Source organism: Pseudomonas batumici (assembly GCF_036585405.1).
GTDB classification, from domain to species: domain Bacteria; phylum Pseudomonadota; class Gammaproteobacteria; order Pseudomonadales; family Pseudomonadaceae; genus Aquipseudomonas; species Aquipseudomonas batumici.
The window spans coordinates 3,873,072-3,988,414 of sequence record NZ_CP144470.1 but is presented as its reverse complement, the minus strand read 5'-3'; the positions used below and the strand labels follow the sequence as shown (position 1 = coordinate 3,988,414).

Annotated in this window: 95 protein-coding genes and 1 pseudogene (2 of these 96 cut by a window edge); 53 read left to right on the top strand and 43 right to left on the bottom strand. The window is 62.9% G+C overall.

The genetic code is table 11. The features are described from left to right. Positions 1 to 235, bottom strand: partial view of a DUF4870 domain-containing protein gene (locus NUH87_RS17965; protein WP_338522103.1) — the 5' portion only. It extends 134 nt beyond the left edge of the window; the window shows 235 of its 369 coding nt (coding positions 1-235); its start codon is at positions 233 to 235; the stop codon falls past the left edge of the window. 34 nt (positions 236 to 269) lie between these two features. Further along, complete coding sequence (gene rph, locus NUH87_RS17960) at positions 270 to 992, bottom strand: ribonuclease PH (RefSeq protein WP_338522102.1); 723 nt, start codon at positions 990 to 992, stop codon at positions 270 to 272. A gap of 225 nt (positions 993 to 1,217) precedes the next feature. Here rph and NUH87_RS17955 point away from each other — a divergent pair, with 225 nt between their 5' ends. The 6 genes from NUH87_RS17955 to NUH87_RS17930 all read left to right on the top strand — a co-directional run bounded on the left by NUH87_RS17955 (position 1,218) and on the right by NUH87_RS17930 (position 6,550). Then, a complete protein-coding gene (locus NUH87_RS17955; protein WP_040071709.1) occupies positions 1,218 to 2,081 on the top strand; it encodes a YicC/YloC family endoribonuclease in 864 nt (287 codons plus the stop codon). A gap of 12 nt (positions 2,082 to 2,093) precedes the next feature. Then, positions 2,094 to 2,714: a guanylate kinase gene (gmk, locus tag NUH87_RS17950; RefSeq protein ID WP_338522101.1), complete on the top strand. Its 621-nt coding sequence runs from the start codon at positions 2,094 to 2,096 to the stop codon at positions 2,712 to 2,714. Between the two features lie 167 nt (positions 2,715 to 2,881). Beyond that, entirely contained in the window at positions 2,882 to 3,145 is a 264-nt protein-coding gene (gene rpoZ, locus NUH87_RS17945; RefSeq protein ID WP_040071711.1) for a DNA-directed RNA polymerase subunit omega, read from the top strand. 60 nt (positions 3,146 to 3,205) lie between these two features. Beyond that, entirely contained in the window at positions 3,206 to 5,311 is a 2,106-nt protein-coding gene (spoT, locus tag NUH87_RS17940) for a bifunctional GTP diphosphokinase/guanosine-3',5'-bis pyrophosphate 3'-pyrophosphohydrolase (RefSeq protein ID WP_338522100.1), read from the top strand. Between the two features lie 37 nt (positions 5,312 to 5,348). After that, a complete protein-coding gene (locus tag NUH87_RS17935) occupies positions 5,349 to 5,729 on the top strand; it encodes a RidA family protein (protein ID WP_040071713.1) in 381 nt (126 codons plus the stop codon). Positions 5,730 to 5,815: 86 nt separating this feature from the next. Next, positions 5,816 to 6,550: a hypothetical protein gene (locus NUH87_RS17930; RefSeq protein WP_338522099.1), complete on the top strand. Its 735-nt coding sequence runs from the start codon at positions 5,816 to 5,818 to the stop codon at positions 6,548 to 6,550. Positions 6,551 to 6,552: 2 nt separating this feature from the next. Here the strand turns inward: NUH87_RS17930 and NUH87_RS17925 are convergent, their stop codons facing one another. Continuing rightward, complete coding sequence (locus NUH87_RS17925; RefSeq protein WP_338522098.1) at positions 6,553 to 7,410, bottom strand: SDR family oxidoreductase; 858 nt, start codon at positions 7,408 to 7,410, stop codon at positions 6,553 to 6,555. A 190-nt stretch (positions 7,411 to 7,600) separates the two neighbouring features. Here NUH87_RS17925 and exbB point away from each other — a divergent pair, with 190 nt between their 5' ends. The 6 genes from exbB (at position 7,601) to NUH87_RS17895 (ending at position 14,347) form a co-directional block, all read left to right on the top strand. Beyond that, entirely contained in the window at positions 7,601 to 8,587 is a 987-nt protein-coding gene (exbB, locus tag NUH87_RS17920; protein ID WP_338522097.1) for a tonB-system energizer ExbB, read from the top strand. Between the two features lie 6 nt (positions 8,588 to 8,593). Beyond that, positions 8,594 to 9,019: a TonB system transport protein ExbD gene (exbD, locus tag NUH87_RS17915; RefSeq protein ID WP_040071717.1), complete on the top strand. Its 426-nt coding sequence runs from the start codon at positions 8,594 to 8,596 to the stop codon at positions 9,017 to 9,019. Then, entirely contained in the window at positions 9,016 to 9,765 is a 750-nt protein-coding gene (locus NUH87_RS17910; protein ID WP_338522096.1) for an energy transducer TonB, read from the top strand. The genes exbD and NUH87_RS17910 overlap by 4 nt, the downstream gene beginning before the upstream one ends. Positions 9,766 to 9,866: 101 nt before the next feature. After that, positions 9,867 to 10,787 (top strand): hydrogen peroxide-inducible genes activator, encoded by a 921-nt coding sequence (locus NUH87_RS17905; protein ID WP_040071719.1) that lies wholly within the window; start codon positions 9,867 to 9,869, stop codon positions 10,785 to 10,787. 5 nt (positions 10,788 to 10,792) lie between these two features. Continuing rightward, positions 10,793 to 12,868 (top strand): ATP-dependent DNA helicase RecG, encoded by a 2,076-nt coding sequence (recG, locus tag NUH87_RS17900; protein ID WP_338526852.1) that lies wholly within the window; start codon positions 10,793 to 10,795, stop codon positions 12,866 to 12,868. A gap of 78 nt (positions 12,869 to 12,946) precedes the next feature. After that, positions 12,947 to 14,347, top strand: a complete 1,401-nt coding sequence (locus NUH87_RS17895) for an aminoacyl-tRNA deacylase and HDOD domain-containing protein (RefSeq protein ID WP_338522095.1) — start codon at positions 12,947 to 12,949, stop codon at positions 14,345 to 14,347. A gap of 150 nt (positions 14,348 to 14,497) precedes the next feature. On the opposite strand, the gene NUH87_RS17890 is transcribed toward NUH87_RS17895, so the two are convergent. From NUH87_RS17890 to tagH, 13 genes are all read right to left on the bottom strand, one after another. Then, positions 14,498 to 14,875 carry an SCP2 sterol-binding domain-containing protein gene (locus NUH87_RS17890; protein WP_338522094.1) on the bottom strand — a complete coding sequence of 126 codons (378 nt, stop codon included), beginning with the start codon at positions 14,873 to 14,875 and terminating at the stop codon, positions 14,498 to 14,500. Between the two features lie 140 nt (positions 14,876 to 15,015). Continuing rightward, on the bottom strand, positions 15,016 to 15,960 hold the full coding sequence (gene tagQ, locus NUH87_RS17885; RefSeq protein WP_338522093.1) for a type VI secretion system-associated lipoprotein TagQ: 945 nt from the start codon (positions 15,958 to 15,960) through the stop codon (positions 15,016 to 15,018). An 85-nt stretch (positions 15,961 to 16,045) separates the two neighbouring features. Continuing rightward, entirely contained in the window at positions 16,046 to 17,773 is a 1,728-nt protein-coding gene (locus NUH87_RS17880; protein ID WP_338522092.1) for a formylglycine-generating enzyme family protein, read from the bottom strand. Further along, positions 17,766 to 18,971 (bottom strand): FtsX-like permease family protein, encoded by a 1,206-nt coding sequence (locus NUH87_RS17875; RefSeq protein WP_338522091.1) that lies wholly within the window; start codon positions 18,969 to 18,971, stop codon positions 17,766 to 17,768. The genes NUH87_RS17880 and NUH87_RS17875 overlap by 8 nt, the downstream gene beginning before the upstream one ends. Next, the gene (locus NUH87_RS17870) at positions 18,968 to 19,684 is read right to left on the bottom strand and encodes an ABC transporter ATP-binding protein (RefSeq protein ID WP_338522090.1); all 717 of its coding nucleotides are present in this window, start codon (positions 19,682 to 19,684) and stop codon (positions 18,968 to 18,970) included. The genes NUH87_RS17875 and NUH87_RS17870 overlap by 4 nt, the downstream gene beginning before the upstream one ends. Further along, a complete protein-coding gene (locus NUH87_RS17865; RefSeq protein ID WP_338522089.1) occupies positions 19,684 to 22,755 on the bottom strand; it encodes a serine/threonine-protein kinase in 3,072 nt (1,023 codons plus the stop codon). The genes NUH87_RS17870 and NUH87_RS17865 overlap by 1 nt, the downstream gene beginning before the upstream one ends. A 13-nt stretch (positions 22,756 to 22,768) precedes the next feature. Further along, the gene (locus tag NUH87_RS17860) at positions 22,769 to 23,497 is read right to left on the bottom strand and encodes a PP2C family protein-serine/threonine phosphatase (RefSeq protein ID WP_338522088.1); all 729 of its coding nucleotides are present in this window, start codon (positions 23,495 to 23,497) and stop codon (positions 22,769 to 22,771) included. Beyond that, positions 23,498 to 24,151, bottom strand: a complete 654-nt coding sequence (gene tagF / locus NUH87_RS17855) for a type VI secretion system-associated protein TagF (RefSeq protein ID WP_338522087.1) — start codon at positions 24,149 to 24,151, stop codon at positions 23,498 to 23,500. Continuing rightward, positions 24,148 to 27,654 carry a type VI secretion system membrane subunit TssM gene (tssM, locus tag NUH87_RS17850; RefSeq protein ID WP_338522086.1) on the bottom strand — a complete coding sequence of 1,169 codons (3,507 nt, stop codon included), beginning with the start codon at positions 27,652 to 27,654 and terminating at the stop codon, positions 24,148 to 24,150. Before tssM ends, tagF begins: the two co-directional genes overlap by 4 nt. Next, positions 27,651 to 28,970, bottom strand: a complete 1,320-nt coding sequence (locus NUH87_RS17845) for a DotU family type VI secretion system protein (RefSeq protein ID WP_338522085.1) — start codon at positions 28,968 to 28,970, stop codon at positions 27,651 to 27,653. The genes tssM and NUH87_RS17845 overlap by 4 nt, the downstream gene beginning before the upstream one ends. 6 nt (positions 28,971 to 28,976) lie before the next feature. Then, positions 28,977 to 30,311: a type VI secretion system baseplate subunit TssK gene (gene tssK, locus NUH87_RS17840; protein WP_338522084.1), complete on the bottom strand. Its 1,335-nt coding sequence runs from the start codon at positions 30,309 to 30,311 to the stop codon at positions 28,977 to 28,979. A gap of 15 nt (positions 30,312 to 30,326) precedes the next feature. Continuing rightward, the gene (gene tssJ / locus NUH87_RS17835) at positions 30,327 to 30,839 is read right to left on the bottom strand and encodes a type VI secretion system lipoprotein TssJ (protein ID WP_338522083.1); all 513 of its coding nucleotides are present in this window, start codon (positions 30,837 to 30,839) and stop codon (positions 30,327 to 30,329) included. 187 nt (positions 30,840 to 31,026) lie between these two features. Continuing rightward, on the bottom strand, positions 31,027 to 32,463 hold the full coding sequence (gene tagH, locus NUH87_RS17830) for a type VI secretion system-associated FHA domain protein TagH (protein ID WP_338522082.1): 1,437 nt from the start codon (positions 32,461 to 32,463) through the stop codon (positions 31,027 to 31,029). 392 nt (positions 32,464 to 32,855) lie between these two features. Between tagH and tssA the strand changes: the two genes are divergently transcribed. From tssA to NUH87_RS17755, 15 genes are all read left to right on the top strand, one after another. Further along, the gene (gene tssA / locus NUH87_RS17825) at positions 32,856 to 33,911 is read left to right on the top strand and encodes a type VI secretion system protein TssA (RefSeq protein WP_338522081.1); all 1,056 of its coding nucleotides are present in this window, start codon (positions 32,856 to 32,858) and stop codon (positions 33,909 to 33,911) included. A 53-nt stretch (positions 33,912 to 33,964) separates the two neighbouring features. Then, a complete protein-coding gene (gene tssB, locus NUH87_RS17820) occupies positions 33,965 to 34,480 on the top strand; it encodes a type VI secretion system contractile sheath small subunit (RefSeq protein WP_338522080.1) in 516 nt (171 codons plus the stop codon). 15 nt (positions 34,481 to 34,495) lie between these two features. Continuing rightward, positions 34,496 to 35,989 (top strand): type VI secretion system contractile sheath large subunit, encoded by a 1,494-nt coding sequence (tssC, locus tag NUH87_RS17815; protein ID WP_338522079.1) that lies wholly within the window; start codon positions 34,496 to 34,498, stop codon positions 35,987 to 35,989. A gap of 88 nt (positions 35,990 to 36,077) precedes the next feature. Next, complete coding sequence (locus tag NUH87_RS17810; protein WP_040071737.1) at positions 36,078 to 36,566, top strand: Hcp family type VI secretion system effector; 489 nt, start codon at positions 36,078 to 36,080, stop codon at positions 36,564 to 36,566. Positions 36,567 to 36,712: 146 nt separating this feature from the next. Continuing rightward, on the top strand, positions 36,713 to 37,237 hold the full coding sequence (gene tssE, locus NUH87_RS17805; RefSeq protein ID WP_422393869.1) for a type VI secretion system baseplate subunit TssE: 525 nt from the start codon (positions 36,713 to 36,715) through the stop codon (positions 37,235 to 37,237). After that, positions 37,234 to 39,093: a type VI secretion system baseplate subunit TssF gene (gene tssF, locus NUH87_RS17800; RefSeq protein WP_338522078.1), complete on the top strand. Its 1,860-nt coding sequence runs from the start codon at positions 37,234 to 37,236 to the stop codon at positions 39,091 to 39,093. The genes tssE and tssF overlap by 4 nt, the downstream gene beginning before the upstream one ends. After that, positions 39,057 to 40,109 carry a type VI secretion system baseplate subunit TssG gene (gene tssG, locus NUH87_RS17795; RefSeq protein WP_338522077.1) on the top strand — a complete coding sequence of 351 codons (1,053 nt, stop codon included), beginning with the start codon at positions 39,057 to 39,059 and terminating at the stop codon, positions 40,107 to 40,109. The genes tssF and tssG overlap by 37 nt, the downstream gene beginning before the upstream one ends. After that, entirely contained in the window at positions 40,102 to 42,783 is a 2,682-nt protein-coding gene (gene tssH / locus NUH87_RS17790; RefSeq protein ID WP_338522076.1) for a type VI secretion system ATPase TssH, read from the top strand. Before tssG ends, tssH begins: the two co-directional genes overlap by 8 nt. Before the next feature lie 4 nt (positions 42,784 to 42,787). Continuing rightward, on the top strand, positions 42,788 to 44,719 hold the full coding sequence (locus NUH87_RS17785) for a type VI secretion system tip protein VgrG (protein ID WP_338522075.1): 1,932 nt from the start codon (positions 42,788 to 42,790) through the stop codon (positions 44,717 to 44,719). A 15-nt stretch (positions 44,720 to 44,734) separates the two neighbouring features. Then, positions 44,735 to 45,169 (top strand): DcrB-related protein, encoded by a 435-nt coding sequence (locus tag NUH87_RS17780; protein WP_338522074.1) that lies wholly within the window; start codon positions 44,735 to 44,737, stop codon positions 45,167 to 45,169. A 12-nt stretch (positions 45,170 to 45,181) separates the two neighbouring features. Next, positions 45,182 to 49,573 (top strand): RHS repeat-associated core domain-containing protein, encoded by a 4,392-nt coding sequence (locus NUH87_RS17775; RefSeq protein ID WP_338522073.1) that lies wholly within the window; start codon positions 45,182 to 45,184, stop codon positions 49,571 to 49,573. A gap of 7 nt (positions 49,574 to 49,580) precedes the next feature. Then, a complete protein-coding gene (locus NUH87_RS17770; protein ID WP_338522072.1) occupies positions 49,581 to 50,450 on the top strand; it encodes an SEL1-like repeat protein in 870 nt (289 codons plus the stop codon). 164 nt (positions 50,451 to 50,614) lie between these two features. Continuing rightward, positions 50,615 to 51,253, top strand: coding sequence for a DUF6707 family protein (locus NUH87_RS17765; protein WP_338522071.1), 639 nt, complete (start codon positions 50,615 to 50,617; stop codon positions 51,251 to 51,253). Positions 51,254 to 51,346: 93 nt separating this feature from the next. Continuing rightward, on the top strand, positions 51,347 to 51,820 hold the full coding sequence (locus tag NUH87_RS17760) for an SMI1/KNR4 family protein (RefSeq protein ID WP_338522070.1): 474 nt from the start codon (positions 51,347 to 51,349) through the stop codon (positions 51,818 to 51,820). A 358-nt stretch (positions 51,821 to 52,178) separates the two neighbouring features. Beyond that, positions 52,179 to 52,604 (top strand): hypothetical protein, encoded by a 426-nt coding sequence (locus NUH87_RS17755; RefSeq protein WP_338522069.1) that lies wholly within the window; start codon positions 52,179 to 52,181, stop codon positions 52,602 to 52,604. Positions 52,605 to 52,705: 101 nt separating this feature from the next. Here the strand turns inward: NUH87_RS17755 and NUH87_RS17750 are convergent, their stop codons facing one another. Then, positions 52,706 to 53,179: a transcriptional regulator gene (locus tag NUH87_RS17750; protein ID WP_338522068.1), complete on the bottom strand. Its 474-nt coding sequence runs from the start codon at positions 53,177 to 53,179 to the stop codon at positions 52,706 to 52,708. Between the two features lie 55 nt (positions 53,180 to 53,234). Next, positions 53,235 to 53,588: a type II toxin-antitoxin system HigB family toxin gene (locus NUH87_RS17745; RefSeq protein WP_338522067.1), complete on the bottom strand. Its 354-nt coding sequence runs from the start codon at positions 53,586 to 53,588 to the stop codon at positions 53,235 to 53,237. A 242-nt stretch (positions 53,589 to 53,830) separates the two neighbouring features. On the opposite strand from NUH87_RS17745, the gene NUH87_RS17740 reads away from it, so the two are divergent. The 5 genes from NUH87_RS17740 to NUH87_RS17720 all read left to right on the top strand — a co-directional run bounded on the left by NUH87_RS17740 (position 53,831) and on the right by NUH87_RS17720 (position 59,820). Then, entirely contained in the window at positions 53,831 to 54,169 is a 339-nt protein-coding gene (locus NUH87_RS17740) for a hypothetical protein (protein ID WP_338522066.1), read from the top strand. Between the two features lie 255 nt (positions 54,170 to 54,424). Beyond that, positions 54,425 to 58,864 (top strand): RHS repeat-associated core domain-containing protein, encoded by a 4,440-nt coding sequence (locus tag NUH87_RS17735; RefSeq protein WP_338522065.1) that lies wholly within the window; start codon positions 54,425 to 54,427, stop codon positions 58,862 to 58,864. Next, the gene (locus NUH87_RS17730) at positions 58,861 to 59,130 is read left to right on the top strand and encodes a hypothetical protein (protein WP_338522064.1); all 270 of its coding nucleotides are present in this window, start codon (positions 58,861 to 58,863) and stop codon (positions 59,128 to 59,130) included. The genes NUH87_RS17735 and NUH87_RS17730 overlap by 4 nt, the downstream gene beginning before the upstream one ends. 57 nt (positions 59,131 to 59,187) lie before the next feature. Next, a complete protein-coding gene (locus NUH87_RS17725) occupies positions 59,188 to 59,457 on the top strand; it encodes a hypothetical protein (RefSeq protein ID WP_338522063.1) in 270 nt (89 codons plus the stop codon). 81 nt (positions 59,458 to 59,538) lie between these two features. After that, positions 59,539 to 59,820 (top strand): hypothetical protein, encoded by a 282-nt coding sequence (locus NUH87_RS17720; RefSeq protein WP_338522062.1) that lies wholly within the window; start codon positions 59,539 to 59,541, stop codon positions 59,818 to 59,820. A gap of 89 nt (positions 59,821 to 59,909) precedes the next feature. Here the strand turns inward: NUH87_RS17720 and NUH87_RS17715 are convergent, their stop codons facing one another. The 3 genes from NUH87_RS17715 to NUH87_RS17705 form a co-directional block, all read right to left on the bottom strand. Continuing rightward, positions 59,910 to 60,185, bottom strand: coding sequence for an HU family DNA-binding protein (locus NUH87_RS17715; RefSeq protein WP_040071769.1), 276 nt, complete (start codon positions 60,183 to 60,185; stop codon positions 59,910 to 59,912). A gap of 188 nt (positions 60,186 to 60,373) precedes the next feature. Next, positions 60,374 to 61,522 (bottom strand): NAD(P)/FAD-dependent oxidoreductase, encoded by a 1,149-nt coding sequence (locus NUH87_RS17710; RefSeq protein ID WP_338522061.1) that lies wholly within the window; start codon positions 61,520 to 61,522, stop codon positions 60,374 to 60,376. Positions 61,523 to 61,564: 42 nt separating this feature from the next. Then, entirely contained in the window at positions 61,565 to 61,732 is a 168-nt protein-coding gene (locus NUH87_RS17705; RefSeq protein WP_040071771.1) for a rubredoxin, read from the bottom strand. A 203-nt stretch (positions 61,733 to 61,935) separates the two neighbouring features. Here NUH87_RS17705 and NUH87_RS17700 point away from each other — a divergent pair, with 203 nt between their 5' ends. Together NUH87_RS17700 and ubiA are read left to right on the top strand one after the other, a co-directional pair. Further along, entirely contained in the window at positions 61,936 to 62,499 is a 564-nt protein-coding gene (locus NUH87_RS17700; RefSeq protein ID WP_338522060.1) for a chorismate--pyruvate lyase family protein, read from the top strand. After that, the gene (gene ubiA, locus NUH87_RS17695; protein WP_040071772.1) at positions 62,499 to 63,389 is read left to right on the top strand and encodes a 4-hydroxybenzoate octaprenyltransferase; all 891 of its coding nucleotides are present in this window, start codon (positions 62,499 to 62,501) and stop codon (positions 63,387 to 63,389) included. The genes NUH87_RS17700 and ubiA overlap by 1 nt, the downstream gene beginning before the upstream one ends. Before the next feature lie 160 nt (positions 63,390 to 63,549). Here the strand turns inward: ubiA and NUH87_RS17690 are convergent, their stop codons facing one another. After that, on the bottom strand, positions 63,550 to 63,930 hold the full coding sequence (locus NUH87_RS17690) for a hypothetical protein (RefSeq protein WP_338522059.1): 381 nt from the start codon (positions 63,928 to 63,930) through the stop codon (positions 63,550 to 63,552). Between the two features lie 153 nt (positions 63,931 to 64,083). On the opposite strand from NUH87_RS17690, the gene phoB reads away from it, so the two are divergent. The 3 genes from phoB to NUH87_RS17675 all read left to right on the top strand — a co-directional run bounded on the left by phoB (position 64,084) and on the right by NUH87_RS17675 (position 67,670). Continuing rightward, positions 64,084 to 64,773: a phosphate regulon transcriptional regulator PhoB gene (phoB, locus tag NUH87_RS17685; RefSeq protein WP_040071774.1), complete on the top strand. Its 690-nt coding sequence runs from the start codon at positions 64,084 to 64,086 to the stop codon at positions 64,771 to 64,773. A gap of 93 nt (positions 64,774 to 64,866) precedes the next feature. Continuing rightward, positions 64,867 to 66,189 carry a phosphate regulon sensor histidine kinase PhoR gene (phoR, locus tag NUH87_RS17680; protein WP_338522058.1) on the top strand — a complete coding sequence of 441 codons (1,323 nt, stop codon included), beginning with the start codon at positions 64,867 to 64,869 and terminating at the stop codon, positions 66,187 to 66,189. Between the two features lie 137 nt (positions 66,190 to 66,326). Then, positions 66,327 to 67,670, top strand: coding sequence for a hemolysin family protein (locus NUH87_RS17675; protein WP_338522057.1), 1,344 nt, complete (start codon positions 66,327 to 66,329; stop codon positions 67,668 to 67,670). A gap of 6 nt (positions 67,671 to 67,676) precedes the next feature. Here the strand turns inward: NUH87_RS17675 and NUH87_RS17670 are convergent, their stop codons facing one another. From NUH87_RS17670 to NUH87_RS17635, 8 genes and pseudogenes are all read right to left on the bottom strand, one after another. After that, positions 67,677 to 68,570: a M23 family metallopeptidase gene (locus NUH87_RS17670; protein ID WP_338522056.1), complete on the bottom strand. Its 894-nt coding sequence runs from the start codon at positions 68,568 to 68,570 to the stop codon at positions 67,677 to 67,679. 139 nt (positions 68,571 to 68,709) lie between these two features. After that, positions 68,710 to 69,624: a response regulator gene (locus NUH87_RS17665; RefSeq protein WP_338522055.1), complete on the bottom strand. Its 915-nt coding sequence runs from the start codon at positions 69,622 to 69,624 to the stop codon at positions 68,710 to 68,712. A gap of 159 nt (positions 69,625 to 69,783) precedes the next feature. After that, entirely contained in the window at positions 69,784 to 70,545 is a 762-nt protein-coding gene (gene phoU / locus NUH87_RS17660) for a phosphate signaling complex protein PhoU (RefSeq protein ID WP_338522054.1), read from the bottom strand. A gap of 106 nt (positions 70,546 to 70,651) precedes the next feature. Further along, positions 70,652 to 71,485, bottom strand: coding sequence for a phosphate ABC transporter ATP-binding protein PstB (pstB, locus tag NUH87_RS17655; protein ID WP_040071782.1), 834 nt, complete (start codon positions 71,483 to 71,485; stop codon positions 70,652 to 70,654). A 140-nt stretch (positions 71,486 to 71,625) separates the two neighbouring features. Further along, the gene (gene pstA / locus NUH87_RS17650; RefSeq protein ID WP_338522053.1) at positions 71,626 to 73,296 is read right to left on the bottom strand and encodes a phosphate ABC transporter permease PstA; all 1,671 of its coding nucleotides are present in this window, start codon (positions 73,294 to 73,296) and stop codon (positions 71,626 to 71,628) included. Between the two features lie 15 nt (positions 73,297 to 73,311). Continuing rightward, a complete protein-coding gene (locus tag NUH87_RS17645; RefSeq protein WP_338526849.1) occupies positions 73,312 to 75,345 on the bottom strand; it encodes an ABC transporter permease subunit in 2,034 nt (677 codons plus the stop codon). A gap of 416 nt (positions 75,346 to 75,761) precedes the next feature. Further along, positions 75,762 to 76,760: a phosphate ABC transporter substrate-binding protein PstS gene (locus tag NUH87_RS17640; protein WP_040071785.1), complete on the bottom strand. Its 999-nt coding sequence runs from the start codon at positions 76,758 to 76,760 to the stop codon at positions 75,762 to 75,764. 252 nt (positions 76,761 to 77,012) lie between these two features. After that, positions 77,013 to 78,301, bottom strand: a pseudogene (locus NUH87_RS17635) (MFS transporter). A gap of 373 nt (positions 78,302 to 78,674) precedes the next feature. Here NUH87_RS17635 and NUH87_RS17630 point away from each other — a divergent pair. Both NUH87_RS17630 and NUH87_RS17625 read left to right on the top strand, forming a co-directional pair. Then, a complete protein-coding gene (locus tag NUH87_RS17630) occupies positions 78,675 to 79,073 on the top strand; it encodes an acyl-CoA thioesterase (protein ID WP_040071787.1) in 399 nt (132 codons plus the stop codon). A gap of 51 nt (positions 79,074 to 79,124) precedes the next feature. Continuing rightward, complete coding sequence (locus NUH87_RS17625) at positions 79,125 to 80,027, top strand: D-hexose-6-phosphate mutarotase (protein ID WP_338522052.1); 903 nt, start codon at positions 79,125 to 79,127, stop codon at positions 80,025 to 80,027. An 11-nt stretch (positions 80,028 to 80,038) separates the two neighbouring features. On the opposite strand, the gene NUH87_RS17620 is transcribed toward NUH87_RS17625, so the two are convergent. From NUH87_RS17620 to NUH87_RS17600, 5 genes are all read right to left on the bottom strand, one after another. Continuing rightward, on the bottom strand, positions 80,039 to 80,575 hold the full coding sequence (locus NUH87_RS17620) for a DUF3299 domain-containing protein (protein ID WP_338522051.1): 537 nt from the start codon (positions 80,573 to 80,575) through the stop codon (positions 80,039 to 80,041). 82 nt (positions 80,576 to 80,657) lie between these two features. Next, positions 80,658 to 80,903, bottom strand: coding sequence for a GlsB/YeaQ/YmgE family stress response membrane protein (locus NUH87_RS17615; RefSeq protein WP_338522050.1), 246 nt, complete (start codon positions 80,901 to 80,903; stop codon positions 80,658 to 80,660). Positions 80,904 to 81,010: 107 nt separating this feature from the next. Continuing rightward, a complete protein-coding gene (locus NUH87_RS17610) occupies positions 81,011 to 82,093 on the bottom strand; it encodes a 5-(carboxyamino)imidazole ribonucleotide synthase (protein WP_338522049.1) in 1,083 nt (360 codons plus the stop codon). Between the two features lie 11 nt (positions 82,094 to 82,104). Further along, on the bottom strand, positions 82,105 to 82,596 hold the full coding sequence (gene purE / locus NUH87_RS17605) for a 5-(carboxyamino)imidazole ribonucleotide mutase (protein WP_338522048.1): 492 nt from the start codon (positions 82,594 to 82,596) through the stop codon (positions 82,105 to 82,107). 249 nt (positions 82,597 to 82,845) lie between these two features. Then, positions 82,846 to 83,763, bottom strand: a complete 918-nt coding sequence (locus NUH87_RS17600) for a LysR substrate-binding domain-containing protein (protein WP_338522047.1) — start codon at positions 83,761 to 83,763, stop codon at positions 82,846 to 82,848. 181 nt (positions 83,764 to 83,944) lie between these two features. Here NUH87_RS17600 and aspA point away from each other — a divergent pair, with 181 nt between their 5' ends. The 6 genes from aspA to NUH87_RS17570 all read left to right on the top strand — a co-directional run bounded on the left by aspA (position 83,945) and on the right by NUH87_RS17570 (position 91,892). Then, positions 83,945 to 85,369, top strand: a complete 1,425-nt coding sequence (gene aspA, locus NUH87_RS17595; protein ID WP_040071794.1) for an aspartate ammonia-lyase — start codon at positions 83,945 to 83,947, stop codon at positions 85,367 to 85,369. Positions 85,370 to 85,764: 395 nt separating this feature from the next. Continuing rightward, a complete protein-coding gene (locus NUH87_RS17590; protein WP_040071795.1) occupies positions 85,765 to 87,213 on the top strand; it encodes an alanine/glycine:cation symporter family protein in 1,449 nt (482 codons plus the stop codon). A 133-nt stretch (positions 87,214 to 87,346) separates the two neighbouring features. Then, positions 87,347 to 88,351, top strand: coding sequence for an asparaginase (locus tag NUH87_RS17585; protein ID WP_338522046.1), 1,005 nt, complete (start codon positions 87,347 to 87,349; stop codon positions 88,349 to 88,351). Positions 88,352 to 88,561: 210 nt separating this feature from the next. After that, positions 88,562 to 89,554 (top strand): AraC family transcriptional regulator, encoded by a 993-nt coding sequence (locus NUH87_RS17580; protein WP_338522045.1) that lies wholly within the window; start codon positions 88,562 to 88,564, stop codon positions 89,552 to 89,554. 193 nt (positions 89,555 to 89,747) lie between these two features. Then, positions 89,748 to 90,779: a histone deacetylase family protein gene (locus NUH87_RS17575; RefSeq protein WP_040071798.1), complete on the top strand. Its 1,032-nt coding sequence runs from the start codon at positions 89,748 to 89,750 to the stop codon at positions 90,777 to 90,779. A 12-nt stretch (positions 90,780 to 90,791) separates the two neighbouring features. Then, complete coding sequence (locus tag NUH87_RS17570; protein ID WP_040071799.1) at positions 90,792 to 91,892, top strand: polyamine ABC transporter substrate-binding protein; 1,101 nt, start codon at positions 90,792 to 90,794, stop codon at positions 91,890 to 91,892. A 148-nt stretch (positions 91,893 to 92,040) separates the two neighbouring features. On the opposite strand, the gene NUH87_RS17565 is transcribed toward NUH87_RS17570, so the two are convergent. Both NUH87_RS17565 and NUH87_RS17560 read right to left on the bottom strand, forming a co-directional pair. Continuing rightward, positions 92,041 to 95,391 carry a dermonecrotic toxin domain-containing protein gene (locus NUH87_RS17565; protein ID WP_338522044.1) on the bottom strand — a complete coding sequence of 1,117 codons (3,351 nt, stop codon included), beginning with the start codon at positions 95,389 to 95,391 and terminating at the stop codon, positions 92,041 to 92,043. Between the two features lie 86 nt (positions 95,392 to 95,477). Further along, a complete protein-coding gene (locus NUH87_RS17560; RefSeq protein WP_338522043.1) occupies positions 95,478 to 97,028 on the bottom strand; it encodes a PLP-dependent aminotransferase family protein in 1,551 nt (516 codons plus the stop codon). Positions 97,029 to 97,118: 90 nt separating this feature from the next. Between NUH87_RS17560 and NUH87_RS17555 the strand changes: the two genes are divergently transcribed. From NUH87_RS17555 to NUH87_RS17535, 5 genes are all read left to right on the top strand, one after another. Beyond that, complete coding sequence (locus NUH87_RS17555) at positions 97,119 to 97,742, top strand: FMN-binding negative transcriptional regulator (protein ID WP_338522042.1); 624 nt, start codon at positions 97,119 to 97,121, stop codon at positions 97,740 to 97,742. 10 nt (positions 97,743 to 97,752) lie between these two features. Then, entirely contained in the window at positions 97,753 to 98,199 is a 447-nt protein-coding gene (locus NUH87_RS17550; RefSeq protein ID WP_338522041.1) for a GNAT family N-acetyltransferase, read from the top strand. Positions 98,200 to 98,216: 17 nt separating this feature from the next. Further along, a complete protein-coding gene (locus tag NUH87_RS17545; RefSeq protein ID WP_338522040.1) occupies positions 98,217 to 98,888 on the top strand; it encodes a GNAT family protein in 672 nt (223 codons plus the stop codon). 208 nt (positions 98,889 to 99,096) lie between these two features. Further along, complete coding sequence (locus NUH87_RS17540) at positions 99,097 to 101,184, top strand: autotransporter domain-containing protein (RefSeq protein ID WP_338522039.1); 2,088 nt, start codon at positions 99,097 to 99,099, stop codon at positions 101,182 to 101,184. Positions 101,185 to 101,296: 112 nt separating this feature from the next. Beyond that, positions 101,297 to 104,794, top strand: a complete 3,498-nt coding sequence (locus NUH87_RS17535; RefSeq protein ID WP_338522038.1) for an autotransporter domain-containing protein — start codon at positions 101,297 to 101,299, stop codon at positions 104,792 to 104,794. A 70-nt stretch (positions 104,795 to 104,864) separates the two neighbouring features. Here the strand turns inward: NUH87_RS17535 and NUH87_RS17530 are convergent, their stop codons facing one another. The 4 genes from NUH87_RS17530 to NUH87_RS17515 form a co-directional block, all read right to left on the bottom strand. Then, entirely contained in the window at positions 104,865 to 105,143 is a 279-nt protein-coding gene (locus NUH87_RS17530; protein ID WP_338522037.1) for a helix-turn-helix transcriptional regulator, read from the bottom strand. Further along, positions 105,140 to 106,465, bottom strand: coding sequence for a type II toxin-antitoxin system HipA family toxin (locus NUH87_RS17525; RefSeq protein ID WP_338522036.1), 1,326 nt, complete (start codon positions 106,463 to 106,465; stop codon positions 105,140 to 105,142). Before NUH87_RS17525 ends, NUH87_RS17530 begins: the two co-directional genes overlap by 4 nt. Positions 106,466 to 106,716: 251 nt before the next feature. Further along, a complete protein-coding gene (oadA, locus tag NUH87_RS17520) occupies positions 106,717 to 108,540 on the bottom strand; it encodes a sodium-extruding oxaloacetate decarboxylase subunit alpha (protein ID WP_338522035.1) in 1,824 nt (607 codons plus the stop codon). An 11-nt stretch (positions 108,541 to 108,551) separates the two neighbouring features. Next, on the bottom strand, positions 108,552 to 109,967 hold the full coding sequence (locus NUH87_RS17515; RefSeq protein ID WP_338522034.1) for an acetyl-CoA carboxylase biotin carboxylase subunit: 1,416 nt from the start codon (positions 109,965 to 109,967) through the stop codon (positions 108,552 to 108,554). A 202-nt stretch (positions 109,968 to 110,169) separates the two neighbouring features. Between NUH87_RS17515 and NUH87_RS17510 the strand changes: the two genes are divergently transcribed. Then, positions 110,170 to 111,132: a LysR family transcriptional regulator gene (locus NUH87_RS17510; RefSeq protein WP_338522033.1), complete on the top strand. Its 963-nt coding sequence runs from the start codon at positions 110,170 to 110,172 to the stop codon at positions 111,130 to 111,132. Here the strand turns inward: NUH87_RS17510 and NUH87_RS17505 are convergent. Together NUH87_RS17505 and hexR are read right to left on the bottom strand one after the other, a co-directional pair. Beyond that, entirely contained in the window at positions 111,074 to 111,265 is a 192-nt protein-coding gene (locus tag NUH87_RS17505; RefSeq protein WP_338522032.1) for a PA3496 family putative envelope integrity protein, read from the bottom strand. The two genes, NUH87_RS17510 and NUH87_RS17505, sit on opposite strands and share 59 nt — an antisense overlap. A 94-nt stretch (positions 111,266 to 111,359) precedes the next feature. Further along, positions 111,360 to 112,226 (bottom strand): transcriptional regulator HexR, encoded by an 867-nt coding sequence (gene hexR / locus NUH87_RS17500; protein WP_040071809.1) that lies wholly within the window; start codon positions 112,224 to 112,226, stop codon positions 111,360 to 111,362. 407 nt (positions 112,227 to 112,633) lie between these two features. Between hexR and NUH87_RS17495 the strand changes: the two genes are divergently transcribed. Beyond that, a complete protein-coding gene (locus NUH87_RS17495) occupies positions 112,634 to 114,103 on the top strand; it encodes a DUF6531 domain-containing protein (protein ID WP_338522031.1) in 1,470 nt (489 codons plus the stop codon). Positions 114,104 to 114,120: 17 nt separating this feature from the next. After that, positions 114,121 to 115,343, top strand: partial view of an RHS repeat-associated core domain-containing protein gene (locus NUH87_RS17490; protein WP_338522030.1) — the 5' portion only. It continues 1,525 nt past the right edge of the window; only the first 1,223 of its 2,748 coding nucleotides appear in the window; the start codon lies at positions 114,121 to 114,123; the stop codon falls past the right edge of the window.

Below are 115,343 nucleotides of genomic sequence, written 5' to 3'. Positions count from 1 at the left end.
TCAGCGGAATACAGATCATCGCCGCCACCGCCACGGTGATCTGGAAGTTCAGCGCCTCCTTGCCCTGGGCGTCGATGAACGGGTCCTGCTCGCGCTTCATCTGCCACAGGATCAGCGGCCCGATCAGGCTGCCGAACGGAAACCAGTAGCCGAGAAACGCCGACAAATGACAGAACATCGCCCATTGCCTGACTTCCTGGCTCGGGGCGGGTACGGGTAGTTGCTCGTCATTCATGGCGCTCTCCTTCTCCTGGAAAAAGCTCGAACACTCAGTCGGCCAGAACGGCCTTCTGCAGTTCGAAGATTTCGTTCATGCCTTTTTGCGCCAGTGCCAGCATCGCGTTCAGCTCTTGCGGCTGGAACGGCGCGCCTTCGGCAGTGCCCTGCACCTCGATGAAACCACCGGTGCTGGTCATGACCACGTTCAGATCGGTCTCGGCCGCCGAGTCCTCCAGGTAGTCCAGATCGAGCACCGGCTCGCCCTGGTACATGCCCACCGATACCGCGGCGATCATCTGCTTGAGCGGGCTGCCGCCCTTCAGGCCGCCACGCTTCTTGATCACGCCCAGCGCATCGACCAGCGCGACCATGGCACCGGTGATGGAGGCGGTGCGGGTGCCGCCATCGGCCTGGATCACATCGCAGTCGACATACAGGGTCACGTCGCCCAACTTGGACATGTCCAGCGCGGCCCGCAGCGAACGACCGATCAGGCGCTGGATCTCCAGGGTGCGACCGCCTTGCTTGCCGCGACTCGCCTCACGCTGGTTACGCTCGCCGGTGGCGCGCGGCAGCATGCCGTATTCGGCGGTCAGCCAACCCTGGCCCTGGCCCTTGAGGAAACGCGGCACGCCGTTCTCGACGCTGACCGTGCAGATCACTTTGGTATCACCGAACTCGACCAGTACAGATCCCTCGGCGTGTTTGGTGTAGTTGCGGGTGATGCGGATCGAGCGGAGCTGATCGGCGGCGCGACCACTTGGACGTTTCATCTGGGAATACCTGTACGGGGACGGAAATCTACTGGGCATTATAGAGGCCAGGGACTGCGCTGGGCACCTCTAAATACCTCAGGGCCCGCTCCGCGACATCGCAGCGGTTTGGGGGCAGCGGCCGCACTGCGCTACAATCCTGCGCCTTTGCTGCCCGTCGGCTTTAATTCATTCATCGGTCCTGCCCGCCCAAGCGGCGGCGAACCTGAATCGCGAGGTACTTCCATGGTCCACAGCATGACCGCCTTCGCCCGCGTCGAAAGCGCCGTCAGCCAGGGCACCCTGAGCTGGGAACTGCGCTCGGTCAACAGCCGCTACCTGGAACCCCACCTGCGCCTGCCGGAGTCGTTCCGCGACCTCGAGGGCGCGGTTCGCGAAGCCCTGCGCCAGGGCCTGTCGCGGGGCAAGCTGGAATGCACCCTGCGCTTCACCGAGGAAACCACCGGCAAGGCCCTGCAGATCGACCGCGAGCGCGCCACCCAGCTGATCGCCGCCGCCGAAACCGTCGCCGGCCTGATCAAGCAACCCGCCGCGCTGAATCCGCTGGAAGTCCTCGCCTGGCCCGGCGTGCTGGTGGCCGACGCCAGCGACCCGCAGGCTCTGAACAACGAGGCCCTGGCCCTGTTCAACCAAGGGCTCAAGGAACTCAAGAACGGCCGCCAGCGCGAAGGCGCGGAGCTGGCCCGCTTGATCGTGGAGCGCCTGGACGCCATCGAGGGCGATGTCGCGACCCTGCGCGAACAGGTCCCGCAGATGCTCGCCAGCCAGCGCCAGAAAGTCCTCGACCGCTTCGCCGACATGCAGGCCGAGCTGGACCCGGCCCGCCTGGAACAGGAAATGGTCCTGCTGGCGCAGAAAAGCGACGTGGCCGAAGAACTCGACCGCCTCGCCACCCATATCATCGAAGTCCGCCGGGTCCTCAAGTCCGGCGGCGCGGCCGGCCGACGCCTGGACTTCCTGATGCAGGAACTCAACCGCGAAGCCAACACCCTTGGCTCCAAGGCCTTCGACCCGCGCAGCACTCAGGCGGCGGTCAACCTCAAGGTGTTGATCGAGCAAATGCGCGAACAAGTACAGAACATCGAGTAAGGCTAACCCGACATGACCCACAGCACTGGCACCCTCTACATCATTTCCGCACCGTCGGGCGCAGGCAAGACCAGCCTGGTCAAGGCCCTGATCGATGCCGAGCCGCAGATCCGCGTCTCGGTCTCGCACACCACCCGCGCCATGCGTCCGGGCGAAGAAAACGGCGTGAACTACCACTTCGTCGACCGCGCCGAGTTCGTCAGCATGGTCGAGCACGGTGACTTCCTCGAACAGGCCGAAGTTTTCGGCAACCTCTACGGCACCTCCCAGAGCCACCTGCAGCAGACCCTGGACGCAGGCCACGACCTGATCCTGGAAATCGACTGGCAGGGCGCCGAACAAGTGCGCCGGCAAATGCCCGGGGCCCGTTCCATCTTCATCCTGCCGCCCAGCCAGCAGGCCCTGCGCCAGCGCCTGACCAACCGTGGCCAGGACAGCGACGCGATCATCGAAGGGCGGATGCGTGAAGCGGTCAGCGAAATGAGCCACTACGTCGAATACGATTTCCTGATCATCAACGACGATTTTGCCCACGCATTGGACGACCTGAAGGCGATTTTCCGCGCCAATCGCCTGCAACAACTGCCCCAGCAGCAACGTTTCACTCAACTATTGAGCGAATTGTTGGCATAAGCAACACTTCCCAAAAGCGTCGCGAGGGCTTTACATTGGTACTCGTGGCGCGTTGGCGAACCTGGTGGAGAAATCAGCGCTTCCCTAATCGCTGGTGATTTTTTAAACTGTTTAGTCCGCCCGCCCATCCGGGCACCGCGACTACCGTATTTGCTACGAGGAACACCATGGCCCGCGTAACCGTTGAAGACTGCCTAGAACATGTGGCTAACCGTTTTGAGCTGGTCATGCTCTCCACCAAGCGTGCTCGTCAACTGGCGACCGGCGGCAAAGAGCCGAAGCTGGCGTGGGAAAATGACAAGCCGACCGTAATGGCCCTGCGGGAAATCGCCGAAGGTTATGTGACGAACGAGTTCATCGCCGAACAGGATATCGTCCATGAAGACCCAGTCTTCGCCGCCTTCGAGGACGAGTCCAACGAGGCCGTCTAAGCCTATGCCTGGTCGACGTAGCACGGCGCAGGGTACAAGGCTTCGGTCGGGGGAAACCTCATGCCGAGCATAGACGCCCTCGCCGATCGCTTATCGACCTACCTCGGCGCCGACCAGGTCAACCTGGTCCGCCGGGCGTACTTCTACGCCGAACAAGCCCACGACGGTCAACGCCGTCGTAGCGGCGAAGCCTACGTCACGCACCCGCTGGCGGTGGCCAATATCCTTGCCGACATGCACATGGACCATCAGAGCCTGATGGCCGCCATGCTCCATGACGTGATCGAAGACACCGGGATCGCCAAGGAAGCGCTGCAGGCGCAGTTCGGCGAAACCGTGGCCGAACTGGTCGACGGGGTCAGCAAACTGACCCAGATGAACTTCGAGACCAAGGCCGAAGCCCAGGCGGAAAACTTCCAGAAAATGGCCATGGCCATGGCCCGCGACATTCGCGTGATCCTGGTCAAGCTGGCCGACCGCCTGCACAACATGCGCACCCTGGAAGTACTCTCCGGCGAAAAGCGCCGGCGCATCGCCAAGGAAACCCTCGAGATCTATGCGCCCATCGCCAACCGGCTGGGCATGCATGCGATCCGCGTCGAATTCGAAGACCTCGGCTTCAAGGCCATGCACCCGATGCGTTCCGCGCGGATCTACCAGGCGGTCAAGCGCGCCCGTGGCAACCGCAAGGAAATCGTCAACAAGATCGAAGAGTCCCTGAGCCACTGCCTGGCCGTCGACGAAATCCAGGGCGAAGTCAGCGGACGCCAGAAACACCTGTACGGCATCTACACCAAGATGCGCGGCAAGCGCCGGGCCTTCAACGAGATCATGGACGTCTACGCGTTCCGGATCATCGTCGACAAGGTCGACACCTGCTATCGGGTTCTCGGTGCTGTACATAATTTGTACAAACCCCTGCCCGGCCGCTTCAAGGACTACATCGCGATTCCCAAGGCCAACGGCTACCAGTCGCTGCACACCACGCTGTTCGGCATGCACGGCGTACCGATCGAGATCCAGATCCGTACCCGCGAAATGGAAGAGATGGCCAACAACGGCATCGCCGCCCACTGGCTGTACAAGTCCAGCGGCGACGAGCAGCCCAAGGGCACCCATGCCCGGGCCCGCCAGTGGGTCAAGGGCGTGCTGGAAATGCAGCAACGGGCCGGCAACTCCCTGGAATTCATCGAAAGCGTGAAGATCGACCTGTTCCCGGACGAGGTCTACGTGTTCACGCCCAAGGGCCGGATCATGGAGCTGCCGAAAGGCTCCACGGCGGTGGACTTTGCCTACGCGGTGCACACCGATGTCGGCAACAGCTGCATTGCCTGCCGGATCAATCGCCGCCTCGCGCCGCTGTCCGAACCGCTGCAAAGCGGCTCCACGGTCGAGATCGTCAGCGCCCCCGGCGCGCGCCCCAACCCGGCCTGGCTCAACTTCGTGGTCACCGGCAAGGCGCGCACCCATATCCGCCATGCTCTGAAACTGCAACGCCGCTCCGAATCCATCAGCCTGGGCGAACGCCTGCTGAACAAGGTGCTCAACGGTTTCGACAGTGCCCTGGACAAGATTCCGGGCGAACGCGTGCAGGCCATGCTCCACGAATACCGCCTGGAACTGATCGAAGACCTGCTGGAAGACATCGGCCTGGGCAACCGCATGGCCTATGTGGTCGCCCGCCGCCTGCTGGGCGAAGGCGAACAACTGCCCAGCCCCGAAGGCCCGCTGGCGATCCGCGGTACCGAAGGCCTGGTGCTCAGCTACGCCAAGTGCTGCACGCCGATCCCGGGCGACCCGATTGTCGGTCACCTGTCCGCGGGCAAAGGCATGGTGGTGCACCTGGACAACTGCCGCAACATCAGCGAGATCCGCCACAATCCGGAAAAATGCATCCAGCTCTCCTGGGCCAAGGATGTCACCGGCGAATTCAACGTCGAGCTGCGCGTCGAACTGGAACACCAGCGCGGCCTGATTGCCCTGCTGGCCAGCAGCGTCAATGCCGCCGACGGCAACATCGAGAAAATCAGCATGGACGAACGCGATGGTCGCATCAGCGTGGTCCAACTGGTGGTCAGTGTGCACGACCGCGTGCACCTGGCCCGCGTGATCAAGAAACTGCGCGCCCTGACCGGCGTGATCCGCATCACCCGCATGCGCGCATAGCTCCCCAACGTAGCCGCCCATTACAAGGAACCCGTTCATGAGCAAGACCGTTATCAGCAGCGACAAGGCCCCGGCCGCCATCGGCACCTACTCCCAGGCGATCAAGGCCGGCAACACCGTCTACATGTCCGGCCAGATCCCCCTGGACCCGAAAACCATGGAACTGGTGGAAGGCTTCGAAGCCCAGACCGTGCAGGTCTTCGAAAACCTGAAGGCCGTGGCCGAAGCGGCCGGCGGTTCGTTCAAGGACATCGTCAAGCTGAACATCTTCCTCACCGACCTGAGCCACTTCGCCAAGGTCAACGAGATCATGGGCAAGTACTTCCAGCAGCCTTACCCGGCCCGCGCCGCCATCGGCGTTGCCGCCCTGCCACGCGGCTCGCAGGTCGAGATGGACGCGATCCTGGTCCTCGAATAAGCGCCCGCCACGCCGTCCACGAACAACCCCGCACTGCCTGGCGCAGCCCTCCCGCTGCGCCAGCTTCGTTTGCAAAGGATTCCACCATGCGCAAAGCGCTTGCCTTCTCGGTGTTTGCCCTCCTGCTCGGCGGCTGCGCCAGCGACCCTGCCAAATACGACATCAGCGGCACCTGGATCAACCAGGCCGCCATCGATGCCGCCGTCAAGAAGGGCAGCCTGCGTGCCGCCCTGGAGACCTACGGGCCGAACCTGGAATGGAACATCGACACCCGTAACGGCCAGGCCAAGTACAGCAACGGTTTCGAGCGCCCCGAGGGTCATGTGCGCGCGGACGGCAAGCAGTGGCATGTCGACTTCTATGGCAGCGCCGGGACTTCGCTGGCGCGCGACGGCAAGGAACTGATCCAGGGTGCCAGCGATTCGGAACCGGAACAGCCGTTCGTGCGGGCCGAGACCGAACTGCCGGCCAATGCGCCGGTGGGCGCCAGCTTCGAGCAGGCCCTGTACTCAGCCTACATGGGGGGCGACTGGAAGATCACCAGCGGCCCGGGCGAAGGTGGCCAGGTGAAGTTCCTGCCGGACGGACGCCTGCAAGGCTTGCCCGGCAGCGACCGCTACGCGCTGTGCCTGGCCGGCGACTGCGCCTCCATGAGCGGCCAGAACGACAGTATCTGGCTGCAGCAAGGCGGCAAGGGCAGCGCCTGGATCTTCGTGCGCAAGGGCAAGCAGCTGGAAATCTTCCAGGCACTGAACTCGGCCCAGGCCGACGAACAGCCGCAGCTCAACCCAGGCACCCGTCAGTGGTTGCTGGAGAAATAACCTCAGCAACGACCCTCGAGAATCGCCGCATAACCCTCGCGAAAACTCGGATAGCGCGGCGCCCAGCCCAGGGCCCGCGCCCGGGCATTGCTGCAGCGCTTGCTGCCGGTGCGGCGGACACTGGCGTCCTCCGCCCACTCGGTCACCCCCAGGTACTCGCGCAACCAGCCCACCACCTCGGCCAACGGCGCCGGCGCATCATCGACACCGATATAGCAATCCTCCAGCACCTGCCCGGCACGATCGGCCCGCAGCAGGAACGCCAGCAGCCCGGCCGCGTCGTCGACATGAATCCGGTTGGCATATAAAGGCGGCTCCACCACCACCCGATAGCCGCGCCGGACCTGGGTCAACAACCACTCGCGACCCGGACCGTAGATCCCGGTCAGACGCACCCGGGTCGCCGGAATACCACTGTCCAGCGCCATCTGCTCGGCCTCCAGCATCAACCGTCCGGAATAACCTTCGGCTTCGGTCGGCGAAGTCTCGTCGACCCACTCCCCCGCCTGCTGGACATACACACTGCTGCTGGACACGAACAGCAGGCGCCGCGGCCGCTGGCCCGATTGCCTGAGCCAGCTCAACACATGCCGTACCCCTTCGACGTAGGCTGCGCGATAACCCGCCTCGTCGTGATCGGTCGCGGCGGCGCAATACACCAGGTAATCCAGCGGACCGCTCGGCCAGGTGTCGGGCCGTTGCTCGGCGAACAGGTCACCCGCCACCCCCACGACGCCTTCCGGCAAACGCGCGATCGAGCGGCGCAGGCCATGGACTCGCCAACCCTGACCGAGCAACTGCGTCGCCAGGCGACTACCGACATCGCCGCAACCGGCAATCAGAACAGAAGGAGCAGACATCACGGATCTCCACGAAAAAAGCCACAAGCTGGCGCTGAAAATTGATCAGCAATTAGCAATGGAAGAAAAAAAGAGAAGCTATTACTTCTGTTAACAAGAATTACTTGCAATAATGCACGACCAAATGTTCTCGGCCCACGAGGCCTGGAAGGACAAGACCCTCTTCTATCTTCTCTCAGGTCCGGCCAGCATGACACGCACTAAACGCCCCGCTTCGTCACCCCAGCCCCACAGCCCATCGCGCGCCTGGCGCTCGGCAGCGGCGTTGCTGCTCAGCCTGTTGCTGGCGCCGACACTGACGTTCGCCGACGAAGCCGCGCCGCACAGTGCACCCGCCACTGTCGTAGCGACCCCGGTCGAGCAACCTGTCGCGGCACCGATCGCCGGCGCTCCGGTCCAGGCCGAGCATGCCACATCGGGCGACACCACGGATGCCGACGCGTTGCCCGCCGAGGATAACAGCCTGGGCATGGCCCACGACCTGTCCCCCTGGGGCATGTACAAGAACGCCGACATCATCGTCAAGATCGTGATGATCGGGCTGGCCATCGCCTCGATCATCACCTGGACCATCTGGATCGCCAAGGGCTTCGAGCTGCTGGGCGCCAAGCGTCGCCTGCGGCGTGAGATGCTCGCCCTGAAAAAGGCCCGCACCCTCAGGGAAGCCAGCGAAACCGCCCGCCAGGAAGGCACCCTCGCCCACCTGCTGGTGCATGACGCCCTGGAAGAAATGCACTTGTCGACCAACAGCCGTGAGAAAGAAGGCATCAAGGAACGCGTGAGCTTCCGTCTCGAGCGCCTGGTCGCCGCCTGCGGTCGCAACATGAGCCACGGCACCGGCGTGCTCGCCACCATCGGTTCCACCGCGCCCTTCGTCGGCCTATTCGGTACCGTGTGGGGCATCATGAACAGCTTCATCGGCATCGCCAAGACCCAGACCACCAACCTCGCCGTGGTCGCACCGGGTATCGCCGAAGCCCTGCTGGCCACAGCCCTGGGCCTGGTCGCGGCCATTCCGGCCGTGGTGATCTACAACGTCTTCGCCCGCTCCATCGCCGGCTACAAGGCCCAGGTAGCCGACGCTTCGGCCCAGGTGTTGCTGCTGGTCAGCCGTGACCTCGACCACCTGCCGCCCGAGCGTTCCACGCAAACGCCGCACATGGTGAAAGTGGGGTAATCAGCCATGGGCCTGCATTTGAACGAAGGTGGCGACGACCTCGCCGAAAACCACGAAATCAACGTCACGCCGTTTATCGACGTGATGCTGGTCCTGCTGATCATCTTCATGGTGGCTGCCCCCCTGGCCACCGTGGACATCAAGGTCGACCTGCCCGCGTCCACCGCAAAGCCGGCACCACGGCCGGAAAAACCGGTGTTCCTCAGCGTCAAGTCGGACCAGCGGCTGTTCCTCGGTGAAGACGAAGTCAAGGCCGATGCCCTGGGCGCCACCCTCGACGCCCGGACCCACGGCAAAAAGGACACGACCATTTTCTTCCAGGCCGATAAAGGCGTGGATTATGGCGACCTGATGCGCGTGATGGACGCCCTGCGCGCCGCCGGCTACCTGAAGGTCGGCCTGGTGGGACTCGAGACGGCAGCCAAGAAATGATCAATACGCGCCAAAAGCTGACGCGTTACGGCGCCAGCCTGGGCCTGGTGCTGGGCATTCACGCGGTGGCGATCCTCGCCGTGCTGAACGGGTCGGTGTCCAAGCCCATCGAGCTGCCGCCACAGGCCATGATGGTCGAACTGGCGCCATTACCCCCGGCCCCACCGCCCCCGGCACCGCCCAAGGTGATCACCCCGCCACAGCCACCCGCGCCCGTGGAAGAATTGCCGCTGCCCAAGCTGGTCGAAGCGCCGAAGCCGACGATCTCGGTGCCCAAGCCGGTCAAGCCGAAACCCAAGCCGCAACCGCCCAAGCCACAGGTGAAGCCGGAACCGGTGAAGGAGAAGCCCGCGGAGGAGAAACCTGCCGACACGCCGCCAACCCACACGCCAACGGAAAAACCCACGGCACCGGCGCCAGGGCCTTCGCCCCAGCAGCTCGCGGCGAAAGCCAACTGGCAAGGCACCTTGCTGGCGCACCTGGGCAAGTACAAGAAGTACCCGCCGGCCGCGCAATCCCGTGGCAAGGAAGGCCTGAACCGCCTGCGTTTCGTGGTGGACGGCGAAGGCAAGGTGCTCTCGTATGAACTGGTGGGCCGCTCGGGCAACGCCGATCTGGACCGGGCCACCCTGGAAATGATCCGTCGTGCCGAGCCACTGCCCAAGCCGCCGGCCGAGATGCTGACCAACGGCAGCATCGAAATCGTCGCGCCGTTCGTGTACTCCATCGACAGGCGCAATCGCTGATGGAGAGAGATAACGACGGTCTGTGTTCAGACTGCGTCTGATAACGTGCGTCTATCGATGGTAGCCGTTATGCTTGCCCGGCAACCTTATGGACGCTCGCTATGACTCTCACAGAACTACGCTATATCGTCACCCTCGCCCAGGAACAACACTTCGGTCACGCGGCCGAGCGTTGTCATGTCAGCCAGCCGACCCTGTCGGTAGGCGTGAAAAAGCTGGAGGACGAACTCGGTGTGCTGATTTTCGAGCGCAGCAAGAGCGCCGTGCGCCTGACCCCCGTCGGCGAAAGCATCGTCGCCCAGGCGCAGAAGGTCCTCGAACAGGCCCAGGGCATCCGCGAACTGGCCCAGGCCGGGAAAAACCAGCTGACCGCCCCGCTGAAAGTCGGCGCGATCTACACCGTCGGCCCCTACCTGTTCCCGCACCTGATCCCGCAACTGCACCGGGTCGCCCCGCAGATGCCGTTGTACATCGAGGAAAACTTCACCCACGTGCTGCGCGACAAGCTGCGCAACGGTGAGCTGGACGCGGTGATCATCGCCCTGCCGTTCAACGAAGCCGACGTGCTGACCCTGCCGCTCTACGACGAACCGTTCTACGTGCTGATGCCGGCCTCGCACGCCTGGACCCAAAAGGAAAGCATCGACAGCGCCCTGCTCAACGACAAGAGCCTGCTGCTGCTGGGCGAAGGCCACTGCTTCCGCGACCAGGTCCTCGAAGCCTGCCCGACCCTGGCCAAGGGCGGCGACACGGCCAAGCACACCACGGTGGAGTCCAGCTCGCTGGAAACCATCCGCCACATGGTCGCCTCCGGCCTGGGCATTTCGGTGCTGCCGCTGTCGGCCGTGGACAGCCATCACTACGCCCCCGGCGTGATCGAAGTGCGCCCGCTGGCGCCGCCCGTGCCGTTTCGCACCGTGGCCATCGCCTGGCGCGCCAGCTTCCCGCGGCCCAAGGCGATTGAAATCCTCGCCGACTCGATCCGCCTGTGCTCGGTGGCCAAGCCTCCCGTAGCGAGCTGATCGACGTGGCTGAACTGTCGCAAGTCTCGGTCACGGCGCTCAAGGGCGTCGGCGCGGCCATGGCCGAGAAGCTGGCCAAGGTTGGCCTGGAGACGATCCAGGACGTGCTGTTCCACCTGCCCTTGCGCTACCAGGACCGCACTCGCGTGGTGCCCATCGGTGCCTTGCGCCCGGGTCAGGACGCGGTGGTCGAAGGCGTGGTCAGCGGCGCCGATGTGGTCATGGGCAAGCGCCGCAGCCTGTTGGTGCGCCTCAACGACGGCACCGGCAGCCTGAGCCTGCGCTTCTACCATTTCAGCACCGCGCAAAAGGACGGCCTCAAGCGCGGCACTCATGTGCGTTGCTACGGCGAAGCCCGGCCCGGGGCCTCTGGCCTGGAAATCTACCACCCGGAATACCGCGCCATCAGTGGCAACGAACCGCCGCCGATAGACACCACCCTGACCCCGATCTACCCCCTGACCGAAGGCCTGACCCAACAACGCCTGCGCCTGCTCTGCCAGCAAAGCCTGGCGATGCTCGGCCCGCGCAGCCTGCCGGATTGGCTGCCCCAGGAACTGGCCCGCGACTACCAGCTGGCGCCGCTGGACGAAGCCATCCGCTACCTGCACCAGCCGCCCGCCGATGCCGATGTCGACGAGCTCGCCCTGGGTCATCACTGGGCCCAGCACCGCCTCGCCTTCGAAGAACTGCTCACCCACCAGCTGTCCCAGCAACGCCTGCGCGAAAGCCTGCGGGCCCTGCGCGCGCCAACCCTGCCGAAAGCGCAAAGGCTGCCCGGGCAGTTTCTCGCCAACCTGGGCTTCCCACCGACCGGTGCCCAGCAGCGGGTCGGCAACGAGGTAGCCTACGATCTCAGCCAACCGGAGCCGATGCTGCGGCTGATCCAGGGTGACGTCGGCGCCGGCAAGACCGTGGTCGCCGCCCTGGCCGCCTTGCAGGCCCTGGAAGCCGGTCACCAGGTGGCCCTGATGGCACCGACCGAGATTCTCGCCGAACAGCACTTCCTCAATTTCCGCCGCTGGCTGGAACCGCTGGGCATCGAAACCGCCTGGCTGGCCGGCAAGCTCAAGGGCAAGGCCCGCGTCGCCGCCCTGGAGCAGATCGCCGGTGGCACCCCGATGGTGGTCGGCACCCACGCGCTGTTCCAGGACGAAGTGCAATTCCGCAACCTGGCGCTGGTGATCATCGACGAGCAACACCGCTTCGGCGTCCAGCAGCGCCTGGCCCTGCGCCAGAAAGGCGTCGGCGGGCGGATGTGCCCGCACCAGTTGATCATGACCGCCACACCGATCCCGCGCACCCTGGCCATGAGCGCCTATGCCGACCTCGACACCTCGATCCTCGACGAGCTGCCGCCGGGCCGCACGCCGGTGAACACCGTGCTGGTGGCCGACAGCCGGCGCTTCGAAGTGGTGGAACGGGTGCGCGCCGCCTGCGCCGAAGGCCGCCAGGCCTATTGGGTCTGCACGCTGATCGAAGAATCCGAAGAACTCACCTGCCAGGCTGCCGAAACCACCTTCGAAGAACTCGGCGCCGCCCTCGGCGAATTGCGCGTCGGGCTGATCCACGGCCGCATGAAACCGGCGGAAAAGGCCGCCGTCATGGCCGAATTCAAGGCCGGCGCCCTGCAACTGCTGGTGGCGACCACGGTGATCGAAGTCGGCGTCGACGTGCCCAATGCCAGCCTGATGATCATCGAAAACCCCGAACGCCTGGGGCTGGCGCAACTGCATCAGTTGCGTGGCCGAGTCGGCCGGGGCAGCGCCGTCAGTCACTGCGTGCTGCTCTACCATCCGCCGCTGTCACAGATCGGCCGCCAACGCCTGGGGATCATGCGCGAGACCAACGACGGCTTCATCATCGCCGAGAAAGACCTGGAGCTGCGCGGCCCCGGGGAAATGCTCGGCACCCGCCAGACCGGGCTCCTGCAATTCAAGGTCGCCGACCTGATGCGCGACGCCGACCTGCTGCCGGCCGTGCGCGATGCCGCGCAAGCCCTTCTGGCACGCTGGCCGCAGCACGTCAGCCCGCTGCTGGAGCGCTGGCTGCGCCACGGCCAACAATACGGCCAAGTGTGATAGACCTCACAGTTTATAGACCATTAGGACGATCAAGCTGGTTATACTGGGGGGATTGTAGGAACCCGGATACAGACCATGACAGAAGTTGCCCTCATCGATGCAACCCCGCACACCCCGTCTGTGGTCCGGCTGCTGCTCGACAAGCTCGCCATCCGCTATAGCGAGGTGCTGGACCATCCTGGTCTCCCGGCCGCGCGCAAGGTCCAGGCCGTGCTGCTCGACGATGCGGTCGGCGCACTCATGGTCCTGTTCCCCCAGGATCAACTGCTGGATCTCAATCGCCTGACCGAACTGACCGGTCGGCGCCTGACGGCCGTGCCCACCGAACGCATGGAACGCATGCTCGGCAAACACAGCCTGCACCTGCTGCCGGGTCTGCCTGGGCTGACCAGTTCGCCATGCCTGTACGAAGAGCAACTGCTGCGTGAACCGAGCCTGCTGATCAACTCCGGCGAAGCCGGCCTGCTGCTGGAAATTGCCAGCGACGACTTCAAGAGCATGCTGAGCAAGGCCAGCGCCGCGAGTTTCGGCGAGCCCGTGGGCGGCATCCGCCCCAACCTCGACCGCCCGCATGATGACCGCGAGGAAATCACCCAGGCGGTACAAGCCTTCACCGCGCGGCGTATCCAGCAGCGCCTGGAAGAGACCATCGAGATTCCGCCGTTGGCGGAAACTGCGCAAAAGATCATCAAGTTGCGGGTCGATCCCAACGCGACCATCGACGACATCACCGGCGTGGTCGAAACCGATCCGGCGCTGGCGGCCCAGGTGGTGAGTTGGGCGGCCTCGCCCTACTACGCCTCGCCGGGCAAGATTCGCTCGGTGGAGGACGCCATTGTCCGCGTGCTGGGTTTCGACCTGGTGATCAACCTGGCGCTGGGCCTGGCCCTGGGCAAGACCTTGAGCCTGCCCAAGGACCATCCGCAACACAGCACGCCCTACTGGCAGCAATCGATCTACACCGCCGCGGTGATCGAAGGCCTGACCCGTGCCATGCCGCGCGCCCAGCGCCCGGAAGCCGGCCTGACCTACCTCGCCGGGTTGCTGCACAACTTCGGCTACCTGCTGCTGGCCCACGTCTTCCCGCCGCATTTCTCACTGATCTGCCGGCACCTGGAGGTCAACCCGCACCTGTGCCACAGCTACATCGAGCAGCACCTGCTGGGCATCAGCCGCGAGCAGATCGGCGGCTGGCTGATGCGTTACTGGGACATGCCGGAGGAACTCTCCACCGCGCTGCGCTTCCAGCATGACCCGGGCTACGACGGCGACTATGCCGCCTATCCGAACCTGGTGTGCCTGGCGGTGCGCCTGCTGCGCAGTCGCAATATCGGCTCGGGCCCGGATGAAGAGATTCCGGATGCCTTGCTGGAACGCCTGGGGCTGACCCGCGACAAGGCCGATGATGTGGTCAACAAGGTGCTGGAAGCCGAAGTGTTGCTGCGCGAACTGGCTTCACAGTTCAGCCAGGGCTAAGGCGCCTAAGGGGCTTCATTGTAGGAGCGAGCTTGCTCGCGATGGACGTCAACGATAACGCGGGGCATCTGATACCCCACGGTGCCTTGACTACCATCGCGAGCAAGCTCGCTCCTACAGGTTTACCCGTTCGCCCAGCAAACCTGGGCTTCAGGCCTTCTTTTTCTTCGGCTTGAGGTACTTCATCAAACCCTGGAACCACATCACCAGGGCCGGATTGCCCTTGATCTGGACCGACTTGTCCTGAATCCCCGTCATGAACGCCAGTTGCTTGTTCTTCGCCTGCAACGTGGCGAAGCCATAGGCGGCATCCTTGAAGGCAATGGCAAACGCCGGCTCCGGATAAGTCCCGGACTGGCTGCTGATGCGCTGATCCTTGACGATGAAGTGACGGGCGACCTTGCCGTCCAGGGTCTGCAGCTGGAACACCAGGGCCTTGTCGGCCAGTTGCTGCTGGAAGGCGGGGTTATTGCGGCTGGCCCGGGCCATCAACAGACCCATTGCCCAGAGAAGAAAGCGAAATTTCATGCACACAGCCTCGGCAGAAGAGATAAACAGCCGGCGCAGTGTAGCGCTTTACCTGAAGAACGCCACCGATCTCCTAGTTTACCCAGGAGATCGGCTGGCGTTTAACGCTTATACCGACAAATTGTCAGACGATCCGCCACTCACGCGTTCGGGCAAGGAACCGGTGCCCAGTCGCCCAGGTCCGGGTTCTTGCACATGCTGTTGACCTGCGACTGGCCACTGGTGGCCACATCCTGGCTCGCGGCTTTCTTGGCGTTGGCGTCCTGGAGCGTCTTCTCGGTGGCCACCGCCTCTTTAGGCACAGTCGGCAGCACCGGCTTCTTCGCCACTTTCGCCTTCTTGCCCTTGGTGGTGGTCGGCGCGACAACCGGGGTGGTGTCGGCGGTCGCCACGGTGACCACGTCGGTACGCTGCACGCCGACCTGCTGCAGGTCCTTCTCATAGGCCTGGGTGTAGTTGTTCAGGTCTTCGGCGGCACGCCCGTTCACCGCGACGATCAGGTCGTTGGACTCTTTCAGGCCGGAGACGATTTCCGCCAGGCGCTTGCGGCCTTCGGCATCACCGATGGTCTTGGCCTTGCGCGCCGAGACCAGGCTGGCGAACTCACGCTGGTAGCAGCTCTGCGACGCCTTGGCATAAGCCGTATTGCGATCCATGTCGGCGGCGCTTTTGTTGATGTCCTGGGCATAGGAGCCGATGCGCTGGTTGTCGTCGGCGATCTGCTTCTGCTTCTCGGTGTAGTAACCCGCCGCGCCACCCGCCAGGGCACCGCCGGCCGCACCGATGGCGGCATTGCGTGCGCGCTTGGAGGAGTCGTCACCGGTCAGCGCGCCAAGGGCGGCACCGCCCAGTGCACCGATCACCGCGCCGGTGGCGATCGACTTGGTCATGTCCGAATCAGTGGCACGCAGGTGCTGCACCGGCTCGTAGCAGGTCGGGTAGTACTCGACCTTGGTGGTCGCACCGACTTTCGAGGTCGGCGAAGTGGCGCATCCACCCATCAGCACGGTGCTGAATCCGGCGGCTACCCACAGCGCGGCACGGCACTTGGAGGTCGATACAAGGGGTTTGCTGGTGAAGATCATGTTCGTATTCCCTTTTTTGGTTTGACTTGCCCGGTACGGCACCCTGCCGTCCGAGTCCCCTCTACGCTCGCCGGATACCGGCCGCTCATGACTGCTGGGCGGTCGATGCGAGCAACGCTTTCAAGATCGTCGCCGGGTCGGCCCGCTGTTGCTTGCGGTAATCCCCGACATGACGAACGAACAAGGTCGCCCGTGCCACCAGGCTATGGCCGAGCACGGGTTTGCGATTGAGTTCTTCCTTGACCCGCTGGAACTGCGCCTGGATCACCGCATCGGTGTAGCGCGTGGCCGTTGCCAGGTTGTCGATATAGATCGCCACCGCGCCGTCCAGCGCGCTGGTGCCGTTCTCGATGGCGACGGCGAACAGCTTGGCGCCGGCCTCATCCTTGGCATCCAGGGCCTGCTGGCGGCTCTTCTTCAGGTTGGTCAGGCGAATGTTGTAGTTGTTGACGGTCTCGGCCACCAGGGCCGCCGACTGGATCAGGTTGCCGGCAGCCTCTTCACGCTGGCGGGCGATCAGCGAGACGTTGCGCTTGAGCTCTTCGTTGACCAGCCCCAGCTCGGCCTGCAGCTTCGGGTCGGTGCTGGCGGAAATGATCCCGTCCAGGCGCTTGGTCGGGTCCTGGGCGTCGTCGATGGCGTCGGTCAGGGACGCCAGCCGGCCCTCCTGCTGCCACTGGCTGAACAGCTCCTTGTAGCGTGAACGCGGCGCCGAGAGCGCCCCCACGGCCACCCGGAAACCGGTGGTCTCGTTGCTCTGCTCGGTGCCATCGGCGGCGAACAGCGGGTACTCGCGGCGCATACCGGTAAACAGTGTGCCTTCGCCCTCCAGGTAGTTGCCGCCCTTGACCACGAAACCGCCGTAGGTGCCCTGGCGCCGCCCGGCATGCACCAGCTGGAACGACTCCTGGACCATCTGCGCGGCGTTGCCGATCACGTCGAACAGACCGATGGGGTTGGGCAGCTTGGTGCCGATCGGCATCAGCCGCGCCGCCTGGCCGGTACCGCCGGCCACCTGGTTGAACACCGCGTAGTCGGACAGCGGCCCATCGCTGTCGCTACCCGGCGCCCGCCGTGGAAACAAGCGCCCTTCCAGGTCCTGGCGACTGACCGCCTGGGCACCCCGGGCGGCGAACTCCCACTCGACTTCGGTGGGCAGGCGGACGAAGCCCAGGCCGCCGTCCTCGGCCGCCGAGCCACGGCCGCTGACCGGCAGCAGGTCGCGGTGATATTTCATCAGCCAGGTGCTGTAGACCGCCGAGAACCGCTCGGCGTCGAACCGCGACACCTTGACCTTGGGCAGACGCCCGGCGACACCACTCGGCGCCTCGCAGGCCGGCGCCGGCTCGCCGCTGGCCAGGGCTTGGGCCTGGGCCATCACCAGGGCGTACTGGCGGGCCGTCACCGGGTACTTGCCGATGAAATAGAACATCGGCTTGAGCGGCGAGTCGGCGTCGGTCTTCGGCAAGGTCGGGGCAATGGATTTCTGCCAGGGGTCGGGCAGGTCCTTGAGGGTGAACTGACCGTTGATGAAGTCCCGGCGATAACCGGAAATGAACGACTGCTTGTACCCCGGCTCGTCCTCGCTGAAGGGGTAGCCCAGGCTGATCTCACGGTCGTCGAGGGTGCCGCGCGCCAGCACATAGACCGCGCGAAAGACCATCTCGCCCTCGCAGGGCAGCGGCAGGCTGATGTCATCGGCCAAGGGCTTGGGGTTGTCCAGCTTTTCACTGTCCTCATCGGCCCGCGCCCAGGCGCCCAGGCACAGGGAAACGACGAGAACCGCCAGGGCCGCGCTGCGCAACTTATACATCTCTGATTCCTTCCGAAGCTTCTATCCGCGCCACGCGCCAGCCCCCCAGGGCGGCAGCCAGGGCACAGACCACCAACACGGTAAAAAGTGCCAGCAGGTAATGCGGCAACAGCAGGTGACTGGCGTACTCGCCGGCCGCCTGCACGAACAAACGATTCAGGCCCCACTCCGCCAAGCTGTAGAGCACGCCGCTCAACAGCGCCGCCAACAGGCCGCTGTAGAGCGCTTGCAGGACCACGAACAGCAGCAGCGCGGCGGTGCCGAGACCCAGCAGGCGCAGCACCGACAACTCGCGGCGCTTGCGCTCCACCGCCGCCAGGGCGCCGGCGAAGATCGCCGCGAAGGCACCGCCCAACGCCAGGGTAGCGATGACCCAGAACACGATGGCCAGGTTGCGGCTCAAGGACTGCACCTGGGCGATGGCCTGGGCCTGGGTCGCGACCAGCAGGTTGCGCTCGACGAAATAACGCCGCAGCGGTTCGACATCGGTCAGCCCCCGGGCATACAGGCGAAACCCCGGATAGACCCGCTGCGCGGCGGTGCCCGCCGGTTCGCCGACCCAGCCGAGCACCGGCACGCCACGGCCGTCGCGATAGTCCTCGGCGGCTTCCAGCAAGCCCAGCGGGGCGAACAGCGCGTCGCGCTCGAAGGCTTCCAGCGGCAACACCGCCTGCACCTGGATCTGCGTATGGCGACTTTCCAGGCGACCGGCCACCTGCCGGCCGAAAGACACCTGCAACCAGTCGCCGGCCTTCACCCCGAGTTTCTCCGCCGCCGTCTGGCTGAGCAGCATCGCCGCCAGGCCCACCGGCGCGGGCAAGTTCCCGAGCAGGGGGTCGCCGTCGGCGGTGGGCAGCATCTCCACATTGACCACCTGCCCCTGGGCGCTGGCCGACAGGTCGGCGGTCGCCGCGATCTGCCGGGTACGCGGCAGGGCAAAGGCGACGTCCTCACGCTGCCCCAGCGCGGCGATAAACGCCGCACTGAAACGCCCGCCGCCCAGGGGAATGATCTCGCGCACCGTCGGGTCGCGCTCCAGGCGTTCGGTGAGGCTGCTGACCAGGCCGAACTTGAGGCCGAACAGCACCAGCAACGGCGCGATCACCGCCACCAGCGCCAGCACCGCACAGGCCGACAGCCGCCAGTCGGCGCGATAATCCTGCCAGGCCAGGCCGGCAACCAGGGCCGTGCGGGTCATGGCGTCACCTCCAGGGTCGCGGTGACGCCGCCGTCGCCATCGCGCTGGCAGGCAATCCGCAGCACCGGCACACCCAACTCGTGCACCAGGGCTTCGTCATGGGTCGCGATGACGCAACAGGCACCCTGCTCCCGGGCCTGGTTCAGAAGCAACTGCATGACCCGTCCGGCATTCAGCGGATCGAGGGCCGCGGTGGGTTCGTCGGCCAGCAGCAGCCGTGGCCCATGGGCCAGGGCCCGGGCGCAACTGACCCGCTGGCGCTGGCCCACCGACAGGGCCTGGGGCTTCTTGTCCAGTTGATCGGCGATTTCCAGTTGCTCGGCGAGCCGCCGGACGCTGCCGTCGTCCTTCAGGCCCAGCAGTTGGCGCGACAAGGCGATATTCCCGCGCACATCGAGAAAGCCCAGCAGGCCACCGGTCTGCAGCACATAGCCGAGCTGTCGGCTGCGCAGGGCCGCCAGGCGATCGTGCCGGCCCTGCCGCCAGAGCGCGGCGATATCCAGCGCACCGGCCGGCGCGTCGTAGACAAACAGCCCCGCCCGGTCCGGCGCCAGGACCAGCGCCAGCAGATCGAGCAAGGTGCTCTTGCCGCAACCGCTGGGCCCCACCACCGCCCATTGCTCGCCGGGCGCCAGGCTCAGGCGCGGCACCTCCAGGCTGTAGCGCTGGGCCCCCTCGCCCCGCGTCTTGCGCACTTCTCGCAGACTGATCATCACGGCAGCGTCGACAAAGGCACGCGGTACAGCGCATCGCCCGGCTCGGCATCGCCGAACCGGACCCAGTTGGCCACGTCGTTGTGGAAGGTTTCGTAGAGGCGGATCTTCGAGTCCAGTTCGTCGATGAAGTCCTCCTGTTCGGCCACGCTCAGCGACAGCCAGAGGTCCTGGGTCATGTTCAACGACTTGCTGCGGTACGGCAGGCCTTCCAGGTACTCGCCGAGGATGCCGCCGTCGGCCAGGTTGCCGCCCTTGCGCAAGGCCTGCGGATCGCGGCTCATGTAGGCACTGGCGCTGGCGATTTCCTGGAAGAAGTCCTTGGGCGAGGTCTGGGTCTTGCGCGCCGCGTCGACGATCAGTTTCAGCGACTGTTGCAGCTCGTTGAGTTGCAGCTTGGTCAGCATCACGCAGACCTGGAACGCCGGCAGCGCCGGGTTGGTCAGGTCGCGGTCGGCGGTCCAGGCGCTGACCAGCTGCGGCGCCTGGCTGGCCGCCTTGTGGCCGAGGAAATCCATCTGCATGGCATAACCGATGGCTGCCGACTTGTCCGCCAGGCTCGGCGAGGCGGCCAGCAGCGGCACGGCCTGGGTCTGGTTGCTGCGCACCTGGTGCACCAGGTTGGCGAACACCGAGCCGATCTCGCCGACCCGTTCACCGAGCTTGTGCACGTCGCCGCCCTGGACCGGGATATACAAATCGCCGATCTGCGGGTTGGCGTCGGCGGTCAGGGTCCGGTACTGCTGCTCGGCGAAGGCATGGTTCTTCTTCCCGGCATCGGTGCGCAGGTGCAACGCGTAGATCTTGATCTGCTTGCCCAGCGCGGCCTGGCGGATCTCCGCTTCGTTCATCCGGGTGCTGCTGTAGGGGTCGTTCTTGCGCAACGAACCGGCATCGGTGACCAGCAGGATCAGCCGGCCGCCGTAGCCCGACCAGTCCATGCCGTCGACCGCCTGCATGACCCCGGCGAAGGAGTCCTCGTTGAACGAATGACTCGAGATCGTCGACGCCTTCACCTGCCGTGCCAGCTCCAGGAAGCGCTCGGGGTCGCGCCCCTGATCGAGGGTCACCATGGTCTTGGTCAGGTACTCCAGACCCGGGGTTTTCTGGACATTGTTGCGGAAACCCACCAGGCCGAAACTCACGCTGTCCAGCTCGCCACGCTGGGCGATCTGGCTCTGCAGCTCGTGGACCACGTCGCGGACCTGATCGATGTACGGCTGCATCGATTCCGTGGTGTCCACCACCAGCACGATGGCCGTGCGGAACGTGTCGGCGCTGACCGCCGGCGCGGCGCCGTTGCCGAGGGCTTTCGGCGTGCTGCCGGGGTCGATGGAGGCGACATTCAGCAACTGCACCGGCTGGCCGTTCTCATCCAGGCTTTCGCGCGAATCGAAGATCGGCAGCAGGTAGAACTGGTTCTGCGGCACCGCGCTGGCGGCCGGCTCCAGGGCCAGCACGCGCTGATCGTCCTGCGGGTTTTTCTGTGCATTGAGCAGCAGGTTCTTCGCCGCCGACGGGTTGGCCAGCAGCTTGTCGATATCGCTGGCGTCACGCAGGAACATCACCGGCGCCCGCCCGGAGCGCTCGGTGAACTTCAGCACCAGGCTCTGCTTCCAGTCGCTGACCGCATCCTGCGGCAGCCAGCCTTCGCTGCGCCCATCACTGGCCGCGCCGACCCGTAGCCAGATACTGCCGTCGACGGTCTTGCGCTGGTAGACGTACAGCACCGAGAACGCCGGCAGCGGCTTGTCCGGCTTGGCCCCCGGCTCGCTGGAAAAGCTAGCGCCGGGTTTGCTCAGGACCCGCTGGAACAGGGTCTTCTTGCCGGCCATCAACAAGGGCCGCTGGCCACCGTCGCTGTCCACCGCCACGGGCTGGGCGACAGTGGGCGATTGCACCGGCAGCGGGTTCGAGGTCGGAGGTGGGTTCGATGGCACTGTTTTTTTCGCCGGCGACTGCGCAACCGTGCTGGGCGTGGCGGGATGGCTCGCGCCACCCAGCCACCAGTAACCGGCGCCTGCCAGGCCGAGGGCCGCAGCCACCGCCACGGCAACCAGCGTCAGTACCGGGCCGCGCCGTTGTCCGGATTCGGCAGAGCGGTCGAGAACCGGCGCCGGAGCGGGTCGCGATGGCGGCACGGGTGGCGGGGTTGGCGAAGGTGCCGGCACAGCCGTGGGAATCTCGATCGACATCGGCGTCAGTCCGCCCAGGTCGCTGGCCGGCGGCGTCACCGCAGCTATCGCCAAGGGCTGGAGCAAGGTCGCGTCGAGGTTTTCCGCCGGCAGGTTGTCCAGCGCCCGCAGCAAGGCCGCCGCATCCGGGAAACGCTCCGCCGGGTCCTTGGCCAGCAGCCGGCGCAGGATTTCCTGGTAGCGGCCATGCTGGATCGGCAACTCCGGCAGCGGTTCGGTCAGGTGCGCCAGGGCCGTGGACAGCGCATCGGTGCCGCTGTAGGGCAACTTGCCGACGAGGATTTCATAGAGCACCACCCCCAGCGCATACAAGTCGGCGCGTCCGTCGAGGTCCTGGCCGCGGGCCTGCTCCGGGCTCATGTAGCTCGGCGTGCCCACGGCAAACCCGGCCTGGGTGAACTGGGTGCGATCATCCAGCGACTTGGCGATGCCAAAGTCCGAGAGCACCGCCGTGCCGTCGGCGCGGAACAGGATGTTGGCCGGTTTCACATCGCGGTGCACCAACCCCTGGGCATGGGCATAGCCCAGGGCCGAGGCGATCTGGCGGATATAACCCGAGCCCTGCTCCGGGCTCAGTCCCGCCGCGATCCGCTCCTTGAGCGTGCCGTTGGGCAGGAATTCCATGGCCATGTAATACAACTCGCCGACATTGCCGATGTCGTGGATGGTCACGGTGTTCGGATGCGACAGCCGCGCCAGGGTCCGGCCTTCGCGCAGGAAACGCTCGCAGAAGGTCGGGTCGGCGGCCAGCGCGGCCGCCATCACTTTCAGCGCCACCTTGCGCTCCAGCGACCGTTGGGTCGCCAGATAGACGGTAGCCATGGCGCCTTCGCCAATGACTGCGCCTATATCGAATCCGGGAATCAGAATGTCCATGTGTTCGGGGTCTTCAGGTGGCTTTGACGACGATGGCCGTGATGTTGTCCGGAGCGCCCCGGGTCAGGCCCAGGTGCACCAGGCTGCGAACCACGTCGTAGGGGTCGTCATGGACGAGCACGTCGCGGATCTCGGCGTCTTCGGCGGTCTTGTTCAGACCGTCGCTGCACAACAGGTAGGTGTCGCCGGGCAACACCTGGAACGGGACCATCGACAACTCCAGGTGCGCCTCCACGCCGATGGCCCGGGTGACGATGTTCGCCCGTGGGTGCACCCGCGCCTCGGCCTCGCTGAGCAGGCCGCTGTCCTGCAGGTCCTGGACGTAGCTGTGATCGCGCGAGATGCCCTCCAACTGACCGTCGCGCAGGCGGTAGAGGCGACTGTCGCCGGCCCACAGGCAGACGCCCTCGGCCCCGCGCACGGCCAACAACACCACGGTGCTGCCCATCATCGCCACGCCGCGGTTGGCGGTTTCCTCGCGCACGGCGGCATTGACCTCGAGCAGACGCGACCGCAGGGCCGTGGTGTAGATCGCCAGGGAGTCCGCAGGCGGAATGCGCCGCAGGCTATCGACGATCAGGCTGCTGACGTAGTCTCCCGCCGCATGCCCGCCCATGCCGTCGGCCACCACCCAGAGCCCGGCGCCGGGCAGCTCCAGGAGGGCGTCCTCGTTGATCTGCCGGACCATGCCGACATGGCTGTAGCTGGCCGACTGGTAAGTGATTGCAGGTGCGTGAACCATCTAGATCGATACCCCCTTGCCCAAGAGGAAACTGCCGAAATCGGCGGTCGCCGGCAGACCCGCGCAGCGCATCAGGCCCGCCTCGATCCGTTGCGAGCCACGCCCCCACCAGAGGCTGCTGCCGACACAGGCCTGTTCGGCCAGGGCGCTGGCGCGGCTCGACGCGTCGAGCGCGGCCAGGCGCTGCAACCCGGCGAACTCGCTGCAGGGCGCCTTGTTGGCGAACGGGAGGCCACCCAGGTCCTGAATGCCTTGGTCGAAAGCCTCGAAATCGGCGCCCTCTTCAAGCGTCGCCAGCAACAGGGCCTCCGCCTGCTCGAACCAGGCATCCGCACCGCCGACCACCGCCGCCAGGGCATGCCCGGGATCGAGGGGCTGGGCCACGGTCAGCGGAAAGTAGCGGCCGACCCGGTCGATGCTCGGCATCAACACCCCGGCCATCGCGTCCGGCCCGCAGACACCCGGCGCCAGCACGAAGCGCCAGAGCGGGCTGACCAGGTACACGTTCAGCCAGTCAGCCCCCAGTTGCTGCTGGCTGACGAGCAACCCCGAGGCCAGCCAGGCATCCCAGGGCTGGACAAAACTCTGCGGCAGGCCGCGGCTGACAAAATCGCCGCGACTGGCCAGCTTGCCGTAGAACCCCACCATCGTCATAACCGCTCCGGCAGGCTGAAGCCACTGAGCACGCGGCTCTTGAAAGGGTTGAAGGCACTGCTGGCGCGCAGTTCGTAGGAGATGCTCGCACCGTCCACCCGCAGCCGCAGGTTGAAACGATCCGGCGAGTTGCCGGCCACCAGGTCCGATTGCTCCAGCAGGCGGAACCAGGCCCAGGGGCCGTCCAGGGTGATCCCCGAGCGCCCGCTGCTCGACGGTGGCGTGATCGACAAGCGCACCACACCGACACTGCCGGGGTTCGGCCATTGCATCGCCACCGGCCGGCTCGGGCCGTGGTCATAGCCGACCTGCTGACCGTCGAGCTCAAGCTGGAACTGGGTGATGGACGCGTCCATCGCCACCGGTTTGAGTTCGAAACGCACGGTCGGCTGGGTGCCGCCGGAGCGGAAGAACGCATCGCGAATCGCCGCGGCACGCTGGAAGGTCTGCAACACGCCGGGGGCAATGCCGAGTTTCTGCGCCGCCCCCGGCTGCCAGCGCCAGGGGGTTGCCGAGGTGTCGACGTAGGGCTGCAGGTACTTGCGGAAGTAGCTGTCCATCACCCCGCCGACCCCGAAGAACAGGCCGAAGTCCTCCAGCGTCGCATCCCGGGCACTGCCGGGCGCCAGCGGATAACGGCCGCTGAGGGATTGCCGGTAGACGTTGACCACTTCACTGGTCCAGGCCGCGTTCAGTTGGTTACGCACCCCGCCCATCATGCTGTTGGTGGTGGAGCTGACCACCGACTTGACCAATCCCTGCACCAGCGGTGGCTGGCGTTCGGCGTTCAGGCTGACCCGCGTGGCGGCGGCCGAGGCCTGGTTCTTCGCCTCGCCGAGCAGCGCATCGCCACTGGCGCCGGACATGGCGCTGACCTGCACATAGAGCGCATTGAGGTCCGCCAGCAAGGCATCGATGGCCGCCGGCTCGCCTTCGCCCTTGTTGACCAGGGCGTTGAGCTCGGCGAAGTGCGCGCTCACCGGGTCCTGCGTCTCCACCGGCGCGCTGCTGTTGCCCGCCGCCTGTTCCTGGCCAAGTAGGGAGCCCAGGCGTTGCTTGAGTTGGTCGACATTACCCGCGACCGGCTTGCCCTGGGCCGCCAGCAGGCGTTCTTCCTGTTGCAGGTCGGTCTCCTTGGCCACCGCCACCAGCAGCTTCTTCAGCGGCGAGGTCGGCCCGGAAATCACCCGCAGCACGTCGGAGGCCTGGGCCACGCTGGTGATGGGCACGAAGTCGATATCGGCGAGCAAGGCATCCCACTGACGCAGGTAATCCTGGAAATACAGACGCCGCACATCCGCCGCCAGGCTGGCGACATTCTGCTGTTCGGCCGGGTCGCGGCCCAGCACCCACTGTTCCTCGGCCACGGTATTGGCCTGGTTCAGGCTGGCCAGCAGGAAAGCCTGGCGATAGCCCTTGACGGTGAAGAAGCCGCTCAGCGGATCGCCCAGGGGCTTGCCGCTCTTGCGGCTGAACACCAGCGCCGCATCACGTCCGGCGGCCTCGTTCAGGCGGAAATCCGCCACGCCTTCCGGCAGTTTCTGGCGCTTGACCCGGTCATAGACCCGCTGCGCCACCGGCAGTTGTTGCAGCTGGCGGCGCAGGTCGTCGATCAGTCGCTCGTCCAGCCGGGCATTCGGCGGACGGCGCTCGAACAGGGCTTGCAGATGTTCACCGAGGGCCACGCGCTGCTCCGGTGGCAAATCCCGTGGCAGGCTGTGGTCCCAGTCGAGGGCGATCCAGGCCTTGATGAACTGCGGGTCGTAATGTTCGTTGTCGGCCAGCATCAGGTAGGCCTTCAAGCCTTCGTAGAGGAAGTCCGAATTACCGCCGCTGTGCAGTTGCTCTTCGACCCGGGTCAGCAGGCGCGGCGCGAACACCGCGATCAGCAACTTGCGATAAACGCTGGCGGACTCGGCTTCGAGCATGCCGCCCTGGTACAGGCCCAGGCCTTCGGCCCAGCCCGGCGCATCGCCGGCCAGGTGCTTGACCGCATTGAGCAACGGCAGCACCGCCAGCACGTCGCGTTGCGCCGGGCTGAGGTTCTGCACGCTCTGACCCAGGGGCGCGACCTTCTGATCGACCTGGGCAATATAGGCCTCGTTGGCGCGGAAGCTCACCCACCAGAGCGTACCGACCACCAGCACCACCGCGACCGTGGCCGCCAGCACCCCGCGCGCCAGCCATTTGCGCCGTTGTTCGACCTTGCGGTTGACCCCCACCAGCCCGCGCTCGGCGAAGGCCACGGCGGTGAACAGCTTCTCGATGAAGTAGCTGCGCCCGTTGCCGCTCTGGCGCGCCAGCTGCTGGCGGTCCAGGTTCATGCTCTGGGCCATGGCGCCGATCAGGCGGTCGATGGGACTGCCTTCCTGGGTGCCGCTGGTGAAGTACACGCCGCGCAGCAAGGCGCGATCTTCATAGGCATTGGGCTTGAACACGCCGTCGAGGAAATCCTGCAGGCACGCCTTCAACGCCCCGAACTGCTGCGGGAAACCGTAGATCAGGTCGCGCCGCGCCGGATCGCGCTCCTGTTGCAGGCGCTCCACCAGCCGCGCATTGAGGCGCTGCTCGAGCCCGGCGAACTCGTCGCTGAACCGCACCAGCGGACCTTCGGCGTTCTTGCCGTCGTCCAGGTCGAAGGTCATGCCCCAGACCTGGGCCCGCTCTTCCTTGCTCAGGGCGTCGAAGAACTCCATGAACCCCGGCACCAGGTCGAGCTTGGTCAGCATCAGGTAGATCGGGAAACGCACGCCCAGTTGGGTATACAGCTCCTGGATACGGGCGCGGATCGCCGTGGCATGGGCTGCCCGTTCGGCGTCGGTGCTGAGCAGCAGGTCCGACAGGCTGATGGCGATGAAGGCGCCGTCGATGGGCCGCCGCGAACGCTGGGTTTTCAGCAGGTCGAGGAAACCCAGCCAGGCAGCCTTGTCCACCTGGGCATGGCTGTCCTGGGTGGTGTAGCGGCCGGCGGTGTCCAGCAGCACGGCTTGGTCGGTGAACCACCAGTCACAGTTGCGCGTACCGCCGACACCGCGAATCGCCCCGGCGCCGAACTGCGCGGCCAGGGGGAAATGCAGTCCGGAATTCACCAGAGCGGTGGTCTTGCCCGAACCCGGCGGGCCGATGATCACGTACCACGGCAGCTCGTACAGGTTGCGGCGCTCGTCACCGCCGAGCTTGGCTTTCTTGAGCAATGCCAGGGCCTCGGCCATGCGCTGGCGCAGGGTCGCCAGTTCTTCGGCGGTGGCGACACTGGCGGGGTCCGGCGGCGTTTCCGCGGCCAGGCTCTGCAGGACCCTGGCCGCCTGGCGCCGGGCCTGGATCAGGCGGAACACGCGGTAGGCGATCCACACCGCGAAAATCAACACGATCAGCGCCCAGCGCCGACCTTCCGGCACCAGCACTTCCAGCAACGGGCCGACAAACCAGATGATCAGGCTGAGGGCGATCAACCCCAACAGCGGGATGACCCAGCGAATGACAAAACCGAAAAACGCCTTCACTCGACTCCCTCCGCCAAGACTGTGATTTCCACCCGACGATTCTTCGCCCGGCCCTCGGCCGTGGCGTTCGAGGCCAGCGGCTCGGTGTCGCTGCGCCCTTCGGCGCTGAAGCGTTCCGGCTGGCCGGTCTTCGCCGCCAGGATCTGCAACACCTGCTCGGCCCGGGCCTGGGACAGCGCCCAGTTGGACGGGAAGCGCAGGGTCGCGATAGGTCGGTTGTCGCTGTGGCCGGTGATCCGCACCTGGCCCTTCACTTTGCGAATGGCGTCGGCGATGCGCAGCATCAGCGGCTGGTAGTCGTCGACGATGCTGGAGCTGGCCGAAGCGAAGAGTTCGTCGCCGCGAATGGTCACCACCGAGCGGTCGACCTTGTCTTCCACGGCGACCTTGCCGGCCTTGATGTCCTCGGCGAGGAAACCGGCCAGGCGCGGCCGCTCCACCACCTTGGGCTGGACCACCGGACGGTCGATGGTCTGCACCGGGATTTCACCCAGGGCATGGATATTGCGAAACACCGGCTCGGCGTCGGCGGCCAGCTTCAGGCGCAGGCCGAACAGCAGGACCAGCAACAGCGCCAGGCCGATGGCGATGCCGACCCAGGGCGGCATGAACTGGCTCAGGCGATCACGCACCACCGCCAGCCCGCGCCAGTGCGGCGACAGCTCGCGCTCATACTCGCCACGGGCACTGCGGATCGCCGCGCTGGTGCGCTCGCGCAGGGCATCGAGCTGGCTGCGCCCGTCGATCATCACCCGATAGCGGCCTTCGAAGCCCAGGCAGATGCACAGGTACAACAGCTCCAGCAGGTACAGGCGCTCGCGCGGACTTTGCAGGCAATGGTCGAGCAACTGGAAGACCTTCTCGCCGCCCCAGGCCTCGTTGTGCACGGTGATCAGCAGGCTCTGCTTGCCCCAGTCGCCGGCACTGCCCCAAGGCGTGCTCAATACCGCCTCGTCGAGGGCGGTACAGAGCGCATAGCGCGCCAGCAACACATCATTGCGGACCATACCGGCGCTTTCGGCGCGCTCCTCGAACTGCCGCAGATAGGCCAGCAACTGCGCCCGCAGGCTGGCCGGTGCCGGATGGGCAATGGTGTTGCGCAGGCGCGTGAGTAGCGCCAGCAAAGGCCCGGCGGCGCTCTCCAGCGGGTTCAGGCCCTGTGACTGGCCGACCGGCAGCGGCGCGGCCGGCACCGACAGCGGCGCCACCGGTTCGGCCCGGGCAGCCTCCGGCGCCCGGCCACCGGGGCGCGGCATGAACTGGGTACGGTCATTGGCGGGCAGCGACTGGCCCGATGCATCATCGTTGGCATTCATCGCGGCTTATCCTCGGATGGCCCAGAAGGCCAGGTTCAAGCCGGGAAACTCGCCGGCAACATGGAAGGCGAAACCGCCGGAGTTCACCAGCTGCTTCCAGTGCTCACTGCCCCGGTCGAGTTCGTAGTAGGTGGACCCGGCATGGAACGGAATCTGCCGCGGCGCCACCGGCAGCGGCAACAGGCCGATACCCGGCAATTGCAGGTTGACCAGGTCGCGGATGTGCTCCACCGAACCGATCTTGCTCTGCTGGGCGAAGCGACCGCGCAGGGTTTCGCTGGGGATATCGGCGCGCACCACCAGGATGAAGCTGGCGTTGTCGATCAGGCTGCGGTCCGCGAGCATCGCCACATGGATGCCATAGGCTTTCTCGACAATCGGAATCGGCGTCGCCTTGCTGTCGATCAACATCGACAGGGCTTCGCGCAGGGCCTGCATGACCGGGGCGAAGCTCAACGCCAGGTCATCGTGTTGATACGCGGGGAACGCCGCCGGGCGCCGACCGCTGCTGGAAAAGGTGGAAAATTCGCCGGCCAGGCTCACCAGCTCGCTGTACAGGCGCTCCGGGTGCAAGGGGCTGATCTGGTTCAGGTGGCCGATCAGCGGCTGGGCGCGGTTGACCAGTTGCAGCAGCATGAAATCGGCGATTTCCGAGGCACCGCCGGCGCCCGAGGCCACCACGCGCCCGGCCAGGGCTTCGCCACGCTGGTGCAGCAGGCCCAGCAGTTCGCTGCGAAACGCCGTCAGCGGCTTGCTCGCCGCCACATCGAGCACCGGCGGCACATAGCTGTCATCGAGGACCAGGGCCCGATCGGCGCGCTTTTCCTTGACCCGCACCAGGCCGATGGCGGCGTAATCGCCCATGCCATCCGCGGCGGTCAACAGACGCAGGGCCCGCGAACCCAAGGCCACCGGCGCGCGGTTCTCGAACGGCGCGTTGTCGTCGCGCACTTCGCGGACCTGGCTCAGGTAGCGCGCCCCGCCCAGTTCCTCGCCTTCGTCGACGGTGTCCCGTGAGCCGGCGCGCTTGAGCGGCAAGGCCAGGTAGACCAGGCCGTCGCGCAGGTGCTCGTCGATGGTCAGCGGGCTCGGCGCGAGGTCATCGTGGGGGATGTTGAAGGGTGTGCCGTCCGGCAGCAGGCCCCGGGCCGAGACGATGGCCAGCTTGCCCTGGGCCAGCAGGCCCTGGTCGATCAGCAGCTCGGAAAAACCCCAGGCGCCGACGGCCAATGGCCGGCTGCGGGCGTCGATCAGGTTTTCCAGATAACGGTCATGCTGCTGGAAGTGCTGCGTTCCGATGAACATGCCTTCCGACCAGACCACTCGATTGTTCCAGGACATGGCTTCTCCGTTTGCCTAGGGGGCGGTGCGGGTTGGGGTCACGACGACGGCGCTGCGCACGGCGCGCACATCGAGGCTGATCTGATAGTCGTTGAGCTGCTTGGGCGCGATGGTCAGCAGCGTGCGCCAGAGCGCCTGGTCGACTTCGCGGTAGCCCACCACCAGGCCGACCTGGCGGGTCGCCGGGTTGAGTGCACGCTCGATGTCCAGCTGCTCGCCGGGCTTGACCAGTACTTCGTCTTGGTCGATCAGGTCGGCGCCGAGGGTGGCCTGGGCGCGCTCGGCCAGGGCGAAGTAGTCGGCGCGGTTGAAGTTGGCGCCGTTCTTCAGCTCGTAAATCCGTACGCGCACGGGTGCGGGCGTGCCGTCGGCGCCGGGATTGAGGCCGGCAATGGCGTGGAAATGCAGGGAAGCCGTGGCGCTATCGGCAGCAACGGGCGCGTCGACGGGCGCTGGAGCGGCCGCGTCCTTGGCACATGCGCCGAGCAGCAGCGTGAGGGCTGCGGCCAGTAAAACTCGGTGAATCATCCTGCGTCCTCAATGACTTGCTGACTGTCCGTTTATCCATATAACAACTGCAAACCAGCGCCTTGCCCGAAACCCTGTGGGAGCCGGCTTGCCGACGATGGCGTCCGGCTAGGCAGCACAAGACTCAAGGGCCTCATCGCTGGCAATCGAGCGTCGACCGGCGCTCCTACAGGGGTCCGTGGTGGCCTTATCCCCTGCGCAGCCGCGCGCTGTGTTCCTCGTAGGCGCGACTGAACTCCCGACCGAACAGGTCCTGGAAATCCTCTTCGGCCTCACGGGAAATATTCGTGTACAGCTCGGTGAACTGCTGCCAGTACTGGGCCTGGCGCGAACCGCTGAACAGGTTCGACAAACCGCCGGGCTTGCTCAGGCGGGTCTCCAGCGCCGAAGGTTCGAAACGCTTGAGCAGGTGCTTGATCGCCGCTTCCACCCCGGCCATCACCGCCATCTGGTGCGCCCGCAGGTCGTCGAAACTGTCCCTGACCGCCTGGTCCGGTGCCATGAAGGCCTGGTTGCCGTGACGCAGCAGCAAGAGCAGCGCTTCATCGGCATTCGGGGCGAATTTCAACGGGTTGTTTTCCACCGGGCGAATCAGCGTCTGCTGCATGCGGAACTCGCCCTTGAGGCTGCTGCGGGCCCGCAGCACATCGATCAGCCCCTCGACCATCAGCCGGTAGCTGCGGCCGATGGCTTCCATCTGCGCCTCCGCCTGGGCGGTATCGATACGCAGCTGGTCGAGACCGGCACCACGCAGGAAGGCTTGCAGCAAATCGGCCTGAGCCGCACCGCTCGACATTGCCACGGGAGCTGGCTGGGTAACTGGGGCCACCATCGGCGTGGGGATCGGAGCCGGGGTCGGAGTCGGAGTCGGAGTCGGAGTCGGAGTCGGAGTCGGCTCGACGATAGCCTCGACAATCGCCACAGGTACGGAAACAGGAACAGTCACCGGCGTACTGGCTGGTGCCTTGGGCGTGTCGCCGAACAGATCCCAGTCCTCGGGAATCACCGCCACGCCTGGCGCTGGCGGCACCACCACGGGCGCCGGGCTGATCACCGGCGTCGGCGGACGAAAGTCATGCTGTTGTGCCGGCACATGATCCGACTGCGTCGCCGGAGGAATACTCGACGGCGTCAGGAAATCGAACAGGTCAGGTAACGTATCCATCGCCGAACCGCCCTGGAAATGCGCGGCCGGGGTGCTTGGCGGCGAGATGGCGGGCGCGGCTGCCGCCCGCCCCATCAGCGCTTCGAAACTGTTGGATGAATCGCCCCCCGACAGACTCTCGGGCGCCAGTTGCAGGTTGAAATCGATACGCGCACGGATCTCGTACTCACCGATACGGATGATTTCGCCGTCCTGCAACGGCTCGCTGTTGCCTCTGCGCAAACGAATACCGGCCTGAACTAACTCCACGCCATTGGTACTGGTATCTGTCAGATAGTAACGACCGTCTTTGTATTGAATAACGCAATGTTTCGAGGAAACCAGCCGCTCCGGATCGGGAAGAACCCAGTCATTCTCGGAACTACGGCCAATTGCCATCACTCCCTTGTCCATGGATTTCTCCGGACATTGGCCAGGGGTGATCTTGTGATAACTAGTGATAGTCAAACACAGCGACATTGCGCCTCCTTGCTGTACATCCACGCACAAGCCACCCGGCGCAAACACCTCGCGCCGGGTCTCGCCAGGGCTATGAAAATCCTGGAAAAAACCTATCTATTTCAGCCAGTTCGCCGAACCTGGTGAATTCTACCTACAAAATCCCTAAAAACGCACACGGCCTGACCCAATGGTCGACAGCCTTGACGAGTGTGTCACAACGGTAACAAAGGGCCGCTAGCTTACCTTGACAAGCTATAACTACTACACCAAAAATGCACAACTTCTTGTTTACGGATGATGTCACTATGATGTCACTTCGTATATACCACCAAGAAATATGAGAGTTTTCTGAGAGAACTTTCGCAGGAATTGCCCGACTATTCAGCGGGCCGATAAGGAGATCGATTTTGGTGGATGTGCCGTTGTTGCTCGCCGCTGTTTCAGCAAACTCGCCTTGTGGCGAGGACCTGGAATATGACGCGCAATTCTTGCAATTGGAGCGTGACGCCCAAGGCAAACCCGAGCGCATCATGGGCGACTCGGTGCAGGCGGCCGAGCCGCCGGCATGGCGCGCCATCGAGCAGTCGAGCACGGCGCTCCTGCAACGCAGCAAAGACCTGCGCATCAGCCATTTTCTCGTGCAAAGCGCCCTGGCCCTCGATGGCCTGCCGGGCCTCGCCAACGCCCTGACCCTGGTCAGCCAGCTGCTCCAGCAGTACTGGGGCGAACTCTATCCGCTGCTCGACGCCGATGACGACAACGACCCCACGGTGCGGATCAACGCGCTCTCGGGCCTGGCCTGCGACACCAATATCCGCCTGCTGCGCGAAAGCGTGCTGACCCGCTCTCGGGCCTTCGGCACCGTGACCTTGCGTGCCGCGCTGAATGCCAGCGGCCTGCAGGGTTTCTCCGACGAAAACCTGAACGCCGACGAACTGGCCGGCGCCCTGCGCGACAGCGACCCCGAGCAACTGGAGGCGGTGCGTGCCGCGCTCAACGAAGCCCGCGGCGCCATCGACACCATCGAGCGCTTCGTCAGCGACCAGGTCGGCTCGGCCCAGGGTGTCGACCTCGGCGCCTTGCGCCAACCGCTCAAGCTGGCCGTGCAGATACTCGCCGAATACGCGCCCGACAGCGACGCCGGCGAATCGACCGTGAACGAGTCCGAGCCGGCCCCCAGCGGGCTCGACAACGCCGCTGCGGCCCCGGTGGCCACGCGCGCCGCAGCGCCGGGCGAGATCGGCAACCGCGACGACGTCCTGCGCAGCCTCGACCGGTTGCTGAACTACTACGCCCGCCACGAGCCTTCGAGCCCGCTGCCGGTGCTGTTGACCCGGGCCAAGAACCTGGTGCACGCCGACTTCGCGACCATTGTCCGTAACCTGATTCCCGACGGCCTGTCCCAATTTGAAAACCTGCGGGGCCCGAGGGCGAATAAGCCCGCCGGGACCGCGCCGCTTAGTTAACGGCAACCACCGATAACGCCAACACCGTCGCTTGAGCGACCAGGAGCAACAACGTGGCGAACACCAGCTCTCAGAAATTCATTGCGCGCAACCGCGCGCCACGGGTCCAGATCGAGTACGACGTAGAGCTCTACGGCGCCGAGAAAAAGGTCCAGTTGCCCTTCGTCATGGGCGTAATGGCCGACCTCGCCGGCAAGCCCGCCGAGCCGCTGCCACCGGTCGCGGACCGCAAGTTCCTGGAGATCGACGTCGACAACTTCGACTCGCGCCTCAAGGCCATGCAGCCGCGCGTGGCGTTCAACGTGCCGAACGAGCTGACCGGCGAAGGCAACCTGAGCCTGGACATCACCTTCGAGAGCCTGGACGACTTCAGCCCGGCCAACGTCGCGCGCAAGGTCGATGCCCTGAACAAGCTGCTCGAAGCCCGTACCCAACTGGCCAACCTGCTGACCTACATGGACGGCAAGACCGGTGCCGAAGAAATCATCATGAAAGCCATCAAGGATCCGGCGTTGCTCCAGGCCCTGGCGAGTGCGCCAAAGCCCCAGGACTCCGAGCCCAGCGCTTAATCAGGACGAACGATCATGACCCAGTTGCAGCAAGACAATCAGGCGTTGCCAGGCACCACCACCGAGCCCAGCGAGTTCGCCAACCTGCTGATGCAGGAATTCAAGCCCAAGACCGAACGCGCCCGCGAAGCCGTCGAAGGTGCCGTGCGCACCCTGGCCGAACAGGCCCTGGCACAGACCGACCTGGTGTCCAACGACGCCATCAAGTCCATCGAGTCGATCATCGCCGCCATCGACGCCAAGCTCACCGCGCAGGTCAACCAGGTGATCCATCACCCTGAGTTCCAGCAGCTGGAAAGCGCCTGGCGTGGCCTGCACTACCTGGTCAACAACACCGAGAGCGATGAGCAGCTGAAGATCCGCGTGCTGAACATCGCCAAGCCGGAACTGCACAAGACCCTGAAGAAGTTCAAGGGCACGGCCTGGGACCAGAGCCCGATCTTCAAGAAGATGTACGAAGAGGAATACGGCCAGTTCGGTGGCGAGCCCTACGGCTGCCTGGTGGGCGACTACTACTTCGACCAGTCGCCGATGGATGTCGAGCTGCTGGGCGAGCTGTCCAAGGTCTGCGCAGCGATGCACGCGCCGTTCATTGCCGCCGCCTCGCCGACCGTGATGGGCATGGGCTCGTGGCAGGAACTGTCGAACCCGCGCGACCTGACCAAGATCTTCACCACCCCGGAATACGCCGGCTGGCGTTCGCTGCGTGAATCGGAAGACTCGCGCTACATCGGCCTGACCATGCCGCGCTTCCTGGCGCGCCTGCCCTATGGCGCCAAGACCGACCCGGTGGAAGCCTTCGCCTTCGAAGAAGACACCGACGGCACCGACAGCGACAAGTACACCTGGGCCAACGCGGCCTACGCCATGGCGGTGAACATCAACCGTTCGTTCAAGTACTACGGCTGGTGCTCGCGGATTCGCGGCGTCGAATCCGGCGGTGAAGTGCAGAACCTGCCGGCCCACACCTTCCCGACCGACGACGGCGGCGTGGACATGAAGTGCCCGACCGAAATCGCGATTTCCGACCGGCGCGAAGCCGAGCTGGCGAAAAACGGTTTCATGCCGCTGCTGCACAAGAAGAACACCGACTTCGCCGCGTTCATCGGCGCCCAGTCGCTGCAGAAACCGGCCGAGTACGACGACCCGGACGCCACCGCCAACGCCAACCTGGCCGCGCGCCTGCCGTACCTGTTCGCCACCTGCCGCTTTGCCCATTACCTCAAGTGCATCGTGCGCGACAAGATCGGCTCGTTCAAAGAGAAGGACGAGATGCAGCGCTGGTTGCAGGACTGGATCCTCAACTACGTGGACGGCGACCCGGCCCACTCCACCGAAACCACCAAGGCCCAGCACCCGCTGGCCGCGGCGGAAGTGGTGGTCGAGGATGTCGAGGGCAACCCGGGGTACTACACCTCCAAGTTCTTCCTGCGCCCGCACTACCAGCTCGAAGGCCTGACGGTTTCGTTGCGCCTGGTATCCAAGTTGCCGTCGGCGAAAGGGGCGTAGGCCCAAACCCGCAACCACAGCGAACCCGCCGCCCCACGCGGCGGATCCTGGCTAACAACATCGTGGTGAAGACCACACTGGAGAAAACATGGCTGTTGATATCTTCATCAAGATCGGCGACATCAAGGGCGAGTCCCAGGACAAGGCTCACAAAGAGGAAATCGATGTCCTCAACTGGAGCTGGGGCATGTCCCAATCCGGCAACATGCACATGGGCGGTGGCGGTGGCGCCGGCAAGGTCAATATCCAGGACCTGTCGCTGACCAAGTACGTCGACAAGGCGTCGCCGAACCTGATGATGCACTGCGCCAGCGGCAAGCACATCGACAAGGTCACCCTGGTGGTGCGCAAGGCCGGCGGCGAAAGCCAGGTCGAGTACATGAAGATCGACCTGGAAGAAGTGCTGATCACCTCCCTGAGCACCGGTGGCTCGGGCAGCGATGATCGCCTGACCGAAAACGTCACCCTGAACTTCGCCCAGGTCTCGGTCGAGTATCAGGAGCAGAAAGCCGACGGCTCGAAGCAAGGCGGCCCGGTCAAGTTCGGCTGGAACATCCGCTCGAACACCAAGCGTTGATCCCCACGCCCCCGCCGCTCGGCGTCGGGGGCGTCTGGTGTTACCCCGAATTCGATTCATTCCCGGTGCCCGAGCATGGCCAAGCCTGCGTTTCCCGCCCAGCGGAGCTGCCACCCCGCAGCGCCCAGCCCCTGTGACGTTGCGCGATGAGCAACGTGCTGAGCGACCTCACCCTGCGCGAGCGCCTGCAACCGTCGCTGCTCGACCGGCTGACCGACGACGAGCCCGGCAACCTCCAGGAAGGCGGCGACAAACGCGTACTGTCCCTGAGCCAGCTCAAGGCCTCGGTACTGCGTGACCTGACCTGGCTGCTCAACAGCACCAGCCTGCTCGACGCCGACGCCACGCTGCACACCCCGGCCGGGACCTCGGTGGTCAACTACGGCCTGCCGGCGCTGGCGGGCAACAGTGCCTCGAGCATCGATGTCGCCGCCCTCGAAGGCCTGATCCACACCGCCATCACCACCTTCGAGCCGCGCATCCTCAGCCATACCCTGCGGGTCCGCGCCCAGGTCGCCCACGGCGAGATGAACCACAACGCCCTGAGCTTCGAGATCGAAGGCGATCTCTGGGCCCTGCCGGTGTCGTTGCCGCTACTGTTGCGCACCGACCTCGACCTGGAATCCGGCCATGTGCGCGTGGTGCCCGCCGAGCAACGGAGACGTTCATGAACCCGCGCCTGCTCGACCTGTACAACCAGGAACTGCAACACGTGCGCGAAAGCGCCGCCGAGTTCGCCAAGGAATACCCGAAGATCGCCGGCCGGCTGACGCTGTCCGGGCTCGACTGCGCCGACCCCTACGTCGAGCGCCTGCTGGAAGGTTTCGCCTACCTCACCGCCCGGGTGCAGCTCAAGCTCAATGCCGAGTACCCGACCTTCACCCACAACCTGCTGGAAATCGCCTACCCGCATTACCTGGCGCCAACGCCTTCGATGACCGTGGTCCAGCTGCAGACCGACCCGGACGAAGGCTCCCTGGCCGGCGGTTTCACCCTGCCCCGCGACAGCGTATTGCGCGCCACCCTGGGCAAGGACACCCAGACCTCCTGCGAATACCGCAGCGCCCATGCCGTGACGCTGTGGCCGTTGCAGGTCAGCCATGCGGAATACTTCGGCAACCCGTCGGCCGTGCTCGGCCGCCTGGCCGCCAGCGAACCGAAAGCCAAGGCCGGGCTGCGCCTGACCCTGCGCACCGGCGCCGAGTTGCCGTTCAACCAGCTCGACCTGGACAGCCTGCCGCTCTACCTCAACGGTGCCGACGAGCAGCCGTTTCGCCTGTATGAGCAACTGCTGGGCAATGCCTGCGCGGTGTTCGCCCGTGCCCCGGGCGGCGACTGGGTCGAGCGCCTGCCCGGCGACGCCCTGCGCGCCTGCGGTTTCGACGACCGCGAAGCGGCGATGCCGGTAGTGGCCCAGGCGTTCCAGGGCTATCGGCTGTTGCAGGAATACTTCGCCCTGCCCCAGCGCTACCTGTTCGTCGAATTCGCCGAACTGGGCCGCGCGGTCAAGCGCTGCGCCGGCCAGGAGCTGGAACTGATCGTGCTTTTCGAGCGCTTCGACCCGAGCCTGGAAAACAGCGTCGGCGCCGCGCAGTTCGTGCCCTTCTGCACCCCGGCGATCAACCTGTTCCCGCGCCGCGTGGACCGTATCCACCTGTCCGAGCGGGTCAACGAACACCACGTGATCGCCGACCGTACCCGGCCCATGGACTTCGAGATCCACTCGCTGACCGGCGTCACCGGCCACGGCACCGGGCCCGACCAGCCGTTCCTGCCGTTCTATGCCGTGCGCGATCCGTCGCGCTATGGCCGCGACCAGGCCTACTACACCCTGCGCCGCGAACCCCGGGTGCTGTCCAGCGAACAACGGCGCAAAGGCACCCGCTCGACCTATGTCGGCAGCGAAACCTTCATCAGCCTGGTGGACAGCCGGCAGGCGCCCTACCGCCACGACCTGCGCCAACTGGGCGTCAGCGCCCTGTGCACCAACCGCGACCTGCCGCTGTTCATGAACGTCGGCACCGGCAAGAGCGACTTCACCCTGGCTGACAGTGCGCCGGTCTCGGCGATCCGCTGTCTGGCCGGGCCCAGCCGGCCGCGGGCCAGCCATGCCCACGACAACCAGGCCTGGCGCCTGATCAGCCAGTTGTCGCTGAACTACCTGTCGTTGAGCGAAGCCGGCCAAGGCGCCGCCGCCCTGCGCGAACTGCTGCGCCTGTACGGCGAGAGCAACGATGCCGCCCTGCAATTGCAGATCGAGGGCCTGCGCGAGGTCAGCAGCAAACCCTGCACCCGGCGCTTGCCGATGCCCGGGCCGATCGTCTTCGGCCGTGGCCTGGAGATCACCCTGGAATTCGACGAAAACGCGTTTCGCGGCACCGGGGTGTTCCTCCTCGGCGCCGTGTTCGAACGCTTCCTGGCACGCTACGTGTCGATCAACAGTTTTACCGAGACGGTGATCCGTACCACCGAACGCGGCGAGATCATGCGATGGAAAGCCAAGCCCGGACGCCGTCCGACCCTGTGAGCACGCTCACGGCGATGCAGGCCGAGCCCTGGGAATACGATTTCTTCCAGGCCTTGCGGCGTATCGAGTGCGAATCGCCGCACCTGCCGCGCTTCGGCCATTCCCAGCGCCTGGCCGACGACCCGTTGCGCCTCGGTCAACAGCTCGACTGCGCCTTCGCCCCGGCCACCCTGGCCTCCATGACACCGGCCAGCGAAACCACGCCGGCGCGGCTGGAGCAGTTCTTCTTTGGTCTCGGCGGCCCCAACGGCCCGTTGCCGCTGCACCTGACCGAATACATGCGCGAACGCCAGCGCAACAACACCGACAGCACCAGCAAGCGCTTCCTCGATATCTTCCACCACCGCCTGCTGAGCCTGTTCTACCGGGCCTGGGCCGAAGCACGGCCGACCGTCAGCCACGACCGCCCGGACGACGACTACTGGTCCGCGCGACTGGCTGCCCTCAGCGGCCGAGGCATGCCCAGCCTGCTGAAACAGGGGCTGATTCCAGACACCGCCAAACTGCACTTCAGCGGCCACCTCGCCGCCCAGACCCGCTACCCGGATGGCCTGCGCGCCATCCTGGAAGAGTATTTCGGGCTGCCGGTGCAGATCGAGGAATACGTCGGCCAATGGCTGCACCTGCCGGAACGCAGCCGCCTCGGCGTCGGCGCGCACCAGTTGGGCGTCGACTTCTGCCTGGGCCGCCACGTCTGGGACCGCCAGCACAAATTCCGCATCCGCGTCGGCCCGCTCAAGCTGGCCGACTACATGGGCCTGTTGCCCGACGGCGAACCCTTCCGCCACCTGGTGGCCTGGGTCGCCGAATACCTGGGGCACGAACTGGACTGGGACCTGAACCTGGTCCTGGAACAGCCGCAAGTGCCCAAGCTGCAACTCAACGGCCAATTCCGCCTGGGTTTCAACACCTGGATCGGCCAACCCCAAGAAGATGCCAAGGACCTGATCCTGGCCCGGCACTACGCCGACCAGGTCACCTCGGCCCACCATTCAAGGAGCCCGGACCATGGGTGAAATCAGCCGCGCCGCGTTATTCGGCAAACTCAACAGCCTCGCCTACAAGGCCATCGAAGCCGCCACGGTGTTCTGCAAACTGCGGGGCAACCCCTATGTGGAACTGAGCCACTGGCTGCACCAGTTGCTGCAACTGCAGGACTCGGACCTGCACCGGCTGATCCGTCAGTTCGACATCGAACCGGCCCGCCTGGCCCGCGACCTGACCGAGGCCCTGGACCGCCTGCCGCGCGGCTCGACCTCGATCACCGACCTGTCGTCCCACGTCGAAGAAGCCGTGGAACGCGGCTGGGTCTACGGCAGCCTGATGTTCGGCGAAAGCCAGGTGCGCACCGGCTACCTGGTGCTCGGCATCCTCAAGACCCCGAGCCTGCGCCATGCCCTGCTGGCGCTGTCGCCTGCGTTCGACAAGATCAAGGTCGAGGCCCTGAGCGAGCGCTTCGCCGAGTACGTCGGCGATTCGCCGGAAAACCACCTCGGCGCCAGCGACGGTTTCAACGCCGGTGCGGTGCCGGGCGAAGCCAGCGGCGCCATGGCCCCCAGCGCCATGGGCAAGCAGGAAGCGCTCAAGCGTTTCACCGTGGACCTGACCGAGCAGGCCCGTAGCGGCAAGCTCGACCCCATCGTCGGGCGCGATGAAGAGATCCGCCAGTTGGTGGATATCCTCATGCGCCGGCGCCAGAACAACCCGATCCTCACTGGCGAGGCCGGTGTCGGCAAGACCGCCGTGGTCGAAGGCTTCGCCCTGCGCATCGTCGCCGGCGACGTGCCGCCGGCCTTGAAGGACGTCGAACTGCGCAGCCTCGACGTCGGCCTGTTGCAAGCCGGCGCGAGCATGAAGGGCGAGTTCGAACAGCGCCTGCGCCAGGTCATCGAAGACGTCCAGGCCTCGCCCAAGCCGATCATCCTGTTCATCGACGAAGCCCACACCCTGGTCGGTGCCGGTGGCGCCGCCGGTACCGGTGACGCGGCCAACCTGCTGAAACCGGCCCTGGCCCGCGGCACTCTGCGCACCGTGGCCGCCACCACCTGGGCCGAGTACAAGAAGCACATCGAGAAAGACCCGGCGCTGACCCGTCGTTTCCAGGTGGTGCAGGTGGCCGAACCGTCGGAAGACAAGGCCCTGCTGATGATGCGCGGCGTCGCCTCGACCATGGAAAAACACCACCAGGTGCAGATCCTCGACGAAGCGCTGGAGGCCTCGGTCAAGCTGTCGCACCGCTATATTCCGGCGCGCCAGTTGCCGGACAAATCCGTCAGCCTGCTGGACACCGCCTGCGCCCGGGTCGCCATCAGCCTGCACGCGGTGCCCGCGGAAGTGGACGACAGCCGGCGGCGCATCGAAGCGCTGGAAATCGAGTTGCAGATCATTGCCCGCGAGCATGCCATCGGCGTCGATACCGCCGTGCGCCGCAGCCACAGCGAGAACCTGCTGAGCACCGAGCGCGAGCGCCTGGCCGAACTGGAAACGCGCTGGACCGACGAGAAAGTCCTGGTGGACGAACTGCTCGCCACCCGCGCCGAGCTGCGCGAAAGTGCCGGCGTGGTGGACAGCGAGACCGACAGCGAACAGGGCCACGCACTGCGGGAAAAACTGGTAGATCTGCAGCAGCGCCTCAGCGCCCTGCAAGGCGAAAACCCGTTGATCCTGCCGACCGTGGACTACCAGGCGGTGGCCTCGGTGGTGGCCGACTGGACCGGTATTCCGGTGGGCCGCATGGCCCGCAATGAACTGGAAACCGTGCTCAACCTCGACCAGCACCTGCAAAAGCGCATCATCGGCCAGGACCATGCGCTGCGGATGATCGCCAAGCGCATCCAGACTTCCCGCGCCGGCCTCGACAACCCGAGCAAGCCGATCGGGGTGTTCATGCTTGCCGGTACCTCCGGCGTGGGCAAGACCGAAACCGCCCTGGCCCTGGCCGAAGCCATGTACGGCGGCGAACAGAACGTCATCACCATCAACATGAGCGAGTTCCAGGAGGCCCACACCGTCTCCACCCTCAAGGGCGCCCCGCCCGGCTATATCGGCTACGGCGAAGGTGGCGTGCTGACCGAAGCGGTACGGCGCAAGCCCTACAGCGTGGTGCTGCTGGACGAGGTGGAAAAGGCCCACCCGGACGTGCACGAGATCTTCTTCCAGGTGTTCGACAAGGGCGTGATGGAGGACGGTGAAGGCCGGGTGATCGACTTCAAGAACACCCTGATCCTGCTCACCACCAACGCCGGTACCGAGCTGATCTCGCACCTGTGCAAGGACGCCGGCAACGTGCCGGACCCGGAAGAGATCGCCAAGGCCCTGCGCCAGCCGCTGCTGGAGATTTTCCCGCCGGCGCTGCTGGGGCGCCTGGTGACCATTCCGTATTACCCGCTGAGCGACACCATGCTCAAGGCGATCACCCGCTTGCAGCTGGGCCGGATCAAGAAGCGCGTGGAAAGCACCCACAAGGTGGCGTTCGATTTCGACGACGAGGTCGTCGACCTGATCGTTTCGCGTTGCACCGAGACCGAAAGCGGAGGGCGGATGATCGACACCATCCTGACCAACAGCCTGCTGCCGGACATGAGTCGCGAGTTCCTCACCCGCATGCTCGAAGGCAAGGCGCTGGCGGGGGTACGAATCAGCGAGCGGGATAACGAATTGCACTACCAGTTCAGCGACGCGAGCGCCTGAGCCGATGCTATTCACACAAGCCACCCGCCTGGCCCAGATCAACAGCCCCCTCGGGCCGGATGTCCTGTTGCTCAAGGACTTCGGTGGCGGCGAGGAGCTGGGGCGGCTGTTCGACTACGAATTGCACCTGACTTCCAACGACGGCGCCCTGGACCTCAACCAGTTGCTGGGCAAGCCCATGAGCCTGTCGCTGCAGGTCCAGGGCGGTCTGCGTTACTTCCACGGCATCGTCGCGCGCTGCAGCCAGAACGTCAGCCAGGGCCAGTTCGCCAGCTATTCGGTGACCCTGCGGCCCTGGCTGTGGCTGCTGACCCGCACCTCCGACTGCCGGATCTTCCAGCACCAGAGCATCCCGCAGATCATCAAGCAGGTGTTCCGCGACCTGGGCTTCTCCGACTTCGAAGACGCCCTCAGCCAACCCTACCGCGAGTGGGAATACTGCGTTCAGTACCGTGAAAGCAGCTTCGACTTCGTCAGCCGGCTGATGGAACAGGAAGGCATCTACTACTACTTCCGCCACGAAAAGGACCGCCACGTGCTGGTCCTGGCCGACGCCTACGGCGCCCACCAAAGCGCCCCGGGCTACGAGTCGTTGCCGTATTACCCGCCGGATGGCCAGCATCGCGAGCGCGATCACCTCAACGGCTGGCACCTGGCCCAGGAAGTCCAGCCCGGCTCCCTGGAACTCAACGACTACGACTTCCAGCGCCCCAGCGCGCGGATCGACGTGCGCTCGGCCATGCCGCGCCCGCACACCGCCGGCGACTATCCGCTGTACGACTACCCCGGCACCTACGTGCAGAGCCAGGACGGCGAGCACTACGCCCGCACCCGCATCGAAGCCATCCAGAGCCTGCATGAACGGGTCGAGCTCAACGGCAACGCCCGGGGCCTGGGCTCCGGGCATCTGTTCAGCCTCACCGGCTTCGGCCGCCAGGACCAGAACCGCGAATACCTGATTGTCGGCGCGCGTTACTACATCGCCCAGGAAAGCCTGGAAACCGGCGGCGCCTCGCCCGGTACGCAGTTCGAAAGCAGCCTCAGTTGCATCGACGCGCAACAGAGCTTCCGCCCGCTGGCGAATACCTCGCGCCCTACCGTCAAGGGCCCGCAGACCGCCGTGGTGGTGGGCCCGGCCGGCGAGGAAATCTGGACCGACCAGTTCGGCCGGGTCAAGGTGCACTTCCACTGGGACCGCCACGACCAGTCCAACGAAAACAGCTCCTGCTGGATTCGCGTGTCGCAGGCCTGGGCCGGCAAGAACTGGGGTTCGATGCAGATCCCGCGGATCGGCCAGGAAGTCATCGTCAGCTTCCTCGAAGGCGACCCCGACCGGCCGATCATCACCGGCCGGGTCTACAACGCCGAACAGACGGTGCCCTACGACCTGCCCGCCAATGCGACCCAGAGCGGCATGAAAAGCCGGTCGAGCAAGGGCGGTACGCCGGCCAACTTCAACGAAATCCGCATGGAAGACAAGAAAGGCGCCGAGCAGCTGTACATCCATGCCGAGCGCAACCAGGACATCGTGGTCGAGGTCGACGAAAGCCATTCGGTGGGCCACGACCGCAACAAGAGCATCGGGCACGACGAGACGGTGACCATCGGCTCGGTGCGCCTGCGCGCGGTCAAGGACGACGACATCCTGGTGGTGGGCCGCAAGAAGACCGACAGCATCAGCCAGAGCTACGTCATCGAGGTCGGTGAAAACCTGCGCCTGGTCTGTGGTGAAAGCGTGCTGGAGTTGAACGCCAGCGGGCAGATCAACCTGAGCGGCGTGCAGATCAGCTTCCATGCCTCGGGCGATGCCGAGTTCAACACCGGCGGCACCCTGCACCTGAACAACGGCGGCGGCCCCGGCGCATCGCCTGAAGGCCAAGGTGTCAAAGGCAGCATCGACGCCAGCGTCGAGGCGATGTTCCCCAAGCCCAAATAACGAGACCCGCGAGCCATGACTTACCGCCTCAATGAATTCCAGTTCGCCCTGCCCGAGAGCGAGCTGCTGGACGCCTCGATCAATATCCTCAAGTTCCCGGAGCTGGGGACCTCGCTGATCGTCAGCCGCAGCCAGTTGGCCGACGGCGAAACCCTGCAAAGCAACTTCGACGCCCAGCTCAAGCGCCTGGAACAGCAGGTCCAGGAACTGCGCTACCAGCCGGGCCAGGCCGTGCGCCTGGGGGCCGATCAATCGGTGGACGGCATCGAACTGCGCAGCCAGTTCAGCAAGGGCGCGGAGAAGGTCTTCCAGTACCAGCTCGCGCTGGTGTTGCCGGGCACCCGCAAGATGCTCGCCCTGAGCTACGTCAAGGCCGACAAGCTGGGGGATGCCGAGGCCGCGCATTGGGCGACGATCAAGCAGTCCCTGCAATTCGACCGGGTGTCGTGACGGGCGCGATGCATGTCTGACGCACTGTGGGCCGCCCGACTGGGCGATGGACTGTCCCATACCTCGATGATGGCCGATATTCTCGGCGGTGTGCTCGAGGTCGCGGCCAACGTGGCAATCACCGCACTGGCCACCGCCGCCGTGGTCGCCGCCACCGGGATCACGGTCGCCACTGGCGGGCTTGGCGCCTGTGTGCTGGGCGCGGTGGTCGGGGTGATCGTCGGTGTGGCGATGAGCAAGACCGGCGCCGACAAGGGCCTGAGCAAGATGTGCGAGGACATCGGCAACGCCCTTTTTCCGCCTACGGTGCAGGCCAATATCCTCAGCGGCTCCACCAACACCCTGATCAACTCGATTCCCGCCGCCCGCGCTGCCGGCGCGGTGCCGTCCCATGTCGCCCCGGCGGGTACACCTGAGAGCGAAGGCGAAAAAGCTGCGGAGCCGGGCTTCCTGGATATGGCCAAGGGCTTTTTCTCGCAGATGTGGCGGCCCACGGTGGCGACCCCGGCCCCTGGTGCGGTGCCCAAGCCGCTGGACCTGGTGACCTGCACGAAGCACCCACCAATGCCGCCGCAGTTTCTCGCCGAAGGTTCGAAAAAGGTCAGCATCAATGGCCAGCCCGCCGTGCGCAGTGGCGACCGCAGTACCTGTGACGCCAGCGTGGTTTCGGCCGGGCTGATCTCGCCCAATGTCACCATCGGCGGCGGTTCGGTGGTGGTGCGCGAGATTCGCAGCGGCAAGACACCCGGCGTCGGCCTGGCGATCACCGCGCTGCTGATGCTCAAGGGCAGCAAGGGCAAGTTCCTCAGCAACCTGCCGTGCATGTTGCTCGCCGGGGTCAACTCCTTCGTCACCAGCCAGGCCATCGGTGCGCTGACCAACGCCATCGCCGGCTCGCCGAACCCGGTGCATGCCGCGACGGGCGCCAAGGTGCTGGGCGGCGAGGAAGAGTTGGACTTTGTCCTGCCCGGCATCCTGCCCATCGACTGGCAACGCTTCTACAACAGCCGCGATGAGCGTCGCGACAGCCTGCTCGGCACGGGTTGGAGCCTGCCTTATGAAATCGGCGTGCGCATCGAAGTGCATCCCGAAGGCGGCGAACGGCTGATCTATACCGACGAACAGGCGCGGCGTATCGACATGGGCTCGATACCCTTGGGCGGCGCGGTGTTCAGTCCGGGAGAAGGTCTGGCGGTGCGGCGCAACGGCAACGGACAACTGCTGATCGAGAGCGATGACGGTTTGTATCGCCTGTTCGAACCGACCCTGGCCGATCCTTCGAACCTGCGTCTGAGCCAGTTGGGCGACCGCAACGACAACCGGATCTATCTCGACTACGACGAGTCGGGGCGACTGATCCAACTGCGCGACACCTTCGACCTGGTGCAGGTGGCGCTGATCTACAGCACCCAGTGGCCCAGGCGGGTCAGCCAGATCGAACGCCTGTACCCCGATCAACAGCGCGAGGTGCTGGTCAGCTACGACTACGACAACGGCGGCGACCTGACCGAAGTGCGCGACAGCCTGGGCCAGGTGCAACGGCGTTTCGCCTACGATAACGGGCGGCGGATGGTCGAGCACCATCTGCCCACCGGGTTGCGCTGTTTCTATCAATGGGCGCTGGTCGAGAACCTTGAATGGCGGGTGGTTCGGCACTGGACCGATGACGGCGACGAATATCTCTTCGACTATGACCTGAAGGCCGGCATCACCCGTGTCACCGACGGATTGAAGCGTGTGAGCAACCGTCGTTGGAACCCGCAGCAGCAGATCACCGAATACACCGACAACCTCGGCCACACCTGGCAATTCGAGTGGAACGACGAGCGCCAGTTGCTCGGCGCCACCGATCCCCAGGGTGGGCAGCATCAATTCAGCTACGACGATGCCGGCAACCTCAGTGCCACTGTCGATCCTCTGGGGCGTAGCGAGTCGACCCTCTGGCTGGAGCACTGGTCGTTGCCGCTGGTGGAAACCGACGCGGCGGGCAACAGCTGGCAATACCGCTACGACCCACGCGGCAACTGCACCCACGAAACCGATCCGCTGGGGCAGGTCACCCAATACCGCTTCGATCCCCAGGGCCAGGTGGTGGAGATCATCGACGCCACGGGCAAAAGCAAAACCTTGCAGTGGAACGACCTCGGGCAGTTGATTCGCCATGTCGACTGCTCGGGATCGCCGACCACCTTCAGCTACGACCGGCTCGGCCACCTGCAGGCCGTCACCGATGCCCTCGGCGAGCGCGTGACCTACCAGCACGATGCCCAGGGTCGCCTGTTGCAGAGCCAGTTGCCGGACGGTCGCGTCGAACAGTACCTGCGTGACAGCAGCGGCCAGCTGACCGGTTATGTCGATCCGGCCGGGCACAGCACCGCCTATCAGTACGACCGTCGCGGCCAGGTGCGCCAACGCATCGACGCCCATGGGCGGCAGGTGCAGTTCGGCTATGACGCCTACGGGCGTTTGCAGGCGCTGACCAATGAAAACGGCGAGAGTTACCGCTTTGCCTGGGATGCCAATGATCGGCTGACCCGGCAGCAGGATCTGGATGGCAGCGCCCGGCAGTACGCCTATGACATGCTGGATAACGCCACCCGCGTGGAATACGTTCCGGCACCGTTCGGCAGTGGCCTGGCGCTGGTTCCATCCGCACCGGTGGCACCCATCGTTCATCAGTTGGAGCGCGATGCGGTGGGACGCCTGATCGCCAAGGTCACCGACGATGGCTGTACCGAGTACCGCTACGACGCGCTGGATCAACTGACGGCGGTCACCTTTACCGATAACGACGGTAACGAACAGAAACTGGAGTTCGCCTATGACGCGCTGGGCCAACTGCTGGAAGAACAGAGCGCGGCGGGTAGCTTGCAGCATCACTACGATGAACTGGGCAATCTGCTCCAGACGCAGCTACCGGATGGGCGTTGGCTCAATCGGCTGTACTACGGCAGCGGCCATCTGCACCAGATCAATCTGGACGGCCGGGTCATCAGCGACTTCGAGCGCGACCGCCTGCACCGCGAGGTGTTGCGCACCCAGGGTCAGCTCAGCACTCGCAGCGAGTACGACCGGGTTGGACGCCTGCGCTCACGCTTGCGCCGCCCGTCCAACCAGCCGTCAGCACTGCCTGCACCGGCACAGAAGCATTTCGACTACGACCCCAGCGACAACCTGATCGGCTGCCTCGACCGCCAGCCACGCGGCGACCAGCGCCAATTGCTGCACTACGATGCCACGGGGCGAATCATCGCCAGCCAGGACAGCGTGCAGGGCCAAAGCGAAACCTTCACCTACGACGCCGCCGCCAACCTGCTGGACGGCCCGCAAGCCGGTGCCGGATTGGTGGTGCACAACAAGCTGCTGACCTATCAGGACAAGCGTTATCGCTACGATGGGTTTGGGCGGATGATCGAGAAGCGCAGTGGCACCCATCGGGTGCAACGCTTTGCCTATGACGCCGAACACCGCTTGATCGAGGTGCGCAACCAGGACGGTGCGCGGGAAACGGTTGTGTGCATGAGCTACGACCCGTTGGGGCGGCGTATCGGCAAGAGCGAACACGACAACCACGGCTATCCGTTGGGCGAAACACGCTTTACCTGGGATGGTTTGCGCCTGTTGCAGGAACACAAGAACACTCAGACCAGCCTCTACGTATACGAAGGCGACGGTTACGAACCGCTGGCGCGGGTCGATGGCATCGGCGCCTTGCAGAAAGTCCGCTACTACCACAACGACCTGAACGGCCTGCCCGAGCAACTGACGGAGGCGGATGGCGCCACGATATGGCAAGCCCGCTATCGAGTCTGGGGCAACACCCTGGAGGAAATACGCGAACCGTATTACATCGAGGAACAGAACCTGCGGTTCCAGGGTCAGTACCTCGACCGGGAGATTGGGCTGCACTACAACACGTTCCGGTTCTATGATCCGGATGTGGGGCGATTTACCACGCCGGATCCGATCGGGTTGGATGGGGAACTCAACCTCTACCAATACGCGCCGAACCCGATTGCGTGGATAGATCCATGGGGATGGAAAACCTGTGGGGCCGCAAACGGAAACTCCAGACAAAATAACAAAACGAATCACGTCTACGTCATCCGCAACAAAACGACGGGGCAGGTTTACAAGTACGGTATCAGCGGTGGGAAAATTTCTAGAACTGGGAAGTCCTACCGAGCTGAATCGCAGGTGCGCAAACTCAACAAGCGCCCCGGCTCTGATCAATACGAGTCCGCCATCATCCGAAAAAATGTAACAAGATCCAAGGCACTGAAAGTTGAGCAAGGTAGAGTCAATGGTTACTCGGTAGCCGCTCAGAGAGCCGGTCAAACGCCTTCGTTTCCAAAGGTTGGGATTAATCCAGTGGGCAACGCATTGCCAAACGCAACGAGATAGAATTCTGATGAGCAAATATCTATTGACACTCGAAATCGCCTCCCCTACGGAGCGCCTCCAAGCTCACAGCATTCGAGAGGCAGCCGTACTCTATGTTTATCTCCTTGCTACCAAGTGCAAGCTGCCTGCCGGCGGCATTGCCAAGATAATTCTTCAGCAAGCGCCAGTCGAAGCAGAGCAAACGCTCATGGATGTTTGCACCTACTCTCATCCATTCATCCACCTCGATAACCTACCTGAGGATGCTACGGATAGCGCCATTCGCCAGTCGTTAATCGAGGACATTAACGAAGCGCTTTTGTCGCTGGCTGCGCTCAAAGGCTGGGAAACGGACCCGATAGATAAGCTCTACGCTGAAATCATCAAGCGTGACTATCGGTTCTCAGGCACTGCGGGACGCTCACAAAAAAACCCATCCAAATCGCTCACCGCAACGGCTGCCTGGCGCACGGATCAATACATCAACATCGGCATTTTGGTGCAGGGCTCCAAAAACACGCCTGATGCATTTTTTACAGTCACGCGAATCGGCATCTCGCTGGGTCTTTTTGAGTCGCTGCTAGGTCCTGTTGAATGGGTGAACGATCAAACCGTTCGGCTATTCCAAGTAAACAAACGCGATTATTGGGAGATTGATACAGCCTCCCAAACGGTGGAATTTCACTTTCCCCGAGCCGAGTCCGGTGAAGCCCACGGTCAATATGACTTGGCGAAAATGTATATCGATGGATGGATAGTCGAGCAGGATTTTGAACAAGCCAGGCGGTGGCTGGAACGCTCAGCCGCTCAAGGATTTTCCCGCGCAGTGAAGCTCTTGCAGCGGATGAGTGAGGGCGATGAGAACCTTGCCGACCCGGTGATGAACAGCAAGAAATAAACCAGGGACCTAGCTTCAGGTGCCCTCTGCGCTTGACCTGAGATTAATGATGCTTGAAACATATTCTCAGTAATCCTCCATGCAACGCACAGATGGAAGGGTGCCGAATCTATTGAGATTTTCAGAAAATATATTCGCACCTATTTTGAAAGGGATTCAAAAAATTGAAAAATCATCTAATCCAGCGCCTGAATCTGAGCGACATTCTAGACATTCTCTCTCAAGGCGGCAGCCCCGTGGCGACGTACCTCGAGAAAATCCCTTCAAAATTCACCAAAAGCAGCAAATTGCGCCTGGAAGCTTTCTCCAAGCTGGCTTACGTTTTGTACATCACCAAAGAGAAAGAGTTGGCCAAATTCATCGTCAGCCGACTCGCCGAAGTTCCCTTTGAAAACAATTATGACTATTGGGAATGGGTTGAAAGTGCTTTAGTGCTCAAGGGGCTGCTGGCCAAGGAAAGCAACGAGACTTCAGCATACGACAGCGCGCAGGCGAGCATACTAGAAGCATTGAACAGCGGTAACGAACTGCAACTAAAAGTCAAACTCAGCGTGCATAAACGCTTTTTGGAAGGCGAAACGCTGGACGATGAGAAGATACGATTCTACGCGAATAAAGGTGATGCCATTGCAGAGTGCAATGAGCGGATCATATTGCTGATGACACTGCTCAAGTTAAAATTCTTTGGTACAGAGGTCTCCTACCCTGTTGAAAAAATAGAGCACGAAATTACAACACAATCAGACCTGATAAACAGCCTCATTTCGACAGTCGGACTGTTCAAAATCACACCATTCAAGTGATTTGTCGCCCTTATGCACCAGCTTTCCTAAAAAGGCTGGCCAATAAGATGTCTAAATCTAAATTTTGGTGCTGCCCATGAACGGAGATTAACGATGATCGAAAACACATTCTCGAATGACGAGGCAGCCATTAGCCCGGCGGATCTCGACCATCTGGAGTCCGTAATCAGGAAGAAGTTGCCCGCTCCCTTTCGAGACCACTACCTCAGGTACAACGGTGGCGTTCCGGAGCAGACCTATTGGCTTAGTGACGCTTTTGACGAGCCCTTGGAGGTTGCTGCCTTCAAGCCCCTTGCAAATGCGTCCTCCACCCTACTCTCTACTTATCAATCCATGGTGAAGAAGCAAGTTGTTCCTGCGTATCTGCTTCCTTTCGCTAACGACTGGGGTGGCAACTTCTTTTGCCTGAATCTTGACTCAGGAGCGATCAGCTATTTCACGACTGACAGCTTTGATAGCGATCTTAGCCCTGGCGAGAATCAGGTCAGGGCCGAAAAACCGGTCTGTTCGAACTTTACCCGCTTCGTTCAGGGGTTGATCGACGAAGAAAGTCTGGACGAAGAATAGGCCATTTCATCGCCCAACACTCATCACGCCAGCGTCTCTCCAAAAGACGAAATATCCTTCCAAGAAATCCAATATTTCCCACGTGCTTCAGACGTGGGAGAATATTGTGTGCGCCCGCAGCGAGGACTAGAGTTTGGCTGTCGCTGCAAATTCAGCGATACGGGTTTCGCAGCCCGATGGTGAATAGGCGCACAGCGCCGCGAAAGCGGTATTTTTGTGCTCGCGTTATGGCGAGCTGTGCGCAGGAGGCTTAGCCCTGCCGGTTCCTATTCACCGGTCTGCGAACCTGCGTGCAGTTCGCCACCCTTGTGTCGCAGCGAGAGTGGATGAATCCCTTATCTTGAATAGGAGAGTCTCCATGACTAGTAAGAAGATCACCCCCGATCCGCCGACCGCTCACAAAATTCCCAGCACCGCAGATAAAGAGACGTATCTGCGTAGAATCCCGAATGGTCCTTTAGACAAAGCAGAATCGCCCTCTCCAGACACACCTCGACTGCTCGACACCCTCGCCTTCACTTCCCCCAAACCCGTCATCCCCGAAGATCCCTGCAAACCCACGCTGTTTGCCATCCAGCCGGGCATCAATGCCCAGGATGCACTGACCTACGTGTCACGATTGCTCGAAACAGCGGAACTCAATGGCGACGAAATCAGCCTGCATACCAATCCCGTGGAACGCGCGCTGTTCTGGGGCATGCTGCATTCGGTGGAAGTCGCTCGGGCGGTGGTGGATGCGTTGCTGGAGGGGTCGTCTTCGTCTAATCCCGCGTCGCCTTCATAGGTCTCCCAAGCGGTAAGCCCCCCTACCCGCGTCCTATGAAAATCCCGGTAACGATCAGCTTGTCGTTTTCAGCGCGTTATCGGGATAACGCTTCGCTCAAACTAAACAACACCCTGCATAAAAAATTCAGCGGGAACCTTGAAAAACTCGGAAAACTTTTTTACCTGCGCAACGGTCATCTTTCTTTTGTCGTTCAAGATTTCGGACACAGCACTTTGAGTCGCAATAGCAGAAAGATCCTTTTGCTTCACCCCTCTTTCATCCATCAGGAATGCCAACGCTTGCGACTGGGTGGCGTAAGGAATCAAAACCGTTTCAGTCTCATAGTCATACACACGATCAGCCACTAATTCGGCAAAACGTGCAGCCGCGTGATCTTCGCTGTCCGCATGTGAGTAAAGCTCGTCAATCAACGCCATTCGATCTTTAAGATCGCTTTCATCCTTGATTTTCTCACGGCATGCGGACAACAACCGAGCCAGGGTCGCTACCTGGTCATTCAGGCTTTCAAGCATTGGGGAAATATTGGCTATGAAAATATCAAAGTCTGTTGGGCTGACCTTATTACGTTTCATTTCATCACCTGCTATCGCACTCTGCAAGACTGTAGAAGCCCGTTTCGAAACTCGTTTACTTGACTTCACTCTGCCACCACTTGTCATAGCTGGCATGTGGCAAAATATCCTTTATGAAAATGCTGCCATTTTTCGTATTGATCCAAGAAATAACTCGACACTCATTTTTCTTGATATCAAAGATATAGATATCCAATGGGCCCTTTTTACTGCTGCCCTTGAGCTTCGAGTGAGGAATTCGATCGACATTCCACCCTGATGCGCTTGCCCAGACCTCTCGAAATTGCTCAAAGGACTCGTAGCGCAGGCTTGGCCGATCAAACGTCGTGAGCCACAGACTCAAAGGGGCTCGCCACTGGCTGTATGTGTTCATCGCTTGTGTCACCGCTGCTTTTGCTATCACTCGCATGGTTGTTGACCTTCAGCATAGATGAAAAATATCTCAAATCCAGATATTTGTCAAAATCCAAGCCGTCATCCTAAGCGATCGACACCTCATGCGGACCCATCGGAAAAACAATGAAACGCTCTGGCCCAGAGTGCTACCACCAAGCCAGTCGTCGCTCACCATCCCCCATCAAAAGCACCATCCCCACCGTGGTCTATCCTTCAGGCGTCACTAGAGCCGGACCTCGACACAGGAGACAGCGAATGGATGCACGAGAAAGAGCGTTGATGCGGGCCAGCGTGGCCTTGGGGCTGCTGATCAGCACCCTGAAGAAGCACGATCTGGAAGCCCCCCTTTCCCTGGACGATCCACATTTCAAGGAGCTGATCACCCACCTGCGGGACAATTTGCTGGAGGCTCAGGCAGACGAGAGCGTGTCCACTGTCATGGCATCGATCAACAAGGCTTTCACCGATGGTGTGCGGCTCAATGCCCGCAGCGTGGGTAGCTTGCTGACGGCACTGAAGAAGGTCGATGGACTGCTCAAGGAGGCCGGCGAGCAGCACGCACCGTTGCAGCTGGCGCAGGTGAGCGTGGGCTGAAATACAGCCCCTGTAGGAGCCGGCTTGCTGGCGATGGCAGCCGGATAGGCGATGCAAGACTCTCGGGCCTCATCGCCAGCAAGCCGGCTCCTACAGGGTTCGATGCCTTGATTGAGGGCGTGCGCCCGCTATTTGCTCGACAACTGTGATCCACCCCCACAATCACAGTAGGAATAATTTCCTGCCAACATCAGATCATTCATACTCTGCCCCGCTCTTGACCTGATGATGGACCACCTGTCTTGATGACCTCCCATGTCTGACCCGCTCTGGGCTGCCCGCCTGGGCGACGCGTTGTCCCATACCTCGATGATGGCCGATATTCTCGGCGGTGTGCTCGAGGTCGCGGCCAACGTGGCAATCACCGCACTGGCCACCGCTGCCGTGGTCGCCGCCACCGGCATCACCGTCGCCACCGGCGGGCTCGGGGCCTGCGTACTGGGCGCAGTGATCGGGGTGGTCGTCGGCGTCGCCATGAGCAAGACCGGCGCCGACAAGGGCCTGAGCAAGATGTGCGAGGGCATCGGCAACGCCCTCTTTCCGCCCACAGTGCAGGCCAATATCCTCAGCGGCTCCACCAACACCCTGATCAACTCGATTCCCGCCGCCCGCGCTGCCGGTGCCGTACCGTCCCATGTCGAAGCCGCCGGCACGCCGGACAGCGAGCCGCCCCAGGAAGCCAGCTACCTGGATATCGCCAAGGGCTTCTTTGCCCAGATGTGGCGACCCACGGTGGCAACGCCCGCCCCCGGCGCCGTGCCCAAGCCGCTGGACCTGGTGACCTGCACCAAGCATCCGCCGATGCCGCAGCAGTTTCTCGCCGAAGGGTCGAAAAAGGTCAGCATCAACGGCCAACCCGCCGTGCGCAGTGGCGACCGCAGTACCTGCGATGCCACCGTCGTGTCCTCCGGACTGATCTCGCCCAACGTCACCATCGGCGGCGGCTCGGTGGTGGTGCGCGAGATCCGCAGCGGCAAGACACCCGGCGTCGGCCTGGCCGTCACCGCGCTGCTGATGCTCAAGGGCAGCAAGGGCAAGTTCTTCAGCAACCTACCGTGCATGCTGCTGGCCGGAGTCAACTCCTTCGTCACCAGCCAGGCCATCGGCGCCCTGACCAACGCCATCGCCGGCTCACCGAACCCGGTGCACGCCGCCACCGGCGCCAAGGTGCTCGGTGGCCTGGACGATCAGGACTTCGCCCTGCCGGGACTGCTGCGCCTGGATTGGCAACGCTTCTACAACAGCCGCGATGAGCGGCGCGACAGCTTGCTCGGCGCGGGCTGGAGCGTGCCCTATGAAGTCAGCGTGCGCATCGAAGCACACCCCGAGGGCGGCGAACGGCTGATCTACACCGACGAACAGGCCCGACGTATCGACATGGGCTCGATCCCCCTGGGCGGCGCGGTGTTCAGTGCCGGTGAAGGCTTGAGTGTCCGCCGGCATGGCAATGGTCAGTTATTGATCGAAAGCGACGACGGCCTCTATCGACTCTTCGAGGCCCTTTCCGGCGAGCTCAACCACTTGCGCCTGACGCAACTGGGCGACCGCAACGACAACCGGATCTACCTCGACTACGACGAGTCAGGACGGCTGGCGCGGCTGCGCGACACCTTCGATCTTGTACAGGCACAACTGATCTACAGCACCCAATGGCCCCGGCGGGTCAGCCGGATCGAGCGCCTGTACCCGGATCGCTCGAACGAGTTGCTGGTCAGCTACACCTACGACCTGCGCGGCGACCTGGCGCAAGTGCTGGATTCCACCGGCCATGTGCAACGGCGCTTCGCCTACGACGACGGGCAGCGTCTGGTGGAGCACCAGCTGTCCGTCGGCCTGCGCTGCTTCTACCAGTGGGCACAGGTCGACGGTCGCGAATGGCGGGTGGTGCGCCACTGGACCGACGAGGGCGATGAATATACCTTCGACTACGATCTCGACGCCGGGACCACCCGCATCACCGACAACCTCAAGCGCAGCAGTCTCCGACGTTGGAGCCCGCAACACCAGATCACCGAGTACACCGACAACCTCGGCCAGACCTGGCAGTTCCAGTGGAACGACGAACGCCAGTTGCTCGGTGCCACCGATCCCCAGGGCGGCCAGTACCAGTTCAGCTATGACGAAGCCGGTAACCTGTGTAGCACCCAGGACCCGCTGGGTCGTAGCGAATCGACCCTGTGGCTGGAACACTGGGCCTTGCCGCTGGTGGAAACCGACGCAGCGGGTAACAGCTGGCAGTTCCGCTATGACAGCCGTGGCAACTGCATCCAGGAAACCAACCCGCTGGGGCACGTCACCCGTTATCGAGTCGATGCCCAGGGCCAGACCGTCGAGATCATCGATACCAGCGGCAAAAGCAAGACGCTGCACTGGAGTCCCCTCGGCCAGTTGCTCGAACATGTCGACTGCTCCGGCTACCCGACGCGCCTGAACTACGACGAGCGCGGCCTGTTGCGGACGGTCATCGACGCCCTGGGCGAACGCACGCAGTACGACTACGACCCCCAGGGCCGCCTGCTGGGCAGCCACCTGCCGGACGGTCGCACGCATCAGTACCAGCGCAATGCCGACGGCCAGTTGATCGGTTACACCGACCCGGCCGGACAGACCGTCGCCTACCGCTACGATCGGCGCGGCCAGGTGCGCCAGCGTATCGACGCCGGCGGTCGGCAGGTGCAGTTCAGCTACGACGCCTATGGACGCCTGCAGGCGCTGACCAATGAAAACGGCGAAAGCTATCGCTTCGCCTGGGATGCCGGCGACCGCCTGGTCGAGCAGCAGGACCTGGACGGCAGCGGCCGCCGTTACACCTACAACGCCCGGAACGACGTCACCCGCGTCGACACCCTGCCCGCACCCCATGGCAGCGGCCTGGCGCTGGTCCCCACAGCGCCGGTCGAACCGATTGTCCACCACCTGGAACGCGATGCCGCCGGACGCCTGACAGCGAAAATCACCGACGACGGCCGCACCGAGTACCGCTACGACGCGCTGGATCAACTGACGGCGGTCACCTTTACTGACAACGACGGCAATGCACAGGGCTTGGGCTTCGCCTACGACGCCCTTGGCCAGTTGCTCGAGGAACAGAGCGCGGCGGGCAGCCTGCGGCATCACTACGACGAACTGGGCAACCTGATCCAGACCCAGTTGCCCGATGACCGTTGGCTCAATCGGCTGTACTACGGCAGCGGCCATCTGCATCAGATCAATCTCGACGGCCGGGTCATCAGCGACTTCGAGCGCGACCGCCTGCACCGCGAGGTGCTGCGTACCCAGGGCCAGATCGGCACCCGCAGCGAGTACGACCGCGCCGGACGCCTGCGCTCGCGCCTGCGCCGTCCCCTCAGCCAGCCTTCGGCGCTGCCCGCCTCGGTGCAACAGCATTTCGACTACGACCCCGCCGATCACCTGCTCGGCCGCCTCGACCAACAGCCGGGGGGCACCCATCGGCAGCTGATGCACCACGACGCCAGCGGTCGCATCGTCGCCAGCCAGGACAGCGTCCAGGGCCAGAACGAGACCTTCGCCTACGACGCCGCCGCCAACCTGCTGGACGGCCCCCAGGGCGGCCGCGTGCTGCACAACAAGCTGCTGACCTACCAGGACAAGCGCTACCGCTACGACGCCTTCGGCCGGATGATCGAGAAGCGCAGCGGTAGCCACCGGGTCCAGCGCTTCGCCTACGATGCCGAGCACCGCCTGATCGAGGTGCACAACCAGGACGGTGCACGGGAAACCGTCGTGCGCATGCGCTACGACCCGCTGGGCCGACGCATCGCCAAGACCGAGCACGACAGCCACGGTTACCCCTTGGGTGAAACCCACTTCACCTGGGACGGTTTGCGCCTGCTGCAGGAACATCGGCACAGCCTGAGCAGCCTCTACCTCTACGCCGACGACGGCCACGAACCGCTGGCCCGGGTCGACGGCAGCGGCGCCTTGCAGAAAGTCCGCTATTACCACAACGACCTGAGCGGCCTACCTGAACAACTGACGGAAAGCGACGGCCATGTGGTCTGGCAGGCCCGCTACCGGATCTGGGGCAATACCGTCAGCGAAACCCGCGAGCCGTATTACCTGGAAGAGCAGAACCTGCGCTTCCAGGGACAATACCTGGACCGGGAAACCGGCCTGCACTACAACACCTTCCGGTTTTACGACCCGGATATCGGGCGCTTCACCACCCCCGACCCGATCGGCCTGGCCGGTGGCATCAACCTGTATGCCTATGCACCGAGCCCGCTGACGTGGGTCGACCCCCTGGGGCTAAGCTGTGGTCCTTCGGGTAAAATGCCGATTACCCGTAACTCCGCACGCAAACTGTTGAGAAGCCGGGGACTGAACAAGAAAATCCAGCGTGAAACCGTCGACAGCTTCCAGGGGCAGATCTACGCCACCCGAGGCAAGAAAGGCGAGGTGTTCACCATCACCGAGCACAAACCCGGTACCGCTTCGCAAATCTATGTCACCCGTGGCTCGGCGGGCGCGACGGCCGCGGACAGACGCGCGAACCTGGCACTGCCCAACAGCAACAGCGCGACACACGAAGGCCAGGTCGCCCTCACCCGCGACCAGGTCCTGCTCGAAGGCCGAGTGGCGCCACAACCGCAATGGGGCGATGACAAGGTCGGTGGCGGATGGCAAGTGGTCACTGCCGGCGGGCGATATTCAGGAGCAACGGAACGGCTATGAACCTCAAAGAATGCAACGACACCCTCTGCGATCTGCTGAAACGCTCGGGTTATGAAGACGAGGCCGACGAGATCCAGGCCCTGGTAGACATCGTGCTGGACCCAGCTAGCAGTGACAGTCAGCGCAACGAAGCGATCAAGAACCTGACGATGCGCTGCCATCCCAAATGGCTGGGAGACTTTTTCATCGACGGCATGACCTATCCGCAATGGACCGATCTCATTACTCACTTCGAGAAACTGCTCAGTCGCCAGAGACGCCCATGACGGCGGCACCAGACTCACTCGAGCCCGCCCCGCGCGCGCCTTAGGAGTCCCCTGGTAATGTCGTTGAGCACTTTATTGACCGCATTGGACACGCTGATCGCGCAATTGCAGAAGAGCCGCAACGAGTCCGCCCAGTTTTTCATCGACAAGGCTGCTGAACTCAAGGCAGCCAGCGCCGGCAGCGGCGATGCTCGCGAGGCCCTGAAACGGCTTTCGACCTGCCGGGCCATGGCGCAATACGGCAACTTTTCCTACACCGAGGAGAATCTGCTGGAAGCGGTGGTCGACGCGGCAGCCGATTGCCTGGCAGCCCTGCCGAAACCTTGAATCGCCAGCATGAACTTCAAAGAATGTAACAACACCCTCTGCGACTTCGAGAAACCGCTTGTTCACCAGAAGTGCCTGACGATGCAAAAGTTAGAAGAAGATTACCCCGGCGATACCGGTTGGCAGGCGCTGGTGGCGCTCTACGAGGAGGACTATCTCGATGACCAGGCGCGGCAACTGGCCGCTGTCATGAACGAACATCTGGACATGGCCGTGATCCTCTATGGCAAGAGAGGTCTCGACGAAGGTTTGTGGTGGCTCGAACAACAGGTCCCGGCGCTGGATGATCTGAAACCCATGGAGTGTCTGCACGACCCTATCCTGATTCGGCGTCTGCGCACCGTGCTGATGCGCATGCCTTGAATCACCGACATGAAAAATGGGCACCCGATCCCATCGGCGTGCCCATTTTTCTACAGCCCTCCCCTTGCTCCGGGAGTCGTACCTGACGCTTACGGGTTGACGCTGTCTTTGAGCGACTTACCCGGTTTGAAGGCGACGGTATTGCTGGCCTTGATCTTCACCGGCTCGCCGGTTTGCGGGTTCTTGCCGGTACGGGCACCGCGATGACGCTGCAGGAAGGTGCCGAAACCCACCAGGGTGACGCTGTCTTTGCGGTGCAGCGCGCCGGTGATTTCTTCGAGGACGGCATTGAGCACGCGGCTGGCCTGTTCTTTCGTGAGGTCCGCTTTTTCAGCAATTGCAGCGGCGAGTTCTGGTTTACGCATAATGAAGCCTCTTTGACGGTTTTTTGTTGTTATGTCCGTGCTGTTCTTCCGGAACAGCGCCCAAAGCGCCGCAGGCTCTACTCTGCGGCAGACGGGAGTGAGGATGGCACGAGGCAAGGTCCCGCGCCAGTCTCGTGACGACCTTTGTAAGGGCAAGAACAGGGTGTTTACGACAGAAGGACCGCTATTTACGCCAGCAACGGCGGAAGCTCCTTGTTCAGGGCCAGTTTTTCCATCACCGCGGCCCCAGTCAGGGCATAGCCCAGCAGCCGACCGCTGGTATCGCGGCACAGGGCCTTGATGTCGGTGCCCTGGCCTTCGACCGTCCAGACCCCTTCGTGGCCACGGGGCGGCGGCGACACCACCAGCGGGCATACCGGTGTCTTCACCGTGATCGGCATGGCGCCATAGCTCACGGCGGTGGCGTTACCGGCCAGGGTCTGGGCCAAGGCCCGGGCGCAATTCATCAGCGGCATGACGTACAGCAGGTTCAAGCCATCGACCTCGGCGCAATCGCCCAGGGCGTAGATATTGGCGTGGGAGGTTTTCAGGTGGCGATCGACCACCACCCCCCGATTGACCTGCAAGCCGGCCGCCGCCGCCAGATCGACGCGCGGGCGCAGGCCGATGGCCGAGACCACCACGTCGCAGGCCAGGGTGGCGCCGTCCGACAGGTGCGCCTCCAGGTGCTCGCCGCTGCGTTGCAGGCGGGTCAGCACCGGGCCAAGGTGGAAACGCGCACCGAGGCTTTCCAGGCCCGCTTGCACCGCGGCCGCTGCCGCCGGGTGCAGCAGCGTCGGCATGACTTGCTCGCAGGGGGCCACGAGGTCCACCTGGTAGCCGCCGAGGATCAGGTCATTGGCGAATTCACAACCGATCAATCCGGCGCCCAGCAGCAGGACGCGCTGCTTGCCCGCCGCCGCCGCACGGAAGCGCGCGTAGTCTTCCAGGTCGTTGATCGGGAAAATCGCCTCGGGGGCATCGCCTTCCACCGGCACCCGCACGGTTTCCGCGCCCCAGGCCAGGACCAGGTCGCGGTAGTTCACCGCTTCCTCGCCAATCCACAGGCGCTTGTGGCCCGGGTCGATACCGCTGATGCGGGTGTGGGTGCGGATCTCGGCCTTGAGCTGCTCGGCCATGGCCCCGGGCTCGGCCATGCTCAGGCCGTCGGCGTCCTTGTTCTTGCCAAAGCCGGTGGACAGCATGGGCTTGGAGTAGGAACGCCCGTCATCGGCGGTAATCAGCAGCAGCGGGGTTTCGCTGTCGAGCTTGCGACACTCCCGGGCCAGGTTGTAACCGGCAAGCCCCGTACCGACGATCACGACAGGTGCACTCATTCCTTTCTCCAGATCCATTGATTCTGTTTAAAAATTGATCAATCAGCCGATTTCGATCATTTCGAAATCCATTTTGCCGACGCCACAGTCCGGGCACAGCCAGTCTGCGGGGACGTCTTCCCACTTGGTCCCGGCGGCGATGCCGTCATCCGGCCAACCGTCCTTCTCGTCATAGATCAGCCCGCAGACCACACATTGCCACTTCTTCATCTCGTTACTTCCTCGGTTCCCAGGCGTATGACGGCACGGACAGTCGATGGGTACGGCGTTGCCGTCCGGCTCAGGGCGTTTTGTACTGATCGAAGCCCGCCGATGCAAGCACGATCGACAGCGTTGATAAGCCGAGCGCTCTAAACGGCCGGACGGCCTGTGATAAGCTCGGCGCCTCACTGGCTGCCAATCAACTGCCCATCGTGCCGCACAAAGCCCCCGTTCCGGCGTCTCCCGCCTGGCTCACGCAGAGCCGGCTGAGCGCCCCGCAAGACGCGCAAACCCTAGACTGGTTATTCGACGAGGGGTCTCTCACCCGTCGTCTGACAGCACTTTCCGATAACTCTTTCAGTGTCACGCCGCTGTTCGAAGGCTGGCAACCGCTGCGCGACGACGAGTGCGCCGCGCTGGAGCTGCCGGCGGCCAGCCTGGGTTGGGTGCGCGAGGTGTATCTGCGCGGTCACGGTCAGCCCTGGGTGTTCGCCCGCAGCGTCGCGGCGCAGAGTGCCTTGCGCGAGGGCGGCCTTAATATGGATGAGCTGGGCAGTCGTTCACTGGGCGAACTGCTGTTCTGCGACCAGGCGTTCGAGCGCCAGGCCATCGAGGTCTGCCAGTACCCCGCGCCCTGGCTGCCGCCGGAGCACCGCGCCGACGACCTCTGGGGTCGCCGTTCACGCTTCAATCGCGGGCCGCTGAGCCTGCTGGTGGCGGAGATTTTCCTGCCGAGCCTGTGGCACGCCGTCAATGCCTGTGCGGAGAACCCTTGATGTACCTGAACCTGCTCAAATCCATGAACCGCCTGCACCCACGGGCCTGGGACTTTCTCCAGCTGACCCGCATGGACAAGCCCATCGGCATCTACCTGCTGTTGTGGCCGACCCTGAGCGCGCTGTGGATCGCGGCCAAGGGCGTACCGTCGCTGGGCAACCTGCTGATCTTCACCCTCGGCGTGATCCTGACCCGCGCCGGCGGCTGCGCGATCAACGACTTCGCCGACCGCAAGGTCGACGGCCACGTCAAGCGCACCGAGCAACGGCCCCTGGCGGCCGGGCGGATCAGCGGCAAGGAAGCCCTGGTGGTGTTCGCGCTGCTGATGGGAATCGCCTTCCTGCTGGTGCTGTGCACCAACGCGACCACCGTGTGGCTGTCCTTCGGCGCCCTGGCGGTGGCAGCCTGCTACCCGTTCATGAAGCGCTACACCTATTACCCGCAGGTGGTGCTGGGCGCGGCGTATTCCTGGGGCATCCTGATGGCCTTCACCGCCGAGACCGGCAGCCTGCCCGCCACGGCCTGGTTGCTGTATATCGCCAACCTGATGTGGACGGTGGCGTTCGACACCTACTACGCCATGACCGACCGCGAGGACGACCTGAAGATCGGCGTGAAATCCACCGCCATTCTGTTCGGCGAGGCGGATCGGGTGATTATCCTGACCTTGCAGGGCCTGATGCTCGGCTGCCTGCTGCTGGCCGGGGCGCGGTTCGAACTGGGGGGCTGGTTCCATGTCGGCCTTTTAGCGGCCGCAGCCTGTTTTGTCTGGGAGTTCTGGGTCACCCGGGGCAAGGACCCGCAGCTCTGCTTCAAGATGTTCCTGCACAACCACTGGGCGGGGTTGGCGATTTTCCTGGGGATCGTGCTGGATTACGCGGTGCGCTGACCAACCGCAGCCAACGACAACGCGCTACACCAGACAACCCCGAAACCTGTGGGAGCCGGCTTGCCGGCGATGAGGGCCTTGGGCCTTGCATCGCCCATCCGGACGCTATCGCCGCGGTGCGGCGTCCCGACAAGCCGGCTCCTACAGGGACAGCGCTGAATCAGTGCTTGGCCATGTGCCACATACCGCCGCCTTTACCGTCACCCATGGCGTCTCCGGGCTTGGCGTCCATCTTGAAGGTGTACATCGGCTTGCCATCATGCGCCCACTGCATCGTGCCGTCGTCGCGCTTGATCACCGTCCACTTGCCCTCGGCCTTGGCGCCCGCAGGAGCCATCATCGGCGGCCAGTTCTCGGTGCATTGGCCGTTGCACATGGATTTACCGTTGGCATCCTTATCAAAGGTGTACAGCGTCATGCCCTTGCTATCGACCATCTTGCCGTCTTTCATCATGGCCGGCTCGGCTGCGAAAACCAGGGTCGGCAGCGTCAATGCCGCCGTTACCATCAAGGCTTTCAACGAAAACGAAGAGTGAGTCATGAGAACCTTCCTTTTGTGGTTGTAGGATTCGAATCCTCAGCGTAGCCCATGAACATGACCATTGCGCCTGCCGAAAAAAGCTGTCACATGTCTGCAATAATTTCGTTATCTAATGCGGCGCAAGACAGTTCAATGACAAGAGGGTGATGGGATATGGTTGGCAGGAGCATTCTGATCGTCGACGACGAAGCGCCCATCCGCGAGATGATCGCCGTGGCGTTGGAAATGGCCGGCTATGACTGCCTGGAAGCGGAAAACTCCCAGCAGGCCCACGCGGTCATCATCGACCGCAAACCCGACCTGATCCTGCTCGACTGGATGCTGCCCGGCACCTCGGGCATCGAACTGGCTCGGCGCCTCAAGCGCGATGAACTGACCGGTGACATCCCGATCATCATGCTCACCGCCAAGGGCGAAGAGGACAACAAGATCCAGGGTCTTGAAGTCGGCGCCGACGACTACATCACCAAGCCGTTTTCCCCACGGGAACTGGTTGCACGCCTCAAGGCGGTGCTGCGCCGTGCCGGTCCGACCGATGGCGAAGCCCCCATCGAAGTCGGCGGCCTGCTGCTCGACCCCATCAGCCACCGGGTGACCATCGACGGCAAGCCCGCGGAAATGGGCCCCACCGAATACCGCCTGTTGCAGTTCTTCATGACCCACCAGGAGCGTGCCTACACCCGCGGCCAGTTGCTGGACCAGGTCTGGGGCGGCAATGTCTATGTCGAGGAGCGCACCGTCGACGTGCATATCCGTCGCCTGCGCAAGGCCCTGGGCGATGCCTACGAGAATCTGGTACAAACCGTGCGCGGCACCGGCTATCGTTTCTCGACCAAGGGCTGAGAACGGCGGCAAACGCCCCCCGACACGTCGCGAACCGAGCCGGCTTGAAGCTCGTCGCTCGAAACTGCTTCGCCTCCAAGGACGCATGTTGAAGTGAATCAAAACTGGCATGGCACCCTGATCCGCCATCTGTTGTTGCTGGTGACCGGTTGCCTGGTGGCAGGCCTGGTCAGCGGGTATTACGGCTGGAGCCTGGCCGTGGGCCTGGGGCTGTACCTGGGCTGGACCCTCAAGCAATTGCTGCGTCTGCACCAGTGGCTGCGCCAGCACAAACCCGAAGAAGCACCGCCGGACGGCTACGGCCTGTGGGGTGATGTGTTCGACAGCATCTATCACCTGCAACGTCGCGACCAGCGCGTGCGCGGTCGCCTGCAAGCGGTGATCGACCGGGTCCAGGAATCCACCGCCGCCCTGAAGGACGCGGTGATCATGCTCGACAGCGACGGCAACCTGGAATGGTGGAACCGCGCCGCAGAAACCCTGCTGGGTCTCAAGACGCCCCAGGACAGCGGCCAGCCGGTGACCAACCTGGTGCGGCATCCGCGCTTCAAGGAATACTTCGAGCAGGAAAGCTACGCCGAGCCGCTGGAAATCCCCTCGCCGACCAATGACCGGATGCGCATCCAGCTCTATATCACCCGCTACGGCAACAACGAGCACCTGATGCTGGTGCGCGACGTGACCCGCATCCATCAACTGGAACAGATGCGCAAGGACTTCGTCGCCAACGTCTCCCATGAGCTGCGCACGCCCCTGACGGTGATCTCCGGCTACCTGGAAACCCTGCTCGACAACGTCGAAGAGGTCAATCCTCGCTGGGTGCGCGCCCTGCAGCAGATGCAGCAGCAAGGCAGCCGCATGCAGACGCTGCTCAACGACCTGTTGCTGCTGGCCAAGCTGGAAGCCACCGACTACCCCTCGGACAACCAGCCGGTGCGCATCGATACCCTGTTGCAGTCGATCAAGAACGATGCCCAGGCCCTGTCCGGCCAGCGCAACCAGAACATCACCCTGGAAGCCGACGGCGCCATCCGCCTCAAGGGCAGCGAGGCGGAACTGCGCAGCGCCTTCTCCAACCTGGTGTTCAACGCCGTCAAGTACACCCCGGCCGAAGGCAATATCCGCATTCGCTGGTGGGGCGACGAGCACGGCGCGCACCTGAGCGTGCAGGACTCGGGCATCGGCATCGACAACAAACATCTGCCGCGCCTCACCGAACGCTTCTACCGGGTGGACTCCAGCCGCAACTCCAACACCGGCGGCACCGGCCTGGGCCTGGCCATCGTCAAGCATGTACTGCTGCGCCATCGCGCCCGCCTGGAAATCAGCAGCGTCCTGGGCCACGGCAGCACCTTTACCTGCCATTTCGCCCCGGCCCAGGTGACTCGCGCGCAGGTCAATAACCAGACCGCCTAGTGCCTTGCCGGGACACCCGTCGGGCCAGACCACTAGGCAACGGGCGCATCTGCCGCTACATTGGACCACTTGTGCCTGCCTTTCAGGCACCCGCCCACCTACTTCAAATTGAAATACGGAACCCGTAAAACCCCATCATGGACCCTTCCCCTAGTAGCTTGACCCTCGCTTCGCTCTTCGCCGATTTCGGCATGCTTCTTTTCGCTCTGATCCTGGTATTGCTCAACGGCTTCTTCGTTGCGGCCGAATTCGCCATGGTCAAGCTGCGCTCGACCCGGGTCGAGACCATCGCCCATCAGAACGGCTGGCGCGGACAGATCCTGCGCACCGTGCACAGCAAGCTGGACGCCTACCTGTCCGCCTGCCAACTGGGTATCACCCTCGCCTCCCTGGGCCTGGGCTGGGTCGGTGAACCGGCCTTCGCCCACCTGATGGAGCCGCTGCTCGACGCCGTCGGGATAAACTCGGCCGAAGTGGTCAAGGGCGTGTCGTTCTTTACCGCCTTCTTCATCATTTCCTACCTGCACATCGTGGTCGGCGAGCTGGCGCCCAAGTCCTGGGCCATCCGCAAGCCCGAGCTGCTGTCGTTGTGGACGGCGGTGCCGCTGTACCTGTTCTACTGGCTGATGTACCCGGCGATCTACCTGCTCAACGCCAGCGCCAACACCATTTTGCGGATCGCCGGCCAGGGCGAGCCCGGCCCGCACCACGAGCACCATTACAGCCGTGAAGAGCTCAAGCTGATCCTGCACTCCAGCCGGGGCCAGGACCCCAGCGACCAAGGCATGCGCGTATTGGCCTCGGCAGTGGAAATGGGCGAACTGGAAGTGGTCGACTGGGCCAATTCCCGCGAAGACCTGGTGACCCTGGACTGCAACGCCCCGCTCAAGGAAATCCTCGCGCTGTTCCGTCGCCACAAATTCAGTCGTTATCCGGTGTACGACGCCGAAAACAACGTGTTCGTTGGCCTGTTGCACATCAAGGACCTGCTGCTGGAACTGGCGGCACTGGACCATATTCCCGAGTCGTTCAACCTCGCGGAACTGACCCGCCCGCTGGAGCGGGTATCCCGGCACATGCCGCTGTCGCGCCTGCTGGAGCAATTCCGCCAGGGCGGCTCGCACTTCGCCTTGGTGGAGGAAGCCGACGGCAAGGTGATCGGCTACCTGACCATGGAAGACGTGCTGGAAGTGCTGGTAGGCGATATCCAGGACGAACACCGCAAGACCGAACGCGGCATCCTCGCCTATCAGCCTGGCAAGTTGCTGGTGCGTGGCGATACGCCGTTGTTCAAGGTCGAGCGCCTGCTGGGTATCGACCTGGACCATATCGAGGCTGAAACCCTCGCCGGCCTGGTCTATGACTCCTTGAAACGGGTGCCGGAAGAGGAAGAGGTCATGGAAGTCGAGGGCCTGCGCATCATCATCAAGAAGATGAAAGGGCCGAAGATCATCCTGGCCAAGGTCCTCAAGATCGATTGAGACGGGCTATTTCCCTCTTAGCGCAAAATTCGGCAACTCTTCCAGCGGCTGGCTGAACTGATAGGGAATCGACACCAGCCCCATCCCGGTATTGCGCTGCACCACGAAGTGCAGGTGCGGCCCGGTGCTGTTGCCGGTGTTGCCCGACAGCGCCAGCGGGCTGCCCACCGCCACCCGCTGGCCTTCCTGCACGCTCACCGAGCCTTGCTTGAGGTGCAGGTACACGCCCATGGTGCCGTCGTCGTGCAACACCCGCACGAAGTTGCCCGACGGGTTCTTGCCGCCTCCGCTCTGGTCATTCTCGGTCTTGATCACCACCCCACCCCGCGCCGCCACGATCGGCGTGCCCACCGGCATGGCGATGTCCATCGCGTAACGGCTCTTGGCGCCGAAGTGGCTGTACTGCCCGTTCGGCCCCTGGGTCAGTCGAAACGGCCCGCCGCGCCAGGGAAAGGGGTAACGATAGCCCTGGGCCTGCCCGGAAGGGTCGCCGAGGAAATACTGGAACTTGGGGGTGTAGCGCATGGGCTGGCCGGCCTGGGTCGCCGTGAGCAGCGCCAGGCGCTGGTTGCTGCGGGCCGGCAGAACCTTGCGGATCGACCGCGGGGCACCGCTGACATTCTTCAGTGCCCCGAATCCCAGCTCGATCTCCACCGGGGCATACAGGTCGTTACGCACGTAGACCTCATCACCGCCCTTCTGCTTGCGGATATCCAGGCGCACCTGACGCTCCAGGTGCTCGACCATCCGATCACGAAACACGAATACCTGGGCCCCCGGCGCCGGTCGGTCACTGTAGGAGACCACCCCATTGGCATCGGTGTACTTGTAGATGGTCATCGCCGCAGCCGAGGTGGCGGCCATCAACAGACCACAGGAAAGCAGCAGGCGCAGGAACATAAGCGAGAGTCGCCGAACAAAACATGGCGACCAGACTAGCAGGTGGCCAAGGTGTTTGTGTGAATCACACCGCTTGGTACGGAAAGGAGACTCAGGCAAACGGCGCGGTGCGCAAGGCCACCGCGCCGTCAGGTGGGCATCAAGCCCCGGGAACGAAGTGCTTCAGCGCAGTGCCGCGGGCGATCAGGCGGGAGATGTAGTCCAGCTTCTGGGCATCCTGGTCGACAAAGCGGAAGGTCAGTTGCAGCCATTCGCTGTCCGGCTTCGGCTCATGGGCAACGATCGCATGCAGGTAACCGTTCAGACGGGCCACCTCGGCGTTGTCGCCCTGCTCCAGGTCCAGCACCGCGTTTTCCAGTACCTGTGGCAGGGCCTCGGCACGGCGTACCACCAGCAAGGCTTCCTTGATGCTCAGCGCCTTGATGACGCACTGCTGGATGCCGCTGGACAGGCGCAACTGGCCCTGGCCACGACCGCCCGAGGCCGCCGCCGGCGCTGCAGCCGGACGTACAGGCGGGCTGTTGAGCAAACCTTTGGACGGTGCCGCCGCCGGGGCCTGTGCGGCTGCCGGGCTGACCACTTCAGCCTTGCCGCCGGTCAGGGCGCTCAGGGAGTCGTTGGCAAAGGCCGAGTTCGCCCGGGTCGGCGCGCTGTTCATCAAGGTGTCGAGCTTGCCGACCTTGTGCAACGCCTGCTTGACCTTGGTCAGCAACTGTTCGTTGGTAAACGGCTTGCTGACATAGCCGGAAACACCGGCCTGGATCGCCTGGACCACGTTTTCCTTGTCGCCACGGCTGGTGACCATGACGAACGGCATCGCCTTGAGGTTGTCCTGCTGGCGGCACCAGGTCAGCAACTCCAGACCGGACATTTCCGGCATTTCCCAGTCACACAGCACCAGGTCGAACGCTTCGCGGGCCAGCACCGCCTGGGCCTTGCGACCGTTGACGGCGTCCTCGATCCGGATGCCCGGGAAGTAGTTGCGCAGGCATTTCTTCACCAGATCACGGATGAACGACGCGTCATCCACCACCAACACACTGACTTTACTCATTGACCATTCCTCTGAAAATCCCGGCTAGCATACTGACTAATGGCTATTTGCCAACACCGATCGGTCACGCCAGGACTTTTCGTTCGCGGATGCGCGTAAATTCTGTACGCCACAAACAAAAACGCCCGACCTTAGGCCGGGCGTTTCTCTCGGGCAATCTTACTTATCGTCAGCTTCGCCGGGAACATTAGCGGTTTCGGACGAGGTACCCTCAACTTCCTGGCGCATGCGCTTGAGGCCCAGGTGACGGACATCGGTACCGCGCACCAGATAGATCACCAGTTCGGAAATATTCCGTGCGTGGTCGCCGATCCGCTCCAGGGAACGCAGCACCCAGATGATGCTCAACACCCGGGTGATCGAGCGCGGATCTTCCATCATGTAGGTCGCCAGCTCGCGCAGGGCGGTCTTGTACTCGCGGTCGATGGTCTTGTCGTACTGCGCCACCGACAAGGCCAGCTCGGCGTCGAAGCGGGCAAAGGCATCCAGCGCGTCGCGGACCATGTTGCGCACCTGGTCGCCGATATGACGCACCTCGACATAACCCCGCGGCGCCTCGCCCTCCTCGCACAGCTGGATGGCGCGACGGGCGATCTTGGTGGCTTCGTCACCGATGCGCTCCAGGTCGATCACCGACTTGGAGATGCTGATAATCAGGCGCAGGTCGGAGGCCGCGGGCTGGCGACGGGCCAGAATGCGCAGGCACTCCTCGTCGATGTTGCGCTCCATCTGGTTGATCTGGTCGTCGATTTCGCGCACTTGCTGGGCCAGGCCCGAGTCGGCCTCGACCAGCGCGGTCACCGCGTCGTTGACCTGTTTCTCGACCAGACCGCCCATGGCCAGGAGGTGGCTGCGTACTTCTTCCAGTTCCGCGTTGAACTGCGCGGAAATGTGGTGGGTAAGACCGTCTTTATCAATCATGTTTCACTCCGCGAAAGCTGCAGGCTTCAAGCGCTAAGCTTCAAGCCGAATTAGGGATATTCTCTGGCTGCCCGTGCTTGCCGATTGCGGCCCGCAGCTGCTTCACCTAGCCATAACGACCGGTGATGTAGTCTTCGGTCTGCTTCTTCGCCGGGTTGGTGAACAGGGTATCGGTGTCACCGAACTCCACCAGCTTGCCCATGTACATGAACGCGGTGTAGTCGGACACCCGCGCCGCCTGTTGCATGTTGTGGGTCACGATGACGATGGTGAACTTGGACTTCAGCTCGTAGATCAGTTCTTCGACCTTGAGGGTCGAGATCGGATCGAGTGCCGAGCACGGTTCGTCGAGCAACAACACTTCCGGTTCCACCGCGATGGTCCGGGCGATCACCAGACGCTGCTGCTGGCCGCCAGACAGGCCCAGGGCCGAATCGTGCAGGCGGTCCTTGACCTCATCCCACAGCGCGGCGCCCTTGAGGGCCCACTCCACGGCTTCGTCGAGGATACGCTTCTTGTTGATGCCCTGGATACGCAGGCCGTAGACCACGTTTTCGTAGATGGTCTTGGGGAACGGGTTGGGCTTCTGGAACACCATGCCGACCTTGCGGCGCAGCTCGGCCACATCCTCGCCCTTGCGGTAGATGTTGTTGCCGTAGAGGTTGATCTCACCGTCCACGCGGCAACCGTCCACCAGGTCGTTCATGCGGTTGAAGGTGCGCAGCAGCGTCGACTTGCCGCAACCGGACGGGCCGATGAAGGCCGTCACGCGCTGCTTGGGGATGTTCATGCTGACATCGTACAGCGCCTGCTTCTCGCCGTAGTACAGGCTCAGTTTCGGGACTTCGATGGCAACGGTTTCGCTCGCCAGGTCCAGGCTCTGCTTGCTACGACCCAGGGCGGACAGGTTGATGCCGTGGGATTGGGGTTCATGCTGCATGGGGTAACTCCCTGCGCTCACATATTCGTTGTAGGAGCGAGCTTGCTCGCGATGCGGTCACCCGGACTTGTCCGAACACTCTGGTGATGCGTCTTTCTTCGCGAGCAAGCTCGCTCCTACAGGGGTTTGGGTGAATGTTATTAGCTATCCAGCGCCTTGTACTTCTCGCGCAGGTGGTTACGGATCCACACGGCCGACAGGTTCAACGTGGCGATCACCAACACCAGCAGCAACGCGGTGGCGTATACCAGCGGACGGGCGGCCTCGACGTTCGGGCTCTGGAAGCCGACGTCGTAGATGTGGAAGCCCAGGTGCATGATCTTCTGGTCCAGGTGCAGGTACGGGTAGTTGCCGTCCAACGGCAGCGACGGTGCCAGTTTCACCACACCCACCAGCATCAGCGGTGCCACTTCGCCGGCGGCGCGGGCCACGGCGAGGATCATGCCGGTCATCATGGCCGGGCTGGCCATCGGCAAGACGATCTTCCACAGCGTCTCGGCCTTGGTCGCGCCCAGGGCCAGCGAGCCTTCGCGCACGGTGCGGGGAATCCGCGCCAGGCCTTCCTCGGTCGCCACGATCACCACCGGCACCGCCAGCAGCGCCAGGGTCACGGAGGCCCAGAGCAGGCCCGGGGTACCGAAGGTCGGTGCCGGCAAGGCTTCGGGGAAGAACAGCCGGTCGATGGAGCCGCCCAGTACATAGACGAAGAAGCCCAGGCCGAACACGCCGTAGACAATCGCCGGGACACCGGCCAGGTTGTTCACTGCGATACGGATGATCCGGGTCAACGCGTTCTGCTTGGCGTACTCACGCAGGTAGACCGCCGCCAGCACGCCGAACGGGGTCACGATCATCGCCATGATCAGGGTCATCATCACGGTACCGAAGATCGCCGGGAAGATCCCGCCTTCGGTGTTGGCTTCACGCGGATCGTCGCTGAGGAATTCCCAGGCCTTGCTGAAATAGAAACCCAGCTTGGTCAGCGTGCCCATGGCGTTCGGCTGGTAGGCATGCACCACTTTGCCGATGCCGATTTCCACTTCCTTGCCGTTGGCATCGCGGGCCGTCAGGCTGTCGCGGTTGAACTGGGTGTGCAGATCGCCCAGGCTGGCTTCGACTGCCTGGTAGCGGGCATTGAGCTCGGCGCGTTCGGCCGCCATGTCGGCTTGCGCGGTGGCGTCAAGACGGCCTTCCAGCTCCAGCTTGCGGCCGTGCAGGCGAATACGCTCGAGACCGGCGTTGATGGCGCCGATATCGCGCTTCTCAAGCGTCTTGATCTGCGCCGCCAGGCCGCTCACGCGCTGGATACGGGCCTGCAGCTCGGGCCAGGCGGTTTCGCCTTCGGCGACCACCTTGCCGCTTTCCTTGACGCTGACCAGGGTGCCGTAGAAGTTGCCCCACTCGCGACGCTCGATGGTCATCAGTTCGGTCGGATAGGTCTGGTCCTGCAGCCACTCGCCGACGGTCCAGGTGAAGTCGTTGCCGTTCAGGTCGCGGTTACCGACCTTGATCAGTTCCCGGGTCATGAACTCGGGCCCCGGCTCCGGTACCGGCAAGCCGGCCGTCTTCAGGCGCTCGCGCGGCACCTCCTCCTTCTGCACCACCTCGCCGACCACGACCTGGCTGGCCTGGCCCGGCACGTTGTACTGGGCATGCACCAGGTCGGCCGGCCAGAAGTGACCCAGGCCACGCACGGCAATCACGGCCAGCAGGCCGACGGTCATGATGACCGCGATGGATACCGCACCACCGCTGATCCAGACGCCGGGGGCGCCGCTCTTGAACCAGCCATTCAGGGAGTTCTGTTTCACAGACTTCTACCTTTCTTAAAGCGACGAGTATTTCTTGCGCAGACGCTGACGAATCAGTTCCGCGAGGGTGTTCATGATGAACGTGAACAGCAGCAGCACCAGCGCCGAAAGGAACAGCACGCGGTAGTGGCTACCGCCCACTTCCGACTCCGGCATCTCCACCGCCACGTTGGCCGCCAGGGTGCGCAGGCCTTCGAACAGGTTCAGCTCCATGACCGGGGTGTTACCGGTGGCCATCAGTACGATCATGGTCTCGCCGACGGCACGCCCCATGCCGATCATCAGCGCCGAGAAGATGCCCGGGCTGGCGGTGAGGATCACCACCCGCGTCATGGTCTGCCATGGCGTGGCGCCCAGGGCCAGCGAGCCCAGGGTCAGGCCGCGTGGCACGCTGAACACGGCGTCTTCGGCGATCGAGTAGATGTTCGGGATCACCGCGAAGCCCATGGCCAGGCCCACCACCAGGGCGTTGCGCTGGTCGTAGGTGATGCCCAGGTCGTGGGAGATCCACAGGCGCATGTCACCGCCGAAGAACCACGATTCCAGGTGCGGGCTCATGAACAGCGACAACCAGCCGACGAACAGGATCACCGGAATCAGGATCGCGCTTTCCCAGCCGTCCGGCACCCGCAGGCGCAGCGACTCGGGCAGGCGGCTCCAGGCGAAACCGGCCACCAGGATGCCGATCGGCACGAGCATCAGCAGGCTGAAGATCCCCGGCAGGTGTCCTTCGACATAGGGCGCCAGGAACAGACCGGCGAAGAAACCGAGGATCACCGTCGGCATCGCCTCCATCAACTCGATCACCGGCTTGACCTTACGGCGCATGCCCGGGGCCATGAAGTAGGCGGTGTAGATGGCGGCGGCGACGGCCAGCGGAGCGGCCAGCAGCATGGCGTAGAACGCGGCCTTCAGGGTACCGAAGGTCAGCGGCGAGAGGCTCAGCTTGGGTTCGAAGTCGGTGTTGGCGGCGGTCGATTGCCAGACGTACTTGGGTTCGTCGTAGTTCTCGTACCAGACCTTGCTCCACAGCGCGCTCCAGGACACTTCCGGGTGCGGGTTGTCGAGGGTCAACGGCTGGATCTTGCCACCCTGCTCGACGATCACCCGGTTGGCCCGTGGCGACAGGCCGAACAGGCCCTGGCCGTCGACCACCTGGTTCACCAGCAGGGTCCGGTGCGCGGTGCTGTGGAACACGCCGAGCTTGCCGGAAGCATCCATGGCGACAAAGCCCTTGCGACGCTCTTCGGCGGTGATTTCCACGATAGGCGCGCTGCCCATCTGGAACCCGCGGATGTTTTTCAGGCGCAGCTCGCCATCCGGATCGCGGGCCATGAACCACTGAGCCAGGCCACCGGTGGAGTCACCGATGATCAGCGAGATACCGCCCACCAGTTGGGTACTGGCGGTCACTTCGGCAGTGGCGCTTTCCAGCAGTTTGTAACGACCGTTCAGGCTCTTGTCCCGCAGGCTGAACACATCGGCCTGGGCCCGCCCGTTGATCACGTACAGCCATTGCTGGCGCGGATCGATATAGATCGCCTTCACCGGTTCGGTCATCTGCGGCAGCTCGATGCTTCTCTGCTCGCTGGTGACCTCGCCGGTCATCATGTTTTCTTCCTTGGTCAGCGCCAGCACATGCAGCTGGGCACCGGTGGAGCCCGCCACCACCAGGGTCGACTCGGCGGCGTTCAGGTTCACATGCTCAAGCGCACGGCCCTGCTCGTCGAGGCTGATCGGCGTGTCGCCGTAGGGATACTCGACCGCCGGGGAAATGGTTTTCTTGCCGTCCGGGTACGTCACTTTATAGGTGTGACGGAACACCAGCGCCTGGCCGTTGGACAGGCCGACAATCACCAGCGGGATACCCGGCTGGTCCTTGCTGATGGCAGTAACCGTGGTACCGGCCGGAATCGGCAGGCTCACCCGCGACAGCTCGGTGGCGTCCTGGGCATTGAAGAACAGCACCTGGCCCTGGTCGGAAACCCGCATGCCTACCTGGTTCTGTTCTTCCAGGGAAATCATCAGGGGTTTGCCGGCGTCCTGGATCCAGGCGGGCGTAATGCTTTTCTCGGCGGTCAGCGAGGCGCCCTGGAACAGGGGCAGGACCACATAACCGAGAAAGAAGAAGATCAGCGTGATCGCACCCAGAACGGCCAGGCCGCCAATGAACACATACCAACGGGTCAGGCGATCTTTCAGCGCGCGAATACGGCGCTTGCGTTGCAGCTCAGGCGTATTGAAATCAATGCGCTCGGGGGGAGAAGTCGTAGTCATGGTGGAATTGGCCAGATCGGTCATGCGCACACCCTAGCGATCCTGTATGACAGAAAGATGACAATGCAGTGACGCACTGAAGCCGCCGCCCAGCAAGGCTGGCAGCGGATTCGGAATGAGGGGCGCGGTCGATGGGGATCAAACCGCGCCTTGGTGTTACTGGCGGGACTGGCGTCCCGGCTGATGGCTTACTGCTTGGCGACGCCACCTTCGTTCAGACCCAGGTCAGCCAGTGCCTTGGCGGCAACCTTGGCTGGCAGTGGGATGTAGCCGTCCTTCACAACCACTTCCTGACCCTGCTTGGACAGGACCAGTTTCACGAACTCGGCTTCCAGCGGAGCCAGAGGCTTGCCCGGTGCCTTGTTGACATAGACGTAGAGGAAACGCGACAGTGGGTATTTGCCGTTCAGAGCGTTTTCTTCGCTGTCTTCGATGAAGTCGGTGCTGCCTTTCTTCGACAGGGCAACGGTTTTCACGCTGGCGGTCTTGTAGCCGATACCCGAGTAGCCGATACCGTTCAGCGAGGAGCTGATGGACTGCACGACGGAAGCCGAACCTGGCTGTTCGTTCACGTTAGGCTTGTAGTCGCCTTTGCACAGGGCTTCTTCCTTGAAGTAGCCGTAGGTGCCGGATACCGAGTTGCGGCCGAACAGCTGAACCGGCTTGTTGGCCAGGTCGCCGGTCACGCCCAGGTCAGCCCAGGTCTTGACTTCGGCCTTGGCGCCGCACAGACGAGTCGAGGAGAAGATCGCGTCGACTTGTTCCATGGTCAGGTGCTTGATCGGGTTGTCCTTGTGCACGAAGACGGCCAGGGCATCCACGGCGACCGGGATAGCGGTCGGCTTGTAGCCGTACTTCTGCTCGAAGGCAGCCAGTTCGGTGTCCTTCATCTTGCGGCTCATCGGGCCCAGGTTCGAAGTGCCTTCAGTCAGGGCGGGCGGCGCGGTAGCGGAACCGGCGGCCTGAATCTGAATGTTCACGTTCGGGTATTCTTTCTTGTAACCCTCGGCCCACAGGGTCATGAGGTTAGCCAGGGTGTCGGAACCAACGCTGGACAGGTTGCCCGATACACCCGTGACTTTTGAATAAGACGGAATGGCCGGGTCCACACCAGCGGCGACCGCGTGGGCAGTTGCAACGCCAGCAGCGACAAAAGTCATTGCCGCCATCAAACGCTTCAGTTTCATGCCTTGCTCCTAGCAGAGAGGGTTTATCAGATCGGGGCCAAGTATCAGCAGGCCGGATGAACACTCTATGACTGGTATATGACAGTTAGATGAATGGCCATCATCCTGAAAAAGGTCGGCCTTGAACGAAAAAACGGGCGAACGCCCGTCTCTACTGGACGGCGGCGCCCTCACAGGGGCGCCGCACATGTCGACTTTGAAATAATTAGAAACCTTCTTCCTACCGATAGACCCCGCTTCTATTGGCGAAGCTCAACGCCCCTTCGACCACAGATAACCGCCCACCAGCACACCCATGCTGCAAATGATCGCCACATAATAGGCCGGGCCCATCGGGCTTTCCTTGAGCAGCAGGGTAACGACCATCGGGGTCAGGCCACCGAAGATCGCATAGGCCAGGTTGTAGGAGAACGACAGGCCACTGAAACGCACCACCGCCGGGAACGCCTTGACCATCACATAGGGCACCGCGCCAATGGTGCCGACGAACAGGCCACTCAGTGCGTACAGCGGGAACAGCCACTCGGGATGAGTCGGCAGACTGCTGTAGAACACCCAGAAGGTCACCATCAACGCCAGGCTGCCGAGCACGAACACCCGCCCGGCGCCGAAGCGATCGGCTAGCGCCCCGGACAGGATGCAGCCCAAGGTCAGGCAGATGGTCGCCAGGCTGTTGGCTTCCAGCGACACGGTCGGGGCGAAGTGATAGGCCGTTTGCAGCACGGTCGGGGTCATCAGGATCACCACCACCACACCGGCGGACAGCAGCCAGGTCAGCAGCATCGAGACCAGGACCGCCCCCGGTGATCACGCAACACCGCCCCCAGGGGCATGCCATCGGACAGGGCCTTGCGCAGCTGCAACTCGGCGAACACCGGGGTTTCGTGCAGCCAGCGGCGCAGGTACACCGAGAACAGGCCGAACACGCCGCCCAGCAGGAACGGAATCCGCCAGGCGTAATCGGCCACTTCCAGCGGGCTATAAAGGCTGTTGATCAGGGTGGCCACCAGCGAACCCAGCAGGATGCCGGCGGTCAGGCCCGAGGTCAGGGTGCCGCAGGCAAAGCCGATCCGGCGCTCCGGTACGTGCTCGGCGACGAACACCCAGGCACCCGGCACCTCACCGCCGATGGCCGCGCCCTGGATCACCCGCATCAACAGCAGTAGGATCGGCGCCCAGATGCCGATCTGCGCATAGGTCGGCAACAGGCCCATGATCAGGGTCGGTACCGCCATCAGGAAAATACTCAGGGTGAACATCTTCTTGCGACCCAGCAGGTCACCGAAGTGCGCCATCACGATGCCACCCAGTGGCCGGGCCAGGTAGCCGGCGGCGAAAATCCCGAAGGTCTGCATCAGGCGCAGCCACTCGGGCATGTCCGCCGGGAAGAACAGCTTGCCGACCACAGCGGCAAAGAATACGAAAATGATAAAGTCGTAGAACTCAAGCGCACCGCCCAGGGCAGACAGCGATAAAGTCTTGTAGTCGTTGCGGGTCAGCGGGCGCGAAGGTTGCGCGATATGGGTGGTCGCGATGGTCATGGGCTTCTCTTATTGGGCACGTCTATGAGCCACGCAAGGCTCGGCTCAGGCTGGGGGCAGGTCTGGCACCATAGCAAATTGTTCATAAAAGCACATGGATCGACGCATTCGTCGGCAAAAATGCGAACCGGGTGGTCGTCTCGCGGTCTATCGACCGATATACTCGTGCCCTGCGCCGGGTAAAACCTGCAGGCTAGAGGGGTATTGTGCGAAAACGCCGTTGGGGCCGAACCAGCCGCTTTCGCAGAGTTTCCCTTAGTGCGGCTTACGAGAAACGTAACGAACGTAGTATGTTCGGGTTGAATCGTTTTTCTTGAAGACGGCTATTCACCTGCAATACCAACGTAGCGTTACGGGTCAGAGGCACCCCGGCATGATCGAACTCGAACAAGAAGATCCTATCCCGCAAGGCGATCTCGCCCTGCAAATCACCGCGCTCCCGCGCGAAGCCAACGGCTTCGGCGATATCTATGGCGGCTGGCTGGTCAGCCAGATGGACCTGGCCGGCACGGCCATGGCCAGCAAGGTCGCCGGCGGCCGCGTGGCCACGGTGTCCATCGACCGCATGGCGTTCCTGGTCCCGGTCGCCGTGGGCGCGCAATTGTCCTTCTATACCCATACCGAGGAAATCGGCCGCAGCTCGATGCGGATGATGGTCGAGGTGTGGAGCGACGATCCGCTGACCAGCGAATGGCGCAAGGTCACCGAGGCGGCGTTCGTGTTCGTGGCCATCGACGGCAGCGGGCGCACCCGCTCCGTGCCGCGGCGCTGACCCGGCCGCCGCCCCGCGGCCCGTTGCAACTCCCTGTCTTGCGAGAACACCATGACCACGCCTTATGTTGAAACGGTAAAACTGGACGAACTGAACGGCTGGCGCATCCGCCACGGCCAGGCCGAGTTGCTGGTGGCGCAACAAGGTGCGCAGATCCTCAGTTACCAGTTGGCCGGGCAACCGCCGCTGATCTGGCTCAACAACGAGGCCGTGTTCAAGCAGGGCAAGGGCATTCGGGCCGGCGTGCCGGTGTGCTGGCCGTGGTTCGGCAACTTCTCGCGCAACCCGGATAACGTGCAGGCCATGCGCCAGGGCAGCGACGCCCCCACGGCCCACGGCCTGGTGCGGACGATGGACTGGTCGTTGCAGGGCATCGAGGCCGAAGGCGACTCGGTGAACGTGGCGTTCACCCTGCCACTGCCCGAAGGCGGCCTGCCGGGCTGGCCGCACAAGGTCGGCCTGACGCTGCGTATCCGCCTCGGCGAGACCTTGCAGATCGAGCTCTGCAGCGAAAATCTGGACGATCATCCGGTCAGCCTCAGCCAGGCACTGCACACCTACTTCGCTGTCAGCGACGTGCGCAATGTGCGGGTGGAAGGCGTGGAAGGCCTGACCTATATCGAAACGCTGGATGACTGGAAACCGCTGACACAGGTTGGCAGCCTGGGGTTTGTCGGCGAAACCGATCGCATCTACCAGAATGCGCCGGCTCAGTTGAGCATCGTCGATCCGGACTGGCAGCGGCGTATCCAGCTGACCAGCAGCGGCTCACGCACGGCGGTGATCTGGAATCCGTGGATAGAGCGGGCCAGCCAGTTCGCCGATATGGCGGATGATGGCTGGCAGCGGATGCTCTGCATCGAGACCGCGAACGTGCTGGATGACGTGGTGACGCTAGCGCCGGGGGCAAGTCATACACTGGGTGTGACCATCGGCAGCCAGCGCCTGGCGTAAGGCCTGGCGCCTTACAGGTCCGACTCCTTCACCACCCTGACCTTGCCCGCATCCAGCGCATACGCTGCGTCGGCCAGGTCATTGCTGACCTTTTCGATCTTCAACGTGCCGGTAACCCACAGCGGCGTATAGATATCGTCCAGCTTCAGGCCCTTGGGATAACGCACCAGCACCAGTTGATTGGGCGGCGGTGGCGGCACGTGGATGCAGGCGCCCGGGTACGGCACCAGGAAAAACAGCGTGCTGCGCCCCTTGGCGTCGGTCTCCAGCGGCACCGGATAACCCCCGATGCGGATCTCCTTGCCGTCCATCGCCGGCACGGTCTTGGTGGAATACATCACCGCCGGCAGGCCCTTGCTCTGCTTCAAGCCACCCTTGGCGGTAAACGTACCGTTGGCCTCGGGCGAGTTGTGGGTGATTTCCGGCATTTGCTCAAGGGCTTTCTGGTCCGACTTGGGCATGAGTTCCAGCCAGTCGGTTTCCGGCAGTTCACCGGCATGAGCCAGGCCACTGCCCAGGAGAAGAAGTGTCAAAAGAAGGCGGCGCATGGGGGGAAACTCGAAAACACAAAGGAATGTTACGCATTCTAGCCCTCTCCACCCTTGCGGCGGAGAGGGTTTGGTCACCTGATCAGCTCTTCTTGATCAGGCCGTAGATCACCAGCAAGATAATTGCGCCAACAACCGCACCGATAAAACCGGCACTCTGGCCCGCGTGATAGATCCCCAGCGCCTGACCGCCGTAGGTCGCCGCCAACGAACCGCCGATGCCCAGCAGGATGGTCATGATCCAACCCATGCTGTCGTCGCCCGGCTTGAGAAAACGTGCCACCAGGCCGACGATGAGGCCGATAAAAATTGTCCAGATAATGTGCATGGCGTTTCCTCTCGGTGAGTTTGCACAGTCAAAGCCTAGTCAGCCCTTTGACATCCTGCCATCAGAGGCTGGCGACAACCGTAGGTTCCCGCCGGCACTGACTATCTTTACTCGGCGATCAACGCCTCGACCCGCAGGATCTGCTCTTGCAGGGTGGCCTTGTCCGCGCAGCGCAGGGTGGCGTGGCCGACCTTGCGCCCGACCTTGAACGCCTTGCCATAGTGATGCAGATGGCAATCGGCGATGGCGATCACCTGCTCCACCGGCGGGACCGAACCGATGAAGTTGAGCATCGCGCTTTCACCGACCTTGGCGGTCGAACCCAGCGGCAGTCCGGCAATGGCCCGCAGGTGGTTTTCGAACTGGCTGCACTCGGCGCCTTCGGTGGTCCAGTGCCCGGAGTTGTGGACCCGTGGCGCGATTTCGTTGGCCTTGAGGCCACCGTCGACTTCGAAGAACTCGAACGCCAGCACGCCGACATAATTCAGCTGCTTGAGCACCCGAGTGGCATAGTCTTCGGCCAGGGCTTGCAGCGGATGGTCGGTGCTGGCCACGGACAGGCGCAGGATGCCGTTGTCGTGGGTGTTGTGCACCAGCGGGTAGAAGCAGGTTTCGCCATCACGGCCGCGCACGGCGATCAGCGAGACTTCCCCGGTGAACGGCACGAAGCCTTCCAGCAGGCAGGCGACGCTGCCCAGCTCGGCGAAGGTGCCGACCACATCGGCCGGGGTGCGCAGGACTTTCTGGCCCTTGCCGTCATAGCCCAGGGTGCGGGTTTTCAGCACGGCCGGCAGGCCGATGCTGGCGACAGCCGCGTCCAGGTCCGCCTGAGACTGGATATCGGCGAAGGCCGGGGTGGGAATCCCCAGGTCCTTGAACATGCTCTTTTCGAACCAGCGGTCACGGGCGATGCGCAGGGCTTCGGCGCTCGGATAGACCGGCACGAACTGCGACAGGAAGGCCACGGTTTCCGCCGGGACACTTTCGAACTCGAACGTCACCAGGTCGACTTCGTCGGCCAACTGACGCAGGTGATCCTGATCGCCGTAATCGGCGCGCAGGTGCTCGCCCAGGGCGGCTGCACAGGCATCCGGCGCCGGGTCCAGGAAAGCGAAGTTCATCCCCAGCGGCGTGCCCGCCAGCGCCAACATGCGGCCCAACTGGCCGCCACCGATTACACCGATCTTCATCGTCATCAACCTCAGGCGACGCGCGGGTCTGGATTGTCCAGCACGCTGTCTGTCTGTTCAGTCCGGAACTTCTTCAGCACGGTATGGAAGTGCGGGTGCTTGGCGCCCAGGATGCTCGCCGAGAGCAGCGCGGCATTGATCGCGCCGGCCTTGCCGATGGCCAGGGTCGCGACCGGAATACCGGCCGGCATCTGCACGATCGACAGCAGCGAGTCGACGCCCGAGAGCATCGCCGACTGCACCGGCACGCCCAGCACCGGCAGGTGGGTCTTGGCCGCGCACATGCCCGGCAGGTGGGCCGCACCGCCGGCACCGGCGATGATCACCTCGATCCCGCGCGATTCGGCCTCTTCGGCGTACTGGAAGAGCAGGTCCGGGGTGCGGTGGGCCGAGACCACTTTCACCTCGTAGGGGATGCCGAGCTTTTCCAGCATATCGGCGGTGTGGCTAAGGGTGGACCAATCGGACTTGGAGCCCATGATCACGCCAACCAGTGCACTCATCGTCGTGCCTCTTCTCTTGGGCGCCCGCGGGCGCGTCAAAAAACAACAAGCCACGCGGGAGACCGGCGTGGCTTGTCATGCGAATCGGGGCCGGGCGAACCGGCCGAAGGCCGCGCAGTATACCGAAAAAAGTGGATTGAACGCACCTTTACCGACTATCTGTCGTTTAGCCGATTCCAGCCGCTAAAGGCCGGTTTACCTGACTTTCAGGTCAATCCCGAAACACGGCTCCTACAGGTTTCGCGGCGCTCAGGTAGAACCTGGCGCCTGCGCCGCCGCGCCTTCGAGCTTGCGCCACAACAAGCGCACGTTGGCCTTGCGCACCAGCGCGCAGCGATACAGGCGAATTTCCAGCGGCACGTGCCATTGCGGCCCGCCGCACACCACCAGTTCGCCCCGCGCCAGCTCCGCCCGAACACTGAGATGCGGCACCCAGGCAATCCCCAGCCCTTCGAGCGCCATGCTTTTCAAACTGTCGGCCATCGCCGTTTCGTACACCGTGGTAAAACGCAGATTGCGCTGGCGCAGCAACAGGTTCACCGAGCGCCCGAGAAACGCCCCGGCACTGTAGGCCAGCAGCGGCACGCTCGCCTCGCCCTCCAGGTCGAACAACGGCTGGCCGTCCGGCCCCGTCGCACACACCGGCAACATCTCGGTCTGTCCCAGGTGCAGGGACGGAAAGATCTCCGCGTCCATCTGCAGCGCCGCATCCGGGTCATAGAACGCCAGCATCAGGTCGCAACCGCCCTCGCGCAACGCATGCACGGCGTCACCGACGTTGGTCGCCACCAGTCGCGTGGCGATGTTCAACCCTTCATTGCGCAACTGCGCGATCCAGCGCGGAAAGAAGCCCAGCGCCAGGGAGTGCGCCGCCGCCACCTGCATGACTTCACCCTGCCCACCTTCCAGGTGATGAAGGTGACGCACCACCTCACCCAACTGCTCGACCACCGTACGCGCCGTCACCAGGAACAACTGCCCCGCCGCCGTCAGCTCGATCGGTGTGCGCGAGCGGTTGACCAGGGTCAGCCCCAGCGCCGACTCCAGGCTGCGAATCCGCCGGCTGAACGCCGGCTGCGTGACGAAGCGGCGCTCGGCCGCCTGGGAAAAGCTGCGGGTCGCCGCCAGGGCACTGAAATCTTCCAACCATTTGCTTTCGAGATTCATCGGTTACTCCCGCCAAGCGCACCATTTTGGTTCACACGTCTGCCATACACAACGCGTCACATCTGCATTATGCCGTTTATGCATAGGGCAGTGCTGAACAGCATTGGCCCAACAATTCGCCCAAGCCTAGCATTGCCAACGTTCCGGCACCGACCGGGTTCCTATCGAGATGATTTCTATCATGTCCTCCGCTGCATCTTTCCGCACAGAAAAAGACCTGCTTGGCGTACTCGACGTACCCGGCGACGCGTATTACGGCATCCAGACCCTGCGAGCGGTGAACAACTTCCGTCTCTCCGGCGTCCCGATCTCGCACTACCCGAAACTGGTCGTGGCCCTGGCCATGGTCAAACAGGCCGCCGCTGACGCCAACCGCGAGCTGGGTCACCTGACCGAAGCCAAGCACGCGGCCATCAGCGAAGCCTGTGCCCGACTGATCCGTGGCGATTTCCACGAACAGTTCGTGGTGGACATGATTCAAGGCGGCGCTGGCACTTCGACCAACATGAATGCCAACGAAGTCATCGCCAACATCGCGCTGGAGGCCATGGGCCACAGCAAGGGCGAATACCAGTACCTGCACCCCAACAACGACGTGAACATGGCGCAGTCGACCAACGACGCCTACCCGACGGCCATCCGCCTGGGTCTGCTGCTGGGCCACGACGCCCTGCTCGCCAGCCTCGACAGCCTGATCCAGGCCTTCGCCGCCAAGGGTCAAGAGTTCAGCCACGTCCTGAAAATGGGCCGTACCCAGCTGCAAGACGCCGTGCCGATGACCCTCGGCCAGGAATTCCACGCCTTCGCCACCACCCTGAGCGAAGACCTGGCCCGCCTGAAGACCCTGGCTCCGGAAGTCCTGACCGAAGTCAACCTGGGCGGTACCGCCATCGGCACCGGCATCAACGCCGACCCGCGCTACCAGCACCTGGCGGTCGACCGCCTGGCAACCATCAGCGGCCAGCCGCTGGTACCTGCCGCCGACCTGATCGAAGCCACCTCCGACATGGGTGCCTTCGTACTGTTCTCCGGCATGCTCAAGCGCACCGCGGTCAAGCTGTCGAAGATCTGCAACGACCTGCGCCTGCTGTCCAGCGGCCCGCGCACCGGCATCAACGAAATCAACCTGCCGGCTCGTCAGCCCGGCAGTTCGATCATGCCCGGCAAGGTCAACCCGGTGATCCCGGAAGCGGTCAACCAGGTGGCGTTCCAGATCATCGGCAACGACCTGGCCCTGACCATCGCGGCCGAAGGCGGCCAACTGCAGCTGAACGTGATGGAACCGCTGATCGCCTTCAAGATCTTCGACTCGATCCGCCTGCTGCAACGCGCCATGGACATGCTGCGCGAACACTGCATCGTCGGCATCACCGCCAACGAAGCGCGCTGCCGCGAGCTGGTGGAACACTCCATCGGCCTGGTCACCGCCCTGAACCCCTACATCGGCTATGAAAACGCCACCCGTATCGCCCGCATCGCCCTGGAAAGTGGCCGTGGCGTACTGGAACTGGTGCGCGAAGAAGGCTTGCTCGACGACGCCATGCTCGCCGACATCCTGCGCCCGGAAAACATGATTGCTCCGCGTCTGGTTCCACTGAAGGCCTGACCTTCAATGCCGGACTGCAACACGCTCACCAGGTCGAGGGACTAGACACCTCTCACCTTTTGAGGGCTTGAAGGTCACTCTTCAGGCCCTTTTTTTACAACTGGAAAGTGGGAAAAAGGCCCAACCTCGCCCCTGCATTCACAAGAAATACCAGCGCTTCGCCGTCCGTCCTACAAACCAGTACAGACGGCTGTCGTGCTCATCGGTATAGTGCCGCCCCTCTTCGCGTAAGCGATCCGCGGTACAGCGGCACTGAAACACGCGAAACAACACTAAAAACAACCCGCGAAAGCTCGGGACGACGTATCGCCAGCCCATACTGCCCTGCAAGACCGGGTGTAACGCGATATTTCAAACGAGCCGCCTTTGCATCAAAAACAGCGAGGAACCACTCCATGCTCGAAGTCATCAACGACTTCCTCTCAGGGAAAGTACTGATTGCGCTCATTGTCGGGCTCGGCAGCTACTTCACGATCCGCTCGCGGTTCGTCCAGTTCCGCCATTTCAGCCACATGTTCACGGTCTTCAAAGAATCCCTGCGCGGCCAGGCGGGCCAACTGAGTTCGTTCCAGGCCCTGATGCTGAGCCTCGCCGGCCGCGTCGGTGCCGGTAACATCGCCGGTGTCGGCATCGCCGTGACCCTCGGCGGCCCGGGCGCCGTGTTCTGGATGTGGGTCACCGCACTGGTGGGCATGTCCAGCAGCTTCTTCGAATGCACCCTGGCCCAGGTCTACAAGCGCGCCGATGGCGACGGCCTGTACCGCGGCGGCCCGGCCTACTACATCCAGCACGGCCTGAAGCTCAAAGGCATGGCGGTGGTCTTCTCGATCCTGCTGCTGGTCACCTACGGCTTCGCCTTCAACGGCCTGCAGTCGTACACCGTCACCCACTCCCTGCAGAACGCCTTCGGCTTCGCCCCGGAACACACCGGCATCGCCCTGGCCGTGCTGCTGGCGATCGTCTTCCTGGGCGGCATCAAGCGCATCGCCTCGGTCTCCGACCTGCTGGTCCCGGTCAAGACCCTGGCCTACATCGGCGTCACCCTGTACGTGATCGGCAGCCAGATCGAGCACGTTCCGGCCATGCTGGAAACCATCTTCAAGAGCGCCTTCGGCCTTGACCCTGCGTTCGGCGGCCTGCTCGGCAGCGCCATCATCATGGGCGTGAAGCGTGGCGTGTTCGCCAACGAAGCCGGTCTGGGCAGCGCACCGAACGTCGCCGCCGTGGCCGCCGTGAAGCACCCGGGCGCCCAGGGCGTGGTCCAGGCGTTCAGCGTGTTCCTCGACACCTTCGTCATCTGCACCTGCACCGCGCTGCTGATCCTGCTGTCGGGCTTCTACACACCGGGCTTCGAAGGTGACGGCATCGTCCTGACCCAGAACTCCCTGGCCGCGGTGGTCGGTGACTGGGGTCGTCTGTTCGTCAGCGTCGCCCTGTCGCTGTTCGTCTTCACCTGCATCCTCTACAACTACTACCTGGGCGAGAACAGCCTGCAGTTCCTCAGCCGCAACCGCGTCGTGCTGATGGTGTACCGCGGCCTGGTGCTGGCACTGATCGTATGGGGTTCGACGCAGAACCTGTCGACCGTGTTCGCCTTCGCCGACATCACCATGACCTGCCTGGCCTTCGTCAACCTGCTCGCCCTGGCCCTGCTGTTCAAGGTCGGCCTGCGCGTGATGCGCGACTACGACGCACAACGCAAAGCCGGCGTCGGCCAGCCCGTGTTCGACTCCAGCAAGTTCGCCGACCTGGACCTGGACCTGCAAGCCTGGCCGACCACCTCGAGCCAGCCTGCTCCACGCGAGCAAGGCGCTGCCCAGGGCGCGCCTGCCACGCAACGCTGATCGCTCCCGCGGGCGGCGCCCTGCCGCCCGACGCGACAGACCTTACCGGGTGGCGTCCTGCCACCCGACGTGACACACCTTGCGCATGCAGGCATGCTGCGGCGCAAGGTGCATTCGTCCAGGAGAACCCTCAATGACTTCCGTCTCTTATCCTGCCGCACAGCGCGTCATGGTGCTCTACACCGGCGGCACCATCGGCATGCAGGCCAGCGCCAGCGGCTTGGCCCCGGCTTCCGGTTTCGAAGCGCGGATGCGCGAACAGCTCACCGGCCAGCCCGGCCTGAGTGTGCCGGACTGGTGTTTTCGTGAAATGGCACCGCTGATCGACAGCGCCAACATGACCCCCGAGTACTGGCTGCGCCTGCGCGATGCGGTGGTCGAGGCGGTGGACGTGCAACAGTGCGACAGCGTGCTGGTTTTGCATGGCACCGATACCCTGGCCTACAGCGCGGCGGCGATGAGCTTCCAGTTGCTCGGGCTGCCGGCTCCGGTGGTGTTTACCGGCTCGATGCTGCCGGCGGGCGTACCGGACAGCGATGCCTGGGAGAACGTCTGTGGCGCGTTGGTCGCGTTGGGCCAGGGCCTGGCGCCGGGGGTGCATCTGCACTTCCACGGCGAGATGCTTTCGCCCACCCGTTGCGCGAAGATTCGCAGCTTTGGCCGGCATCCGTTTGCTGCCCTCAATCGCACGGGCGGCGTGGCAAAGGCGCCAGCCTTGCCGGCGCAGCTGGACTACTGCCAGGCTCGGCAACTGACGACGGTCGGCGTATTGCCGCTGGTCCCGGGCATCGCCGCCGCGCAGCTGGATGGCATGATCGACAGCGGTATCCAGGCGCTGGTGCTGGAGTGCTTCGGCAGCGGCACCGGGCCGAGCGATAACCCGGCGTTCCTCGCCAGCCTCAAGCGGGCAGAGAAGCTGGGGATCGTGGTGGTCGCGATCACCCAGTGCCATGAAGGCGGCGTCGAGCTGGATGTGTACGAAGCCGGTAGCCGTTTGCGCGGTGTCGGCGTGCTGTCCGGTGGCGGCATGACCCGTGAGGCGGTGTTCGGCAAGTTGCATGCGTTGCTGGGTGCCGGTCTGGAGCTGGCCGAAGTGCGGCGGCTGGTCGAGCTGGATCTGTGTGGCGAGTTGAGCTGAACAGCCTGACGGCAGGAGCCACATAAAGGCTGCGCCGAACGCAGTCCCTGTGGGAGCCGGCTTGCTGGCGATCGCGTCCGCAAGATCGATGCAAGGCTTACGGGCCTCATCACCGGCAAGCCAACTCCCACAGGGTTAGGCGGTGCAGCCAACCCGGTGAACGGCACACAACTTGCTCGATTCCCGCCACGCCAAAAGCCGGAACCGAGCATGCTCCACTCCCACCTCACCACCCTCAACGCCGTCTCCCTGGTGCTCAACACCTTCCGCGACAAGGGCGTTGCCAGCGAGGCACTGCTGGCCGGCAGCGGTATCAGCGCCGCCGACCTGAGCCGCGCCGACACCCGCATCACCACCAACCAGGAGATGCAGGTGTGCGCCAATGCCGTGGCCCTGCGCCGGGAAATCGGCCTGGAGCTGGGCCGACGCATGCATGTCTCGGCCTACGGCATACTCGGCTATGCCCTGCTCACCAGTGCCACCTTTGGTGACGCCTTGCGCCTGGCCCTGCACTATCCGGCGCTATTGGGAACACTCTTCGAACTGAGCCTGGAAACCGATGGCGAACGTATCTGGTTCAGCGCCGCGGATTATCGGGAAAACCCGCAGTTGGCGGTGTTCAACACCGAGCTGTGCCTGGCTTCGTTGAAAGTCATCTGCGACGACCTGCTCGGCCATCCGCTGCCGTTGCTGGAGGCACGCTTCGAATACGCGGCGCCGGACTACCAAGCCGACTACAACGACAGCTTCAACTGCCCGCTGCAATTCTCGGCCAGCAGCAACGCGTTCGCCTTCGACCGACGCTGGCTGGAGCACCCCCTGCCCCTGGCGGACGCCATTACCCACCAGGCCATGGCCGAGCGTTGCCGCAAGCACAACCTGGAGTTCACCGGCCGCCAGGTCTGGCTCGGGCGTATCCGCCACTTGCTCGCCGCACAACTGCACACCGCGCCGGGCCTGGAGGGCCTGGCCGAGCAGATGAAGTGTTCGGCGCGCACCCTGCGCCGACACCTCAACGACCTCGGCTGCAGCTATCAGGAACTGCTCGACGAGCTGCGCTTCGAGCGCGCCAAGCAATTGCTCGGGGAAGCCCGGCTACCGATTCACCGCATCGCCGATGAGCTGGGCTTCAGCGAAACCGCCAGCTTCCGTCATGCCTTCGTGCGCTGGAGCGGGGTCAGCCCGAGCCAGTTCCGTCCCTGAATCGAAAAACCCACGCCAACACAGCCCCCGCCCCCCTGTTGCGCCCCCAAAGAACGCCGTCATGTGCTGCCCAGGGGCGAAATCAGGACACATCTTTTGGCCATATCGATCCCCTTTTGGCCGCTCCCGTCATTCTCCCAAAGACGCCAGGCATTAAGAATGAAGCCACGTCCACGCTATCGGAGAACAATAAATGCTGACGGTCTACTCAGACGATCACCACCTGCACCACGGCCGCTGCGAGCTGATCGACGGGCAACTGATGCCCTGCTTCGAAATGCCTTCGCGCGCCGACCACGTGCTGGCCCGCGTGCAACAGCAGAGCCTGGGCCCGGTGCGCAAGCCCGAGGACTTCGGCCTGGAGCCGATCCGCCGCGTTCACGACGAGGCCTACCTGGACTTCTTCAAGGGCGCCTGGGACCGCTGGGCCGAACAAGGCCGTGACGGCGACCTGCTGCCCTTCACCTGGCCGGCCCGCACCCTGCGCCAAGTGATCCCGAAGAGCCTGCACGGTGAACTCGGCTACTACAGCTTCGACGGCGGCGCGCCGATCACCGCCGGCACCTGGCAGGCGGCCTACAGCGCGGCCCAGGTCGCCCTCACCGCCCAGGCTGAGATCCAGCGCGGCGCGCGCGGCGCCTTCGCCCTCTGCCGACCGCCGGGACACCACGCCGCCAGCGACCTGATGGGCGGTTACTGCTACCTGAACAACGCCGCCATCGCCGCCCAGGCGTTCCTCGACCAAGGCCATGAAAAGGTCGCGATCCTCGACGTCGATTACCACCACGGCAACGGTACCCAATCGATTTTCTACGGGCGCAGCGATGTGCTGTTCACCTCGATCCACGGCCACCCGGAAGCCGAGTTCCCGTTCTTCCTCGGTTATGCCGACGAGCTCGGCGAAGGCGCCGGCGAAGGCTTCAACTTCAACTATCCGCTGGCCGCCGGCAGTGCCTGGGAGCAATGGAGCGCGGCGCTGGAACAGGCCTGCGGCGAGATCGAACGCTACGCGCCCGACGTGCTGGTGATTTCCCTGGGCGTGGACACCTTCAAGGACGATCCGATTTCCCGGTTCAAGCTCGACAGCCCGGACTACCTGCGCATGGGCGAACGCATCGCCCGCCTGGGCAAGCCGACGCTGTTCGTGATGGAAGGCGGCTACGCGGTGGAAGAAATCGGCATCAATGCCGTGAACGTACTCGAAGGTTTCCAATACGCTCAATGAGGAACTAGAACAATGAACAAGCTCAAGCGTCTGATTGCCCCGGCCCTGTGCGCCGCCGTGCTCAGCGGCGGCGCCCACGCCGAGGAACGCACCCTGCGGGTCTACAACTGGTTCGACTACATCACCCCCAAGGCCCTCGATGACTTCAAGGCCCAGAACACCCAGGTCAAGCTGGTCTACGACATCTTCGACACCAACGAGGCCCTGGAAGCCAAGCTGCTCACCGGCAACTCCGGCTATGACACGGTGGTGCCGTCCAACGTGTTCCTCGCCAAGCAGATCGAAGCCGGCGTGTTCCAGCCGCTGGACCGCAGCAAGCTGCCGAACTGGAACCACCTCGATCCCAAGCTGATGAAACTGCTCGAGGCCAACGACCCGGGCAACCAGTTCGCGGTGCCCTACATGTACGGCACCATCCTGATCGGTTTCAACCCGGACAAGGTCAAGGCGGTGCTGGGTGACCAGGCGCCGGTGGACAGCTGGGACCTGATCTTCAAGGAAGAGAACATCAGCAAGCTCAAGCAGTGCGGCGTCGCCCTGCTCGATTCGCCGTCGGAGATCCTGCCGCTGGCCTTGCAGCACCTGGGCCTGAACCCCAACAGCAACAACCCGAAGGATTATGAAAAAGCCGAGGCGTTGTTGCTGAAGGTTCGTCCGTACATCACCTATTTCCACTCGTCCAAGTACATGGCGGACATCGCCAACGGTGACATCTGCGTGGCCGTCGGTTATTCCGGCAGCTTCTCCCAGGCCGCCAACCGCGCCAAGGAAGCCAAGAACGGTGTGGTGGTGGACATGCGCCTGCCCAAGGAAGGCGCGCCGATCTGGTTCGACATGCTGGCGATCCCCAAGGGGGCGAAGGACACCCAGGACGCCTACACCTTTATCAACTACCTGCTGCAACCCCAGGTGATCGCGCCGATCAGCGACTTCGTCGGCTATCCGAACCCGAACAAGGACGCCACCGAAAAGGTCGATCCGGCGATCCGCAACAACCCCAACCTGTACCCGACCGAGGCGGCGATGAAGACGCTCTACACCTTGCAGCCGCTGGACCAGAAAGCCGAACGGGCACGCACGCGGGCCTGGACCAAGATCAAGTCCGGGACCTGAGTGTTGCCCCTGCCTCCCTGTAGGAGCAGCCGGTCGACGCTCGATTGCTCGCGATGGACGTCAACGATAACGCGGGAAGCCTGATACCCCGCGGTGTCCCGGCTACCATCGCGAGCAAGCTCGCTCCTACAGGGGACAGGAACAGCCTTCAGCCACTCGACGACAGGAACAACGCCTGCGCCGCCCTGGCGTTGATCGGCCCGCGCCAGATGGGCGCGACTTTCCCGCCCGCAGTCGCCTGGGCGATCTGAAAGCTGAGCCCCAGATAACGTTGCGCGCGGGTCTTGAGGTGAGCTTTGGAATAGTTGGTTGCTGACGTGGTCGCCGTCGGGTAATGGAAGTGCGCGAACCACAACAGCTCGCCCTGCCTGTCGCGAATGCCGTACTCCTCAAGAAAGTCGGTGCCCTTGCCATGGGAGATATCCCGACGCTCACCCAGCTTGCGGATCGTGATCTGCTCTTGCTCCTTCAGGAACTCAACAGCGGCAACGCTCGGCAAGCCTTTCTTGGTCAAGCCGATTCGCAGACTCAGGCCCTTGTCAGCCAAGGTGTTTGCTGCCCGCTCCAGCTCGGAAATCAGATACCGGGGTTGCTGTGCGAGCCCTCGGGTCAAGTCCCGCAACTCCCTCATGGCCTCTTCAAAAGGCTGCGCCTTCATCACGAGTATGTCCTCGATGTCACGCGGGGCTTGTACACTGTTCGCACTTCGTTCGGCGTCCGCCAGCAGCCCAGGCAAGCTGGCCAACAGATCACGGGCCTTCTTCTCCAGCGACTTCAGCTTCTTCGCGGCGCGCACACTCAACTCCCCCGCACCGCCCAGCAGGCGCAGGCCACGATCCAACTGCCAGCGCCCCGCGCCGTCATTTTTCAACCAGGGGCCCTGTAACGCCGGGTGGCTGTTATCGATGATCACCACCCCATCGAGTTTGCGCGACACCCGAAACCAGGCGTCGTCGACCTGGGCATAGAGCAGGTCGCCACGCTGATACAGGCCTTGCCACTCCCCCGAAACCAGCAAGGTGCCGGGCGCCTCGGACAGCGACAGCTTGAACATCTCGAGTCGGACCAGTTCCGAGGCGGTGAAGTGACGTCCCGGACGGGTCCAGGCAAAGACCAACCGGCTCGCCGCACTGGCGACAGGCTCCTGGATCACGGCGTTGCTGATGATCGGCCTTGGGTCCACAACCCCGGCTTTCCCGAGCAGCGGCCGACGGTGATACACCAGCACGACCGCCAGGTTCAGCAAGACGTCGGCGAACGCCGCCCAGGGGTGGGACGCCTGTGGATCGGCAAAGGTCTTGAGGCTGGAGAGCAATTGCACGAGCCAGCCGAAATTCGCCAGAGGGCCGGGCAACAGGGGCTGCAACAGGCCGAACAACGCCCAGCCCAGATCGACGAAGCGGTTCCAGCGATCTTCGGCATTGGACACGGAGTCCGCCTCGGCCTGCGCGATCAGCGCCTCGACGCCGGCGGCGAACAGCGCCGCGCAAAACGACCCGGACAGCAGCGTGCTATCCAGCGCAGCCGACTCAGGGGTGTCCGGGATGTTCCAAGCGGAGTCGGTCACCCTGATCAGGTGCGGCTCCTTGAATCCGCCATGGTCATAGGTGGAACGCCTTGCGCTTTCCAGGCCATCGAGGACCGATTGCTGCAAGGGCCCCTCCTGCTGGATGGCCGTCAACAAGCCGGCCCATGATGGAAACTCAAGCAGGAGCTCCCTGGCGCCGGGGCGGCACAGCACCTGCGGGCCCTGGTCCGTCGCCTGCGGGCCGATCACAAACATGTTGCGCACCCGGTCCGCCGTGGCATTCGGGTGCGCCAGGAAGGCCAGCGGCCTGACCACGATAGACTGTCCCAGGACCGTTTGAACGCCGCCATCCTGCGTCACCACCGCATCGACATAACGCCGGGCGGGCTCGCTCAGTTGCCGGTCGAGCCGCAGCTCCAGCGCCAGCATCGGCAGCAGGACACGCAGGTAGTCGGTAAACAGCCCCTCTTGCCGGGCCCGCTCGACCCGGTCGTGCTGCAATTTCTGCCCGAGCAACTCAGGGTAGGTCCTGCCGATATCGGCGTCGCTCACCGCCGTGCGCAGCGCGTCATAGGTCATCCAGGAAGGCGGCGTCTGGCCTTTGTAATGAACCTGCGCCGATGCACCAAGAGGAAAGGCCTCAAGGTTCTTCAGCGCCATGGCGACATAATCCTGGGCCGCTGACTCATAGCGAGCGTCAAGAGCACTGTCGACCATTTCCGCTGGACTGTTCGCCACACGCATCAAGGTCACGCTGATGTCGCTAGCCGACACGCTCTCGGCCTGTGGATATTTCGCCTGCAGACTCGCCTGCAACGACTGCCCGGCAAAGGTACGGATATCCGGAATGCCATCGAGAAACGCCTTGCCGGTGTGCTGCCGATGCACCGCCGCGAGCGCCGCCACGTAACGACCATAGCGCGTGCGATCCGACGGCGACGCAGTGCGCAACCGCTCGGGAAGCAAGTCACGCAGGCGACCCAGTTTCGCCTCGTGGCCGGAACGAAAGGCACCGAACAAGACCTGCAAACCGGTCAGCTCATGCAGGTGCTGCTCGAGGGCCGCCGGGGTGCGATAGTCACTCGGGCTGATCGCGTCAATGGCCTCCAACTGTCGTACCAGCAGGGTCACGGTCAGGGCGTCGAAGATGTGATGATCCGGCGAATAGCACCTGAACTCCGAGTCCTGGCCGCTCAATGTCAGCCCCAGGGAATCTTCAAGCGCTCGCGTGGAATCGAACGCTTCGATCCCACCGAACAGTGTGTAAAGCAAGACGATCTGGCGCTCGCCGACCCAGCGGCTCATGACCAGTGCCTGGACGTGCAAGGGCTCGGGATCCTTGACGCGGGTATCGATGATGGGGATATAGGCCTGCGCGCAATCACTGCCGAACCTGGCCCGGCGCGCCCGCAGGTCGGGATAGTCGAGCACCGCCTCCACGGTGGCCAATTCGTCGCCCGACAACGCCGCGCACGCCAGGCGCAATTGCGCCGCGAAGAACTCGGAAAGTCGCTGCCAGGGCACGACATCCTGCGCCAACGGCGAGCTCCAGAAGTCGACCAGGCCCTGTTTGTACGCCTCCAGCAACAACGGCGCCCACTCGCTCAGGAGCGTATCGACCGCCGCAACACTCAGGGACAGCTTCTGCGGATGCTCCGCGCCCGGGTAGAGCGTCAGGTAGCTGCCGGCCGGATGAGTCAGTTTTTCTTCGCCCAGGAAGCGCTCGATCAACAGGTGCGCCAGGGTCAGGACCCGGTACTCCACCTCGTCCTTGCGCGGTTCCGGCTCGATGAGCGCGGCATGGGCAAGCTGCGCTCCCAGCGACGGGTATTGGTCTTCCAGCATGTCGCGGACAAGGCCAGGCGCCACGCTTTCGAGGGTCGGTCGTGCGGCGAAATAATCACTGAGGGTGTAGACCCTCTCAGCCTGTTCGCTTTCGCTCAAGGTCGCGCGAGCAAGGGGGGACGTCATGTCTATTCATCCTGGTTTCGGGTTCCGGGAATAAATAAACATCGACCGCGCGATGGCCTGCGGTAACCGGCTAATACCCTCCGCGACTACCGCTTCCAGACCGTACGCAAGCGCGTCAGCGCCGACTCGATATCCGCCTCCGGCACCGCGGCAAACCCCAGGACCAAGCCGGCGCGCTGGTCTTCCGGGGGCTCGGGTTGGGTGATCCAGTAGCTGCTCAAGGGACTGATTTCGACCCCGACGCGCTCTGCCAGGGCGATCAACTCCCGCTCCCGCGCCAGGTTCGCCACGGGCACCGTCAGGTGCAGGCCCGCGGCAACCACCGGCAGACTGCCGCAGCCCGGGATATCCGCCGGCCAATGGGCCAACAAGGCATTGCGCCGACTGAGGGCGGCTCGGCGCATGCGCCGGATATGCCGCTGGAAATGCCCGGCGGCCATGAACTCGGCCATCACCGCCTGGGTACTGACTTCCGAGTGGCGCATATCCAGGGCACGGCGCTGGGAAAAGGCCTCGACCAAGGTCGGCGGCAGCACCAGATAACCCAGGCGCAACGCCGGAAAGGCGATCTTGCCGAAGGTGCCGACATACAGCACCCGGCCCTGCCGATCCAACGCCGCCAAGGGGGCCAGTGGCGCACCGCTGTAACGGTACTCGCCGTCGTAGTCGTCCTCGACGATCCAGCCGCCGGTGCGCTCGGCCCAGGCTAGCAGTTCCAGGCGCCGCGCCAGGCTCATGATCACGCCGGTGGGGTATTGATGGGACGGGGTCACATAGGCCAACCGACAGTCCGGCAATTGCGCCAGTGCGGTGCAGTCCAGCCCTTCATTGTCCACCGCCACGCCATGCAGCCTGGCCCCCGCCACCGCGAAGGCCAGGCGGGCTGCCCGGTACCCGGGGTTCTCCACCGCCACGCCATCGCCCGGGTCCACCAGCAACTGTGCACAAAGGCTGATGCCCTGCTGTGCGCCACTGGTGATCACAATTTGTTCAGCCGTGCAGGACAGGCCCCGGGAGCTGCGCAAGTAAGCCGCGATCAGGCCGCGCAAGCGCTCGTCCCCCGCCGAATCGCCGTAACACAGTTGCTGCAAGTCCGGTTTGCGCCAGAAAGCCGCCTGCAGCTTGGCCCAAACGTCAAAGGGAAACAGATCGAACGCCGGCACCCCCACCCGAAAAGCCCGTGGCGGACCGCTCGGCGGCTTGTGCAGCGGGTTGTTCTCGATCCGCTCCAAGGCCAGATTGTGGATAACTTCACTGGATGTAACCCCAGCGGTTTCGCTCGATTTTGTGGATAACCCTGTGGGTAAGCCTGTTGAAAACCCTGTGGATACTTTTGTGGACAACTTTTTGATCGGCAGGGCTTTTTCCGGCAGTTGCGCAACATAGGTGCCGTCACCGATCCGGCCCTCGATAAAGCCCTCGGCGTACAGCTGGTCATAGGCCCGCACCACGCTGTTGCGGGAAATCGCCAGGGCGCAGGCCAGGTCGCGACTGGCCGGCAGGCGGCTGCCACTGGCCAGGCGTCCGTCCAGCACCCGCAGGCGCAGGGCCTGGTAAAGCTGGCGGCTGAGTCCCTTGGCCGGGTCCAGATGGATCCCGGCAGGATCGAACGGCAGGGGCAACGATGGATGGGGCATGGCATTGGACCTATGAAAATCGCTGGCAATGGCTCTTACAACCAACCAATAGCCTGCCTAGGATGGAGCCATTCGCCAAGGAAAATTTCCATGTACACACCCAGTGCCTTTTCCGAACAAGACCCGCTCACCCTGCAGCAACATATCCAGGACACCCGCCTGGCGACGCTGGTCACCCATGGCAAGCTCGGCCTGCAAGCCATCCACGTGCCCCTGTTGTTCAGCCCCGAGCAAGGTCCCAACGGTACGCTCTACGGCCATCTGGCCCGGGCCAATCCACAGTGGCAGGAACTGGCCGAGGGCGGCGAAGTCCTGGTGATCTTCCCGGGTGCCGATGCCTATGTCAGCCCGTCCTTCTATGCCAGCAAGGCCGAGCACGGCAAGGTCGTGCCGACCTGGAACTACGTGGCCGTGCATGCCTACGGCCAGGCCGAGGTGTTCGACGATCCCCATCGCCTGCGCCACCTGGTCAGCGCCCTGACCGACCGGCATGAGGCGGGCCGAGCCAAACCCTGGAAGGTCGACGACGCCCCCGCGCCCTACATCGACAGCATGCTCAAGGCCATCGTCGGCTTTGCCCTGCCGATCCAACGCCTGGAAGGCAAGCGCAAGCTCAGCCAGAACCGCAGCGCCGCCGACATCGCCGGCGTGCAACAAGGGCTGGCGGCCAGCGCCGACAGCCAGGATCAAGCCCTCGCCCAACTGATGCGCTAAGGAGTCCCCCATGAGTTCCATCGAAATCCGTCCGGTTACCGCTGCCGACCAGGCTGTTTGGCGACCGCTGTGGCAGGCCTACCTGAAGTTCTACGACACCGAGCTGCCGGACAGCATCTACCAGTCGACCTGGCAGCGCTTTCTCGACCCGGCCGAACCCACCAACGCCGCCCTCGCCTGGCAGGACGGCAAGGCGGTGGGCGTGGTGCATTTCATCTACCATCGGTCGAACTGGAGCATTCAGAACGCCTGCTACCTGCAGGACCTGTTCGTGACGCCCGGCCTGCGCGGGACAGGTGTTGGACGGCTGCTGATCGAGCACGTCTACGCCACGGCGGCCCAGGCCGGTTGCAATCGAGTCCACTGGCTGACCCACGAGACCAACGCCACGGCCATCCAACTGTACGAACGGATTGCCGAGCGCCCCGGTTTCATTCAATTTCGCCAAGCGTTGTAAGCGTTGAGGAAAGCGTCATGTCGACATCCCTAGCAAACTGGAAAGGCGCGCCGGCACCTTCGGCACAGCGTCTGGAGGGGCGTTTCATCGTCCTGGAAAAGCTCGATCCGGCCCGTCATGGCGACGATCTCTGGCAGGCCCTGACGGGCCCCGGCGCCGATCCCAAACTCTGGGACTACCTGCCTTACGGTCCGTTTCTGGAGCGCAGTGCCTTCAACGACTGGCTGAGCAACCACGCGGCCAATAGCGATCCGTATTTCTTCAGCGTGGTCGACAAGGCCAGCGGTGAAGTCCAGGGCATCCTCAGCCTGATGTCGATCGTCCCGGCCCAGGGCCGTATCGAGATCGGCCACGTCACCTTCGGCGCGCCGATGCAGCGCTCGCCCAAGAGCACCGAGGCGGTCTACCTGCTGGCAAAAGAAGCTTTCGCCATGGGTTACCGGCGCCTGGAATGGAAGTGCAACAACGACAACGCCCGCTCGCGTACGGCGGCCGAACGTTTGGGCTTCAGCTTCGAGGGGGTGTTCCGCCAGCACATGGTGGTCAAGGGCAGGAACCGCGACACGGCTTGGTACAGCATCCTCGACTCGGAATGGCCGGCGGTGAATGCCGGGTTCGAGCGCTGGTTGTCGGAAGAGAACCTGAGTGCGGCAGGGCAAATCAAGTCCCTGGTCGAGTGCCGGGGTTAACCCGGACAGCCTGAAAGCACAGCGCCCCTCGACCTGAAAATACGGTGGCTGACGCCTCGGCCACCGTAAGACCACGCAGTCACAAAGACGTCTCTAATCGTCGCTAAACCAGCGACATATCTCGCAAAAAACGGGTAAAAAGCCCGACATTTATCGATTACATGGATAGATACATTTCGGCCTCAATTTTCCAGGAGGTCGAAATTCCATGCCAACAACCCTTCATCGACTCGCCATATCAGTCGCACTGGCGTCCAGCGTTATTGCCGGTCAACAGGCACAAGCCTATCCACAAACGCCAATATACAGCCGGCCTATCGACCCGAATGCTACCTATGTCGGAACAACCCCAGAGGGCGGCACTGTATGGAATGTTCCCATTGCTCCCGGTCAACAGCCACCGCGCGCTCAGGTGACACCGGAGCCCCGGCCTACCGTCACGAGCACCGGTATTGTCGAAACCAATCGGAACAACATCGCCGCCAACACGGCCGCTCACCAAACCAACACCAGCAACATCGCTGACCACGAAATCAGGATCACTGCCAACACTAACGCGATCAAAACCAACGCCGGTGGCATCGCAACCAACACGGCTGCTACCCAAACCAACGCCAGCAACATCGCAACCAATACGGCCGCGACCAAAGCCAACGCCAGCGACATCGCAACCAACACGACTGCGACCAAAACCAACGCCAGCAGCATCGCAACCAACACGGCCGCGACCAAAACCAACGCCAGCAACATCGCAACCAATACGGCCGCGACCAAAGCCAACACCAGCGACATCGCAACCAACACGGCTGCTATCCAAACCAACGCCAGCAACATCGCAACCAATACGGCCGCGACCAAAACCAACGCCAGCGACATCGCAACCAACACGGCCGCGACCAAAGCCAACACCAGCGACATCGCAACCAACACGGCTGCTATCCAAACCAATGCCAGCAACATCGCAACCAACACGGCTGCGACCAAAACCAACGCCAGCGACATCGCAACCAACACGGCTGCGACCAAAACCAACGCCAGCGATATCCAAAGAATAGAGGCCGATAATCAAAGAAGAGAGGCCGAGAACCAAGCCTTCCGCCAAGAAATGAGGGAGAGCAATGCCCAACTGGAACAAAAGCTTGTTAACGCTCAAGCCATAAACCAGCCCCAGCAGGATGATCCAAAGGGCGGCCAGGGCGGTAATGTCGGCCAGCCAATCCCAAAACCCTCCCCGCTGCTCACGGCCCTGAAAAACCTGGGCCCGAGTGCAAAAAGAGACGCCCGAGCGCAGCTTTCCGGCGCGGGCAACGCCAACCTGGGTGCCGCCACCCTCAGCGGTGCCAGCCAAGTGGGCAACAGCGCCCTCGCGGCCATGCGCCAGCTCGGCAACGACCCCACGCAACGCCTGCTCGCCGGGCAAAACGGCGCGCCCGGCCAGGTGTCGCTGTCGGGGCGCTCGGAGATCAAGCCCAATGAAAGCCGCCTGTGGGTACAGGCCCTGAACAACGCCAGCGCCTTCGATCAACCGGCCGGACAGAAGGCCTTCGAACAGAACACCCGCGGCCTGGTGATGGGCGTCGACTGGGCCCTGGACAATGAATGGCGCATGGGCCTGCTGGGCGGCAAGTCGCAATCCAAGCACAAAGGCAACCGCTTCGAAGGCGGCCTGGACAGCTGGCATGTCGGCACCTACGCCCTGCACCAGAGCGGGCCGGTGGCCCTGCGCCTTGGCGCGATCCACAGCCAGCATTATGGCAAGACCGAACGCAACGTGGAGTTCAGCGGTTACAAGGACCGTCTCACCGGCAACCACAGCGCCAACAGCCAGCAGGCCTTCGCCGAACTCGGCTACAACCTGGGCAGCGGCAGCCTGAGCGCCGAGCCTTTTGCCAGCCTCGGCTACCAGCGCTACTCGCGCCAGGGTTATACGGAAAAAGGCGGTGAGGCCGCCCTGAAGGCCGACGCCCAGACCCAGAGCAACTTCAGCACCACCCTGGGCCTGCGCACCGCCAGCATCAAGCATATGGACAACAAGATGAGCCTGGCCCCGCGCCTGAGCGCGGGCTGGAAACACCTGTACGGTTCGGTCGACAGCACCAGCACCCAGTCCAACCAGGTCACCGGCGACATCTTCAACACCAAGGGGATCACCCAGGACCGCGACACCCTGGTGGTCGAAGCCGGGCTGGATCTGAACCTGTCGGCCCGGCATTCCATCGGCGTAGCCTACAACGGTGAAGTGGGCAATAGCAGCCGGACCCATGGCGTCATGGGGCAGTGGAAGATGAGTTTTTAATCCCTTGAACCTAAGGACTTATCCCGCCTATCGGAGGTAAAAAGGCCGACATTTATCGATTAAATACATAGATACATTTCCGGTCTCGAATCAATCCGAGGCCGGAAAACCCATGTCCCCTACCCCTCATCGTCTAGCACTCGCGGTCACGCTGGCACTCACGACTGTCGTCTTGCGCGACACACAAGCCAGCCCCACGTCCTCAGCCCCTCAACAACAAGGGAACGTTAGCAGCCTGCACGCCGAGAAAGGCCATACGGTCTTGCTGAGCGATCCGTCAATCGACTACACCAATCAACGTGACGGCGAAATTCATGCAACTACCGGAAGCGCCATCAAGGTCAGGGGGCACGTCACGGGACACATCACCAACGACGGGAAAATCAGCAGCGAACGTCATGACGGCATAGACCTGGGGCGCTCCGATATCACCCTGCTCAATGTTGGCACCCTCTCGGGCGGACGTCACGGCGTCAGCACCCGACACGAGGGAGAGCTGACGAACCGCGGCCAGGTGAACGGGCTCAACGGCGCGGGATTCCATTCCGAGGGCAACGGCAAGGTCACCAACTCAGCCAAACTCACGGGTGATGCAAGCACCCTGGATACCGACGGCGATGGCATACGGATCAGCGCACATGCGGAGATTTACAACGTCGGCGAGATTGTCGGCAAAGGCAGCCGGGGGGTTGATCAATACGGCGGCGCCTATACCAGCGAAGGTATCGCCCTAGGCGGCGGCACGATCTTCCAAGACGCCAAAGGCACCATCAGCGGCGCGGATCATGGTATCCAGGCGAGTGACGGCAACAATGATCCGTCGCAACGACCCACCTTCCTGGAAAACCACGGCACCATTCGCGGCCAGAAGGGCTTTGGCGTGCGCTTTATCGGCGAGCAGGCCGACCGGGTGACCGACAACGGGCTGATCCATGGCGGCAACGGTTATGCCCTCGACCTCGGCGGCGGTAACGACATCCTGATCGTGCAGAGGAACAGCCGCTTCGAGGGTATCGTCGACGGCAACACGGGTGATGACGTGATTCGCCTCGACAGCCCCGACGGCGGCCACTTTGACTTTGGCCAGAGCCGCAACTTCGAACGACTTGAGGTGCGGAAAGGGACCTGGTCCCTGACCGGGCAAGACAATTTCAGTGCGGGACTCGAAATTTTCCCCCTGGCGCAGGTGCTCGCACAGGACGGTACGGGGCTGCACATCGAAGGCACTCCGCTTCTGATCAACCGTGGCACCGTGATGGGCACCACGACCTCCGCGAACAGCGATGCCGACGGGCTGCAGGTCCGGGGTAGCATCCAGATCGACAACTACGGCCGAATCACGGGCAGCGGGGCCAATGGTTTCGAACAAGGCCATGCATCCGGCGGTGACAGCGCCAATCCGCGTCATAGCAGTGAAGGTGTGCGCCTGAACGGCGGACGCCTCACCAACCATGAGGGCGGGGTTATCGAGGGGCAGCACAATGGCCTTTTCGCCGACCAGCGGACAGACCCGCTACAGTTGGAAAATCGCGGTTCCATCCGTGGCGTCGAAGGTTTTGGCGTCAGTCTGTTCGGCCAGTTCGACGATACGCTGAGCAACAACGGCTTGATCGGCGGCGGCAATGGCCTGGCCCTGAACCTGGGCGGTGGAAGCGATACCCTGATCGTGAAAAACGGCAGCCGCTTTATCGGTCGGGTAGATGGCGGGACCACTGACGATTACCAGGAACAATTTCAACTGGGCTTCGACCCCGACACACCGCTCAAGGCCAACGACGATCAGGTGATCTTCGATGACACCCTGGGCGGCAGCTTCGGTAACAGCCGACACTTCGAACGGCTGCTGGTCAAACAGGGCACCTGGACACTCACCAGCCAGGACGACTTCAGCACGGGTGCCGAAGTGCTGGCCCGGGCCCATCTGATCAACCAGGGCAGCATTCTTGGGGCCGCACGGGTCAACGACGGGGCGACCTATGGCGGCGGCGGAAGCGTCGGGCATCTGCGGGTGGCGGGAACCCTCGAGGTCGATCCTCAGCAGGGCGCCGCCAAGATCAAGGAGCATCTGACCCTGGATCCCGGCGCGACCCTTGCCTATGGCATCGACGTCGATGACAACAGCGCCACTGTCGAGGTCGGCGGCACCGCCCATCTCGATGGCGCCCTGTTGCTGAAGGTACAGGGCGATGTCCCATCGAACCGCCAGCACACGGTCATTAAAGCCGGCAAGCTGGAAGGCCGCTTCGCCAGCATCCGCACCAACCTGGCGCTACTGACCGCCACCGCCCACTACAGCCCGACACAGGTGGGCCTCACCTACACACGCAATGACGTCAATCTGGGGGATCTGGGGAATACCAGCAACGGTCATAACGCTGGGGAAGCCTTGGATCCCTGGATAAGTCCGAGTTCGCCTGTCCCGGCACCCACACCGGTTAGACCGCCAGAGCCAATCGCCTCCGTGCCCGCTGTTACACCGCCAGAACCGGTCACTTCCGCGCCGGCCATTACCCTGGAGCTGATAGCCGAGGAAGACCAAGGCACCGAGCTGTCCGACGAGCCCATGCCGCAACCGTCCCCGAACTCACCGCTGCGCCATGCCGCGCTCTACATCAGCGCCGTCGAGGCGGGACAGGCGCTCGACCAGCTTTCAGGCGGCAGCACCGCCCAGTTACGCAACGCAACGCTCAGCGGTTCCCGACAGGTCGGCAGCAGCCTGCTCACGGTCATGCGACAAACAGAGGGCCAGCCCGACCAAGGCGACAAGGTTCAGGTCATGAACGGCGACCACAGCCGGCTCTGGGTTCAAGGCCTGGGCAACTCCGCCAGATTCGACAGCACTCATGGCAACCATGGGCTGCGACAAAGCACCCGGGGCCTGGTGCTGGGTGCCGACTGGGCGCTCGACAGCGAATGGCGCCTCGGCGTGCTCGGCGGCCAATCGCAATCGGACTTCAAGGGCCAACGTTTCACCGGCGACCTCGACAGCTGGCACGCCGGTGTCTACGCCCTGCGCCAAAGTGGCCCGCTGGCCCTGCGGCTCGGCGCGGTGTACAGCAGCCATTCAGGCAAGACCGGACGCAGTGTGGCGTTCAACGGCTACCGTGATCGTTTCAAAGGCGATTACGACGCCAACAGCCAACAAGCGTTCGCCGAAGTCGGCTACAGCTTCGGGGGTGCCGACCTGCGTGTCGAACCTTTCACCGGCCTCGGCTACGAACGTTATCACCGCGACACCTTCACCGAGCGCGGCGGCGAAGCGGCCCTGGCCGTCGGCAGCCAGACCCACGGCAACCTCAACAGCACCTTCGGCGTGCGCGCGAGCAGCGTCACCACCTTCGACAATAAAATGAGCCTGACCCCACACCTGAGTGCTGGCTGGAAGCACCTGTATGGCGACGTTGGCAGCACGACCCGGCAGAAATTCACGGTGAGCGATCGCACCTTCAAGGTCCAGGGCGCTGCCCTGGACCGCGACAGCCTGTTGCTGGAAGCCGGCCTTGACCTGAAGCTGTCGCCCAGCCAGAACCTCGGCGTCGGCTACAGCGGAGAAGTCAGCAGCAACCAGCGCAATCATGGGGTCATGGGTCACTGGAGGCTGACCTTTTAACCAGACTTCGGCTGTCCGGCCCGTCCGTCTTGCAAGAACGGGCCTTGCCACAAAAGGCGACGCGAGCCCATCAGCCTGCAGTCTTGCGAAGTCGCACCACGCCCATCTGCAGCCCGAAGGGTTTGAACACCGAGTTCAACGAATTGAGCGTCGGATTACCCTCCTCGTGCTCGATATAAACAAGGGTCCGTACCGAAATCCTGCACATCCGTGCAAATTGAGTCTGGTGTAAGCCGGTAACCTCGACACGCAAGCGCCTGACCGCAGCGCCAATACCGATCACACCTTGGGCAAGGTCGTCCTGAATGGCTTGAATCAGCAACGCACGGACTTCAAGGCTGAGAGTCATTTCAGCCCCCAGTCCTGCATACGCTGCTCAAGCCTTTTCAAGGCGATCAGCGGATGGTTCAAGGTGACTGTCGGCAAACCGCCATCGACCAGAATATCGGGCAACGCCAACAAATGACTGGCGTCTGCCCGAAGCCGTTCAAAAGCCATCTGCGGATCGACGATACCTGCCAGCGCATCGCAGGCCTTACGCCAATCCACCTCGCCTCCCCTTTCAATGTCTCTTGACCACTTGGTGCTGCGTGTCACGCCCTCGTCATCCATGACCATCGGCGCCAGGTCATAAATAGGTGCCAGACGAAATGCCGCCTTGTCGCGGATGATCGATGTGTTTCGCCCGTGATTGTCGGAGTTGCCCAGAATCTTGTTGAGCAGATCGCGCCGCAGATAATCCGCCACCAGATCCGCTACCTGATCCTGCTGGCCTGCCTGACGCCAAAGGCTCGCAAGAAGCGTGATCACTTCCAGATGGTCCATATAACTGCCGGGGATAGTGACTCCAGCCAGCGAATACATCGACTCCACAGCAAAGCGCTCAACCCCCTGTGCGGTGACGTTACGATCAAAACGGCGCATCCAGAGGCTCGGCCTGTTGGCTTCCTCCAACGCCAGGCCTTCCGCCGATACGGTTTCGATACCCAACGCCTGCAGGGCTTTGTAGTAGTGATACTCGCTTCTGAGAATGTCTTGGTCGGTCTGCGTAGACTTGTTCCGGGCAAACTTCACGAACCAATGACGTGCGACGTCGGCATCGTCAAGCACAGCATCCGGGTATAACAGTCCCGCGCGATCTTCGCTCATCAGCAACTTCGGCGCTTCTCCACCGGCTCCCGTAGCCCCGCCAATCGCCGCGCCTTGCTCATAGGCGTATTCGAGAAATCGACTGTCACGACTTACCACGTCCGCCCGGGAAAACCCCATGGGCTCACGGTCATCGTGTACTTCCACAGAATCCTTGATACGCAAGTGACCTATGGGTGCCGGAGTACTTCTTCCCAGCAAAAACAGATCGGCACTGACATCATCCGGCTTTTCCCGACCGACCCTGGCCATCAGGAATCGCTTGGCCGCCCCGGCAGGAGCAATGTCCTGCACAAAGGCAGGGGCCTTCTGATCATTCCTGCTGTCCCAGTCCAACGGAAGGGCTGCACTGACAGCACAGGCGAACGAACTGCCCATGTCCTCGAAGTGATCCAACAGATAGCTTTGCTTATAGGCAAACCTGCAACGTCCCTCGAAGCCCTTTTGCGGATCCTCGAAAACCAGAGTCATGGCGTCCTGCCAAGTCCTGTTCGCATAGATTTGGAGTGTCAGCGTGTACATGGGTCAACCTGCAATTTAATGCGTGCGATAAGCAAAGATCGTCGACAGAACTGCAATATAGTACATATCAGTTCACCTTCGCCGTCCAAAAGATGCAATAAAATGCATTGATAACCCGTTAAATGGGAAGTACACGCAACAAAATGCAGGTTGCTTCGTGGGAGACGAAGTTTGCTCAGGGCAAAACCCGATCAAAAAAAGGGGAGCACATGCTCCCCCGAGGAAAAACGCTTGTAGTCGAAGGCTATTGATCAGCCTTCGATCTCGATCAGGATTTCGCCCGGATTGACCCGGTCGCCCTTGGCCACATGGATGGCCGTGACCTTGCCCGACACCGCGGCCTGCACTTCGGTCTCCATTTTCATGGCCTCGGTGATCAGCACGGCCTGGCCGGCTTTCACGCTGTCGCCTTCCTTGACCAACACATCGACGATATTGCCCGGCATGGTGGTGCTGACATGGCCCGGCGCGCTGGCCTGCTTGCGCTTGCTGCTGCCACCGCTGACGAATTCGTTGAGCGGTTCGAACACCACTTCTTCCGGCATGCCGTCGATGGACAGGTAGAAGTGCCGCTTGCCTTCGGCCTTCACGCCGACACCGGTGATGTCGACGCGGTAGGTTTCACCGTGTACGTCGATAACGAACTCGGTCGGCACACCTTCACCGCCCGCCGAACGCACGCCACCGGCCTCAGGGATCGGCAACAGCACTTCAGGGACCAGGGTGCCGGCCTCACGCTCTTCGAGGAATTTGCGCCCGATATCCGGGAACATCGCGTAGGTCAGCACGTCTTCTTCCGACTTGGCCAAGGCACCGATCTCACCGCGCAACTTGACCATTTCCGGCTTGATCAGATCGGCCGGACGTACGTCGATCACTTCCTCGCTGCCGATGGCCTGGCGCCGCAGCTTCTCGTTGACCGTGCCCGGCGCCTTGCCGTAGCCGCCCTGCAGGTACAGCTTCACTTCGTTGGTGATGGTCTTGTAGCGCTCGCCGGCCAGAACGTTGAAGAACGCCTGGGTGCCGACGATCTGCGAGGTCGGGGTCACCAGCGGTGGGAAACCGAGGTCTTCACGCACCCGTGGAATTTCCGCCAGCACTTCGCCCATGCGGCTCAGGGCGCCCTGCTCTTTCAACTGGTTGGCGAGGTTGGAGATCATCCCGCCCGGCACCTGGTTGACCTGCACACGGGTGTCGACCGCAGTGAACTCGCTTTCGAACTGGTGGTACTTCTTGCGCACGGCGTAGAAGTACAGGCCGATTTCCTGCAACAGTTCCAGATCCAGACCGGTGTCGAATTCGCTGCCCTTAAGGGCCGCGACCATCGACTCGGTGCCCGGATGGCTGGTGCCCCAGGCGAAGCTGGAGATCGCGGTGTCGATATGGTCGGCGCCGTTTTCCACCGCCTTGAGCTGGCACATCGCGGCCAGTCCTGCGGTGTCGTGGGAGTGGATGAACACCGGCAGCGACTGCTCGGCCTTCAGCGCCTTGACCAGTTCGCCGGTGGCGTAAGGGGTCAGCAGGCCGGCCATGTCCTTGATCGCCACCGAGTCGCAACCCATGGCTTCCATCTGCTTGGCCTGGGCCACGAACGCCTCGATGGTATGCACCGGGCTGGTGGTGTAGGCGATGGTGCCCTGGGCATGCTTGCCCGCCGCCTTCACCGCTTCGATGGCGACCCGCAGGTTACGCACGTCGTTCATGGCGTCGAAGATGCGGAACACATCGATACCGTTGACCGCCGCCTTGGCGACGAAGGCCTTGACCACGTCGTCGCTGTAATGGCGGTAGCCCAGCAGGTTCTGGCCGCGCAGGAGCATTTGCAGGCGGGTGTTGGGCAAGGCCGCGCGCAGTTGGCGCAGGCGCTCCCACGGGTCTTCCTTGAGGAAGCGCACGCAGGCGTCGAAGGTCGCGCCGCCCCAGACTTCCAGGGACCAGTAGCCGACCTTGTCGAGCTTGTCGCAGATCGGCAGCATGTCTTCGGTGCGCATGCGGGTGGCGAGCAGCGATTGATGGGCGTCGCGCAGGATCGTGTCGGTAACGTGGATTTTTTTGGCAGAAGCGGTCTTGCTCATTGTAATAATCCTCACAGGCCTGCGTGGGCGGCGATGGCGGCGGCGATGGCCAGGGCCAGCTCTTCGGGTTTGCGCTTGATCGAGTAGTTGGTCAGTTCAGGGTGGCTTTCAACGAAGCTGGTATTGAACTGGCCGCTGCGGAATTCCGGATTGCGCAGGATTTCCTGGTAATAGGCGGCAGTGGTCTTCACGCCTTGCAGGCGCATGTCGTCCAGGGCGCGCAGGCCACGGTCCATCGCTTCTTCCCAGGTCAACGCCCAGACCACCAGCTTCAGGCACATGGAGTCGTAGAACGGCGGAATGGTGTAGCCGGTGTAGATCGCCGTGTCGGTGCGCACGCCGGGACCGCCGGGGGCGTAGTAACGGGTGATCTTGCCGAAGCTGGGCAGGAAGTTGTTCTTCGGGTCCTCGGCGTTGATCCGGAACTGCAGGGCAAAACCGCGATGGATGATGTCTTCCTGCTTGACCGACAACGGCAGGCCGGAGGCGATGCGGATCTGTTCACGGACAATGTCGATGCCGGTGATTTCTTCGGTGATGGTGTGTTCCACCTGCACCCGGGTGTTCATCTCCATGAAGTACACCTCGCCCTCGGCGAGCAGGAACTCCACGGTGCCGGCGTTCTCGTAGCCCACCGCCTTGGCCGCGCGCACCGACAGGTCGCCGATATAGGCGCGCTGTTCCGGGGTCAACTGGGGGCTGGGGGCGATTTCGATCAGCTTCTGGTTGCGGCGCTGGATCGAGCAGTCACGCTCGAACAGGTGCACCACGTTGCCGAAGCTGTCGCCGAGGATCTGTGCTTCGATGTGCTTGGGATTGACGATGCATTTTTCCAGGAAGACTTCCGCCGAACCGAAGGCCTTGGTCGCTTCGGAAATCACCCGTGGGAAGGCCTGTTCCAGTTCTTCGCGGCTGTTGCAGCGACGGATACCGCGACCGCCACCGCCGGAGGTGGCCTTGAGCATCACCGGGTAACCGATGCGGTCACCTTCGGTGAGGGCTTCGGCGATGTCCGCGACGTTGCCTTCGGTGCCCGGGGTGACCGGCACGCCGGCCTTGATCATGCTGCGCCGGGCTTCGGTCTTGTCGCCCATGCGCCGAATCACTTCCGCCGACGGGCCGATGAACTTGACTCCGCGTTCGGCGCAAATGTCCGCCAGCTCGGCGTTTTCCGAAAGAAAGCCGTAACCGGGGTGCAGTGCGTCGCAACCGGTTTCCACCGCCAGGTTCACCAGCTTGCGCGGGTTCAGGTAGCCGGCCAGCGGCTCGGCGCCAATGCTGTAGGCCTCATCCGCGCGCTTCACATGCAGGGCATGGCGGTCAGCGTCGGAAAAGATCGCGACCGAGCGAATGCCCATCTCGGCGCAGGCACGCACGATTCGTACGGCAATTTCACCACGGTTGGCGATCAGGATCTTTTTTATCACTTGGAAATTCCTAAGCCGCTGGAACAAACAACCCTTGGGGTGCAACCGGAAAAACGGGTCGGCGCGTGACTAAATGTTTCAAGCCAGTCGCGCAGTCCACACTAGCTCTACCCAGTGATAAACCAAAATCAATAATTATTGGGTCACTCATAAGCAAAGGCTTATAGTTTGACGGTTCGCCGCCCCCACGAGTATTCATAAAATGCGTAAGTCCTTGATGCGTATGACATTACGCCAGCTCAAGATCTTCAACGAAGTCTGCGATCTGCGTTCCTACAGTCGCGCGGCTGACGAAATGTCTCTCACACAACCGGCCGTCAGCCTACAAATTCGTCAGTTGGAGGAGCTGATCGGGCAGCCTTTGTTCGATTACGTCGGCAAAAAGCTCTACATGACCGAAGCGGCTGAAGCGTTACAGCGGGCCAGCCGGGACATCTTCGGCCGACTGGAAAACCTCGATATGCAGCTCTCGGACATGCAAGGCTCGCTACAAGGGCAACTGAAACTGGCGGTGGAATCCAGCGCCAAGTATTTCGTGCCGCACCTGTTTGCCGCGTTCAAGCGCCAGCATCCCGAGGTCAACCTGCACCTGACGGTGGTCAACCGCGCGCAGGCGATCCGGCGCCTGTCGGACAACCGTGACGACCTGCTGATCATGTCCATGGTGCCGCAGGACATGGGGCTCGAATTCCTGCCGTTCCTGAACAACCCGATTGTCGCGGTGGCGCCCCCCGATCATCCGCTGTGCCATGGCGGCCCGCTGCGCTTGCAGGACCTGGAGCCGTATACGCTGTTGATCCGTGAGGCGGGGTCGGGGACGCGGATGGCCTGCGAGGAGTATTTCAAGGAGAAACGCGTGCACTTCTCGCAGACACTGGAAGTGACTTCGGGCGAAGCCCAGCGCGAGAGCGTGGTGGCGGGGCTGGGCCTGGCCCTGTTGACGCGCCATGCCCTGAGCCTGGAACTGGCGACCGGCGTGCTCCGGGAACTGCCGGTGGAAGAACTGCCGCTCTATCGCAGTTGGTGCGTGGTTCAGGCCAAGGACAAACGCCTGTCACCGGTCGCCCATGCGTTCCTGGGGTTTATTCGCAGTGAACGGTTACAAATCAGCGGGCTGGCTGAGCGCTTCGACGGTCGTTTACCAGGTCTGCCTGCCAGTAATTGAGGGCGGCGATTTCCTGTTGCAGCTGGCGCAGTTCGTTGCGGTCTTCGATTGCACGACGGAACTCCATGCGGCGCTGATCTTCCTGCTGCCGACGGGTTTTGACGCTGCTTTGCTCTTCGTGGTGCCGGGCCATTTCGAGTCTCCCAGGGTGGATACGGGAGTTTCAAGATGGACGCCTGGCGTTACGATTTGGCGGCAGGTGAGTGACAGGCAGATGAAATTGCCTATCAGTCGTCCAGGGCTTTTACCGACTTGGGCGACAGCCGCAAACTGCGCAGGCTGCGCTTGACGCTCTTGAGGTGGTTGACCAGGCTCGGCCCACGGGCCATGGCCACGCCCATGGCCAGCACATCGATCACCACCAGGTGGGCGATACGCGAGGTCAGCGGCGTATAGATCTCCGTGTCTTCATGCACATCGATGGCCAGGTTCACCGTCGACAACTCGGCCAACGGCGTCTGGCTCGGGCACAGGGTGATCAGGGTCGCACCGCTCTCACGCACCAGGTTGGCGGTGATCAGCAGGTCCTTGGAGCGGCCCGACTGGGAAATGCAGATCGCCACGTCGGTGGGCTTGAGCGTCACCGCCGACATCGCCTGCATGTGCGGGTCGGAATACGCCGCCGCCGTCAGCAACAGCCGGAAGAACTTGTGCTGGGCGTCCGCCGCCACCGCACCGGAAGCACCGAAACCATAGAACTCCACCCGCTGCGCCGCCGACATGGCGGTCACGGCGCGTTGCAGCGCAGCCGGATCGAGCTTCTCGCGCACGTCCATCAGGGTGTGCAGGGTGGTGTCGAAGATCTTCAGGCTGTAGTCCGCCACCGAATCGTCTTCGTGAATCGCGAACTGCCCGAAGCTGGCGCCGGCCGCCAGGCTCTGGGCCAGCTTCAGCTTGAGATCCTGGAAGCCCGAGCACCCGATGGCCCGGCAGAAACGCACGATGGTCGGCTCGCTGATGCCCACGCTGTGGGCCAGGTCGGCCATGGAACTGTGCATCACCGCCGCTGGATCGAGCAGGACGTGATCGGCGACCTTGAGCTCCGACTTGCGCAGCAGGTTGCGAGACTGGGCGATGTGTTGCAACAGATTCAAAGGGCTGGACTCGTTGTTATGGGCGAACGCCTGGGATGTAGCAGTCTTGTAGTTATACTACAAGAATTCGCGGATTGCCCGCGCAAATCCATCATCCAGGCCCTGATTGGCAAACGACCAGCCCTGTAGCGGCTGAGAAAGACTGCCAAGCCCCTCCTGCCTCAGGTACGTAAAGGGTGCCCCCTGCTCAAGGCGATTAGTTTACAGATTCTTACAGGAAAATTGCTGACAAGACTCTTGTGTATCCCTCCACCCTAAAAACAAGCTTAAGTTAACTCCAGTCGCGCTCTGCACGACCCATATATACGGACGTTAAACATTAGCAAATATTTTAAAGCTTGAAAGACACACAAAAATCAAGCTACAACTAAATACAACCCACACAATCACGGATGATTGAAAATTTTATGAGCAAAAAATTTAAACTTACAATTTTTCTTTTCTACCTCTTTTCATCCTATGAACTCTCTGCACAAGAATACTATTGGAGATTGGTCCACTACTCGGACCTCAAATACACATCACCAGAATCAGCGTGCAGGTGGATGTATAATCGTTATTATGATTATGATGACATATACTACCTATCGGTCAGAGCTGATAATGAACGGCACTGGACCTGCGTCATTTCCCCCGTTCCCTACGAAGATGAAACGAGTGCACAGATTTCCATCGTTAGAGATGGAGACAGCTGTCCACTTGGAAAATTTTATAACAGCCTTAACGGACAATGTGAGCATCATCAGAACGAAGATACCTGCCCATCAAGCACAACAGGAAACCCTATAAATTTTTCATCAGGTTACAAAATACAGGTAGAAACAGACTTTTCCACGCCCAAGACTGTAGCACGGCCCGACTCGATTGAGTTTTCTAGATTTTACAACAGCGCGCACGGCCGCTGGACGCACTCGTATTCGTCACACCTTGTAATAGAAGAGTCGACCACAGCTGTGATTCATGCAGATGGCAGAATATCTACATTCGAAAATTCAGCTGGAGATTACACTCCAAAACCGCCCGAAGTAGGAAGATTAACCAAAGGAGGTGAGACGTTTACCTACAGCGCCCCCAACAATGAATTTCTGACCTTCGACAGCACTGGGAAGCTGCTGAGTATTCGGAAAAATGGCTTTTCTCAACATCTAAAATACACCGAAGATTTCATAGACGTCCAAGACGATTTTGGCTTCAGCCTAAAGTTTACCGAGGATACCAAAAGACAACCTTTGAGTCTGACAACAGACAACATCAACATTAATTACGAGTACAACACTTATATACAGCTAAAGTCGGTAGTGCGAAATTATTCTGATCGATCAGAAACGCGAAAATATTTTTATGAAGACCCCAATGACAGTCGGCTTCTCACAGCTATTGAGGACGAGCGTGGCGTCCGTTATGCCACCTGGACTTACGACAATCAAAGCCGGGCCATATCCAGCGAACATGCCAATGGCACCCAAAAAATCACCGTCGACTATAACAACGACGGCTCCTCTACCGTTACCAACGAGCTCGGCAAAAAAACACACTACCAATTCGAATTAGTCGGCGGTACAAAACGCATAAAATCTATAGATGGCGAGCCCTCTCCCAACTGCCCAGACAGCCAATCGATTTTTGCTTATGACGAGAAAGGCTTTCTCAAATCGAAAACGGACAATAAAGGCAATGTAACCGCTTATACCCGAAACACCCGAGGATTGGAAACGTCCCGAACAGAAGCCAGCGGCACACCTGACGCCAGAACAATTTCCACCGACTGGCATTCTACGCTGTTCTCTCCCATACGGGTCACTGAACCGGATCGAGTCACTCAATACACTTACGACCCTCAAGGACGACCGCTCAGCCAAACCATAACCCCACGCTGAATCAGAAGGATCTGATCATGAATCCACCATTATTCCGGACCTGGCTCCTGGCTTTCTATTTGTCAGGTCATCTCTCCACAACATGGGCACAGACCGAAGAGCGCAGTTGGTCTTACACCTACAACGCATTAGGCCTGATTGAAACCGCTGACGGCCCACGTACCGACGTCGAGGACATCACCCGCTACGAGTACGACGACCAAGGTCACCTTGTTCGAGTGATCAATGCCCTCGGACATTCCACCACCCTCTCTCACTTCGACAGTTTGGGCAAACCGCAAACGGTCACCGACCCTAACGGCGTGATCACTACGCTAAGCTACTCTGCGCAAGGATGGCTGGCCTCGGCGAGCACGGCCGGTAACACCACCAGCTTTGAATACAACGCCGTTGGCGACATCACCCGTCTAACCCATGGAGATGGCAGCTGGCTGGCCTACACATGGGACGACGCCAGACGCCTGACTCGTATCACCAACAATATGGATGAGCATATTGAATTCGATCTCGACCCGATGGGTAATCGCACGGCGCAGCGACTGAAAGACAGCACAGGAAAACTGACCAGGCAGCATCAATGGGTATATGACGAACTAGGTCGCCTTTTACGGTCGGTGGGCGCCGCTGGCCAAACGAACAGCATGCGGTACGATCTGAATGATAATCCTGCCCTCCACACAAACCCTCGTAATAACAGCAATAACCGAGCTTACGACCCTCTCGATCGGCTAGCTCAGAGCACCAACGCGCTGAATGGAATAACCAAATACGAATACGATGCTCAAGACAATCTTACCCAGGTCAAAGACCCAAGAGAGGTGACAACTCGCTACCAATACGACGCGTTAGGCAATCTGACAGCACTTATCAGCCCTGACAGCGGCACCAGCACCTACGTCTATGACACCGCCGGTAACGTCATAAAAAAGACGGACGCCAAGGGAATAGTGTCGGACTACGAGTATGACGCACTGAATCGCCTGATCGCTCGCCGCTATCCCAGCCAGCCCGAGCTCGACACTCAATACCGCTACGATATGACTGAAGACGGGAACAACGGGATTGGTCGCTTGACGGCTGCGAACAATGCAGACAGCGAACTATTGTTCAGCTACGACGAGCGAGGCAAGCTGACAGAGCTACGCCAGACACTGATGGTAAACGGAGTCGCTCAGCAAGAAACCCTCTACTATCGATACAACGATATGGGGCAACTGGCTCAGGTTAACTATCCAGCCCC

What these genes read in the sequence shown, in the direction of transcription:
- rph (WP_338522102.1), bottom strand. Translation starts at nt 992, where the DNA reads ATGAAACGTCCAAGTGGTCGCGCCGCCGATCAGCTCCGCTCGATCCGC.
- NUH87_RS17955 (WP_040071709.1), top strand. Translation starts at nt 1,218, where the DNA reads ATGGTCCACAGCATGACCGCCTTCGCCCGCGTCGAAAGCGCCGTCAGC.
- gmk (WP_338522101.1), top strand. Translation starts at nt 2,094, where the DNA reads ATGACCCACAGCACTGGCACCCTCTACATCATTTCCGCACCGTCGGGC.
- rpoZ (WP_040071711.1), top strand. Translation starts at nt 2,882, where the DNA reads ATGGCCCGCGTAACCGTTGAAGACTGCCTAGAACATGTGGCTAACCGT.
- spoT (WP_338522100.1), top strand. Translation starts at nt 3,206, where the DNA reads ATGCCGAGCATAGACGCCCTCGCCGATCGCTTATCGACCTACCTCGGC.
- NUH87_RS17935 (WP_040071713.1), top strand. Translation starts at nt 5,349, where the DNA reads ATGAGCAAGACCGTTATCAGCAGCGACAAGGCCCCGGCCGCCATCGGC.
- NUH87_RS17930 (WP_338522099.1), top strand. Translation starts at nt 5,816, where the DNA reads ATGCGCAAAGCGCTTGCCTTCTCGGTGTTTGCCCTCCTGCTCGGCGGC.
- NUH87_RS17925 (WP_338522098.1), bottom strand. Translation starts at nt 7,410, where the DNA reads ATGTCTGCTCCTTCTGTTCTGATTGCCGGTTGCGGCGATGTCGGTAGT.
- exbB (WP_338522097.1), top strand. Translation starts at nt 7,601, where the DNA reads ATGACACGCACTAAACGCCCCGCTTCGTCACCCCAGCCCCACAGCCCA.
- exbD (WP_040071717.1), top strand. Translation starts at nt 8,594, where the DNA reads ATGGGCCTGCATTTGAACGAAGGTGGCGACGACCTCGCCGAAAACCAC.
- NUH87_RS17910 (WP_338522096.1), top strand. Translation starts at nt 9,016, where the DNA reads ATGATCAATACGCGCCAAAAGCTGACGCGTTACGGCGCCAGCCTGGGC.
- NUH87_RS17905 (WP_040071719.1), top strand. Translation starts at nt 9,867, where the DNA reads ATGACTCTCACAGAACTACGCTATATCGTCACCCTCGCCCAGGAACAA.
- NUH87_RS17895 (WP_338522095.1), top strand. Translation starts at nt 12,947, where the DNA reads ATGACAGAAGTTGCCCTCATCGATGCAACCCCGCACACCCCGTCTGTG.
- NUH87_RS17890 (WP_338522094.1), bottom strand. Translation starts at nt 14,875, where the DNA reads ATGAAATTTCGCTTTCTTCTCTGGGCAATGGGTCTGTTGATGGCCCGG.
- tagQ (WP_338522093.1), bottom strand. Translation starts at nt 15,960, where the DNA reads ATGATCTTCACCAGCAAACCCCTTGTATCGACCTCCAAGTGCCGTGCC.
- NUH87_RS17880 (WP_338522092.1), bottom strand. Translation starts at nt 17,773, where the DNA reads ATGTATAAGTTGCGCAGCGCGGCCCTGGCGGTTCTCGTCGTTTCCCTG.
- NUH87_RS17875 (WP_338522091.1), bottom strand. Translation starts at nt 18,971, where the DNA reads ATGACCCGCACGGCCCTGGTTGCCGGCCTGGCCTGGCAGGATTATCGC.
- NUH87_RS17870 (WP_338522090.1), bottom strand. Translation starts at nt 19,684, where the DNA reads ATGATCAGTCTGCGAGAAGTGCGCAAGACGCGGGGCGAGGGGGCCCAG.
- NUH87_RS17865 (WP_338522089.1), bottom strand. Translation starts at nt 22,755, where the DNA reads ATGGACATTCTGATTCCCGGATTCGATATAGGCGCAGTCATTGGCGAA.
- NUH87_RS17860 (WP_338522088.1), bottom strand. Translation starts at nt 23,497, where the DNA reads ATGGTTCACGCACCTGCAATCACTTACCAGTCGGCCAGCTACAGCCAT.
- tagF (WP_338522087.1), bottom strand. Translation starts at nt 24,151, where the DNA reads ATGACGATGGTGGGGTTCTACGGCAAGCTGGCCAGTCGCGGCGATTTT.
- NUH87_RS17845 (WP_338522085.1), bottom strand. Translation starts at nt 28,970, where the DNA reads ATGAATGCCAACGATGATGCATCGGGCCAGTCGCTGCCCGCCAATGAC.
- tssK (WP_338522084.1), bottom strand. Translation starts at nt 30,311, where the DNA reads ATGTCCTGGAACAATCGAGTGGTCTGGTCGGAAGGCATGTTCATCGGA.
- tssJ (WP_338522083.1), bottom strand. Translation starts at nt 30,839, where the DNA reads ATGATTCACCGAGTTTTACTGGCCGCAGCCCTCACGCTGCTGCTCGGC.
- tagH (WP_338522082.1), bottom strand. Translation starts at nt 32,463, where the DNA reads ATGTCGCTGTGTTTGACTATCACTAGTTATCACAAGATCACCCCTGGC.
- tssC (WP_338522079.1), top strand. Translation starts at nt 34,496, where the DNA reads ATGACCCAGTTGCAGCAAGACAATCAGGCGTTGCCAGGCACCACCACC.
- NUH87_RS17810 (WP_040071737.1), top strand. Translation starts at nt 36,078, where the DNA reads ATGGCTGTTGATATCTTCATCAAGATCGGCGACATCAAGGGCGAGTCC.
- tssE (WP_422393869.1), top strand. Translation starts at nt 36,713, where the DNA reads ATGAGCAACGTGCTGAGCGACCTCACCCTGCGCGAGCGCCTGCAACCG.
- tssF (WP_338522078.1), top strand. Translation starts at nt 37,234, where the DNA reads ATGAACCCGCGCCTGCTCGACCTGTACAACCAGGAACTGCAACACGTG.
- tssG (WP_338522077.1), top strand. Translation starts at nt 39,057, where the DNA reads ATGGAAAGCCAAGCCCGGACGCCGTCCGACCCTGTGAGCACGCTCACG.
- tssH (WP_338522076.1), top strand. Translation starts at nt 40,102, where the DNA reads ATGGGTGAAATCAGCCGCGCCGCGTTATTCGGCAAACTCAACAGCCTC.
- NUH87_RS17785 (WP_338522075.1), top strand. Translation starts at nt 42,788, where the DNA reads ATGCTATTCACACAAGCCACCCGCCTGGCCCAGATCAACAGCCCCCTC.
- NUH87_RS17780 (WP_338522074.1), top strand. Translation starts at nt 44,735, where the DNA reads ATGACTTACCGCCTCAATGAATTCCAGTTCGCCCTGCCCGAGAGCGAG.
- NUH87_RS17775 (WP_338522073.1), top strand. Translation starts at nt 45,182, where the DNA reads ATGTCTGACGCACTGTGGGCCGCCCGACTGGGCGATGGACTGTCCCAT.
- NUH87_RS17770 (WP_338522072.1), top strand. Translation starts at nt 49,581, where the DNA reads ATGAGCAAATATCTATTGACACTCGAAATCGCCTCCCCTACGGAGCGC.
- NUH87_RS17760 (WP_338522070.1), top strand. Translation starts at nt 51,347, where the DNA reads ATGATCGAAAACACATTCTCGAATGACGAGGCAGCCATTAGCCCGGCG.
- NUH87_RS17755 (WP_338522069.1), top strand. Translation starts at nt 52,179, where the DNA reads ATGACTAGTAAGAAGATCACCCCCGATCCGCCGACCGCTCACAAAATT.
- NUH87_RS17750 (WP_338522068.1), bottom strand. Translation starts at nt 53,179, where the DNA reads ATGAAACGTAATAAGGTCAGCCCAACAGACTTTGATATTTTCATAGCC.
- NUH87_RS17745 (WP_338522067.1), bottom strand. Translation starts at nt 53,588, where the DNA reads ATGCGAGTGATAGCAAAAGCAGCGGTGACACAAGCGATGAACACATAC.
- NUH87_RS17740 (WP_338522066.1), top strand. Translation starts at nt 53,831, where the DNA reads ATGGATGCACGAGAAAGAGCGTTGATGCGGGCCAGCGTGGCCTTGGGG.
- NUH87_RS17735 (WP_338522065.1), top strand. Translation starts at nt 54,425, where the DNA reads ATGTCTGACCCGCTCTGGGCTGCCCGCCTGGGCGACGCGTTGTCCCAT.
- NUH87_RS17730 (WP_338522064.1), top strand. Translation starts at nt 58,861, where the DNA reads ATGAACCTCAAAGAATGCAACGACACCCTCTGCGATCTGCTGAAACGC.
- NUH87_RS17725 (WP_338522063.1), top strand. Translation starts at nt 59,188, where the DNA reads ATGTCGTTGAGCACTTTATTGACCGCATTGGACACGCTGATCGCGCAA.
- NUH87_RS17720 (WP_338522062.1), top strand. Translation starts at nt 59,539, where the DNA reads ATGCAAAAGTTAGAAGAAGATTACCCCGGCGATACCGGTTGGCAGGCG.
- NUH87_RS17715 (WP_040071769.1), bottom strand. Translation starts at nt 60,185, where the DNA reads ATGCGTAAACCAGAACTCGCCGCTGCAATTGCTGAAAAAGCGGACCTC.
- NUH87_RS17710 (WP_338522061.1), bottom strand. Translation starts at nt 61,522, where the DNA reads ATGAGTGCACCTGTCGTGATCGTCGGTACGGGGCTTGCCGGTTACAAC.
- NUH87_RS17705 (WP_040071771.1), bottom strand. Translation starts at nt 61,732, where the DNA reads ATGAAGAAGTGGCAATGTGTGGTCTGCGGGCTGATCTATGACGAGAAG.
- ubiA (WP_040071772.1), top strand. Translation starts at nt 62,499, where the DNA reads ATGTACCTGAACCTGCTCAAATCCATGAACCGCCTGCACCCACGGGCC.
- NUH87_RS17690 (WP_338522059.1), bottom strand. Translation starts at nt 63,930, where the DNA reads ATGACTCACTCTTCGTTTTCGTTGAAAGCCTTGATGGTAACGGCGGCA.
- phoB (WP_040071774.1), top strand. Translation starts at nt 64,084, where the DNA reads ATGGTTGGCAGGAGCATTCTGATCGTCGACGACGAAGCGCCCATCCGC.
- NUH87_RS17675 (WP_338522057.1), top strand. Translation starts at nt 66,327, where the DNA reads ATGGACCCTTCCCCTAGTAGCTTGACCCTCGCTTCGCTCTTCGCCGAT.
- NUH87_RS17670 (WP_338522056.1), bottom strand. Translation starts at nt 68,570, where the DNA reads ATGTTCCTGCGCCTGCTGCTTTCCTGTGGTCTGTTGATGGCCGCCACC.
- NUH87_RS17665 (WP_338522055.1), bottom strand. Translation starts at nt 69,624, where the DNA reads ATGAGTAAAGTCAGTGTGTTGGTGGTGGATGACGCGTCGTTCATCCGT.
- phoU (WP_338522054.1), bottom strand. Translation starts at nt 70,545, where the DNA reads ATGATTGATAAAGACGGTCTTACCCACCACATTTCCGCGCAGTTCAAC.
- pstB (WP_040071782.1), bottom strand. Translation starts at nt 71,485, where the DNA reads ATGCAGCATGAACCCCAATCCCACGGCATCAACCTGTCCGCCCTGGGT.
- NUH87_RS17640 (WP_040071785.1), bottom strand. Translation starts at nt 76,760, where the DNA reads ATGAAACTGAAGCGTTTGATGGCGGCAATGACTTTTGTCGCTGCTGGC.
- NUH87_RS17630 (WP_040071787.1), top strand. Translation starts at nt 78,675, where the DNA reads ATGATCGAACTCGAACAAGAAGATCCTATCCCGCAAGGCGATCTCGCC.
- NUH87_RS17625 (WP_338522052.1), top strand. Translation starts at nt 79,125, where the DNA reads ATGACCACGCCTTATGTTGAAACGGTAAAACTGGACGAACTGAACGGC.
- NUH87_RS17620 (WP_338522051.1), bottom strand. Translation starts at nt 80,575, where the DNA reads ATGCGCCGCCTTCTTTTGACACTTCTTCTCCTGGGCAGTGGCCTGGCT.
- NUH87_RS17615 (WP_338522050.1), bottom strand. Translation starts at nt 80,903, where the DNA reads ATGCACATTATCTGGACAATTTTTATCGGCCTCATCGTCGGCCTGGTG.
- NUH87_RS17610 (WP_338522049.1), bottom strand. Translation starts at nt 82,093, where the DNA reads ATGAAGATCGGTGTAATCGGTGGCGGCCAGTTGGGCCGCATGTTGGCG.
- purE (WP_338522048.1), bottom strand. Translation starts at nt 82,596, where the DNA reads ATGAGTGCACTGGTTGGCGTGATCATGGGCTCCAAGTCCGATTGGTCC.
- NUH87_RS17600 (WP_338522047.1), bottom strand. Translation starts at nt 83,763, where the DNA reads ATGAATCTCGAAAGCAAATGGTTGGAAGATTTCAGTGCCCTGGCGGCG.
- aspA (WP_040071794.1), top strand. Translation starts at nt 83,945, where the DNA reads ATGTCCTCCGCTGCATCTTTCCGCACAGAAAAAGACCTGCTTGGCGTA.
- NUH87_RS17590 (WP_040071795.1), top strand. Translation starts at nt 85,765, where the DNA reads ATGCTCGAAGTCATCAACGACTTCCTCTCAGGGAAAGTACTGATTGCG.
- NUH87_RS17585 (WP_338522046.1), top strand. Translation starts at nt 87,347, where the DNA reads ATGACTTCCGTCTCTTATCCTGCCGCACAGCGCGTCATGGTGCTCTAC.
- NUH87_RS17580 (WP_338522045.1), top strand. Translation starts at nt 88,562, where the DNA reads ATGCTCCACTCCCACCTCACCACCCTCAACGCCGTCTCCCTGGTGCTC.
- NUH87_RS17575 (WP_040071798.1), top strand. Translation starts at nt 89,748, where the DNA reads ATGCTGACGGTCTACTCAGACGATCACCACCTGCACCACGGCCGCTGC.
- NUH87_RS17570 (WP_040071799.1), top strand. Translation starts at nt 90,792, where the DNA reads ATGAACAAGCTCAAGCGTCTGATTGCCCCGGCCCTGTGCGCCGCCGTG.
- NUH87_RS17565 (WP_338522044.1), bottom strand. Translation starts at nt 95,391, where the DNA reads ATGACGTCCCCCCTTGCTCGCGCGACCTTGAGCGAAAGCGAACAGGCT.
- NUH87_RS17560 (WP_338522043.1), bottom strand. Translation starts at nt 97,028, where the DNA reads ATGCCCCATCCATCGTTGCCCCTGCCGTTCGATCCTGCCGGGATCCAT.
- NUH87_RS17555 (WP_338522042.1), top strand. Translation starts at nt 97,119, where the DNA reads ATGTACACACCCAGTGCCTTTTCCGAACAAGACCCGCTCACCCTGCAG.
- NUH87_RS17550 (WP_338522041.1), top strand. Translation starts at nt 97,753, where the DNA reads ATGAGTTCCATCGAAATCCGTCCGGTTACCGCTGCCGACCAGGCTGTT.
- NUH87_RS17545 (WP_338522040.1), top strand. Translation starts at nt 98,217, where the DNA reads ATGTCGACATCCCTAGCAAACTGGAAAGGCGCGCCGGCACCTTCGGCA.
- NUH87_RS17540 (WP_338522039.1), top strand. Translation starts at nt 99,097, where the DNA reads ATGCCAACAACCCTTCATCGACTCGCCATATCAGTCGCACTGGCGTCC.
- NUH87_RS17535 (WP_338522038.1), top strand. Translation starts at nt 101,297, where the DNA reads ATGTCCCCTACCCCTCATCGTCTAGCACTCGCGGTCACGCTGGCACTC.
- NUH87_RS17530 (WP_338522037.1), bottom strand. Translation starts at nt 105,143, where the DNA reads ATGACTCTCAGCCTTGAAGTCCGTGCGTTGCTGATTCAAGCCATTCAG.
- NUH87_RS17525 (WP_338522036.1), bottom strand. Translation starts at nt 106,465, where the DNA reads ATGTACACGCTGACACTCCAAATCTATGCGAACAGGACTTGGCAGGAC.
- oadA (WP_338522035.1), bottom strand. Translation starts at nt 108,540, where the DNA reads ATGAGCAAGACCGCTTCTGCCAAAAAAATCCACGTTACCGACACGATC.
- NUH87_RS17510 (WP_338522033.1), top strand. Translation starts at nt 110,170, where the DNA reads ATGCGTAAGTCCTTGATGCGTATGACATTACGCCAGCTCAAGATCTTC.
- NUH87_RS17505 (WP_338522032.1), bottom strand. Translation starts at nt 111,265, where the DNA reads ATGGCCCGGCACCACGAAGAGCAAAGCAGCGTCAAAACCCGTCGGCAG.
- NUH87_RS17495 (WP_338522031.1), top strand. Translation starts at nt 112,634, where the DNA reads ATGAGCAAAAAATTTAAACTTACAATTTTTCTTTTCTACCTCTTTTCA.